General features: G+C 58.4%; 106 protein-coding genes and 1 pseudogene (2 of these 107 cut by a window edge). 60 read left to right on the top strand and 47 right to left on the bottom strand.

The features are described 5' to 3' along the window. From DY251_RS01335 to DY251_RS01280, 12 genes are all read left to right on the top strand, one after another. On the top strand, window positions 1–1,013 hold the 3' portion of the coding sequence (locus DY251_RS01335; protein WP_116622028.1) for an ABC transporter ATP-binding protein. The gene continues 97 nt to the left of window position 1, outside the view; the window shows 1,013 of its 1,110 coding nt (coding positions 98–1,110); the start codon falls outside the window, past its left edge; its stop codon occupies window positions 1,011–1,013. A gap of 10 nt (window positions 1,014–1,023) precedes the next feature. Beyond that, a complete protein-coding gene (locus tag DY251_RS01330; protein WP_116622027.1) occupies window positions 1,024–2,184 on the top strand; it encodes a polyamine ABC transporter substrate-binding protein in 1,161 nt (386 codons plus the stop codon). Window positions 2,185–2,218: 34 nt separating this feature from the next. After that, entirely contained in the window at window positions 2,219–3,085 is an 867-nt protein-coding gene (locus DY251_RS01325; RefSeq protein ID WP_116622026.1) for an ABC transporter permease, read from the top strand. Continuing rightward, window positions 3,085–3,897, top strand: a complete 813-nt coding sequence (locus DY251_RS01320) for an ABC transporter permease (RefSeq protein WP_116622025.1) — start codon at window positions 3,085–3,087, stop codon at window positions 3,895–3,897. The genes DY251_RS01325 and DY251_RS01320 overlap by 1 nt, the downstream gene beginning before the upstream one ends. A gap of 13 nt (window positions 3,898–3,910) precedes the next feature. After that, window positions 3,911–4,672: an SDR family NAD(P)-dependent oxidoreductase gene (locus DY251_RS01315; RefSeq protein WP_116622285.1), complete on the top strand. Its 762-nt coding sequence runs from the start codon at window positions 3,911–3,913 to the stop codon at window positions 4,670–4,672. Between the two features lie 143 nt (window positions 4,673–4,815). Further along, window positions 4,816–5,535, top strand: coding sequence for a GntR family transcriptional regulator (locus DY251_RS01310; RefSeq protein WP_116622024.1), 720 nt, complete (start codon window positions 4,816–4,818; stop codon window positions 5,533–5,535). A gap of 3 nt (window positions 5,536–5,538) precedes the next feature. After that, window positions 5,539–6,552, top strand: coding sequence for an ADP-ribosylglycohydrolase family protein (locus DY251_RS01305; protein ID WP_342633548.1), 1,014 nt, complete (start codon window positions 5,539–5,541; stop codon window positions 6,550–6,552). Continuing rightward, entirely contained in the window at window positions 6,549–7,493 is a 945-nt protein-coding gene (locus DY251_RS01300; protein WP_116622023.1) for a PfkB family carbohydrate kinase, read from the top strand. The genes DY251_RS01305 and DY251_RS01300 overlap by 4 nt, the downstream gene beginning before the upstream one ends. A 20-nt stretch (window positions 7,494–7,513) precedes the next feature. Continuing rightward, on the top strand, window positions 7,514–8,563 hold the full coding sequence (locus DY251_RS01295) for an ABC transporter substrate-binding protein (RefSeq protein ID WP_116622283.1): 1,050 nt from the start codon (window positions 7,514–7,516) through the stop codon (window positions 8,561–8,563). A gap of 13 nt (window positions 8,564–8,576) precedes the next feature. After that, window positions 8,577–9,437, top strand: coding sequence for an ABC transporter permease (locus tag DY251_RS01290; RefSeq protein WP_116622022.1), 861 nt, complete (start codon window positions 8,577–8,579; stop codon window positions 9,435–9,437). Then, window positions 9,434–10,216: an ABC transporter permease gene (locus DY251_RS01285; RefSeq protein ID WP_116622021.1), complete on the top strand. Its 783-nt coding sequence runs from the start codon at window positions 9,434–9,436 to the stop codon at window positions 10,214–10,216. Before DY251_RS01290 ends, DY251_RS01285 begins: the two co-directional genes overlap by 4 nt. After that, complete coding sequence (locus DY251_RS01280; protein WP_116622020.1) at window positions 10,216–11,268, top strand: ABC transporter ATP-binding protein; 1,053 nt, start codon at window positions 10,216–10,218, stop codon at window positions 11,266–11,268. Before DY251_RS01285 ends, DY251_RS01280 begins: the two co-directional genes overlap by 1 nt. Window positions 11,269–11,350: 82 nt before the next feature. Here DY251_RS01280 and DY251_RS01275 read toward each other — a convergent pair whose 3' ends face one another. Next, window positions 11,351–11,947, bottom strand: coding sequence for a proton-conducting membrane transporter (locus DY251_RS01275; RefSeq protein WP_342633547.1), 597 nt, complete (start codon window positions 11,945–11,947; stop codon window positions 11,351–11,353). Between the two features lie 386 nt (window positions 11,948–12,333). Between DY251_RS01275 and ppk2 the strand changes: the two genes are divergently transcribed. Further along, window positions 12,334–13,305 carry a polyphosphate kinase 2 gene (gene ppk2 / locus DY251_RS01270; protein WP_425373263.1) on the top strand — a complete coding sequence of 324 codons (972 nt, stop codon included), beginning with the start codon at window positions 12,334–12,336 and terminating at the stop codon, window positions 13,303–13,305. 75 nt (window positions 13,306–13,380) lie between these two features. On the opposite strand, the gene DY251_RS01265 is transcribed toward ppk2, so the two are convergent. The 5 genes and pseudogenes from DY251_RS01265 to DY251_RS01245 form a co-directional block, all read right to left on the bottom strand. Further along, on the bottom strand, window positions 13,381–14,631 hold the full coding sequence (locus tag DY251_RS01265) for an NAD(P)/FAD-dependent oxidoreductase (protein ID WP_116622017.1): 1,251 nt from the start codon (window positions 14,629–14,631) through the stop codon (window positions 13,381–13,383). Between the two features lie 128 nt (window positions 14,632–14,759). Beyond that, window positions 14,760–16,772 (bottom strand): putative 2-aminoethylphosphonate ABC transporter permease subunit, encoded by a 2,013-nt coding sequence (locus tag DY251_RS01260; protein WP_116622016.1) that lies wholly within the window; start codon window positions 16,770–16,772, stop codon window positions 14,760–14,762. A 1-nt stretch (window position 16,773) separates the two neighbouring features. Further along, window positions 16,774–17,937 (bottom strand): putative 2-aminoethylphosphonate ABC transporter ATP-binding protein, encoded by a 1,164-nt coding sequence (locus DY251_RS01255; protein ID WP_116622015.1) that lies wholly within the window; start codon window positions 17,935–17,937, stop codon window positions 16,774–16,776. Between the two features lie 60 nt (window positions 17,938–17,997). Then, window positions 17,998–19,019 (bottom strand): annotated as a pseudogene (locus tag DY251_RS01250) (putative 2-aminoethylphosphonate ABC transporter substrate-binding protein). A gap of 428 nt (window positions 19,020–19,447) precedes the next feature. After that, a complete protein-coding gene (locus DY251_RS01245) occupies window positions 19,448–20,650 on the bottom strand; it encodes a 2-aminoethylphosphonate--pyruvate transaminase (protein ID WP_116622014.1) in 1,203 nt (400 codons plus the stop codon). A gap of 109 nt (window positions 20,651–20,759) precedes the next feature. Here DY251_RS01245 and DY251_RS01240 point away from each other — a divergent pair, with 109 nt between their 5' ends. Next, window positions 20,760–21,629: a LysR substrate-binding domain-containing protein gene (locus DY251_RS01240; protein ID WP_116622282.1), complete on the top strand. Its 870-nt coding sequence runs from the start codon at window positions 20,760–20,762 to the stop codon at window positions 21,627–21,629. Between the two features lie 78 nt (window positions 21,630–21,707). On the opposite strand, the gene phnY is transcribed toward DY251_RS01240, so the two are convergent. Together phnY and phnA are read right to left on the bottom strand one after the other, a co-directional pair. After that, on the bottom strand, window positions 21,708–23,162 hold the full coding sequence (gene phnY, locus DY251_RS01235; protein WP_116622013.1) for a phosphonoacetaldehyde dehydrogenase: 1,455 nt from the start codon (window positions 23,160–23,162) through the stop codon (window positions 21,708–21,710). A gap of 10 nt (window positions 23,163–23,172) precedes the next feature. Next, window positions 23,173–24,435, bottom strand: coding sequence for a phosphonoacetate hydrolase (gene phnA / locus DY251_RS01230; RefSeq protein WP_116622012.1), 1,263 nt, complete (start codon window positions 24,433–24,435; stop codon window positions 23,173–23,175). Between the two features lie 344 nt (window positions 24,436–24,779). Between phnA and DY251_RS01225 the strand changes: the two genes are divergently transcribed. The 6 genes from DY251_RS01225 (at window position 24,780) to DY251_RS01200 (ending at window position 29,124) form a co-directional block, all read left to right on the top strand. Beyond that, on the top strand, window positions 24,780–25,697 hold the full coding sequence (locus DY251_RS01225; RefSeq protein ID WP_116622011.1) for a DMT family transporter: 918 nt from the start codon (window positions 24,780–24,782) through the stop codon (window positions 25,695–25,697). A gap of 257 nt (window positions 25,698–25,954) precedes the next feature. Further along, window positions 25,955–27,307, top strand: coding sequence for a hypothetical protein (locus tag DY251_RS01220; protein WP_116622281.1), 1,353 nt, complete (start codon window positions 25,955–25,957; stop codon window positions 27,305–27,307). Window positions 27,308–27,316: 9 nt separating this feature from the next. Further along, a complete protein-coding gene (locus tag DY251_RS01215) occupies window positions 27,317–27,829 on the top strand; it encodes a DUF2249 domain-containing protein (RefSeq protein WP_116622010.1) in 513 nt (170 codons plus the stop codon). A 7-nt stretch (window positions 27,830–27,836) separates the two neighbouring features. Then, entirely contained in the window at window positions 27,837–28,172 is a 336-nt protein-coding gene (locus DY251_RS01210; protein WP_116622280.1) for a metal-sulfur cluster assembly factor, read from the top strand. Then, a complete protein-coding gene (locus DY251_RS01205; protein WP_245415807.1) occupies window positions 28,169–28,672 on the top strand; it encodes a group III truncated hemoglobin in 504 nt (167 codons plus the stop codon). The genes DY251_RS01210 and DY251_RS01205 overlap by 4 nt, the downstream gene beginning before the upstream one ends. After that, window positions 28,663–29,124: an RrF2 family transcriptional regulator gene (locus DY251_RS01200; RefSeq protein WP_116622009.1), complete on the top strand. Its 462-nt coding sequence runs from the start codon at window positions 28,663–28,665 to the stop codon at window positions 29,122–29,124. The genes DY251_RS01205 and DY251_RS01200 overlap by 10 nt, the downstream gene beginning before the upstream one ends. A 10-nt stretch (window positions 29,125–29,134) precedes the next feature. Here DY251_RS01200 and DY251_RS01195 read toward each other — a convergent pair whose 3' ends face one another. Beyond that, window positions 29,135–29,842 (bottom strand): Crp/Fnr family transcriptional regulator, encoded by a 708-nt coding sequence (locus DY251_RS01195; protein ID WP_116622008.1) that lies wholly within the window; start codon window positions 29,840–29,842, stop codon window positions 29,135–29,137. A gap of 197 nt (window positions 29,843–30,039) precedes the next feature. On the opposite strand from DY251_RS01195, the gene DY251_RS01190 reads away from it, so the two are divergent. Next, window positions 30,040–30,480: a pseudoazurin gene (locus DY251_RS01190; protein WP_116622007.1), complete on the top strand. Its 441-nt coding sequence runs from the start codon at window positions 30,040–30,042 to the stop codon at window positions 30,478–30,480. 72 nt (window positions 30,481–30,552) lie between these two features. After that, the gene (locus DY251_RS01185) at window positions 30,553–31,734 is read left to right on the top strand and encodes an NnrS family protein (protein WP_116622006.1); all 1,182 of its coding nucleotides are present in this window, start codon (window positions 30,553–30,555) and stop codon (window positions 31,732–31,734) included. A gap of 14 nt (window positions 31,735–31,748) precedes the next feature. On the opposite strand, the gene DY251_RS01180 is transcribed toward DY251_RS01185, so the two are convergent. From DY251_RS01180 to DY251_RS01145, 8 genes are all read right to left on the bottom strand, one after another. Next, window positions 31,749–32,618: an SUMF1/EgtB/PvdO family nonheme iron enzyme gene (locus DY251_RS01180; RefSeq protein WP_116622005.1), complete on the bottom strand. Its 870-nt coding sequence runs from the start codon at window positions 32,616–32,618 to the stop codon at window positions 31,749–31,751. A gap of 71 nt (window positions 32,619–32,689) precedes the next feature. Then, window positions 32,690–33,784, bottom strand: a complete 1,095-nt coding sequence (nirK, locus tag DY251_RS01175; protein ID WP_116622004.1) for a copper-containing nitrite reductase — start codon at window positions 33,782–33,784, stop codon at window positions 32,690–32,692. Window positions 33,785–33,992: 208 nt separating this feature from the next. Beyond that, the gene (locus DY251_RS01170; protein WP_116622003.1) at window positions 33,993–35,036 is read right to left on the bottom strand and encodes an Ldh family oxidoreductase; all 1,044 of its coding nucleotides are present in this window, start codon (window positions 35,034–35,036) and stop codon (window positions 33,993–33,995) included. Next, entirely contained in the window at window positions 35,036–36,379 is a 1,344-nt protein-coding gene (locus tag DY251_RS01165; protein ID WP_116622002.1) for an MmgE/PrpD family protein, read from the bottom strand. The genes DY251_RS01170 and DY251_RS01165 overlap by 1 nt, the downstream gene beginning before the upstream one ends. Continuing rightward, window positions 36,376–37,881: a tripartite tricarboxylate transporter permease gene (locus tag DY251_RS01160; protein WP_116622001.1), complete on the bottom strand. Its 1,506-nt coding sequence runs from the start codon at window positions 37,879–37,881 to the stop codon at window positions 36,376–36,378. The genes DY251_RS01165 and DY251_RS01160 overlap by 4 nt, the downstream gene beginning before the upstream one ends. 12 nt (window positions 37,882–37,893) lie before the next feature. Continuing rightward, window positions 37,894–38,367: a tripartite tricarboxylate transporter TctB family protein gene (locus DY251_RS01155; protein WP_116622000.1), complete on the bottom strand. Its 474-nt coding sequence runs from the start codon at window positions 38,365–38,367 to the stop codon at window positions 37,894–37,896. 52 nt (window positions 38,368–38,419) lie between these two features. After that, window positions 38,420–39,376: a tripartite tricarboxylate transporter substrate binding protein gene (locus DY251_RS01150; protein WP_116621999.1), complete on the bottom strand. Its 957-nt coding sequence runs from the start codon at window positions 39,374–39,376 to the stop codon at window positions 38,420–38,422. Between the two features lie 30 nt (window positions 39,377–39,406). Next, complete coding sequence (locus DY251_RS01145; protein WP_116621998.1) at window positions 39,407–40,138, bottom strand: FCD domain-containing protein; 732 nt, start codon at window positions 40,136–40,138, stop codon at window positions 39,407–39,409. Between the two features lie 118 nt (window positions 40,139–40,256). On the opposite strand from DY251_RS01145, the gene DY251_RS01140 reads away from it, so the two are divergent. Together DY251_RS01140 and DY251_RS01135 are read left to right on the top strand one after the other, a co-directional pair. Next, window positions 40,257–41,003: an SDR family NAD(P)-dependent oxidoreductase gene (locus DY251_RS01140; protein WP_116621997.1), complete on the top strand. Its 747-nt coding sequence runs from the start codon at window positions 40,257–40,259 to the stop codon at window positions 41,001–41,003. A 17-nt stretch (window positions 41,004–41,020) separates the two neighbouring features. Further along, on the top strand, window positions 41,021–42,079 hold the full coding sequence (locus DY251_RS01135; RefSeq protein ID WP_116621996.1) for an AbrB family transcriptional regulator: 1,059 nt from the start codon (window positions 41,021–41,023) through the stop codon (window positions 42,077–42,079). Window positions 42,080–42,082: 3 nt separating this feature from the next. On the opposite strand, the gene DY251_RS01130 is transcribed toward DY251_RS01135, so the two are convergent. After that, the gene (locus DY251_RS01130; RefSeq protein WP_116621995.1) at window positions 42,083–43,078 is read right to left on the bottom strand and encodes a PdxA family dehydrogenase; all 996 of its coding nucleotides are present in this window, start codon (window positions 43,076–43,078) and stop codon (window positions 42,083–42,085) included. 9 nt (window positions 43,079–43,087) lie between these two features. Then, window positions 43,088–44,164: a tartrate dehydrogenase gene (locus tag DY251_RS01125; RefSeq protein WP_116621994.1), complete on the bottom strand. Its 1,077-nt coding sequence runs from the start codon at window positions 44,162–44,164 to the stop codon at window positions 43,088–43,090. Between the two features lie 110 nt (window positions 44,165–44,274). Here DY251_RS01125 and DY251_RS01120 point away from each other — a divergent pair, with 110 nt between their 5' ends. Both DY251_RS01120 and DY251_RS01115 read left to right on the top strand, forming a co-directional pair. Next, window positions 44,275–45,213 carry an alpha/beta fold hydrolase gene (locus DY251_RS01120; protein WP_116621993.1) on the top strand — a complete coding sequence of 313 codons (939 nt, stop codon included), beginning with the start codon at window positions 44,275–44,277 and terminating at the stop codon, window positions 45,211–45,213. Further along, entirely contained in the window at window positions 45,213–46,784 is a 1,572-nt protein-coding gene (locus DY251_RS01115) for a rhodanese-like domain-containing protein (protein ID WP_158553206.1), read from the top strand. The genes DY251_RS01120 and DY251_RS01115 overlap by 1 nt, the downstream gene beginning before the upstream one ends. A 1-nt stretch (window position 46,785) precedes the next feature. Here the strand turns inward: DY251_RS01115 and DY251_RS01110 are convergent, their stop codons facing one another. From DY251_RS01110 to DY251_RS01075, 8 genes are all read right to left on the bottom strand, one after another. Further along, window positions 46,786–47,871, bottom strand: a complete 1,086-nt coding sequence (locus DY251_RS01110) for an isocitrate/isopropylmalate dehydrogenase family protein (RefSeq protein WP_116621991.1) — start codon at window positions 47,869–47,871, stop codon at window positions 46,786–46,788. Window positions 47,872–47,878: 7 nt separating this feature from the next. Beyond that, window positions 47,879–49,225 (bottom strand): MmgE/PrpD family protein, encoded by a 1,347-nt coding sequence (locus tag DY251_RS01105; RefSeq protein WP_116621990.1) that lies wholly within the window; start codon window positions 49,223–49,225, stop codon window positions 47,879–47,881. A gap of 10 nt (window positions 49,226–49,235) precedes the next feature. Beyond that, window positions 49,236–50,282, bottom strand: a complete 1,047-nt coding sequence (locus DY251_RS01100) for an AbrB family transcriptional regulator (protein ID WP_158553205.1) — start codon at window positions 50,280–50,282, stop codon at window positions 49,236–49,238. A 75-nt stretch (window positions 50,283–50,357) separates the two neighbouring features. After that, entirely contained in the window at window positions 50,358–51,773 is a 1,416-nt protein-coding gene (locus tag DY251_RS01095) for an MmgE/PrpD family protein (RefSeq protein ID WP_116621988.1), read from the bottom strand. Between the two features lie 106 nt (window positions 51,774–51,879). Beyond that, complete coding sequence (locus tag DY251_RS01090) at window positions 51,880–52,572, bottom strand: FCD domain-containing protein (RefSeq protein ID WP_116621987.1); 693 nt, start codon at window positions 52,570–52,572, stop codon at window positions 51,880–51,882. 109 nt (window positions 52,573–52,681) lie between these two features. Then, entirely contained in the window at window positions 52,682–54,415 is a 1,734-nt protein-coding gene (locus DY251_RS01085; RefSeq protein ID WP_116621986.1) for an ABC transporter permease, read from the bottom strand. Between the two features lie 5 nt (window positions 54,416–54,420). Then, on the bottom strand, window positions 54,421–55,467 hold the full coding sequence (locus tag DY251_RS01080) for an ABC transporter substrate-binding protein (protein WP_116622278.1): 1,047 nt from the start codon (window positions 55,465–55,467) through the stop codon (window positions 54,421–54,423). Window positions 55,468–55,499: 32 nt separating this feature from the next. Further along, complete coding sequence (locus tag DY251_RS01075) at window positions 55,500–56,561, bottom strand: ABC transporter ATP-binding protein (RefSeq protein WP_116622277.1); 1,062 nt, start codon at window positions 56,559–56,561, stop codon at window positions 55,500–55,502. Between the two features lie 195 nt (window positions 56,562–56,756). On the opposite strand from DY251_RS01075, the gene DY251_RS01070 reads away from it, so the two are divergent. Then, window positions 56,757–57,830 carry a tartrate dehydrogenase gene (locus tag DY251_RS01070; protein WP_116621985.1) on the top strand — a complete coding sequence of 358 codons (1,074 nt, stop codon included), beginning with the start codon at window positions 56,757–56,759 and terminating at the stop codon, window positions 57,828–57,830. A gap of 15 nt (window positions 57,831–57,845) precedes the next feature. On the opposite strand, the gene DY251_RS01065 is transcribed toward DY251_RS01070, so the two are convergent. Beyond that, a complete protein-coding gene (locus tag DY251_RS01065; protein WP_116621984.1) occupies window positions 57,846–58,055 on the bottom strand; it encodes a TOBE domain-containing protein in 210 nt (69 codons plus the stop codon). A 228-nt stretch (window positions 58,056–58,283) separates the two neighbouring features. Here DY251_RS01065 and DY251_RS01060 point away from each other — a divergent pair, with 228 nt between their 5' ends. The 5 genes from DY251_RS01060 to DY251_RS01040 all read left to right on the top strand — a co-directional run bounded on the left by DY251_RS01060 (window position 58,284) and on the right by DY251_RS01040 (window position 63,791). After that, window positions 58,284–59,228: a helix-turn-helix domain-containing protein gene (locus DY251_RS01060; protein ID WP_245415806.1), complete on the top strand. Its 945-nt coding sequence runs from the start codon at window positions 58,284–58,286 to the stop codon at window positions 59,226–59,228. 133 nt (window positions 59,229–59,361) lie between these two features. Next, complete coding sequence (gene adh, locus DY251_RS01055; protein WP_116621983.1) at window positions 59,362–60,879, top strand: aldehyde dehydrogenase; 1,518 nt, start codon at window positions 59,362–59,364, stop codon at window positions 60,877–60,879. Window positions 60,880–60,940: 61 nt separating this feature from the next. After that, complete coding sequence (locus DY251_RS01050) at window positions 60,941–61,288, top strand: DUF779 domain-containing protein (protein ID WP_116622275.1); 348 nt, start codon at window positions 60,941–60,943, stop codon at window positions 61,286–61,288. Window positions 61,289–61,458: 170 nt separating this feature from the next. Continuing rightward, window positions 61,459–62,529 carry an AI-2E family transporter gene (locus tag DY251_RS01045; RefSeq protein WP_245415805.1) on the top strand — a complete coding sequence of 357 codons (1,071 nt, stop codon included), beginning with the start codon at window positions 61,459–61,461 and terminating at the stop codon, window positions 62,527–62,529. A 119-nt stretch (window positions 62,530–62,648) separates the two neighbouring features. Continuing rightward, window positions 62,649–63,791, top strand: coding sequence for an acyltransferase family protein (locus DY251_RS01040; RefSeq protein ID WP_158553204.1), 1,143 nt, complete (start codon window positions 62,649–62,651; stop codon window positions 63,789–63,791). An 18-nt stretch (window positions 63,792–63,809) separates the two neighbouring features. Here DY251_RS01040 and DY251_RS01035 read toward each other — a convergent pair whose 3' ends face one another. Then, window positions 63,810–64,196 carry a hypothetical protein gene (locus DY251_RS01035; protein WP_116621981.1) on the bottom strand — a complete coding sequence of 129 codons (387 nt, stop codon included), beginning with the start codon at window positions 64,194–64,196 and terminating at the stop codon, window positions 63,810–63,812. Window positions 64,197–64,409: 213 nt separating this feature from the next. Between DY251_RS01035 and DY251_RS01030 the strand changes: the two genes are divergently transcribed. The 6 genes from DY251_RS01030 to DY251_RS01005 all read left to right on the top strand — a co-directional run bounded on the left by DY251_RS01030 (window position 64,410) and on the right by DY251_RS01005 (window position 67,972). After that, complete coding sequence (locus tag DY251_RS01030) at window positions 64,410–64,655, top strand: HP1242/YdcH family protein (protein ID WP_116621980.1); 246 nt, start codon at window positions 64,410–64,412, stop codon at window positions 64,653–64,655. Window positions 64,656–64,668: 13 nt separating this feature from the next. After that, the gene (locus tag DY251_RS01025) at window positions 64,669–65,118 is read left to right on the top strand and encodes a universal stress protein (protein WP_116621979.1); all 450 of its coding nucleotides are present in this window, start codon (window positions 64,669–64,671) and stop codon (window positions 65,116–65,118) included. An 84-nt stretch (window positions 65,119–65,202) separates the two neighbouring features. After that, window positions 65,203–65,913, top strand: coding sequence for an SDR family oxidoreductase (locus DY251_RS01020; protein ID WP_116621978.1), 711 nt, complete (start codon window positions 65,203–65,205; stop codon window positions 65,911–65,913). 80 nt (window positions 65,914–65,993) lie between these two features. Next, window positions 65,994–66,956, top strand: a complete 963-nt coding sequence (locus DY251_RS01015) for an ABC transporter substrate-binding protein (RefSeq protein WP_116621977.1) — start codon at window positions 65,994–65,996, stop codon at window positions 66,954–66,956. Further along, complete coding sequence (locus DY251_RS01010; protein ID WP_116622273.1) at window positions 66,953–67,630, top strand: L,D-transpeptidase; 678 nt, start codon at window positions 66,953–66,955, stop codon at window positions 67,628–67,630. Before DY251_RS01015 ends, DY251_RS01010 begins: the two co-directional genes overlap by 4 nt. A gap of 24 nt (window positions 67,631–67,654) precedes the next feature. Beyond that, window positions 67,655–67,972 carry a hypothetical protein gene (locus DY251_RS01005; RefSeq protein ID WP_116621976.1) on the top strand — a complete coding sequence of 106 codons (318 nt, stop codon included), beginning with the start codon at window positions 67,655–67,657 and terminating at the stop codon, window positions 67,970–67,972. 108 nt (window positions 67,973–68,080) lie between these two features. Here DY251_RS01005 and DY251_RS01000 read toward each other — a convergent pair whose 3' ends face one another. Next, window positions 68,081–69,010 (bottom strand): LysR family transcriptional regulator, encoded by a 930-nt coding sequence (locus DY251_RS01000; RefSeq protein WP_116621975.1) that lies wholly within the window; start codon window positions 69,008–69,010, stop codon window positions 68,081–68,083. 158 nt (window positions 69,011–69,168) lie between these two features. On the opposite strand from DY251_RS01000, the gene ytfQ reads away from it, so the two are divergent. The 7 genes from ytfQ (at window position 69,169) to DY251_RS00965 (ending at window position 77,970) form a co-directional block, all read left to right on the top strand. After that, on the top strand, window positions 69,169–70,134 hold the full coding sequence (gene ytfQ, locus DY251_RS00995; RefSeq protein WP_116621974.1) for a galactofuranose ABC transporter, galactofuranose-binding protein YtfQ: 966 nt from the start codon (window positions 69,169–69,171) through the stop codon (window positions 70,132–70,134). An 89-nt stretch (window positions 70,135–70,223) separates the two neighbouring features. Then, entirely contained in the window at window positions 70,224–71,747 is a 1,524-nt protein-coding gene (ytfR, locus tag DY251_RS00990) for a galactofuranose ABC transporter, ATP-binding protein YtfR (RefSeq protein ID WP_116622272.1), read from the top strand. Beyond that, window positions 71,744–72,742, top strand: a complete 999-nt coding sequence (locus DY251_RS00985) for an ABC transporter permease (protein WP_116621973.1) — start codon at window positions 71,744–71,746, stop codon at window positions 72,740–72,742. Before ytfR ends, DY251_RS00985 begins: the two co-directional genes overlap by 4 nt. Window positions 72,743–72,744: 2 nt before the next feature. Continuing rightward, entirely contained in the window at window positions 72,745–73,731 is a 987-nt protein-coding gene (gene yjfF, locus DY251_RS00980) for a galactofuranose ABC transporter, permease protein YjfF (protein WP_116621972.1), read from the top strand. Window positions 73,732–73,736: 5 nt separating this feature from the next. Next, window positions 73,737–75,506, top strand: a complete 1,770-nt coding sequence (gene araD, locus DY251_RS00975; protein WP_116621971.1) for an L-arabinonate dehydratase — start codon at window positions 73,737–73,739, stop codon at window positions 75,504–75,506. Between the two features lie 11 nt (window positions 75,507–75,517). Beyond that, window positions 75,518–76,441, top strand: a complete 924-nt coding sequence (locus tag DY251_RS00970) for a dihydrodipicolinate synthase family protein (RefSeq protein ID WP_116621970.1) — start codon at window positions 75,518–75,520, stop codon at window positions 76,439–76,441. Window positions 76,442–76,458: 17 nt separating this feature from the next. Continuing rightward, window positions 76,459–77,970 (top strand): aldehyde dehydrogenase (NADP(+)), encoded by a 1,512-nt coding sequence (locus DY251_RS00965; RefSeq protein WP_116621969.1) that lies wholly within the window; start codon window positions 76,459–76,461, stop codon window positions 77,968–77,970. 10 nt (window positions 77,971–77,980) lie between these two features. Here DY251_RS00965 and DY251_RS00960 read toward each other — a convergent pair whose 3' ends face one another. The 6 genes from DY251_RS00960 to DY251_RS00935 all read right to left on the bottom strand — a co-directional run bounded on the left by DY251_RS00960 (window position 77,981) and on the right by DY251_RS00935 (window position 90,561). Next, window positions 77,981–79,228, bottom strand: coding sequence for a c-type cytochrome (locus DY251_RS00960; protein ID WP_116621968.1), 1,248 nt, complete (start codon window positions 79,226–79,228; stop codon window positions 77,981–77,983). Next, a complete protein-coding gene (locus DY251_RS00955; RefSeq protein WP_158553203.1) occupies window positions 79,225–79,830 on the bottom strand; it encodes an SCO family protein in 606 nt (201 codons plus the stop codon). The genes DY251_RS00960 and DY251_RS00955 overlap by 4 nt, the downstream gene beginning before the upstream one ends. After that, window positions 79,827–81,623 (bottom strand): WD40 repeat domain-containing protein, encoded by a 1,797-nt coding sequence (locus tag DY251_RS21400; protein ID WP_158553202.1) that lies wholly within the window; start codon window positions 81,621–81,623, stop codon window positions 79,827–79,829. The genes DY251_RS00955 and DY251_RS21400 overlap by 4 nt, the downstream gene beginning before the upstream one ends. Window positions 81,624–81,629: 6 nt before the next feature. After that, window positions 81,630–89,177, bottom strand: a complete 7,548-nt coding sequence (locus DY251_RS00945; RefSeq protein ID WP_147307410.1) for a cupredoxin domain-containing protein — start codon at window positions 89,175–89,177, stop codon at window positions 81,630–81,632. Between the two features lie 135 nt (window positions 89,178–89,312). Continuing rightward, on the bottom strand, window positions 89,313–89,555 hold the full coding sequence (locus tag DY251_RS00940; RefSeq protein ID WP_116621964.1) for a hypothetical protein: 243 nt from the start codon (window positions 89,553–89,555) through the stop codon (window positions 89,313–89,315). A 1-nt stretch (window position 89,556) separates the two neighbouring features. Beyond that, the gene (locus DY251_RS00935) at window positions 89,557–90,561 is read right to left on the bottom strand and encodes a trypsin-like peptidase domain-containing protein (RefSeq protein ID WP_116621963.1); all 1,005 of its coding nucleotides are present in this window, start codon (window positions 90,559–90,561) and stop codon (window positions 89,557–89,559) included. A gap of 109 nt (window positions 90,562–90,670) precedes the next feature. Between DY251_RS00935 and DY251_RS00930 the strand changes: the two genes are divergently transcribed. Further along, the gene (locus DY251_RS00930) at window positions 90,671–91,897 is read left to right on the top strand and encodes a trypsin-like serine peptidase (protein ID WP_116621962.1); all 1,227 of its coding nucleotides are present in this window, start codon (window positions 90,671–90,673) and stop codon (window positions 91,895–91,897) included. A 12-nt stretch (window positions 91,898–91,909) separates the two neighbouring features. On the opposite strand, the gene lspA is transcribed toward DY251_RS00930, so the two are convergent. From lspA to hrcA, 8 genes are all read right to left on the bottom strand, one after another. Continuing rightward, window positions 91,910–92,362, bottom strand: coding sequence for a signal peptidase II (lspA, locus tag DY251_RS00925; protein ID WP_116622271.1), 453 nt, complete (start codon window positions 92,360–92,362; stop codon window positions 91,910–91,912). 5 nt (window positions 92,363–92,367) lie between these two features. Beyond that, window positions 92,368–93,207, bottom strand: a complete 840-nt coding sequence (locus tag DY251_RS00920) for a TrmH family RNA methyltransferase (protein ID WP_116622270.1) — start codon at window positions 93,205–93,207, stop codon at window positions 92,368–92,370. Beyond that, window positions 93,204–94,220, bottom strand: coding sequence for an RsmD family RNA methyltransferase (locus DY251_RS00915; protein ID WP_116621961.1), 1,017 nt, complete (start codon window positions 94,218–94,220; stop codon window positions 93,204–93,206). The genes DY251_RS00920 and DY251_RS00915 overlap by 4 nt, the downstream gene beginning before the upstream one ends. 68 nt (window positions 94,221–94,288) lie before the next feature. Continuing rightward, the gene (lhpI, locus tag DY251_RS00910) at window positions 94,289–95,257 is read right to left on the bottom strand and encodes a bifunctional Delta(1)-pyrroline-2-carboxylate/Delta(1)-piperideine-2-carboxylate reductase (protein WP_116621960.1); all 969 of its coding nucleotides are present in this window, start codon (window positions 95,255–95,257) and stop codon (window positions 94,289–94,291) included. 9 nt (window positions 95,258–95,266) lie between these two features. Then, window positions 95,267–95,602, bottom strand: coding sequence for a lipopolysaccharide assembly protein LapA domain-containing protein (locus tag DY251_RS00905; RefSeq protein ID WP_116621959.1), 336 nt, complete (start codon window positions 95,600–95,602; stop codon window positions 95,267–95,269). A gap of 36 nt (window positions 95,603–95,638) precedes the next feature. Further along, complete coding sequence (locus tag DY251_RS00900) at window positions 95,639–95,923, bottom strand: integration host factor subunit beta (RefSeq protein WP_116621958.1); 285 nt, start codon at window positions 95,921–95,923, stop codon at window positions 95,639–95,641. A gap of 79 nt (window positions 95,924–96,002) precedes the next feature. After that, on the bottom strand, window positions 96,003–96,953 hold the full coding sequence (gene sppA, locus DY251_RS00895; protein ID WP_116621957.1) for a signal peptide peptidase SppA: 951 nt from the start codon (window positions 96,951–96,953) through the stop codon (window positions 96,003–96,005). Between the two features lie 78 nt (window positions 96,954–97,031). Further along, window positions 97,032–98,102 carry a heat-inducible transcriptional repressor HrcA gene (gene hrcA / locus DY251_RS00890; RefSeq protein ID WP_116621956.1) on the bottom strand — a complete coding sequence of 357 codons (1,071 nt, stop codon included), beginning with the start codon at window positions 98,100–98,102 and terminating at the stop codon, window positions 97,032–97,034. A 106-nt stretch (window positions 98,103–98,208) separates the two neighbouring features. On the opposite strand from hrcA, the gene DY251_RS00885 reads away from it, so the two are divergent. From DY251_RS00885 to hemW, 5 genes are all read left to right on the top strand, one after another. Next, window positions 98,209–98,721 (top strand): GNAT family N-acetyltransferase, encoded by a 513-nt coding sequence (locus DY251_RS00885; protein WP_116621955.1) that lies wholly within the window; start codon window positions 98,209–98,211, stop codon window positions 98,719–98,721. An 82-nt stretch (window positions 98,722–98,803) separates the two neighbouring features. Further along, entirely contained in the window at window positions 98,804–99,520 is a 717-nt protein-coding gene (gene rph / locus DY251_RS00880; protein WP_116621954.1) for a ribonuclease PH, read from the top strand. Window positions 99,521–99,523: 3 nt separating this feature from the next. Continuing rightward, window positions 99,524–99,937 carry a VOC family protein gene (locus DY251_RS00875; protein WP_116621953.1) on the top strand — a complete coding sequence of 138 codons (414 nt, stop codon included), beginning with the start codon at window positions 99,524–99,526 and terminating at the stop codon, window positions 99,935–99,937. Further along, complete coding sequence (gene rdgB / locus DY251_RS00870) at window positions 99,934–100,581, top strand: RdgB/HAM1 family non-canonical purine NTP pyrophosphatase (protein WP_116621952.1); 648 nt, start codon at window positions 99,934–99,936, stop codon at window positions 100,579–100,581. Before DY251_RS00875 ends, rdgB begins: the two co-directional genes overlap by 4 nt. After that, on the top strand, window positions 100,578–101,726 hold the full coding sequence (gene hemW, locus DY251_RS00865) for a radical SAM family heme chaperone HemW (protein WP_116621951.1): 1,149 nt from the start codon (window positions 100,578–100,580) through the stop codon (window positions 101,724–101,726). The genes rdgB and hemW overlap by 4 nt, the downstream gene beginning before the upstream one ends. A 9-nt stretch (window positions 101,727–101,735) precedes the next feature. Here hemW and DY251_RS21395 read toward each other — a convergent pair whose 3' ends face one another. Beyond that, window positions 101,736–101,882, bottom strand: a complete 147-nt coding sequence (locus DY251_RS21395; RefSeq protein ID WP_158553201.1) for a hypothetical protein — start codon at window positions 101,880–101,882, stop codon at window positions 101,736–101,738. A 115-nt stretch (window positions 101,883–101,997) separates the two neighbouring features. Here DY251_RS21395 and rsmI point away from each other — a divergent pair, with 115 nt between their 5' ends. Both rsmI and DY251_RS00855 read left to right on the top strand, forming a co-directional pair. Beyond that, entirely contained in the window at window positions 101,998–102,894 is an 897-nt protein-coding gene (gene rsmI / locus DY251_RS00860) for a 16S rRNA (cytidine(1402)-2'-O)-methyltransferase (protein ID WP_170971244.1), read from the top strand. Further along, window positions 102,887–103,246, top strand: coding sequence for a YraN family protein (locus DY251_RS00855; RefSeq protein ID WP_116621950.1), 360 nt, complete (start codon window positions 102,887–102,889; stop codon window positions 103,244–103,246). The genes rsmI and DY251_RS00855 overlap by 8 nt, the downstream gene beginning before the upstream one ends. Here the strand turns inward: DY251_RS00855 and DY251_RS00850 are convergent. Continuing rightward, window positions 103,243–104,616, bottom strand: a complete 1,374-nt coding sequence (locus DY251_RS00850) for a cytochrome P450 (RefSeq protein WP_116621949.1) — start codon at window positions 104,614–104,616, stop codon at window positions 103,243–103,245. The genes DY251_RS00855 and DY251_RS00850 overlap by 4 nt on opposite strands. 202 nt (window positions 104,617–104,818) lie before the next feature. On the opposite strand from DY251_RS00850, the gene gyrB reads away from it, so the two are divergent. The 7 genes from gyrB to DY251_RS00815 all read left to right on the top strand — a co-directional run bounded on the left by gyrB (window position 104,819) and on the right by DY251_RS00815 (window position 114,444). Continuing rightward, entirely contained in the window at window positions 104,819–107,263 is a 2,445-nt protein-coding gene (gene gyrB / locus DY251_RS00845; protein WP_116621948.1) for a DNA topoisomerase (ATP-hydrolyzing) subunit B, read from the top strand. A gap of 25 nt (window positions 107,264–107,288) precedes the next feature. Continuing rightward, window positions 107,289–109,295 carry a hydantoinase/oxoprolinase N-terminal domain-containing protein gene (locus DY251_RS00840; RefSeq protein ID WP_116621947.1) on the top strand — a complete coding sequence of 669 codons (2,007 nt, stop codon included), beginning with the start codon at window positions 107,289–107,291 and terminating at the stop codon, window positions 109,293–109,295. Between the two features lie 86 nt (window positions 109,296–109,381). After that, window positions 109,382–111,559: a malate synthase G gene (locus DY251_RS00835; RefSeq protein ID WP_116621946.1), complete on the top strand. Its 2,178-nt coding sequence runs from the start codon at window positions 109,382–109,384 to the stop codon at window positions 111,557–111,559. A 15-nt stretch (window positions 111,560–111,574) separates the two neighbouring features. After that, entirely contained in the window at window positions 111,575–112,249 is a 675-nt protein-coding gene (tsaB, locus tag DY251_RS00830) for a tRNA (adenosine(37)-N6)-threonylcarbamoyltransferase complex dimerization subunit type 1 TsaB (RefSeq protein ID WP_116621945.1), read from the top strand. 1 nt (window position 112,250) lies between these two features. Beyond that, a complete protein-coding gene (locus tag DY251_RS00825) occupies window positions 112,251–112,739 on the top strand; it encodes a GNAT family N-acetyltransferase (RefSeq protein ID WP_116621944.1) in 489 nt (162 codons plus the stop codon). Window positions 112,740–112,742: 3 nt separating this feature from the next. Beyond that, on the top strand, window positions 112,743–113,537 hold the full coding sequence (gene olsA / locus DY251_RS00820) for a lyso-ornithine lipid O-acyltransferase (RefSeq protein ID WP_116621943.1): 795 nt from the start codon (window positions 112,743–112,745) through the stop codon (window positions 113,535–113,537). 67 nt (window positions 113,538–113,604) lie between these two features. Next, window positions 113,605–114,444: an aldo/keto reductase gene (locus DY251_RS00815; RefSeq protein WP_116622268.1), complete on the top strand. Its 840-nt coding sequence runs from the start codon at window positions 113,605–113,607 to the stop codon at window positions 114,442–114,444. A gap of 416 nt (window positions 114,445–114,860) precedes the next feature. Here DY251_RS00815 and ligD read toward each other — a convergent pair whose 3' ends face one another. Continuing rightward, a protein-coding gene (ligD, locus tag DY251_RS00810; protein ID WP_116621942.1) for a DNA ligase D crosses the window boundary here: on the bottom strand, window positions 114,861–114,923 show its final stretch. 2,376 nt of this gene lie beyond the right edge of the window; the window shows 63 of its 2,439 coding nt (coding positions 2,377–2,439); its start codon lies beyond the right edge, outside the window; its stop codon occupies window positions 114,861–114,863.

Below are 114,923 nucleotides of genomic sequence, written 5' to 3'. Positions count from 1 at the left end.
AGGGCGCATTTATGGCGCTGCTCGGCCCCTCCGGCTGCGGCAAGACGACATGCCTTCGTATGATCGGCGGCTTTGAGCAACCAACCAGCGGCGACGTGCTGATTGATGGGCGCATGATGAACGGCGTTCCGGCCTATCGCCGTCCCGTCAATATGGTGTTCCAGCAATATGCGCTGTTCCCGCATTTCAACGTCGAGGAGAACGTCTCCTACGGCTTGCAGCAGATACGTCCAAAGCTCGCCAACGCTGAGATCGCACGTCGCGCCGGCGAGGCGTTGGAAATGGTGCGGCTCGGCGGCTTTGGCAAGCGACGCATACATGAAATGTCGGGCGGCCAGCAGCAGCGCGTTGCGCTGGCTCGCGCCATCGTCAACCGGCCATCCGTTCTACTGCTCGACGAGCCGCTAGCCGCGCTCGACAAGAAGCTGCGTTCGGCCATGCAGTTCGAGTTGCAGACCTTGCAGCGTGAACTCGGTATCACCTTTGTGCTCGTCACCCACGACCAGGAAGAAGCGCTTTCGATGAGCGACTTCGTCTGTGTCATGAATGCAGGAACGATTCGGCAGATCGGTCGCCCAGAGGAAATTTACGACCATCCCGGAGAGTTTTTTGTGGCCGATTTTGTCGGCAAGACCAACCGCATTGAAGGTACGCTTGAACCGGGCGGCAAGGTTGTGCGGATGGCCGACGGCGGCGCACTCGCTATTGTAGCGCGACCCGGCGTCGAGCCAGGACCGGTCGTTGTGGCACTGAGGCCGGAAGCAATCAGGCTGGAGCATCGGCCGGCCAGGATGGGCGAAATCACCGGCGTAATAACCCATCGCGTATTCCTCGGCTCGACAGCCGAATACTCGGTTGCAGCGCCGGGAATCGGCGATGTTCTAGTAACCGCCGACCACAAGACCATGACCGAAAGCGACCTTATCGAGCCCGGCGCGACGGTGACGCTCGCATTCGATCCGGCCGCTGCACACGTCTTCCGCGGTACAGCCAACCAAGTAACAACAAGATAGGGAACACATCATGACCAAGCCATATAGGGACAACCTTCCCATCTCGGCCGACGGCTTCATGGATCAGTTCATGCGCCTGAAGCGCGGCTCTGTTAGCCGTCGTCATTTCCTCGGCGTCACCGGCCTCGGCCTGGCAACCGCCGTGTTCGGGCGCTTCCCCGGCGCGGGGCAGCGAGCCTACGCCGCTGGCGATCTCGGCACGCAGATGTCGATCGCTACCTGGCCGAACTATCACGATCCGGCAACCTTTGAGAACTTCAAGGCCGCGACCGGTGTCGCCGTCGAAGTCAACGTCTTCGGCTCCAACGAGGAGATGCTGGCCAAAATGCAGGCTGGTGCCACTGGCTGGTCGCTGTTCGTGCCAACCAACTATACCATCTCCACCTACAGCCAACTCGGCCTGATCGACGAACTCGACCTCTCCCAGGTCCCCAACTTCGATCCGGCAACCCAAAGCGCTCGCTTCACCAGCGAAGGCAAGGTCGACGGCAAGACCTACGCGCTGCCGAAGAACTGGGGCACGACTGGTTTTTGCGTCAACACCGCCAAGCTCAAGACGCCTATGCAAAGCTGGAAGGATTTCTTTGAGGTTGCCCAGACCGAAGCCGACGGCCGCGCCATGGTGCACGATTATCAGCTCACCACCATCGGCAGCGCGCTGGTGTCGCTCGGCTTCAGCTTCAACTCGATCAAGCCGGAGGAACTGGCCAAGGCCGAGGAACTGCTGATCAAGGTCAAGCCACACCTATTCGCCATCAACAGTGATTACCAGCCATCGATGCGCTCGACCGATGCCTGGCTGACCATGTGCTGGACCAATGACGGCGCGCAGCTAAATCGCGACATGCCTGAACTTGCGTATATCCTCGGCAAGGACGGCGGCGAAATCTGGACCGATTTCTACGCCATTCCGAAATCGGCCCCGAACAAGCCGGCCGGCTATGCGCTCCTGAACTATCTGATGGACCCGCAGAACGCGGTCAAGGAGCACATCGCCAACGGCGCACCGACCACCGACAGCCGCGTCATCGCGTTGCTACCTGCGGAGATCACCTCCAACAAGATCGTCTATCCCGACGAGGCGTCGCTTACTCCGCTGGAGTTCGGCGCTGCCGTAACGCTGACCGATCCGGGTCGCGCCGAACTGATGGCCCGCTTCAAGTCGGCCTGAGCCCAACTGAAATGAAGGCGTTTGGCGAAATTCGATGGAGCTGACCCCTAAAGCGAAAAAGACCATGGTGACGGCAGCCCTGATTGGGCCGGCCGCCATCTGGCTTTTCGTATTCATGGTCTTGCCCTTCTTCGCCATCCTCGTATTTTCGGTCGGCGAGCGCGCACCGGCCGGTGGTTACCAACCGGCCTTCACCTTCGATCAGTTTGCCAATCTCGGCGCGCGCGCCGCCGCGTTCGTAAACACGCTTACGCTCGCGCCCATCGGGGCCATCGCCTGCCTGCTGATCGCCTACCCGCTCGCCTATTATCTGGCGGTAAAAGTCGACCCAAGGCGCCGGCTCCTGCTTGTCTCCCTTGTCGTGGTGCCGTTCTGGACCAGCATGCTGGTGCGCACCTATTCCTGGATGTACCTGCTCGGGGCGCGCGGCATCCCTCATGTGCTGGAATTGATCGGCATCGAGAACGTGCGCCTGATCAACACGCCCGGCGCAGTGTTGCTCGGCATCGTCTACGGCTATCTGCCGCTTATGATCCTGCCAATCTTCGTCAGTCTCGAAAAGCTCGACCGCCGGTTGCTGGAAGCCTCGGCTGATCTCGGCGCGAAGCCGATCTCCACCTTCTTCAACATTACGCTTCCGCTATCACTGCCGGGCGTGATGACCGGCGTGGCGCTTGTCACTATCTTGCTGCTCGGCGAATATCTGATCCCGCAATTGCTGGGCGGCGGTAAGGTCTTCTTCATCGGCAACGCGCTGGTCGACCTGTTCCTGCAATCGCGCAACTGGCCGCTCGGCTCGGCTATCGCCGTCACCCTCGTGATCGTCGTGGTGGCGGTGCTGCTCATCTCAATGCGCATCGCCTGGCGCTTCGCCGGCACGCGGCAGATAGACCTCGTCTGATGCGCGCCTTCGCCACCGCCGTCTATCTGTTCCTTTATGCGCCGATCGCGCTGGTCGTGCTGTTCTCGTTCAATTCGGGCCGCAGTGCCAGCGAGTTCGTCGGCTTCTCGACGCAGTGGTACGGTAGGGCTTTGTCCAACACCTTCCTGATGGAAGCGCTGCAGACCAGCCTCATCGTTGCTTTCGTCAGCGCTACACTCGCCGCGGTCTTTGGCACCATGGCGGCGATTGGCCTGGAGCGCGTCGGCGGTCGCACGCGCGCGGTGTTCGACGGGTTATTCGCAGCCGCCATCGTGGTGCCCGGCGTGGTCATCGGGATTTCAACACTGGTGGCGCTGGTTCAGGTGTTTTCCGTGCTGAACCCTGCGCTCGCGGCGTTGTGGCCCGGCCAGGCACCGCCGCAACTCGGCCTCGGCTATGGCTCGATCATCGCCGCTCACGGCATGTTCACAATGTCGCTGGTCGCAATGATCGTAAAAGCGCGTATCGCCAGTCTGGGACGCGACATCGTTGAGGCCTCAAACGACCTCTATGCGACTCCGCTGACTACCTTTCGTCGGATCGTGCTACCGCAGATCAGACCGTCAATCCTGGCCGGCTTCCTGTTGGCCTTCACCTTCTCCTTCGATGATTTCATTATCGCGTTCTTTGTTGCCGGATCGAATAACACGCTGCCGATGTACATCTTCGCCTCAATCCGGCGCGGCGTCACCCCAGAGATCAATGCCGTCGCGACTATGGTTCTGGCGGCGTCCATCGTGATGATCGTCATCGCGCGCTTCCTGATGCGCGACAAGAAAACGGCTGACTAACGTGCAGGCACCCATGATTCTCAAGGACCGAATCGCCATTATCACAGGAGCCGGATCCGGCATCGGCGAGGCAGGCGCCGCGATTATGGCGCGCGAGGGCGCACACGTCGTGCTCGTCGACCGAGAGGCCGCACGAGCCGAGCAGGCTGCAGCGCGTATTCGGCAGGACGGCGGCAGCGCTGAGGCGCTCACGTTCGACGTCACAGACGACGTTGCGCTTAGGGATGGCGTCGCGTCTGTCGCTGCACGCCATGGCCGCATCGACATCTTGCACAACCATGCCGGGGCGCAAGTGGCGGGCGATCTGGAGCAGGTTGATATCGCGGGGTTCGACCGTTCCTGGAGCCTCAACGTACGCGCACATTTTATGGCGGCGCGCTTCGTCATGCCACTCATGCGCAAAGCCGGACGTGGCGTCATCTTGAACACCTCATCCAGCTCTGGCGTCCTTTATGATCGTGAAATGATAGCCTATACGACCACCAAGCACGCGGTCATCGCGATGACGCGGCAGATGGCTGGCGATTTCGCCCGTTACGGCGTGCGCGTTAACGCACTTTGTCCGGGTTGGGTCGACACGCCATTCAACGAACCCTTCATCGGCCAGATGGGCGGTCGCAGCGCTATCGAAACCTACATCGCGAGCAAAGTCCCGCTAGGCCGCTGGGCCAACGTCTCCGAGATCGCGGAACCGATCTTATTCCTTGTCTCCGATCGCTCATCGTACATGACCGGCCAGACACTCGTGGTGGATGGCGGAGAAACCGTGGTCTAGCCGACCGTACAAGGCAAAATCAGGCGGGCGCGGCCTCACCGGAGTGATCGACGGTATTCTGGGCCATGATTGACACGCATCGCCCTGATGGACTTGACATCAGCCAAATATTAGACAGGATTAGACAGGTATAGGAGTGGACAATGCGACGTACCACTGTACCTCCTGGAATGGCGAAACCACGTCAGATCGCGACGGTTCTTGAAGAAGAAATCCGCAGTGGTCGGCTCGCCTACGGCGATCGGCTACAGAGCGAGAACGAGCTGGTACATCGCTTCTCGGTCAGCCGCGCGACAATCCGCAAAGGATTGGAAAAACTCTCCGGGCGCGGCCTTATCACTACCCGCGTCGGGATCGGTTCATTCGTGACATATGATGGTCGCCGGATGGATGACGCACTGGGTTGGGCCAAGGCGCTGTCGAAAGCCGGAGCGAAGTTGGAAACGCGTATCCTGCGTTTCGACATCGTCGAGGATGAAGATTTGGCGCGCAGGCTTGACCTGGCCTGTGTCGAATTTGTCGCGCTTGACCGCGTGCGCATAGCCACCGTGGACGGTCATGGCGTCTCGCTTGAGCGAAGCAGGTTGCCGCTAGTCGAGAGCGTTGCCGATCTGCCAAAGACAGGGTTGCGCGACGGTTCCCTCAGCAAGTCTCTTTTCGCGCGTGGTCTCGTGCCCGCCAAAGGGGAAGAATGGGCCGAGCTGGAATGTCTCTCGGACGAGGACGCGGCTCTGTTGTCAACGCAACCCGGCGCACCGTTCCTCAAGACGCGACGCCTCGTGCGGCAGGCTAACGGACGGGTAATCGAATATGTCACCAGCCTGCTCAATCCGGCGCATTTCGCGCTGCGATTGGAATTCTGAGCAATGATGATCCCGCGCCACCTACTCATCGATCGCGCCAAGGGCGCGTTGTTGGGTGGTGCTGTTGGTGACGCGCTGGGTATGCCGACGCAATTGTTCAGCGTTGAAGAAATCCGCCGTGCCTACGGTTATGTTGATGGCTTCGTGGCTCCAACCCCAGATCACAGCGTCTCAAAGGGGTTGGCCGCTGGCACCATCACTGACGACACAGAGCAGGCACTTTTGCTGGCTGAGGTTCTGGTTGGCTCGAACGGGTCGTTTGATCAGCAGCGCTGGGTCGCCGCGCTCGTGCGGTGGGAAAGCGACGTCAAGGCGCGCGGTGGCTATGATTTGCTCGGCCCGTCAACCAAGCGTGCTATCGATAGCATCAATGCCGGTGTGGATCCAATTTTGGCAGGTCGCGAGGGCGACACCAATGGTGCGGCGATGCGTATCGGCCCGGTTGGCATCGCCGTACCGCTTCACCCGCTGTCCCGACTGGTCGCCAAGGTCGCAGAAGCGAGCGCAGCGACGCATGGCGCGCCGGTTGCCATCGCCACCGCTTCCGCCGTTGCAGCGGCAATCAGCAGCGGAATGGAGGGGCGCAGCTGGCGCGAGGCAATTGAAATCGGGATCGACGCTGCGTCGCTGGCACAAGGACCGAGCCCGGCTGTCGATGTCGCGGCGATTATCGTCGACGCGTTGTCTCTTGTGCGTGAAAAGGACGAGGCTTCGGCCATTTCCTGCATCGCTTCTACAATCGGAACGGGAGTGGAAAGCACACAATCGATTCCTGCTGCATTCGCCGTTCTCGAAGTGGCCAAAGCGCAACCTTGGCGCGCGGCGGTCATCAGCGCTAACATCGGCGGCGATACAGACACAATCGGCGCAATAGCAACCGGGATGGCGGGCGCGTGCAGCGGCATCGCCGGCTTGCCTGCCGACCGGATAAAGGAACTGCGCGGGATTGATCTGAACAAGGTCGATCGCATTGCCGAAGCGCTTGTCGACCTGCGTCTCGCCAGCGAGGCGACATGAGCAGCACGCGCCTCCTCCATATCGGCAGCGCGGTGGTGGACTATGTCTACCGTATCGCCGCCTTACCTCAGCACGGAACGGAGGTGACGGCGAGCGATTATCAGGTACTGCCCGGCGGCGGGTTCAATTTGATGGTTGCAGCGATACGCGCAGGCTTGCCTGTAGCCTTCGCGGGACAGCATGGCACAGGCCCAAATGGCGACATCCTGCGCACCGCGATGGCGCAAGAAGGCGTCGACGTGCTGACTGCGGCTAACCCCGTGATGGACAGCGGCGTATGCACGGTGCTGGTCACGGATGACGCGGAGCGCACCTTCATTTCGTGGCCCGGCGCAGAAAGCCGACCGATCAACGACGAGGACATAGAGGCGGGCGAAGGCGACTGGCTGTTCGCCTCGGGCTATACGCTGAGCTATCCCAATAGTGCAGCATCGGTCGCCGCAACGATTGAACGTCTGGCGAAGGACCGTCCGCTGGTTTTCGATCCAACACCTGTCGTAGGCGAGATAGCGCCAGACTTGCTCGCCCGCGTGCTACGCCAGTGCCGGTGGCTGAGTTGCAATGTTGGCGAGGCAGGCTTCATTGCCGGCGAAGCGCAAGATACCGCTCGCGCATTGCTGGAGCAACATTGCCCCCGAGCTGAGGGAGTCGTTATACGCGCGGGCGCCGAAGGTTGCCTTGTAAGCCTGCGGAACGGTCGCGAACGTCATATAGCTGGCATTGCAGTAGAAGCGGTCGACACAAATGGTGCGGGCGACACCCATATCGGCGCATTCATCGCGTCGCTCGCCGCCGGCTATGACGCATTCCAATCGGCGCGCTACGCCAATGCGGCAGCGGCGATTGCGGTCACGCGACATGGAGGTTCGACCGCACCGACGGATGCTGAGACTCGCGAATTCATGGCGGTACACGCACAGCCAATATGCAACGCAAGCTGAACCATATGAAGGGAAGTCACATGAACAGGCTTAGACTGATATTCGCTGCATCGACAATCCTTGCATCCGCATTTGGCGCCCATGCCGCAGACCTGCATGTGCTCAACTGGAAGGGCTACGGCGCAGACGAGCCATGGGCCGTCGAAGCTTTTGAGAAGGCGACCGGCAACAAGGTCATCAATGATTTCTTCAACTCTGAACAGGAGATGCTGACCAAAATCAGGACTAATCCCGGCCTCTATGACGTCGTCATGATCAATGCGGCTTTCAACGATCAGGCGACCGCTGAAAACCTGATCCAGCCAATCGATACGTCGAAGATCGCCAATTATGGCGACATCAGCGCCGAAAAGGCGCAGTCGCCAATGTTGGTCAAGGACGGAAAGGTCTATGGCGTGCCATGGGTCTGGGGTCTGACGGCGCTGGCAATAAATGACAAGTCGTTCGATACACCGCCGACCAGCATCAACGTCATGTGGGATGTCAAGCACAAGGGTCGCGTGGTCATCCGTGACGACGCCGTCGAGGCAATCCAGTTCGGGGCTATCGCGACCGGGCAAAATATCAACGACATTAAAGATCTAGATACGGTTAAGGCGAAACTCACCAGCCTGATGCCCCAGATCAAGACATTCTGGAGCGCTGAGAATGACTTCAACCAGTTGATTGCGTCGAACCAGATCGATGTAGGCACCTATTGGAGCGGCTCGGCCGATCGTGCAAAGACGCAATTCAAATTGCCGGTTTCGCTGGTAATTCCACAGGAAGGAGCGGTCGCATGGCTAGACGCCTGGTCGATCCCCGTCGGAGCGAAAAACGTTGCCGGCGCGGAAGCCTTCATCAACTTCATGATCGAACCAAGTTTCTATACCGAATGGGTGACAAAGGTCGGAGCGCCCGTCTCGGCTAACACCAAGGCCGTGGCCGCCCTCCCGGAGGATTCTTTCAATCGCAAGGTGATGGGTGATCCCGAGGTGGCGAAGAGGATTCAGTTTCAGGCGCCTATCACAGATGCTCAGCGAGAGGCCTACCTGAAGGCCTGGCAGGAACTGAAGGTTAATGTGAAATAGGCGGAACGGAGATATGGCTGGTCAGCGGCGCAACGAGATTGGTCGGGCAGTGCCGTTGCTCGCGCCAGCCTACCTCTGGTTGACGGTCGCAATCTTCCTGCCGCTGTCGGCCATGATCTTCTTCTCGTTCATGACTGGCTTGCCCAACACTGGCAAGCCGTGGTCCTTCACGCTGCAGAACTACGCCGCATTCTTCCAGGAAGACATTTATTGGCGATTGCTGCTGTCGTCGCTCAGGCTCGCTGCGGAGGTCACGTTCTGGTGTCTGATCATCGGTTTTCCGGCAGCCTATGCGCTCGCCAAGTTGCTCAAGGGACGGATGCGCGAAGCGATCTTCCTGCTCATTATTCTGCCGTTCTGGAGCAACGGTTTGGTGAGGATATTTTCATGGGCCATGGTTCTGCGGGAAGGTGGACTGCTTGACACCACCTTAAACGCGATCCTGCCTTTTAAGATCAGTATCGACCTGATGTACTCCTATCCGGCCATCGTTATCGGGCTGGTCCACTCCTATGTGCCGTACATGGTTCTGACCTGCTACCTGACACTGCAGGCAATCGACGATTCGCTGATCGAAGCCGCGCGGTCCCTAGGCGCGTCGCGCTGGCAGACGCTGCGGCGGATCATCGTTCCGCTGGCGCTGCCGGGCGTGATAGCGGGAGCGGCGTTGATATTCGTGCCCGTGGTTGGCTCGTTCATGGAACCGCGCATTTTGGGTGGCCGCACGGGTACATTCTACGGCACCGTAATCGAGGATCAATTCGTAGCAGTTTTCAACTGGCCGCTCGGCGCGGCGCTGTCATTCATTTTGCTGGCCGTGGTGCTCGTCGTCCTCGCGCTAGCCTCTCCAGTGCTAAGGAGGGCTACTTCATGACGCGCCTGCTCGAATGGCTCGGCCGTGGCTTCCTCGGGCTTTTGCTGGCGTTCCTTTACCTGCCGCTCGTCATCATGGGCGTGATGTCTTTCAACAGATCGCCCTTCTACCAACTTCCCATCGATTGGTCGACGACCTGGTATTCGCAATTGTTCGCCAATGCGCAGTTGATGTCGGCCACCTGGAACAGCGTCACTATCGCGGTAACAACCACGATCATCGCGACCGCGCTCGGCACCGCTGCATCGATCGCGCTGTTCCGCAACGAATTTCCGGGCAAGAGGATATTGCAGGTGCTGCTGTTTCCGCCAATAGCGATACCCTGGCTGATCACCGGCACTGCGATGCTGGTCTTCTTCTTTTGGGTTGGAATCGGCCGTGGCCCGCACGCGATCCTGCTCGGCCACGTTGCGCTTGCGCTGCCCTACGTCATCGTTGTCGTCAGCGCGCGCCTACAGACGTTCGACCCTCAACTTGAGGAAGCAGCGCGTTCGCTTGGCGCCAATCAATGGCAGGTAACGCGACGTATCACGCTGCCTTGGATCATGCCGGGTGTCATCGCAGGAGCACTGTTCGCCTTCGCGGTCTCCTTCGACCAGTTCGTGGTGTCTTATTTCCTGGCAACGCCGGGTCAGGCCACGCTACCTGTCGAAATCTACGCCGCCATCCGCAAGGGATTCACGCCGGAGATCAACGCCGTCTCGACGATCATTGTCGTGATTTCGATGGCGCTGATGCTGCTCACCGCGAGGTTCTTCAGTTTTGGGGGAGAGCGGTAATGGCGCATGTTAGCGTTCGGAACGTGTCGCGATCATTTGGTGCGCACAAGGCGCTCGACGATGTGTCTATCGATTTTCCCGACGGCGGCTTTTATGCGCTGCTAGGTCCGTCAGGTAGCGGCAAGACCACGCTTCTGCGGCTGATCGCCGGCTTTGATTTTCCGGACGAAGGGCAGATCGCCATCGACGGTGATAGCGTTGAGCGGGTGCCTGTCGAAAAGCGACGCATAGGAATGATGTTCCAGAACTATGCGCTTTTCCCGAATATGAGCGTGCGCGATAATGTTGGCTTCGGCTTGTCCGTACGCGGCGAGCCACGTCACAAGATGGCGGCCGAGGTTCAGGCCGCGCTCGATCTGGTTCAACTCGGCAGTCTCGGAGAAAGGCGACCGCACCAGCTTTCAGGCGGCCAAAGGCAACGCGTCGCGCTCGCGCGCGCCTTCGTTACCCGGCCAAGGGTTCTGTTGCTGGACGAACCGCTCTCGGCACTCGACAAGGCGTTGAGGGTCGACATGCAGTTCGAACTCAAGCGCATTCAGCGCGAAATCGGCATTACGACAATATTTGTCACGCATGACCAGGAAGAAGCGCTGACGATGAGCGACCGTATCGGCATTCTGCGCGACGGCCGATTGGTTCAGGAGGGTCCACCGGACGAAACCTATGAGAGGCCCGGCAGCGCTTTCGCTGCAACCTTTCTCGGGGATGCCAATATATGCGAAGGTATCGCTATTGAAGGAGGCATCAGGTTAGCGAACGGTACGGAAATCAATATCGAAAAACCCGTCAAAGGGTGCACCCGCTGCGCGATCAGGCCCGAGCGCATTCGCATTGCTACGTCCGGCGCCCCAATCCCCGCAGGTGACAACAGGCTGCATGGCACAATCCTGCGCCGGGTGTTTGCCGGCAACATCATCACGTACTTTGTCGATTGCTCCGGTTTAGAGTTGAAGGTCCTTGTCCAAAACGACGGATCCATTCAGCCATATATCAACGATGCGGTTAGGCTGCATTGGTCGAAAGCGAGCACCGTGCCGATCGTTTCGGATTGACGGGTCATTGACCTTGCCGATGGCGTCAGCGCAGCTCATGGAAAAAGAAGCGCCGACGCCCTGCAAGGCATGATTGCCTAGTTCAAGTGTTTTTTTCGCTGTCCGCTGTTGGGAAGCGCTTGGCAAATTCCTGTTCTTTGCCGGCAGCCAGCAGCTTTGCCTGTTGAACCCATTTCTCGCGCTTGATGCGACCGTCGAACTCGAGATATTCTTCCACGCGCTTTATATCCGCAGCCGTCCATGCAGCGATCTGCGCAAAGGTTGTGATGCCGTGCTTGTTCAACTTTCCCTCGTTGACCGGGCCGATACCGATCAGGCGTCGCAGGTTGTCTTTTTTCGATGTATTCGCCGGTTTAGAATTTGGCGCCGCGGGCTTCTGAGTGGGTGCCTTCGGCGATTTGGCTTTGGCCAATTTTGGAGGCCTTTCGCCAGTTGCGGGTTTAGAGACAGTTGAGTCTGTCGATGTAGACAGCAACGCCACGGGCGCAGATGCGGCAGGTTTATTCCGCAACTGGCTTTCCAGATCGGCGCGCGCTCTACCGCATTCTTCAAGTTCTCGCGTCAAACGAGCTGTATCAGCCTTAAGCCTGTCACGTTCGCCACGCATGGATTCCAGGTCGCGCTGAAGGTTGTCTTTTTCGCTACCTTGGCGGCCCCACAAGAACCAGCCAAGCAGCAATCCAACTATGAGTGCCAAAAGCATATAGAAAAATGTCATCAGTCCTCTCCACGATCTGCTTCATCACATCATCGTCAAATCGAGCCAAAAATAAAGTGTTGAACCCCGCAGAAAAAATCTGCGTGCGATTATCAGATCAAATGTCCATTCTCAAACTAACTGCTCGGGCAACCCAGTGAAATCGCTGAGCTCATATTTGCGATAGCAAACGGGAAAACGGCAACGAATATCTCGGCAGTACAGCCGAACGCGCGCTGATCGAATAGGACTGGCCTGAGCTTTGAAGACTATGATTTTGGGGCGGTTCGCGCACGTTTGATCTGTATCAAGGTGAGGCGCGCGGCGTCCGATATATTCTATTCACAATACGCACAACAATGGTGAAGATGAACGCAATGGAACCAGACCCGGTGGCTCTTGCCGATACTCCCGCGCTGACAGGTGGCCCGGACACGCTGCAGCGGGGCTTCGAGACTGGCGAATATCCGTACAAGGACCGGATGAGCCAATCAGACTACGAGGCGCGCAAGGCCGGTCTGCAAATCGAATTGCTTAAGGCACAGGACTGGATCAAGCAAACCAACCAGAGGGTGGTGGTGCTGTTCGAAGGGCGGGATGCCGCTGGCAAGGGCGGAACCATAAAGCGCTTCATGGAGCATCTGAACCCGCGCGGCGCAAAGGTGATCGCACTCGAAAAGCCGAGCGAGCGGGAAGCCACCAGCTGGTACTTCCAGCGATACATCAACCATCTCCCGGCCGGCGGTGAAATCGTCCTGTTCGACCGTTCATGGTACAATCGCGCCGGCGTTGAGCGCGTTATGGGCTTCTGCCACCCCAACGACTATCTCGAATTCATGCGCGAGGCACCGGAACTGGAGCGCATGTTTGTGCGCTCCGGCATCCGTCTCTTCAAATTCTGGTTTTCCGTCACGCAGGAGGAGCAGCGGCGCCGGTTCGATCAGCGGGAGAACGACCCGCTCAAACGCTGGAAGCTGTCGCCCATCGACAAGGCGTCACTCGACAAGTGGGACGAGTACACCGAGGCCAAGGAAGCAATGTTCTTCTATACCGACACCGCAGACGCGCCGTGGACGGTGGTGAAGTCGGACGACAAGAAGCGTGCGCGGTTGAACGCCATGCAGCATTTTCTGCAGGCCCTGCCATATCCGGACAAGGACGCATCGGTTGTCACCGGCCCCGACCCGCTCATCGTCGGCAGTTCGTCCCAGGTCATCGGCATGTCGGAAGGCATACTAGGCGCAAGTGTTCACCCCAATTCCCGTCGGGCGAAGGCGAACGGCGCGGCGACGAAGGCGAAAACTTCGACCATCCCCACCAAAGCGGCCGGCACGAAGTAACATAGTATACGCGGCCACGTTCATCCGAACCCTGACTTGGCCTGAATTCGGATATCGGTTGATAAAAGCTTGGGATCAAGCATTCAGGACAGGATTTCCGCCACCTTTTCGCAGCCTCGCGGCCGCGCAGCGCTCGCGGAAATCCAGGCTATAGGGATCCACTGGGCCGAAGCGATTAGGATCGTATATGCTTGTGTCGATGTCAGTAGGCTGACCTGTAACGATCGCGGCGATCACCGACCCGAAACCACCAGAGGCGGCGAGACCGGATCCACAGCAACCGCCAGCGATGATCACGCCGGACGATCCCTTCGGTCGCCCCAGCAGGAACTTGCCGTCAGGGGTGTACATCGTCAATCCCGCGATATGGTGGGCGAAACGCCATTCGTCGATTCCTGGGACAACTGGTTTCAGCGCATTGGCCTGATCGATCAGGATGTCCATATCCTCAGCCTCGTCGATGAGATTCATAGCACCCATGTCGCTATCCAGTTCGCCTGGGTCGTATGTTTTGGATTTGGGCTCTCGCAAACCGACCAGCAAGCCGCCAACCTCGGGGCGTATATATGCTTGCATGTCTGGCAACATCACGGTGGGCTGATCTGATGGGCCGTTGCCGTCAGGCGCTGTGATCCAATAGTGGCTACGGGTCGGCGCGCCCGCAAGCCTAAAGTTAAATGAAGACGCGAGCGAGATTCCCCATACACCGGCTGCGCAGACTACCCAGCGAGCGCGTATCTCACCGGATCGTGTTGCGACGCCGACGACCTCCCCGCCGTCTTCCAACAAGCCGGTTACTTCTATACCGCGCTTGATCCTTGCGCCTCCCTTTCTGGCGGCACGGGCATATGCCGCGGTGAGCAGCGCACCATCGAGATAGCCGTCTTCCGGAACGAAGATAATACGAAGTGCCGCATCGGATTTAAGCCAAGGAACATGCTCTTTAGCTTCTTGTCGGTCGATTTCATGAATACCGATAGATAACGCGCGCATCGCGTCCTCTGCCGTGCGCATCTTTTGCAAGTGAGCTTCGCTGAATATAGCGCTCACGCTGCCATGTTGATGAAATCCCACGGACTCGCCGAGGGTTTCTTCGAGCTTTACAATGTCCTCCCGGGTTCTGGTAACCATCTTGATTCTGTTGGCATCGCCAGACCCATGATCAAGCAACCCAGCCGCTCGTGATGTGGCCCCGCTGGCGAGCTCATTTCGTTCCAATACGAGCACATCGCTGATTCCAGCCTCGATCAGATGCCAGGCGGCGGATACCCCGACAACACCGCCTCCAATAATGACAACGTCTGCTTTGTCGATGTAGTTTTGCATGTCCGTTACCTTTGAATATCGAAAGCGGTGGGGTGGGCCCGTTGGCGCAGGCCGCAATGAATTATGGCGAACCGAACGCGCGCCTCAGCAAAGCGTCACAAACAAGTTTGCGCATTTGTTTCGAACATCTAACGCTTACGCCAGGTTTGCGTGCGCACGAGCAAGAACCGTGAAATCACGCCATGCACCAATCGGGCGAAGACATTGGTGTAGAAGATCATCATGCCCATCGCCGCAGCCGGCGCGATATCGCCCGCATCGTCCATGTTCAACACTGCGACGGAGGCAAGCTGCGTTTGCGTCGAATACAGGAATACGACCGCCGAAACCGTCGTCATCGCATTGACGAACAGATAGATCGCAATATCGAGGATGGCAGGCAGGCAGACCGGCACGGTCACACGGAAGAACAGCTTATGGAAAGGCTGCTTCAGCGAAGCCGCTACAGGCTCGAACTCGCGGTCCATTTGCTTGAGCGCGGTCAGGGCCGTCAGGTGCGAAACTGTATAGAAGTGCGTCACCGTACACACGACCAGAATGGTCATGGTGCCGTAGATCGTGTTCAGCGGATTGGCCGGATTGTTGAAGAAGAAAATGTAAGCAAGACCCAGCACCATACCCGGCACCGCCATCGGCAGCATCGCGAGGAACTGGAACATTGAGCGCCCAATTCGAAAGCCGTCGCTCTTCTCAACCATATAAGCCCCGGTAAACACGATGACCGTACCGAAGAAAGCAGTGAGCAGAGCCATTTTGATTGAGTTGTGATAGGCACCCCATCCGCCGCCATCCATCAGGTCGAAGCGGAAGTTGCGCATGCTGAGCGTCAGGTCGTAAGGCCAGAACTTCACCGTTGCAGCAAGCTGGCACACTCCGATCATGACAAGAATGAAAGCCGCTATCAGGCTACAATATGCAAAGCATCCCCAGTCGAACCCCGGATTAGGTTTGGGATCATACGGAACCGAACGCGCGGAGAGCAGCGCGACCTGCTTTTTCTGGATGGCTCGATCAACGAAGAATGCGACCACAGCAGGCACCAGCAGCAGCACCGATACGACCGCGCCCATTTCGAAATTTTGCTGGCCGATAACCTGCTTGTAGATATCGACGGCGAGCATGTTGTATTGCCCGCCGATCACCTTCGGCAGACCGAAATCGGTGATTACCATGGTGAACACGACAAAGGCCGCGGAGATTATACCGTAACGGGCACCGGGAACCGTGACGGTCCAGAAGGTACGCCATTTTGACGCCCGCAGAGACGCTGCGGCCTCATAGTGTCGCGCATCAGCCACCGACAATGCGGTAGAGATGATCAGCAGCGCATGTGGCAGCGTGAAGAATACCGAACCGATCACGATGCCGATCGGGCCATAGATGGAATAGCCCATCATCCAGTTTTTGAGCAGGCCTTGGTTCCCGAACAGATAAACCAGCGCGATACCCGGCAGCAGCGAAGGTACCAGAATGGGAATAGTCACGATCAGCCGGAATACGCTTTTGAAGGGCATCCGGCTTCGGTTGAGCGCATAACCGAGGCCGAAGGCAATGCCTATGACGAGTACAGTGCTGATCACACCCATCAACAGGGAGTTGCCGATGGATTTCGCAAGTGCCGGTGTCGAGAAATAGCTGACGAAATTGTCGAGGCCGATCGTGCTCACGGGCCGCAACACGACGCGACGGAATGTGTTGGAATCCAGTTCCACCCAGTCCTTGCCACGCTTCAGTTCCGAGCCGACCAGGAAGGATGCGTTATCGGTCGTGGCACGAATGCGGTATTTGACCGGGCTGCGGAAGGAAAAGTCCTGAAACAGGCCGGTAACATGCAGCCGTCCATCGGAGCTTGTATTGAGTTGGTCCGGCGTGATCGCATTCACTTCGGCATTCAGGTCCGCCACTGTTCGTGCTGGGCTGAAATTTGTGCCCGTCTCGTCGCTGCGCTGAATTTCGAAGATGTTCAGGTCGAACTGATAAGTCGAAAGCGATTTCGACAGCAGCACGTAAAGCGGCAATGCCAGCGCAACTATCAGATAAAGCGAGATGACGAGCATCAGGCCGCGCTTGACCATGTCGTCGGAGGAAAGTTGCGGGCGCAGCGTCCGGCCCCTGGGCATCGTGGCTGTTGCGACCGACATGTCAGCCAGCCTTCGCAAAGACCAGCATGCGGCCTTGCGGTAGTTCCGCGCGCATCTGGCCGCCGGTTTCGATTCCAAGCCGACGCACGGCATTGAGGGAGAAATCGGCTACGAGAATGTTCTCGCCGAAGCGTGGCGAGGCAAGGCGGCAGCGCCAGAAACTGCCGAGGAATTCCATCTGGTCAACGGTCACGTCGATCAGGTTTTCAGGCGTGCCTATCTGCTCAGTGCCGTCGAGCGAATGGGGAATGACGTCCACGGGGCGGATCACCGCTGTCACTTCGCTGCCGGGGGCGATATCGTGCGGCGCGCAGACAAGGTCGGTGCCGCCCAATGCGACGCGTCCAGTATCCGTTACCTTTGCGGGAAACTGGTTCGTCTCGCCTATGAAGTCGGCAACGAACAGCGTTTTTGGGTGCCTATAAACTTCTGTTGGGGTGCCGATCTGCTCGATCACGCCGTGGTTCATCACGACGATACGGTCGGCCATTGAGAGCGCTTCTTCCTGATCGTGCGTAACCATGATGGTTGTTACACCGAGCTTGCGCTGCAACTCCTTTATTTCGTGGCGAAGGTGAACACGCACCTTGGCGTCGAGCGCCGAAAGCGGCTCATCCAGCAGCAGCAAGCCGGGCGAAACCGCCATGGCGCGGGCAAGAGCAATGCGCTGTTGCTGACCACCGGAAAGCTGTGCCGGATATTTCTTCGCTTGACTGGAAAGCCCGACGAGTTCCAGCAGTTCTGCCACCCGAGCCTTGATTTCGGCCTTGGGACGGTTTGCGTTTTCCAAGCCAAATGCAATGTTCTTCTCGATAGTCAGATTCGGAAACAGCGCGTAGGATTGAAACACAATGCCATAGTCGCGTTTCGAGGGAGGCAGGGTGGAAATGTCCCTACCGGCCTGTTGGATCGTGCCCAGCGTTTGCAGGTCAAGCCCCGCGATAGCGCGCAGGAGCGTGGTCTTGCCGCAACCGGATGGACCTAGAAAGCAGACGAACTCACCGTCTTTGATCGAGAGCGACACGCCTTTCAGCGCCAGAAAATCGCCGAACGATTTCCATATATTGTCGATGGCAAGATAATCTGCCGCCGCAGGGTGCGCCCCCTGCATATCCGGTGCAGATCTTACCGGCGTCGCCGCCTCGGATACGGTCACGTGTCTCATCGCCTCCACCAGACGTTGAATTGAAGAAGGGCGCCGCTTTTGCGACGCCCTTCTGTTCGATCAGGTCTTGGGTTCCGACTTGGAGTCGTAGCGCTTGGCCCATTCCGTCAGAATGTTCTTGCGGTTGTTCGCCGCCCATTCGAAATCATTCTTGATCATGTGATCGGCAACGTTGGCGGGCAGGTTTTCGACCGGCTTGGCAATACCGGGGTAAGCGAGAACGGCATAACCTTGATTGTACATCTCGTTAGCTTCCTTGGAGACTGAGAAGTCAACGAGCTTCTGCGCGGCTTCCAGATTGGCCGTACCCGCGATGATGGCGGTGGCTTCTGCTTCCCAGCCGGAGCCTTCTTCCGGGAAGATGATTTCGATGGGCGCGCCAGCCGATTTCGCCTTGGCGCCCGGAAATTCAAACGAAACGCCAACAATGGTTTCACCAGCACCTGCCATCTTGCAGGGCTTGGAGCCGGAATGCGTGTAAGCGGAGATGTTTTCGTGGAGACCATCCATGAACTTCCAGGCCTCTTCCTCGCCGAACATCTGGATCCAGGCTGACACATCCAAGAACCGGTGCCGGACGAATTCGGGTTCGGCATGACGACATGGCCCTTGTATTCGGGCTTGGTCAGATCCTTCCAGCTTTTCGGCGCGGGCAGACCGATCTTTTCGGCTTCCACTGTGTTGAAACAGACCGCGGCCACATAAGCGTCCATGCCGGTCCAGGACGGAGGTGTACTGGTGTCCACGAAACGGGGGTCGAGCTTTTCGACCCCTGCCGGCGCATAAGGCTCAAGCATGCCCTCGCCCTTAAGCAGCAGCAGCGATGTCGCAGCAAGGCCCCACACAACATCAGCCTGCGGATTGTCTTTTTCCGCGAGCAGCTTGGCGGTCATAACGCCTGTGGAGTCGCGCACCCAGTTGATCTTAATGTCGGGATTGGCCTTCTCGAATGTCTCTTTGTAGCGGTCGAGATCAACAGCTTCGACCGCGGTATAGACGGTCAGGTTCGTCTCAGCAAAAGCAGCGGAAGCTGCAAGTGTCGCAGCCAGACCCGCGACGATAGAAATGACGGTGGATTTCATTGTGGGTTCCCCATTCGGTGTCACATTCTGCGATGTTTGAGACGTGCGCCTTTCAGCGCCCACCAGTCCGAACTTGCTGATGCGTTTCGTCCTCAGACAAAGGTAGGAGTGGGTAAACAATAAGGAAAATCTATTTATCCTATACTGCGATAGGGTGAGCTGATATTTGTCACCTGTCCGTCATGTAGCCCTAATCCGAGCCAAAGCAGGCTCGTCTTTCATTAGCCCATAAGGGCTTTTCAGGCGCGAAGCGTGGGTAAAATGGGAGTGATCCGAGGCGCAGAATGGCGCCATCCAGGCGCGCCACGACGTCCGCACCCGTTCGAAAAATCTCTTGAATTATCTGGGGATCAGCGCGTCGCCGCGTGGCAGCCAAAGCATACGCGAGCACATAATGCCCTCGCCGACAAAGGTGAGAATCTATCCCATCAGGCGGCGAGTTTGGCGCGCTCTTCCAGCGCGGCATTTGGCGGCGCTGCGTCGGTGACACCCATTTCGGCGAGGGACTGGCGTGCGGCTTCCACCACGCGGCGCATTACATGCTCGTCCATACGCCCGATGCAGCCGATACGGAACGAATCCACCACAGTCAGCTTGCCGGGGTAGATAATAAATCCCTTTTCCTTCATCAGGTCGTAGAAACGGTTGAACACGAATTTTTCATCTGCCGGGCAGAAGAAGGTGACGATGATCGGCGACAACCAATTCTCGGCTAGCAGCGTCTCGAAGCCCAGGCCACGCATTCCTGCCACCATCACGTCCCGGTTCTTTTCATAGCGCGCGCCGCGCGCCGGCACGCCGCCTTCGGCTTCATGCATCTTGAGTGCTTCGATGAAAGCAGCGACCACATGGGTCGGCGGCGTGAAGCGCCATTGCCCGGTCTTTTCCATCGCCGCCCATTGAGCGTAGACGTCGAGTGAAAGCGAATGGCAGTTGCCTTTCGCAGCTTCCAGTTCTCTCTTCTTAGCAATGACGAAGCCAAAGCCCGGCACGCCTTCAATGCACTTGTTTGCCGACGAGACCATCGCCTCATAGGGAATGTCGTTCACGTCGAGAGCGACCGCGCCGAACGCACTCATGGAATCCACCAGCAGCTTGCGGCCACGGGAATAGACCGCATTGGCAATCTCAAGGACGGGATTGAGGATGCCGGAACTCGTCTCGCAATGAATGGCGATGACATGGGTGATCGCCGGGTCGGCGTCGAGCGCGGCAGCAACTTCGTCGCCGCGCGGCGGCAGGTAGTCGCCCTTGTCAATCAGCGTATAGGCACGCCCCAGATATTGCATCGTTTGGGCGGCGCGCAGACCGTAGGCGCCGTTTGCCAGCACCAGAAGTTTTCCGTCTTTCGGCACGAAGCTTCCGAGCATCGCCTCGACGCAGAACGAACCAGACCCTTGCATCGGCACGCAATCATATTCGCCCTTCGTGTCGCCAGTCAGCGCCAACAGGCGGCGGCGCAGGTCGGCAGTCATGGCGCGAAAATCACCATCCCACGATCCCCAGTCGCGCAGCATCGCCTGCTTCACCGAATAGGCGGTGGTCAGCGGACCGGGCGTCAGCAAATAGGGCTCGCCAAGCGCGGGCGCTTCGAAAATGCCAGCTCCGGTGACGTTCTTTTCGGCGCCCATGGATATCCTCCAATTTCTTTGCGCCCTGATTCATAGGTGCGGTTGACCTATCTGCAAAATCGTTATTTTGTATCCTTCAATAAGCCCTACAGATGTATTGAGGAATCCCCTGCGCTACGTTCAGCTTCGAGCCTTCCACTATGTAGCAATCTGCGGCGGCTTTTCGCGCGCGGCGGAAGCGCTGTTCCTGACACAGCCGGCGATCTCTGATCAGGTGCGCAAACTGGAAGAGGAGTATGACGTCCTGCTCTTCAACCGCCATAAGAAGCAGGTGAACCTGACACGTCAGGGCGAGCGGCTTCTGGAAATCACTAGGCGCATGTTCGACACCGAACAGCAGGCGCTGGACCTGTTGTCGGAATCCCGCGCACTTCGCTCCGGCACGCTGCGCGTGATTGCCGATGCGGCACACCACCTCTTGCACATTCTTGCGAAGTTCCGCGCGAAATATCCGGGTATCCGCATCACGCTTCGCACCGGCAACACGGAAACGGTCATTGCCAACCTGTTCGCCTATGAGGCGGATATCGGCGTGCTGGGCGAGATTCCCACCGGTCGCGAGTTCGACATTCTCAAACTCAATTCCTCACCGATCATCGCATTTGTCGCACGAAGCCACCCACTTGCCGGAACGGGCAAGCTGACTCTCCAGCAGCTTGCCGGGCAACCCCTCGTCATGCGCGAGCGCGGTTCCAAAACGCGCCATAAGTTGGAGACTCTCGCTCAATCGCACGGTGTCGAATTGAAACCGGCAATCGAAGCCGAAGGCAGGGAGGCCGTGCGCGAAATCGTGACCTCAGGCGCTGGTATCGGCTTCGTCTCGCGGGCCGAGTTCGGCTCTGATGACAGGCTCCTGCCTATCGAGATCGACGCGCCGGAAATGCTGATGGACGAAGCGCTCATCTGCCTGCATGAACGCTCGTCCGGTAAGTTGGTTAGGGCGTTTTGGGAGATGGCGCGGTTGTCTGTTGATGATTGAGACAGTCGAACACGGCCCCGAAGCGCCTGCCCTGCACCTCATTTACCCGTCGGCTGAACTTTGAAGTTCTCTCACTACCTACCAGGGAAGCGAAAAGGTCTTCACGTTGGTGAACGACTTCATCGCCTCGATGACGCCTTCCTTGTAGCCGTTACCGGAATCCTTGATGCCGCCGAAGGGGCTCATCTCGATGCGATAGCCCGGTACTTCCCAAATATTGACCGTGCCGACCTTCAGCCCTGCGACGTATTTCTGCATCCGGCGAAGATCATTGGTGCATACGCCCGATGAAAGCCCGAAGGCGGTGGAGTTGGAAAGCTTTATCAGTTCGTCGTCATTGTCCGGCGCGCGTACGATCGGCACGATCGGCCCGAACGTCTCCTCCATGACCAGTTCGGATTTATGAGGCACACGATCCACCACAATGGGAGGCAGGAGCGCGCCCTTGCGGCCCGGATCGTAAAGCACTTCGGCGCCCTGCTCCGCAGCCATATAGACGCGCTTCTCGAATAGGGCAGCCGCCTTTTCATGAACCACGGTGCCGAGGTCGGTTGCGCGATCCATCGGGTCACCGAACCGGATCTTCTTGGCGCGTTCGAGCACCATCGGAACGAAGCGGTCCGCAATGCTTTCTTGCACAAGAATGCGCTTGACTGCCGTGCAGCGCTGGCCGGAATTTTTCGTTGCGCCCGCAACGGCCAGATCGGCGGCTTTTGCCAGATCGTCGTCGGACAGATCATTCAGGATAATCAGCGGATCGTTGCCACCAAGTTCCAGCACCTGCCGCTTGTAGCCTGCCTTTGACGCGATCATCTTGCCCACCGGTACACCGCCGGTAAAAGTGATCAGGTCGATGTTCGGATTGGTGATCATCTCATCACCAATGTCCGCTGGCCAGCCGGTGACGACCGACAGCATTTCCGGCGGCAGTCCCGCTTCATAAATAATGTCAGCGAGAATAAGCGCCGTCATGGGCGTCAGTTCGGTAGGCTTCACGACGACGCAATTGTTTGTGGCAATAGCGGGCGCGATCTTGTGCGACACCATGTTGAGCGGATGGTTGAAAGGCGTGATGGCGGATATCGCGCCAATCAACGGCTCGCGCATCGTGAAAATCTTGCGCTGCTTGCCATGGGGGGTGAGATCGCAGGAGAAAATCTCGCCATCGTCATGAAGGCACAACTGACCTGTCAGCGAGAAAACGTCGAAGGCGCGACCGACCTCATAAAGCGAGTCCTGCTTGGAAATACCAAGTTCGGACGTCACCAGGTCGGAGATTTCCTCCTTCCGCGAGTTGAGCAGTTCCGCGGTCTTGAGAAGAATCTTCTGGCGGTCATAGCGGCTCAGCTTTGGTGTGTAGTTTGCAGCAATCTCGAACGCCTTGCGAGCATGTTCGGCATTGCCTGCCGGTACAGTTCCCACTACCGCATCATTATAGGGGTAGTGAACGTTTATTGTCGCGTCGGCGTCCACCATTTTGCCAGCAACGCGCATCGGTTCATGACGAACCTTGATCTGCTCCGGCTTGTTCATGGCTTGCTCCTCAGGCGTTCGTCAGGGCGGCTGCGGTGGCGGCGTAGAAGAACGCGTCGAAATTGCGCAGCGTCGGCGCGTCTGGCATGTCTTTCAGCACACGATTGACGATGAACGGCACCGCCTGTTCAGTCAGTCCGCCATGTGAGCGCAGCGGCTCGTTGAGTGCTGCGAGATTGTGCCTGTGTTCCGATGTGCCAATGGTCTTGTTCTCGCCGGAGATCATGATGATGTCACCGATGCGATCCTCTGGCAGTTCAAAGCGCGCGACGCCTTCCTCGCGGCCCAAAACCAGCGTTATGCCCTCAATCTTGCGGAGCTTTTCCATGATTGCCTCGCGGTCCGCGTCTTTTAGCAGATAGGCCGTAGCGAAGGAGCCGAGCGCACCGTGATGGACGACATAAGGATCAGTGATTGGCAGGATGACCCGCGCCGCGTCCTTGCCGAGCCATTCGTCCATCAGATCCTGAACGTAGACGACGTTAGGCGAACCGTCGGCATGATGCTTCGGCTTCATGCCGTGGTCGGCGGTCACAACAATGGCCGCGCCAAGCGCATCAAGTTCGGTCAGGTACTTGTCGAACATTTCATAGAAGTCGTTCGCCTGCTTCACGCCCGGCGCATATTTGTGCTGCACATAGTCGGTGGTGGTCAGGTACATCACATCAGGCCGCCACTCTCTCAGTAGCTTAACGCCAGCGGCGAAAACGAACTCCGACAGTTCGGCGGAATAGACTTCCGGCACGGGACGGCTCAGCCAATTCGAAGCATTGTCGATGCCGTGCTCGGCCTTCGTCGTGGTATCCGACTTTTCCGATGAGAAGCAGATGGCGCGGTCGTCATCGAATTTCAGACCGTGCCCGAGCAGCGCGCGCAATTTGTCCTTGGCGGTGACGACCGCCACTTTCGCACCCGCGTCATAGAATGCTTTGAACACCGTCGGCGCGCGCAGGAACTTCGGATCGTTCATCATAACTTCCTCCCCCGTTTCCGGATTGTAGAGGTAGTTGCCGCAAATACCGTGCACGACAGGCGGGCGGCCCGTCGCAATGGAAAGATTGTTCGGGTTGGTGAAACTGGGGATCACGGAAAAAGCGGTGCGCACTGTGCCCTTCTTCCTAATCCGCTCCAGCGTGGGCATCAGTCCGGCATTGATGGCTTCGTCCAGATAGGCAGGCTCACAACCGTCGAGGCAGATGGCGATGGCCGGTACGCGTGGCCAAGGATATTTCCGGCCGTTCGATTCGACCGAAACGGGGGACATCTGGTTCATGGATTTTTTCCTTGTTGCGCGTCCAACGCCTAGCGTCAGCAACGCGCCTTGATATCGAGAATTCTTTTGAACCAGATCGACCTATTTGCCAAATCGTTATTCTTTATCGGTGTTATAGATGCGAGCTATGCATTTTACTTCGCTAGGCGACGCAAGCTCGCGCCAACGAGCAGGGCACGTCGGGCGTGTTCTGAACGGTACCAAGGTCTTCCAAGATGCAACCCAAGTCTGATCGACTACACCTGACGTTCGAGACATTTGTGGCCTTGCGCTTAGGCTCGTCTGTCACTTGGCCAGTGCCTCACGTCCGGGCTAAGCAAAACAGCTTCTCCGTCGGTTCTTCAATGACACCATCCGCTTCAGTTTCCTCAGATTCTTCCGTTTTCGTCATACTTGTTTGCATCTCTGCGATCTTCCTCCTTTCAGGCATGGATGTCGTGATGAAGAGTCTTGTGCTCGCCATCGGCGTTTATAATACGATGCTGTGGCGCAGTGTCATGGCGGCGGCGCTGTGCGGCGTCGCCTGGTCCGTGACGAATGATAAACCGCCAAGTCGAGACGCCATGAAACTGCATGTCTGGCGCGGCGTGGTTGTATGCTTTGTTGCTACGAGCTTCTTCTGGGGTCTGGCGCGGCTGCCGCTCGCTGAAGCCATCGCGCTGAGTTTCATCGCGCCTTTTGTCGCGCTGTATCTGGCCGCGGCTCTGCTTGGAGAGCGCATTAGCCGCCTGGTAGTTTGGGGCTCGCTTGCCTCAATGACCGGCGTCATGATCATACTGCTCGGCAAGTTCGGCGATATGGCCTATTCGCGGGATGCGTTCCTGGGTGTGGCTGCAATCCTGATCTCAGCACTGCTCTACGGCTACAATCTCGTACTCGGTCGATCGCAAGCCCAGATCGCGCCACCGCTGGAAATCGCGTTTTTCCAAAACCTGACAGTCGCTGCCGTGCTTGCGCTGGCGGCTCCATGGCTCGCCCACTTCATACCTGCTCAGCACTGGCCTGCCCTGCTTGCGGCGATCGCACTGCTGCTTTCCGGGCAAATACTGATGAGTTGGGCCTATGCGCGCGCTGAGGCACAATACCTTATCCCGACCGAGTACACCGCCTTTGTCTGGGCGGCAATTCTCGGCTGGATCGCATTCGGCGAAACTGTGGGGTTGATCACCATTGCCGGGGCGGGTTTGATTATTGCTGGTTGCCTCTTCGCCGCATCTGGAAAGCCGAAACTGGCGAAGCCGATCGAGCCGGCCGGCGTTTGAAACACAACGTTCCAGCCCCCTAGGTATATTTGCAGATTTTGCACATGCGGGCTTTGCCCCTGACACGTGCCGGCGTAACCGCATCTGCGCGCAGCAGCTTTGCGGTCTCAGCTTCGGCCTATTTTGCCCACCCTCTATTGCAGCGAGATAACGACGCAGGCATTAAAGATAGATTGACAATATATGTTTTACGCCTGAACATCATTGCAACTTTTGAGCTTGTCATCGCTCGGTGGAAAAATTCTGGTTCGATAAAAATGACGGGCGCACCTCTCTCTCGCTGGACGATGGCGTTCTTTGCCTTTTCGTTGATGTGCCTGATCGGTGCGCAGATGCTGCTCGCTGCCGGATATGGCTTTCCGGTTGATGACATCGCCGCGCCGGAAACACTGGTTGTCGTACATCTCACAAGCATCGGCTGGCTCAGCGTGCTGATGTGTGGCGCCCTGTTCCAATTCATGCCCGTGTTGGTTGACCGACCATTGAGCAGACCGGCCCTCGTCCTGCCTGCCCTTTTTCTGCTTGCGAGCGGATTGGCCTTTCTAGTGAGCGGCTTCATTCAGCTTTCAGGCGCGATCGAAAGCGATTGGCCTTTGCTTGCAATCGGCGGTTGCTTTTTGATACTTGGATTTGCGCTGGCTGTTTGGGTGCTGGTAGAAACCTTGTGGAGCGCGCGACCGCTTCCCCTCCCGGCCCGGTTCGTAGCGGTTGGGCTCACCTGCCTGTTGCTGTTGGGCGTGCTCGGATCGGTGTTTGCACATCTTCTTTCCGGGCTGATTGAGTCAGATCAAATAGCCGAAAACCTCAACCAGTACGTTGCCCTTCACGCTGCACTCGGCATCGGGGGCTGGCTCTCCTTCTGCGCCATTGGCGTGAGCTACAGGCTGTTGCCCATGTTCATGCTTGCGCCTGATAGTGATGGCGTCACGTCGAGCTATGTCTGGCTGACCGGCACATCTGCGCTTGTGGTTTCAAGCGTGGGGGTTCCTCTGGAAATCCTGCTGGTTGGTTCGGCGACTGTTTCGGCAATCATCGCTGCATGCTTTCTTTATATTATGCTGGCGCTTTATGCTGTGGATCTGCTGTCCATCTATCGCAATCGCAGGCGACGAGAAGTCGAACTCAACATAAAGGCTGCAGGCGGCGCATTCGCCGCGCTTTATCTTTCGGCCATACTCGGCGCCGTTCTCGCAGCAACCGGCCAACTTCAGGCCGAACTCGGAGCACTTGTCTATCTCGTGGCGTTCGGATGGCTTGGTGGCCTTGGACTGTCGCAACTCTATAAGATCGTGCCGTTCATCACATGGATGGAATGCTACGGCCCGCTGATGGGTCGAAAGCCCACACCAAGGGTACAGGACCTTGTTTGCGAACGCCGCGATGGGCCGTGGTTCGTGCTCTATTTTCTTGGCGTGGGAAGCGGAGCCATCTCGCTCTTGTTCCACCGCCCAGACCTGTTTCGGCTCTGCGCTCTGGCTACCCTCTTGGCAACAGTGGCGATTGTCGTGGAGCTGGTTCTTGCCCGCCGCCTGTCAAACGTTTCTGCCGCACGGCGACTTCCCGAAGGCGCGCATCTTCCGCGCTTGTTCGTGGTTGCTGGTAAAAAATAGGAGTAAACCATGTCGCATCCCCCGCTTGATCTGGATGTGCGTCCGATTTTGCGCGCAGGCGGTGAGCCATTCAGTGCAATCATGGAGGCTGTGGACTCCCTTGCACCCGGCCAGGGGCTGCGGCTGCTGGCAAGTTTCAAGCCGGTTCCACTCTTTCAGGTGCTTGGCTCACGCGGGTTCGAACCATCCGCGCGCGAAATCGGCAATGGCGATTGGGAAGTGTTGTTTTGCCCGACTAACGCCGGTGCAGAGATTCCATCGAAAACGGATCAACCCAACATCACCGATGAATGGCCTCTTCCTTCGGTGGAGATCGACTGCCGTGACCTGTTCCCGCCCGAACCGATGGTGAAGGTTCTGGAAGCAACGGAGGCGCTTGCCACCGGCGAAACGGTAGCTGCGCTGCTTCCACGTGAACCTCGGCTTCTCTTTCCCGAGCTGCAAAATCGCGGACATATGTGGAAAGGCGAGCAACAGAAAGATGGCTCATACCGGATTATCGTTCGCGTAGGCGCAAAGTGAGGTGACCGTGACGGACGATGCAAAGCAAAAACTGTGCGCGGATATATTGGAATCCCTGCGCATGGTTATCGATCCTGAACTTGGAGAAAACCTGGTCGATCTGGGACTTATTTACTCAATCGAAATTGATGGCAACGCCGGGGCACGCATCGAAATGACCACCACGACCAAGGGATGCCCGGCAGCCGGCTACTTGAGGGATGCGGTGCATTCCGCGGTGGAAGCTGTGCCCACGGTTTCGCACGCCGAGGTCGCTTTGACCTATGATCCGCAATGGTCCCCAGACCTGATTCACGACACGATAAGGCATAAGTTCGCCGGAAGCGCATGGAGAAAGCATTGACGAGCACACATCCCACAGGTCATCGCTCGATCGTCATCGACGGAACGACACTTCCCGAAATGCTGAATGAAGAGATGATCCGTGCAGTAGTTCACGGATTCTATGATTCCATTCGTGACGACGACCTCATCGGTCCAATCTTCAACAACGCCATTCCGCCGAAAGCTTGGCCGCCGCATCTTGAGAAGATGTGCGATTTCTGGTCGTCAACGCTGTTGCGCACCGGTCGTTACGGCGGTCGCCCGCTGCCACCTCACCTTATTATACCCGATCTGGGTGAAGCCCATTTCAGGCGCTGGCTTTTCCTTTTCCACCAAACTGTCACCCGGCTTTGCCCGCCCGAGGTTGTCAAGCTATTCATGGATCGCGCTTTGCGCATCGCGCAATCATTCCGGCTCGCGATTGCCTTCAATCGCGGTGAAAGCACCGTGACCGTTGCGCCAATCACGATTGAAAGCCTGTCGGACCCACACGCAATTGGAAGTCCGAAATGCGGCTGACAAGCTTCTCGGATTACGCGCTCAGGATGTTGATGCTTGCAGCATCAGCCGAGGGGCGACTAATCACCATTGAAGAGGCCGCGCGGACCTTCCACGTTTCGAAAACACACCTCAACAAAGTTGCAAACGTGCTGACCCGTGCGGGCTTCCTCAAAGCGGTGCGCGGGCGCTCTGGAGGACTGACGCTCGGCAAGCCCGCTGACGCAATCCGCATCGGCGACGTACTGCGCATCACCGAACCTGATTTCGCTTTGGTAGAGTGTTTTACAACAGGCAATCAGTGCGTGATCGCACAGAATTGCAAACTATCGAAATTGTTGTCTGACGCGCTGATGGCGTTCCGCAACCTGCTTGATGAACATACACTTGCAGACATCACGCTTTCGCAGCCGGATTTTCTTCTGCCCGCTGAGCGAAACGGAGCGTATCGACAGCTCGGCTTTTCTGATTGAGACGGCCCTTTCAGATGTTGTCGCGCGCAGTGCCTTCCGCGAGAACCGACAAGCGCGACGGCTCGACCACGGTTACCTGCTGACGTCCGCTTTTAACCAGACCCTTTTCCTCCCATCCGGTTAGCAGCCTGCTGACCGTGTGCAATGTAGTACCCGTCATCTCCGCAATGTCCTGACGCGAGATCGGAAAGTCGATCGTGATGCCGTCATTGGTCTGCTTTCCCGACTGTTTGATGAGTCGTAACAGGCAATGTGCGACGCGTTGCTCGACCTGCTCGGTCGCCATTTCTACGACCTGTGCCTGAATGTCGCTAAGGCGCGAGCCTACCGTCCGATAGGTATTCATCCCAAAGCTCGGGTAAGCGGTGGCGAATTCCGGCCACAGCTTGCCGGGCCAAGCCAGCACGACGCAATCCACAACGGCGATTGCGCTTGCGGGATATGTTGTACGGCCAAGCGCTTGGGCAATGCCTAGCAATTCGCCCGGAACAATGTAACGAACGACCACCTGCTGCCCATCCGGCGTCGATTTAACCACCTGGACGCGACCGTCCAGCAGCACGAAAAACGAGTGAGCGTCGCTATCCTGGTCGAAAATTGCCTGATCTTTCGTCACGCGCAACGACGAAGCACTTTGCAGAATTGCATCCAGGCTTGAATCATCAAGACCCTGAAATGCTGGCAATCCGGCGATAAGAGAGCGGTCGAGCCGATGCATTTTTAAACGCTCCTTCCGATCTCTGCTCGGTGCAAAATGAACGGCGTTGTTCTGTCACAGATGCAACCTTTTTCGCAAGACCGCATGACGCCGCGCAAATCTCGATTCTCTTTGCGTTTGCTCAAAGTAGCAGGCCGTCCAGCCGCCTAAAAGCGCCTCAAATGTCTATGATTATTTAGAAAAGAAAGACAATATCAATGAGATACGGATTTAGTGTTGCAGCAGCGATAGCTGCGCTTCTAATCGCGGGCGCAGCGAATGCTGCCGATCATCAGGTGCAAATGCTCAACAAAGGAGAGAAAGGCGCGATGGTGTTCCAGCCGGATTATGTCGTAGCAGCGCCCGGCGATACCGTGACTTTCGTGCCGACGGACAAATCGCACGATGTGGCAAGTATCAAGGACATGATCCCGGAAGGCGCTCAACCATTCAAAGGTAAGCTGAATGAAGCGATCACAGTCACATTGCAGCAAGAAGGCGTCTATGGTGTGAAGTGCTCGCCGCACTACGGAATGGGCATGGTTGCCTTGATCGTCGTTGGCAAGCCAGTCAATCTCGAACAGGCAAAGGCGGTCAAGCAAACCGGCAAGGCCAAGAAGGTTTTCGCAGAACTGCTTGAACAGGTTCCCACGAACTGACCTTTACGTGCCAATCGCAATATTCCGGCTGTAACGAAGTTCGTCTGCCGGACCGATGATTGAGGAATCGAAATGGCTGTGCCGCGCACGAAGCCGGGAAATTATCCTGCTATCCTGTCTTATGGCTTCAGACCCTTCTTCCTTGGGGGCGCGCTATTTAGCGCGCTCGCCATTCTGTTCTGGATACCCCTGCTCTACGGCTATCTCGATACGGAAAGCCTGTTTCCACCTGTCGATTGGCACATTCATGAGATGCTTTTCGGCTATCTGGCCGCCATCATTACCGGTTTCCTTCTAACCGCGATTCCTAATTGGACTGGACGATTGCCGGTTCAGGGAATGCCACTTCTTGTGCTGTTCCTCATCTGGCTCGCAGGCAGATTTGCGGTATTTTTCTCCACCGACATCGGTTGGATCGCAGCCGCCGTAATCGACTGCCTATTCCTCCTAGCCGTAGCCGCCGCCGCCGCCACGGAGATCATTGCGGGAAAGAACTGGCGAAACCTCAAAGTGCTGATCCCGGTTTCAGTCCTTCTGGGCGCAAACATTCTTTTTCATGTAGAGGTGCACAGGTTTGGTGCATCCGACGTCAGCCGTCGCCTCGCAATCGCTGCTGCAATCACACTGATCATGATCATCGGCGGTCGCATCATCCCGAGTTTCACCCGCAACTGGCTCGTGCGCGAAAATCCCGGTCGCCTTCCAGAACCCTTCGCACGACTGGACACAGGCATAATCGCCATTTCGGCGCTGTCATTGGCGTCATGGACGTTCTTTCCGCACCATGCGGTGACAGGAATATTGATGATTGTTGCGGGCATTGCGAATGCCGTCAGGCTCGCCCGCTGGGCCGGCGACCGCACGTTTCGTGACCCGCTCGTGCTGGTGCTTCACGCCGCGTTCCTGTTCGTTCCGCTAGGCTTCGTCCTCGCAGGCACGGCCGCGATATTTCCAGATTACGTTCCTGTTGCTGCTGGCATACACGCCTTCGGCGTGGGGGCCATCGGCTCCATGACACTGGCGGTCATGGCTCGCGCAACGCTCGGCCACACCGGCTATGAGTTGCGCTCCTCCCCGGCAATGTCTGCAATGTTTGTAGGCATGCTGGCGGCAGGGGTAATACGCATTTTCGCAGCCTTCTTTCCAGCATCCGCCGCACTACTGCATGGATCGGCGTGCCTATGGTCGCTGTCGTTCCTGGCATACGTCGCTCTATTCGGCGGCAAATTATTGAAACCCCGTCGGCGAAATTGAAGCCGGCGTCTGCCCTATCCGGCTGGTTGCAACATTGCGTTGAGCTTTGCGAAGAAGGTTAACTTTTCGCGCACCAGCCTTATTCCAAGATTGTCCGGTGCCATGCCAGCCGCACAGCCTCCACTTTTTCCGCTGCGAATGAAGAACGACATATAGGCGCGGTGCTTTCCGCTGGCGACGCGTACTCCGCAGTTTTTAACACCCTTGCCGAGCTTGCCATCCGGCTCGACGCTAGCTCGCGAATAGCAGGTCGATGTCCAATCCCATACGTTGGCGGACATGTCGGCCACACCTTTGCTGTTCACACCGAAGTACCCCAGTGGCTTAACCTCTGAGTCAGGTGCGCTATTCGCAGCCTCGTTGCGATAGCGCGCGAGCCAGCGCGCAGCGGGGTTGGCACCGTCGTCCTCTGCAACGCCGAGCGCCTGCTCCTGATAGCGTTCTGCCGCGGCATAGGTCCACTCCTCGTCTGTGGGCAGCCGCCAATACTCGCCTGTTTGCTTTGACAACCACTTCGCATAGTCAGTTGCATCCGCGAAATCGACACCAGTGACAGGTCGATCGTCGCTCAAGAAAATGCCGTCCGCCTGCTTGCAGATGTTCTGGGCAACGCAAAGCGCATAGTCAGCGACGCTGACTTGATACTTCATCATGTCGAAGCTGCGCTTGAAATCCAGTTCTCTTACAGGCGCGTCCACCACGCGCTCTCCGGCTAGATACTCGCCAGGAAGTGCGTAGCTCAAAACGCCCGGTTCGATGACAACAATCTCCGGTGATGTTACGGGAGCAGGTGCGATTTCGACGCGACCATTAAAGGCGAGAGCACCCGCGATCGCCAGTACGGCAGCGGCCGAGCTTGCCAGAAGTGTTGAGTGGGTTTTCATTGCATGATCCTCGAAACAAAAGCGGCCCGCCAGAGTCCGGCAGGCCGCGAAACGAAAGGCATATCAAAAGCCTAATTCGTCTGGCTTGGTCCGGGCGCAGAGACCTGAGTCATCAAATCGTTGTCCCATTCCCCATCGACCACAAAGTGTGCAGTCGCGCCGAGTTCTGCTGCCTCAATGAGATTATGGTTGACATAGGCGTAGAGGCCAGGCTGCCGGAATGTATAGAACGCCGCACCAGCGGAACCCCCACGAATGAACCAGGTTTCCAGATCTCGAGCCGGCGCATTGGCAAACTTGCCCTGTTCCCAGACGTAATCGCCGTGGCCGCCGATCAAGTGCGGACGTGTGTCGCGATTAGCCTGTGAATGAACAATCAGTACCTTTTCGCCTACCTTTGACTTAAGCGCGTTGTCACCAGTCAGGGCACCAACCTTACCGTTGAACACGACATGCGTCGGTATCAGCCCACGCATCGCCTTAAGCGTTTCGTCATAGCTCTCGCCGAGCGAATCATACTTTTTGAAGTTTCCTTGCTCATCGCGAGGAACGTAAAAATCGCTCTCGCCTATATAGAAGATGCGATCATAGGTTAGTAGCTTGCCTTCGTGATCCTTCAGGCCATCGCGCGGCAAAACCATGATCGTCCCGCTCATACCGGACACCACGTGCCAAGGGATCATGCCATCGGGCGCACAGTGATAAACAAAAGTTCCGGTTCGCGTAGCTTTGAAGCGCAATATTACTTGTTCGCCCGGGTTTACATGTGTCAGCGCACCACCGCCCAGCGCGCCGGTCGCTGCGTGAAAATCGATGTTATGCGCCATCTCGTTGGTTTCAGGATTCACCAGCGTCAGTTCGACGTAATCGTTCTGGTGCACCACCATCATCGGCGCAGGGATCGAACCATTATATGTCATGGCTTGCAGAGTCGTGCCGTCCTTATCGATGATGACGGGCTGCTCTTTAATGGTCAATTTGAACTCAATCAGCTTCGGCCCGCCGGTCGCCACCTGTTCGTGTTCATGTACGAATGGTGGACTAAGCAGGTCGATCTTCTTGCGCGGCAAAGCCGCGACCTCAGTTGCTGAGATGGCTTTTACAGGTAGTGTTGCGATAACTGCTGCGCCAGCCACTCCAAACAGCGTTTCGCGTCGCGTAAACATTTCAGCTTTCCTTCGTCTCTTACAACTTATGGAAGCCCTTTTAGTGCGAAATACTCCGGCCTTCTTTGTGATGAGACAAACTCCGTAAGCGATGAATGGAAGGCTGCGCGTTTTGCATCACTGCGGCGGCAAGGGCAGACTGGCCAATCCGCTGCTCCCAAAAGTTTGGCGGGTTCTTCCCCGCTTCACAGCGCTGCCGCGTTTATCTCTAGCCCGCCGCCAGTTGCTTGATCGTGCTGATCAGCGCTGGCTCGTATGGGATGCCCTCAAGCCTGCGCGTCCTCTCATTTTCAGCGCTTGCCTCGCCGGGCATGCGGGCTGAAGCAAAGCCTTCCGCTGGAAGGCAGCCTTGGACCGTTTCGATCAGTATGCACATGCGTGCGTCATATTCTTCGCGCGGGATAAAGAGATCTGGCCGCATCAGGATAAAAAAGTGACCTACATCTTGCGGCTTGTTGTCTTCTCCGTACTGGTTGCCAACGGAGCCCGCAAAGCCAGCTCCCGACATCAAGCCCGCCAATATATCGACCATTATCGCGAGCCCTGCGCCCTTGTGTCCTCCGACAGGCAACACGACACCGGCCAGTGCGGCAGCAGGATCTGTGGTCGGGCGGCCTTCCGAGTCCAGCGCGTAACCCAACGGGATTGCCGTCTTGTTTCGCAGCGCGGCGCGTATTTTGCCTCGCGCTGCGACTGCGGGCGACATATCCAGGATGAAGGGATCGGCATTTGCATTAGGTGCGCCAAATGCAAGCGGATTTGTTCCGAATATCGGGGTTCGCCCGCCCCAAGGCGGCATTGTTGGCGAAGCGTTGGAAAAGACAAAGCAGACAAACCCGGCGTTGACAGCCTGCTGGACATAGGTCGCAGCCATTCCGAAATGATTGCTTGCATGCACCGAAACCAGCGCAACGCCGTGCTGGGTCGCGATGTTAATCGCAAGTTCGGTTGCCTTGGTTGCCGCAACAAAGCCGAAGCCATTCTGCGCATCCAGGGATGCCGCAACCGATCCGACCATTCGTGGTTCGAGGACGGGCGCGGGGTTTATTAGCCCTCGCCTCAGGCGATCGATGTAGCCCGGAAGCCGCACCACGCCGTGCGTTTCAACGCCGCGGAGATCCGCATGAACGAGGCAATTGGCAATAATTTCACTGTCGTGCTGCGGCACGGCATGACGTTGAAGCGCAGCACTCGCCAGCGCAGCCATGTCATCAGCCGCGATGCGCTGGATTGTTTCTGAATCGGGAGCCATCAGTTTTCCTGGAAGTACCCCGAAGCCATTTTCAGAAGCTGCTCCGTTTCATCAGCAGACAAGCCACCGAACGCACAGTTTGCACGGAACTTGGAAAGCACCTCCGCATCGGTGAGCGGTTCTTTCGCGCCGCCACGCATATGCCCCTTGCGATATTCCAGCACGCGTCCGTCTTTCAGCGTCGCGATGATCGTGCCGGTGAAGTTGCGCGGATATTCGTCATGCGGGTCGATCTCGTAAGAAACCTTTGCCGCGAGCGCCCTTGTGCGCGGGTCCCGCACTCGATCCTCGGTGAACTGCATGAGCCCCGCGGCGCGATCCAGAAAGCCTACCGCAACACAATATGGCGTTGAAAACTTCGCGGCATATCCGTTCGGCGGATTTTGCTTGAGCGCGAGTGGCTCCCAGAGCCGATGCACCGTGCCTTCGCCCACGCGGCAGACAAGCTTTTCGATTTCTTCAGCTTTGACGCCCGTATCTGCCAACTGAATCGCGCAATCGACAAAAGGCTGGGTCATTGTCCCGCAGGCATATGGCTTGAACGCCATCTGCTCCATCAACCAGCGCGTGCCTATGCCTTCAAACGCATGCGAAAAATCGGGCACACGCGAGGGCGCGAACGCCTTGAAGAAACCATGACTTCCTTCAAGCACAGTGGCCGGGCCTATGAATCCCCCTTCCGCCAGCAGCGCAGCGCGGATACCAGCCTGCGCGGCGGCGCCAGCGTGGAGGCGCTTTGTCCAGCTTCCGTCTGCAAGATATTCGATGATGCCAGATGCCAGACTACCCGCGGTGCCAAGCGCATTTACAACGCGATTTTCATCCAGACCGAGCGCCACACTTGCGCCGCCTGCAGCGGCAAGCGCTCCGATGACCGCCGTCGGGTGAAAGCCAGCCTTATGAATCGCCTGCGGGGCGACGAGACTGAGCCTGCACATAAGCTCGCAGCCGATGACGATGCCGCGCACTATGGCTTCGGGCTCGATCGCCCTGGCTTGCGAGAGCGCCAATATCGCAGGAACCACCACCGCGCCAGCGTGAACCGGACCACCTTCAAACGTGTCGTCAAAATCCTCGCCATGCGCCGCGGTGCCATTGATAGTCGCCGCATCATAGATATTGAAGCGACGCGCATGGCCGAATGCCGTGGCGGACCCTTCGCCTGCCGCGGAATGCAGAACAGCTTTGACATAGTTCGTATTGCGCGCAGCGACGGCCAGCCCGATGACATCGACGACCAGTCGCCACGCGACGTGGTGCGCCGCATCGGACGGCGACGCGTGCAGAAGTGCGCGTGCTACCATCTGGGCGATTGGAGGCTCGCTACCGAATTGCGCTGTCATATGCTGGTTTCCTTCGGTGCGGCTTTACGCTTGGATTTTGCGCTGTCGGCGAACTCGCTCCACAGCGAATAGAGAATGAATGCGAGCGATGCGAGCAGCAGCCCGACGGCAATCGGGTCTTGCAGGAAAATGCGATGATCGCCGGCCGACAACACCAGCGAGCGGCGATAAGACGATTCCACCATGTGACCCAGTACGACGCCGAGGATGAGTGGCAGAAAGGGATAGCCCGCACGCCTCATCAGATAGCCCAGCAGGCCCATGCCGAGCACGAAGCCGATGTGGAACAGGCTGTGGTCGAGCGTATAAATTCCCGACATGATTAGCGCGAGAATATAGGCCGCGAGGTATGGACGGGGACGGTTCACCAGCCAAACGCAGGCGGGCAGAAGAATGATGCCAAACAGAAGCTGTCCGACGATGGCGATAAACGAGCCGAAGTAGAGCCCCGTCACAACCTCCGCATTCTGCTCAAACAGACGAGGACCGGGCAGCAGCCCGTGAATCAGAAATCCGCCGAGCAAAACGGCTGTCGAGTTGGAACTTGGAATACCGAATGACAGCAAGGGAATAAGCGTCGTGCTCGCAACTGTGTTGTTTGCTGTTTCCGGCGCGGCAACACCTTCCGGCGAGCCCTTTCCGAACTTCTCCGGCGTTTTCGACCAGCGCCGGGCTTCATTGTAAGATAGAAAAGCTGCGATAGAACCGCCACCACCTGGAGTAAGCCCTTCAAACAGACCCATGATACCGCCGATTGCCTGCGAACGCTTGAGGCGCTTCATCATGTCGAAACTGGGCAGGCGAATGCGGATTTTTTCTTTCAACCCGTTCAGTTCCGGCGCGCCGGACTGGATCATGAGCTCACTCAGGGCAAAGACGCCAATCATCACCAGGACGGGCTCGATGCCACCCAGCAGTTCTGGAACGCCGAAGGTGAAGCGATTGATGCCCGCAATCGGGTCCGCGCCGACCGTGGCGATCATCATGCCGACAATGGCGGCAGCCAATCCCTTGACCAACGAACCGCTACTCATCGAAGCAATGACGCTCAGGCCGAGAATGCCCAGGCCGAAATAGGATGTCGGCCTGAACGACAGGGCCAGCCATGATAGCGGCTCTGTCATCGTGACCAGCATCAATAAGCCAAAAAGTGAGCCAAGGAAGCCGGACCAAAGCGAGATGCCAAGCGCCTCACCGGCCTTGCCCTGTCGTCTCATCTCATAGCCGTCGATGACCGTTGCTGCGGCTGAATTGGTGCCCGGCGTGCGGATCAGAATTGCAGGAATAGAACCACCATATTCAGCGCCGATATAGACAGAGGCCAGCATCACGATGGCAACCACTGGTTCCATCGTGTAGGTAAATGGCAGCAGCAGCGCCATCGTGATCGAAGCCGAAATTCCAGGCAGCGCGCCGCCAAGAATTCCCCACACCAGCCCTATGAGCGCAGCTGGAATGAGCCAGGTCGTGGTCGAAAGCGTCCAGATCGTTGCAAAATCCATCGAACGGCGTTCCTAGAAAATCATGCCTGAAGGCTGCCCAACGCCGAGCAACACATCGAAGATGAGCCAGAAGAGAACGCCGCCGAACACTGCCGCCACAGGGATGCGCCAATCACGCGCCGCACCTTCGTACAAGGCGATCGTCGCAATCATCAGGGTAATCGCGACTGGATAGCCGAGGATCGGCAGCAGCACGATGTAGCCCACCCCAATCAGCACGAATCCTATTGCGCGCGGCAAAGTAGATTCGTGGTCCACCGGTTCATCATCGTCAACGGCTGCGTCGGCTCGCTGGATTCTCGCGGCCATAAGACCCCGCGCAATGATCACCAGCGCAAGGAAACCCAGAATGACCGATAGTATGTTTGGCAAGCCTCTCGCACCGAATGCGTCGTCCAGCACACTGTGAGGAATCTGCTGTGCAGACCAGAAATAGGCCGCGTCGAAAACCAGCAGCACGATACCGCTTATGGTGTCCTTATTCATCCGAGCTGCCTCTGGAGGCGCGGGCGGCTGGAAAGCCACCCGCTTGTTGGTTTCACTGAATCACGCCGGACTGTTTGAGAAACGCAGCGGTCTTGTCCACGAAATCGTTCACGAAGGCCGGATATTTGGCGTGGTCGATGAAGTTCGGCACAAGGCTCTCAGCCTGATAGACCTTCTGATATTCGGGGTCCGCCAAAACCGCCTGCGTTGCCTTATCCCAGATTGCGCCGATGTCGTCTGGCAGGCCCTTCGGCGCGGCCAGCCCGCGGAACTTCTGAAGCACGACATCGTAGCCGCTTTCTTTCACCGTCGGCACGTCGGGGTAATCCTTCATGCGTTCAGGATTGAAGGTGGCCAGCAGCCTGATCTGCTTTCCCTCAAGTTGAGAACGAAGTTCCTGCACCTCGCCAACGCCGATATCCAGCGTGCCGTTCAGGACGTTGATCATCATGTCGCCGCCGCCTTCGTGCGTTACAACAGCGGCATTGACACCTGCTGCGGCTTTAAGCTGTTCGGCCGCCTGACGCTCCAATGATGCAGGGTTTGCAGCGCCCCATTTGCCCATTCCTTCTTTCGCCTTGGCAATCACGTCCTGCAAGGAATTGTAGGGACTGTTGGCGGCTGTGTAGATCACCTCCGAGTCGGTGAAAAAATTCACCACTGGTTGCAGTGAGTCATATTTATATTCCGGTGCGCTAAGCAGCGACGTGTAGATGTAGGTCGGGGTCGTCGCGTAGAAGATGCTGCCATCGGCTGGAGACTGCGCCATACGCGCCATCGCCTTCGCGCCGCTGCCGCCTTGAACATTTTCGACCACAAAGGTCGCCTTGATCTGCTTGCCCAGATATTTGCTCAGTTCGCGCAGAAACACGTCGCTGCCGCCGCCCGGGCTTGAATGGGTTACGAGCGTCACAACATCATGGGGATAGTCGACTGGGTCTGCCAGGCTTGCGGTGGACGAGGCGAAGCTCAGCGCCAATCCCACCCCGATCACATGGATCATTCGCATTTCAATTCCTCCCGATATGCCCAGCCGCGTTCAGCCGCGTGCCGTGCGTGTTTCCTCACCTCTTTCAAATAGTCGCTGCCCCTCAGCCTCTTCTGAACGGACACGGCTCAAAAGCCGAACCCTTCCCTGCTCCACATGGTCGTAGCAGGCGGCAGCGGCCGCGTTGGCATCGCGCGCCTCAATGGCGCGCACGATTGCCTCGTGCTCTTTGTGCGAAAGCGAAAGCGTGTCGCCATACATCAGGTTGCGTGCTCGAAAGAGACGCAGCCTCTTGACCAGCATCCGATATTGTGACGCCAGCGTGCGATTACCCGCTGCGTCCACAATCAGTTCGTGAAACTCAAAATTGAGCGGCGCGTAGTCCTCGAAAACATGAGCTTCCGCTGCCGTTTCCATATCCTTGTGCAATTTCAGAAGCCGGCTAATGTCCGCATCCGTCGCGCGCTGTGCCATTGAACGCCCCGCCTCACCGAAGAGCGCAGCGCGCACTTCATAGACTTCCAGGGCTTCGGCCAGATCGATCTTGCGAACATAGGCGCCGCGATTGGTTTGGACCTCAACAAGCCCAACTGAATCGAGCGCGCGCACAGCCTCGCGCACAGGGCTGCGGCTTACACCGAAACGCTCAGCCAATTCCGTTTCAGGAACGCGCTCGCCGATAGCCAGCTCGCCGTTCAAAATCATCGCCTCGATTTCCTTCGCAATCGCGCCAGCGAGCGAAGTGTTCTGAATGAGCCTGAATGTATCTCGTATATCGGCCATGCTATAAGGCGTATTTTGTCATCATAATATTGTCAACAATATTCTAAACGGCTATGGATGAATCTGAGATAAGGTTGGCAAAAGGCGGCATACTGCCGATAAAAACAGGAGGTCGCTGATGAGCAGACAAGAGCTTGAAGGGCGCGTTGCGCTGGTGACAGGCGCATCACGCAATATAGGCCGCGCCATCGCGGTGGCTCTTGGCGAGGCAGGCGCTTCTGTATTGGTTCATGCTGGCCGAGATGCAGTTGCGGCGGAGGAGACAGCCCGGCTGGTTCGTGCGACCGGCGCCAAGGCAGCAGTTCAGCTTAGCGACATGGCGAGCATGGAAGGCCCATCCGTTGCAGTCGATGCCGCGCTCTCGACGTTCGGTAGGCTGGACATCGTGGTCGCCAATGCGGCAATCCGTCCAGAGGCTTCAATCGACACGGTGTCTTTCGAAGATTGGCGTCGTGTGATGGCGATAGGGCTCGACAGCGCCTTCCTGCTCGTGAAAGCAGCGTTGCCTGCACTGCGCAAAAGCGATCAGGCATCGATCGTATTGATTGGGGGGCTTACGGGTACGACCGGTGCGAAGGAACGCATTCATGTCGTGACCGCCAAGGCGGGCCTTATGGGATTTGGCAAGGCACTAGCGCATGATCTCGGCCCGGATGGTATCACCGTAAACACTATCTCGCCGGGCCTTATCGAAACAAAGCGAACGGGGCCGGAGCCTGTCCATCACGCGAACCGAAGCAACCCGCTTGGCCGTCGCGGCACGCCGGACGAAATCGCCGCAGCAGTGTGCATGTTTGTGGGGCCGAATGCGCGTTACATCACCGGACAGACGTTGCATGTGAACGGCGGCGCGCTGATGGCTTAGTTGGCGGCAAGCTGCAAATGTCCGCCCTTTGGTATCGAAGCAATACTGCGGTAGTCGTTCTGACATTGGTTGCGGCCAGTGGCACGGGCTATCTGTTCCGAACATTGCACATGCCGATGGCCTATATTCTGGGCTCAATGGTTGGGGCCGCGCTCGTCGCCAATTTGATTGCGCCGATGCCGGGTGGCAAAAAAATGCGCCGCTTCAGTCAGCTTTTCGTCGGCGCGTCGGTTGGCGCGGTGATGAACACGCAAGTGCTGGAAGCAATCTACGGCCTGTTCCCAATGATGTTGATGATGGCCGTCGCAGCCAATTTGATCGGCGTCGCGCTGGTTCTGCCGCTATCGCGATTGGCGCATCTCGACCGCGTGACAGCTCTGATGTCCTGCCTTCCTGCGGGCATGGCCGAAATGGCCACACTCGCGCATGAAGTGAAGGCAGATGAGCAAAGCGTTGCAATTATCCACACGCTGCGCGTGCTAACCGTACTGACGATGGTCCCGCTTTGGCTGATTTTAACAGGCCATCCGATTTCAAACCGGATAAGCGCCACCACCACGCTCACGATGCATGATGCCGTTTTTCTGGCACTGCTTATCCTGGCTTCACTATTAATCGCGGTCGTGGCTACGCGTATGCGCGTTATCAACGCCTTCGTCGTCGTGCCAACGCTGATGTCGGTCGCCCTCGTCGCTTTCGGGCTACGCATTCCCACCCTGCCGTCCGCGATCATCATCGCGGCGCAGATCGGCATCGGCGCTTCAATTGGGTTGAGATTTCGCTTCGATCGAATGCGGAAATTACCGCGCACGGTGATTGGTGGACTCATCGCGAGCATTGTTCTCGTATCAACGTCCATCTTTGGGCTCGGATATTTGATCGAGACCTATGGGGGGATGGATCATCTGTCTGCGCTTTTGTCCGCAGCGCCGGGTGGACTTGCAGAAATGATTGCGACTGCGGATGCGCTCGGCGTCGCAGCAGCGCTTGTTGCAGCCTTTCAGCTCACGAGATCCGTTTTTACGAATATCGTTATTGCACCAATTGTTCGCTGGGTTGTGACGCCGAAGGTATAGGCTTCAAGCCGCGAGCTTTGCCCCCAGCCGCACGGCTGCTTCCAAGGCGCCCGTGTTGGCGACGCCCTTGCCGACAATGTCAAAAGCAGTGCCGTGCGCAGGTGTGGTGAACACGATTTCAAGACCGGCGGTTACAGTGACGCCGCGATTGAAGCCTTTCAACTTCGTCGCGATTTGCCCCTGATCATGGTACATCGCCAGCACTCCGTCATACTCCCCGGCGAATACCTTGAGATAAATCGTGTCGGAAGGAAACGGGCCCTTGCAGCCAAAACCTTCAGCCGCCATGCGCTCCACAAGCGGTCGGATAAGTTCGATTTCTTCCATGCCGAACAGGCCGTTTTCACCCGCATGGGGGTTGAGCGCGCAGACCGCAAGCCGTGGCTTTGCGATGCCTGCTTTCTTCATGGTCGCATCTGCCAGCACTATCGCCTCAGCGATGGATTCCTCCGAGATGAGATCCAGCGCCTCGCGCAGCGATACATGACCCGTTACGCGTGACATCCATTGTCCGTCCAGCACATTCATTTCGCTGAAATGCGTTTCGTGACCCAGCAGATGCGCAAACATCTTGTGCTCGTCGGGAAATTTCCAGCCGCCATCAAACATCGCCCGTTTGTTGAGCGGAGCGAAAGTGATTGCGTCGACCTCGCTGGCTTTGGCGAAATCGATTGCGCGCGAAAGTGTTTCGCCGGTCAGATAGCCAGATTCAGCGTTCACCACAGCCGGCGCGAATCGCGACGGATCAGTGTTGCCGAGATCGATGATCGGCACACTTTCCCTCGACCAATCAACCGCGCCGGGCCGCTTATATTGCGTTGTCTCGAACTCTACGCCCGCCTGTTGTTTGCCGAGTTCAATCACGCGCGCATCGCCCACGATCACCAGCCGCGCCGCATCCCGAAGACGTCCATCGCTAAGCACGCGCGCAACCTGTTCGGGACCTATGCCGGTGCAATCGCCCGGCGTGATTGCGATGACGGGCAGATTCATATTCATGTCGCTATCCTATGCGAGCAGCGCCGCTGCGACGGCCTTGCCGCTCGCAATCGTGTTTGCGTTTCCACCGAGGTCGGCTGTACGCGAGGCGGGGTCGGCGGCCACAACCTCGATGGCCGATACAATCGCCGCCGCGGCATCGCGATGGCCAAGATGGTCGAGCATCATCGCTCCCGCCCATATTTGCCCGATGGGGTTGGCTATACCTTTGCCTGCAATGTCAGGCGCGGATCCATGAACCGGTTCGAACAACGAAGGGAATTTGCGTTCAGGATTGATGTTTCCCGACGGCGCGATGCCGATAGTGCCTGTGCAGGCCGGCCCCAGATCGGAAAGAATATCGCCGAACAGATTGGATGCGACCACCACATCAAAGCGATCCGGATTCAGCACGAAATGCGCGCACAGAATATCGATATGATATTTGTCCCAGCGCACCTCTGGATAGGCCGCCGCCATCTGTTCCACGCGCTCATCCCAATAGGGCATGGTGATGGAGATGCCATTCGATTTGGTCGCCGAGGTCACGTGCTTCGCCTCGCGCCGCATCGCAAGCTCGAATGCGTAGCGTAGAACACGGTCAACGCCGATGCGGCTCATCACCGTTTCCTGGACGACGATTTCACGCTCGGTGCCTGAATAGATCTTTCCGCCGATGGACGAATATTCGCCCTCAGTGTTTTCACGGACCACGTAAAAATCGATATCACCCGGCTCGCGTCCGGCCAGCGGTGAACGCACACCGGGCATCAGGCGAACAGGACGCAGATTCACATACTGGTCGAATTCGCGCCGAAACTGGAGAAGCGAGCCCCACAGCGAAATGTGATCCGGCACCTTATCGGGCCAGCCGACCGCACCGAAATAAATCGCGTCATGACCGCCGATCTTTGACTTCCAATCATCCGGCAGCATCTTTCCGTGCTTGGCGTAGTAGTCGCAGGAGGAGAAATCGAATTCGTCAAACTCAAACGCGAGATCGAAGCGTTCAGCCGCCGCTTTCAAAACACGAATACCTTCCGGAACAACCTCGGTGCCGATCCCGTCGCCCGCGATCACGGCAATGCGTAAAGCATTCTTGGCCATAGGTTTCTCCCAATAGCTTCAAACCATCTCTCAATGACTGTTGACCTCAAAACTGTCAATGATAAATTGTCAACAATTTACAAAATGAAAGTGATAGACGGGAGACTGAAATGTCTGAGAAAACTGCCGGTGAACCCAATCGCACGCTCATGACGGGCTTTCGATATGAGACAGTCGCGACAAAGGGCGCTCAGATCAATGTGGCTATCGGTGGCGAGGGTCCGCCTCTGCTTTTGATCCACGGCAATCCGCTTACACATGTAAGCTGGCACCGGATCGCGCCAAGCCTTGCAAAGCGCTACACTGTCATCGCACCGGACCTGCGCGGTTACGGCGACAGCTCGAAGCCGGATGGCGGAGAAGACCACGCCGCTTATTCTTTCCGCGCCATGGGGCAAGACAATTTCGAGGTCATGACTCACTTCGGGTTCGACCGCTTTCAGGTGGCGGGTCATGATCGCGGCGCGCGTGTCGCGTTCCGTATGGCGCTGGATCAACCGCAGCGAATTGAACGGCTGGTAGCGCTCGACATCATCCCAACCTACAATCTTCTCTCAAACATCACTCTGGGCTGGGGACTGGAGAGCTATCACTGGTTCTTCATGGCCCAGAAAGCGCCTTTCCCTGAAAAACTGATCTGCGGCGATCTGGATTATTACATCAATTACAAGCTGAACAAAAAGGGCGTTGGCCTCTCCATTTTCGCGCCGGAAGCCTTTGCGGAATATGCGCGCTGTACCACGCCGGAGCAGATTCACGCAGTGTGCGAGGATTATCGTGCGACCGTTACACTGGACCTAGCCTTCGATAAGACTGACCGCGAAGCTGGTCGCAAAATCGAATGTCCGGTCCTCGCACTATGGGGCTCGAACAGCCATGTCGGACGCCACCTCAAGCCCATTGAGGCGTGGAGCCAATGGACAGACGATCTGCAAGGCTTCGACATTCCGACCGGTCACTACCCCGCCGAACAGCGCCCCGATCTTGTACTCGCCGCGTTGGAGGATTTCTTCGGTGGGCGCAAGGTGCAAGCGGCGAGCGCCGCTTGATGCCGGGCGCCATCACGGCAGCAGACGCAAAGACCAGAGTTCACGGGTCTGGTGAGGTCGCCTTGCTTGATGTTCGTGAGCACGGCCAGTTCGGCGAGGGGCATCCATTTCTGGCTGTCCCCTGCCCGTTCAGCACGCTGGAATTTGCAATCGGCGATCTGGTGCCACGCGTGAGCGTATCGATCATTCTTATCGACTCCGGCGACGGCATTGCGGAACGTTGCGCTGCGATCCTCACGAGGTTGGGCTACACCAATGTCTCGTGGATCATTGATGGCGTACATGGGTGGGCCGCTGCAGGTTTCACGCTTTTCAAGGGCGTCAATCTGCCAAGCAAAACGCTCGGTGAATTGCTCGAACATGAATGGCATGTGCCATCGATTGATGTCGAAACGCTTGATGAATGGCGATCTACCCGCACGGTCAATCTGTTCGACGGTCGCCCTGCCCAGGAGTTTCGAAAGGCTTCCATTCCTGGTGCGCGATCCCTACCCAACGGCGAGCTTCCTCATCGGTTTGGCAAGGTATCGGCAGGCAGCACCGCCCCCGTAATCGTCCACTGCGCAGGTCGAACACGCAGTATAGTCGGCGCGGCAGGGCTTGCGCTGGCAGGGGTTGGGAACCCCATATTCGCGCTTGAGAATGGCACACAGGGATGGACGCTATCCGGTCGCAAACTCGCGCTCCAAAACAAGCCGGAGGCATTGCCCGAACTGGACGCCGTTGATTTGGAACGCAGCCGTGCCAGTGCGCGAGCGATCTGCAGCCGATATGAAATTCCGCTAATCACGCGCAACGAAATCACTGCTCTCGCCAGCGATTCAGATCGTACGCTCTACCTACTCGATGTGCGTTCTGCGGAAGAATTTGCTGCCGGCACTTCACCCAATGCACGTAGCGCACCCTGCGTGCAGATAGTGCAGGCAACCGACCAATGGGTTGGCGTGCGGCGCGCTCGTATTGCGCTCACCTGCGACACCGGTCTTAGAAGCGCTATTGCGGCAACGTTCCTGCAGGCGCTCGGCTATGACGTCTACGTCGTTCCAGACGCACAGCCAGGTGCGAAACCCAACGAAGGGCCGAAGCTCAATTCCATCCTGGCCGATGTAAGCGCGCGCGAAGCTATGAACGCCGTCAAAGGTGGAGCCATTCTGCTCGACGCGCGCAACTCCATCGTCTATCGGGCGGGCCATCTCGATGGCGCGTGCTGGTGCATCCGCCCGCGCCTGCCTGACATGCAACTGCCAATTGATGCCGCTATTTTTGTCGCTGGCGAAACGCCGCAGGCCAAGCTGATTGCCGATGACCTCGTTGAGGCAGGGTACACAGATGTTCGTCTCCTCACCGGAAGTCTCTCGGAGTGGGCATCACAAGGTTTGCCGATTGTTCAAACTCCCAAGGAGCCTGACGATGCGTCGGCCATAGATTTCCTCTTTTTTGTCCATGATCGTCACGATGGAAATATGGAATCTGCCAAGCGGTATCTTGAGTGGGAAATGGGTCTTGTCGCACAACTCGACCCCGCCGAGCGAAACGAATATCGCATCGGCCCAAGCCCGTTTGCGCGTTAGCCTAGGCCGCGGACTTAAGCTTCATCGCGTCAAGAATACCGCGTGTCATGTCGGCCGTTCCGCCCGTGCCGCGTATATCCTTGGTGCGTGTCGCAGGATTGGCCAAAGCCGCTGCAATCGCCGCATCCATGATACGCGAAGCCTCAACCGCCTGCGCGATCTCGCGATTATGTCCTAGCCATTCTATGAGCATTCGCGCGGATTCGATCATTGCGTAGGGATTCGCAATTCCCTTGCCTGCAATGTCGGGTGCAGATCCATGCGTCGCCTGCGCCATCGCAATCGCGCCCTCGCCGATGCACAGGCCGGGCGCCATGCCCAGCCCACCGACAAGGCCAGCGGCTTCATCGGTCAGGATGTCACCGAACATATTGGTCGTGACCACAACATCAAAACTTTGCGGATCACGAATGAGCCGCATCGCCATCGTGTCAACGATCACCTCGTTCACCGCGACATCGGGAAACTCCTTCGCGACGCGATAACATTCCTCGACAAACATGCCGCAGCCCAGCTTGAAAACCGTGTTCTTGTGCACGACCGTCAGGCGCTTCTTGCGCTGCTGCGCAATTTCGAAGGCAGCGCGCGCAACGCGTGACGAGCCCAGACGCGAGATCACACGTACGGAAATGGTCATGTCCTCGGTTGGGCGAAATTCTCCCGAACCCGCGACAACATTGCGATCAGGCTGAAAGCCCTCATTGTTTTCGCGCACAATCACGAGGTCGATGTCGTCGTAAATCGCGCCCAATCCGGGAAACGAGCGCGTGGGACGCACATTGGCGAACAGATTGAAGCGCTTGCGCAAGATTGGATGCGGATTGATCGCGCCAGCAACCTTCGGATAAGCCTGATGGCCGATGGGCCCGAGAATGAACCCATCCATTTTCTGAAGCGCTTCAATTGTGCCTTCAGGAAAAGTGGAGCCGTGCGTGTCCAGCGCCGTGCGGCCAAGCGGCATGGGTCGCCAGTCGATGTTAAGGCCGGTTTGCGCGGCAGCAGCTTTGACGACTTCAACTGCTGCCGGGACAATTTCCAGGCCGATATCGTCGCCGTTCAAAATACCTATTGTCAGATGCGCGGACATCGAACCCTCACTTCTTGCGCGAGGCGCGTGCAACGATTCCGACATCGCCCAGATCAGCAACTTTCCAGGCGGTATCGATGAGTTTCCTCGTCGCCTTCTCGCCAAGAATTGGGTCTGACTGCCGGGTGAACTTCTCGGTAATGGCCTCGTCGGACAATGGCTTGTGCAGACTGCCGATTGCGTGTTCGACATGCAGCTTCTCGACCGCTCCATCCTCGAATGTCACGGTGATGTGCACGGCATCTTCATGCACGCTCGCATCGGCCTTGGCGTTGACCTTGTCGCGTAGTGCGATGATTGCCTTGTTGCGCACAGCTTCATCGGTGAACGCGGTAGGCGAGCCGTCGCCGCGGAGCAGAGCAGTTGCGGCCGAGTGATAGACACTGAACTTGCCTTCCAGGCCGGTGCGCGGCGTCCTCTTTCCCGTCAGCTCAAGCACGAGCGGATGTGTTGTCAGTTCAACCGACTTTATCTGCTTCACACGACTGCCGAGCTTTTCCTTCAGCTGCTGGCAGCCGTCGATGGTTGGGTGGATGACTATCCCACAGGCATAGGGCTTATAGGTGTTGAGACCGGCTTCCCAGACCTCGCCAAGCTTGCCGAGAATCTCGTTGTAGTCCTGTTTTGTCGAAAGCACATTTGCGAACCCACGCGGAGCTTCGATGCCGCGCTCCGAACTGTCATAGTTGGCCTTGGCGAGAAACGCGGCCATAGCGCCGTTTTGTGCCGCGCGCCCCGGATGGAAGCTCTTGGTCATCGTTCCGAACATTTCGCGCAGCCCCGAGGACTGCGTTGCGGCAAGACCAAATGCCCAGGTCATCTGCTGCTTGTTCAGCTTGAGGAGCTTCCCAACCGCTGCCGCAGCGCCAAAAACGCCGGCAGTGCCGGTTATGTGCCAACCACGATCATAGTGGTCTGGATAGACCGAGTTCGCGATCCGGCATTCCACCTCAACACCGGCGATAAGCGCTGTGATGAAATCCTTGCCCCTTATGCCGCGCTCCTCAGCCACCGCCAACAGCGCCGACGCAACCGGACCCGCGGGGTGCACGATGGTCTTCAAATGCGTGTCGTCATAGTCCAGCACGTGCGATGAAATGCCGTTTATAAGCGCAGCATGCAGTTCATCGAGACGTTCCTTCCGACCGATGACGGACGCTCTTTTCGGACCAGTGAAGAGCAGCGCAACGGCCAATGCGCGGTCAACCGTCTCGTGATCGGAGCCACCAACGGCGCAGCCCAGCCAATTGACGAAGGTACGCACGCCCTCTGCGCGAACGGACGCAGGTATATCCTTGAACTTCATTCCGACGGTCCATGCCGCCAATTGCTGGGTTACGGCGGTCTCGCTCATTTGCTCCCCCTCATTCGCTTTCATTGCTGTGTCGGTCCTGCGTCGCAAACTTTTCGGAGAGTTTGTCGAACGCAGCGAAGGTAAATTGAATGGTCGTCATGACGACCGCGATACGCATTATCTGGAACGCCGTCACCGTCGCGGCGTCCAGATGCATCGCCGTGGCGGTTAGCACCATTTCGGTGATCCCGGCCGGCGCAACTGCCAGCACGGCGGTGGTGAATGAAAGATCGCTGAGCGCCACGACAATGGTCGCAATCACCATTGCCGATACGATCAGATAAAATGTGATGATCAACGCCGTGATCGTGATACGCGGCAGTCTTGTCAGCACATCGCGCCGAAACCGGCTGCCAATCCATGTACCTATCACCACCTGCGCGACCGTCAGCAGAATGCGCGGAATCGCGTAAGGGCCAAAGCCCAAACCTGCAACCAGCGCGCCAAGAAGCACAGGCACCATCAGCCATGTGTTGGGAATGCGCAGCGGTGCGATCAAATACCCAAGCGCACCGGCAACCAGCAACAGACCAATCAGCGGGATTGCTTCCGTGTCGAAGGGAATATGCGCCTGCTGCAAATGGCCGTGTGTGCCAAACAGCGTCACAAGTATCGGAACGGTCGCCACGATTGTGGTCACGCGCACGAGATGCGTCACCGCGACAATGCTGCTGTCTGCGCCCTTTTGGGTCGCGATAACCGCCATCTCGATAATTCCGGCGGCTGCAGTCGAGAAGAAGGCTGTCGTGCGGTCCACCTGCGCGAGCCTGCGCATAAGCAGCGCCGCGCCAGTCGTCGTTATCATGATAAGCACTGTCGAAAGCAGCATTACCGGCAGCAGCTTCAAAGTTGCGACTACCACGACCGGCGTGAAGCGCAGCCCGATGCCAATCCCAACCACCACCTGCCCCATCTCTCGCCCGTAGGGAAACATCAAAAGCGGAGCACCCGCGAATGCAGCGAGCGCTCCAAACAGAAGCGGTCCGAGCATGTATGGCAGCGGCAGGCCAACGACGACCCCGAACAACGCCCCCGCAGCACCGATGGTGAGAGACATTGCTATTCTGGTCAGGTTCGAAAAACCTGCCCCAGCTTTGGGATCGCTGGACATTGCGCATGCAGCCGTAAAGCGTCAGCGAACTGAGATCAGCCGCTCGGCCAATCCGGCGACAGAGCCTTGCTTCTCAATCGAGCGGACCAGCTCAACGATCTCGCTGCACCGATCTTTGCCCATACCCGCGAACTCAGCGTTCTCCCTGAATTTGTCCGCAACCTCGTCATAGCTCATCGGGAAAGCAGGGCTGCCCTTGCCGAAATCGGCGCGACCCGAAATGCGCCGCCCATCCTTGAGGTCAATATCAATGATGGTCGTCATCAGGTGATAGCCAGCGGCTTCAGCATCATCGTCGACGACAAAGTCGACCTTCTCGATCATTTTCTTGACGTCGTCGCGCTCCACTACTTCGTCTGTGAATTCGCGCAGACCAGCACGACGCTCAAGCAGCAGGATCGCCATGCAGAATTCCATCGAGAACTTTGCCTGCAATTCGTCCTTCGGCCTGTGGTGAATGAGCGCGTTCGGCATATTGGAATTGGTGCCGACACGAACATGCGCAACATCCTGCGGCTTGATGTCATGTTTCTTGATGAGCCGCAGCATTTCGGTCATGCCCGGATGGGTGAGCGAGCCTGACGGATGCGGCTTGATGGATACGCCCGGATCAGCAAACGTCCAGGGGCTTCCCAGCTTTCCGTAAATTGCCTGCAGGTCGTAGCCCCCACCAGCAGCACTGAAGAACCCGCGCGGAGCCTCGAGGATCTTAGGCGTAGCCGTCCATCCGTAGGAAGCGAATTGCGCCGCAGCGACGCCGCTCTCGGACGACCGGCCCGCATGAAACGGCTTCGTCATGGTGCCGAAGTTCTCGCGCAATCCGGCAGACTGGCTGCCTGCAATCGAGAGCGCGCGCTGCGTGGTTGCAACGTCGAAACCGAGCAGTTTAGAGGCCGCCGCAGCAGCCGCGAAGGTTCCGCAGGTTGCCGTCGCATGGAAGCCGGTCTGGTAGTGGCGCGGCGCAATCGCCTCTGCGATTTTGCACTCTACCTCCACGCCGAGATGGTAGGCCAGCATGAAGTCACGCCCGCTCGACTTCTTTATCTCCGCCATTGCAAATGCCGCTGGCAGCGCCGGAGCGGTCGGGTGCGTCAGCAGGCCGTAAACACGATCCTTCGCCACCGCGAGCTGTGTATCGTCGTAATCGTCTGCGTGAATGCCCACGCCATTTGCGAAAGCGGCAAAGCGCGGCGCGACCTTGCGCCCACCGCCAATCACCGTAGCGCCGCCTTCTGCCAATCCAAGATCATCCAGATGCTGGCGCACGAGTTCGCCGCTCTTTGCAACCGACCCAGATAACGCAAGGCCAAAGCCATCAAGGATCGACTTTTTTCCAACCTCGACCACTTCGCTGGACAGGTCTTCAACCCGCGCATTCACGATAAATTCGGCCACATATTTCGTGAGTTCGACGTCCGTCGTGCTGAACTTGTTCATCCTGTCCTCTTGTCGCTCCCTGGCCGAAATCTACTGGCTGTTTTGCCTGAAGATTGTCAATTGTCAACAATTATGATCGCGACGCGTGCGCCTTTTGCTCTAAACTTTAGGCTTGCGGTTCGCCCGCCTTTCGGGTCCGCTCTATTCCGTTCATGATGTGCGCGCGGCCTGCTGCGAAGGCGCCCAGCGGATCACGTGCTGCCAGCGCCTCGACAATCGCATTGTGCTCTGCATTGGAAACTGCAAGCGTGTCTCCGCTCGCAAGGGCGCGATAGCGCTGGATATGCAGCTCCCGAACAAAGCTCTGATAGATGGACTCCAGCCTCTTGTTTCCCGCCATTTCGGCAAGCCGCCGATGGAATGTCAGGTTGACCGGGTAGTAATCGTGTACTTCGCCCGTGGCTGCGATTTCGTCCATCTTCTTCAACAGGCCGCGCAGTTCCGTAACCTGTTTGTCGGTGATCCTCTCCGCCAGCAGCATGGCCATGCATCCGAAAACGCCCGCCCGTGCTTCGGACAAATCCTGCGCCTCGTCATTTGTCAGCGCTCTGACGAAGAACCCGCGATTGGGAATGATTTCGATAAGCCCCAAGGCGGCAATCGCGCTGCAAGCTTCTCTGATTGGCCCGCGGCTCACGCCAAGTTTCTGCGAAAGCGCATTTTCGTTGATCCGCTCGTTCGGCGTAAGTTCGCCGTCGATAATCATACGCTCGATCTCCCCCTGAACCACGTTGCTGAGTGAACGTGTTCTCAGGAAGTCAATCGCTGCCAAGCTTTGCTGTGCAGGCTTGTTTGCCATGTCTGCCTCTTGGTGCGCTCTCGCATGATTGCGTAGCCGCCTATCGGCCAATCTTTATCAGCAGGCGTAGCGTGAACAATCCCCACGCCACATCCTTTCCACTGTCACCTCAACCGCGCGTGCTCATCTGTGCTCCACCCAGAACCGGCACACGATTGGCGACATATACAACCGCGAAGGAAATCAGCAGCAGCAGAATGCCAAGCACACAGATGGCTCCGAGGTCGCCGCTTTCGTTCAAATCATAGATGATCACCGATACGAGCTTCGTGTTTGCTGTAGTCAGCAAGATCGTCGCCGATAGCTCGCGGATCGTGCCCACGAAGACGAAACACCACGCCGCCACAACGCTTGTTCGCAAGAGCGGCGCTGTAATGTGCCGCAATGTCGTCATGCGCGATGCGCCCAGAATGCGCCCGGCTTCCTCAAGTTCGGGGTGAACGCCGGCGAATGACGACGACATTTGCTGGTATCCGGCCGGCAACTCGATGGTCATGAACGCGATCAGGAGAATCCAGAGCGTTCCATAGAGCTGGAAGGTTGGATTCGCATAGCTGAGAAACAGGCCGACGCCGAGAACAATGCCGGGAATTGCGACCGGAGCCGTTGCGAGCAAACCGAGATATTTCGATCCTGTCACCGAACGACGCACCACCAGATAGGAAACCACGAGTGCAATCGCGGTGACTGCGGTTGCCGTCAGCACACCCAGCAGCATTGTGTTCCACATGGCAAGGCGCGTTGCCGAAAACTCGAACAGCACGAAGTTCCAGTGCTTCAGCGTCAGCGTGTCCCACGTGAGCGGATCACCGACGGTGTTCGTGAACGCGGTTTTGACCAGCGCGAGATAGGGGAAGAAAATCGTCAGCGACAGTACGGTGAGCACGAATGCGATAGCCACCCATTTCCAGCGTCCGAACTTCGTCAATCTGGGCGAACCGCTCTTGCCGCCTAACACCGTATAGCCCTTGCGACCGAGTATTGCCTTCTGCGTTTGCAGCAGGATGATCGTCAGGATCAGCAATGGAATAGCGGAGGCGGCAGCCAATCCGAGCCGTGGCGGAAACTGGAAAAGGCTCCAGATTTTCGTCGTGATGACATGGAAGCCGGCAGGCAGTGCAATGATGGCCGGCGAACCGAACATCGTAAGCGATTGCAGAATCGCGATGAGCGTGCCGGCCAGCATCGCTGGGAGAACCATTGGAATGGTCACTTTGCGAAGCGTCGTCATCGCATTGCCGCCAAGAATGGAAGACGCATCCTCGAGGTCGGATGGTACCTTATCCAAGGCGTTGGAAACGAGTGTAAATACATATGGAAAGGTGAAGCAGGCGATGGCGAAAACCAACCCGGAGAAGGTGTAGATATTCACCAGCACTGTTGACTGGTCCAGCCCGAAGATTTTGCGGTAAACAACGTTTGCCAGACCGGTGTTTGGTGCAGCCAGAATCTCATAGGCAATCGCGCCGAGAAACGGCGGCGTAACAAACGACGCCGTCACCAGCATCCGTATCCATTTCCTGCCAGGCAGGTCGGTGCGCGCCACGAGCCACGCCATCGGTGTGGCAACGACACATGACAGCAATCCCACCGCGAGCGACATGCCGATGGCCAACCCGTAGGCTTGCAGCAATGTCGAATCTGTAACCAGTGTGACAAAGTTTTCCAGCGTCGCGCCTGCACCCGTGTCGCTTCTGAAGCTGTAGAAGATGATCCAGAAGAGAGGCAGTGCGACGAGCGCCGTCAGCAACAGCGCCAGGAAGATGAAGATAGGCATCGAAAGGTCAAAACTCTTGCGACGAGTCTCAGCCATATCTGCCGAGGTTGCGCTGACGGCACTCATTTGTATCAGGTCCCGAAATACTTTTCGTAGTTGGTCTTGATGGTCTGAATCTGCGTTTCCAGCTTCGCTGGGTCAGAATGCAGAACCTTGATTTTCGACAGCGGAGTCTTCGTGGCCTTCTCCTTCACGTCAGGATGGAAGGAGCGCAGACCGCCAAAGTCGCTGTTCAGTTGCTGTGCTTCCAGCGAGAACAGGAACGCATAGAAAACTTTCGCTGCGTTCGGGTGCGGCGCCTGCTTCATGACAGCAGCATTTCCAACTGCAAGAGGGGTGCCTTCTTCGGGATAAACGATCTTGATCTGCACGCCGTCGTCCTGCAGGCGGAATACATTGTATTCATTGCCGTCCACCTCAAGTACGCGTTCGCCTTGAGCGAGTTTCTTCGGCGGTTCGGTCGAGGACTGAACCTGCATTACATTCTGCTTGCCGAGCTTTTCGAAATAATCCCAGCCGAGCAGTTCGCTCAGTACGAACGTCGCGGTCATAACCGTGCCGCTATAGCCCGGATGCGCCTTGACCATCTTGCCCTTATATTTGGGGTCGAGAAGATCTGTCCAAGTCTTCGGCGCATCTGCTTCCGGCATCAGGTCAGACCGGTAGGCCATCACCGAAAGATGCGCGCGATAGGCCGCGAAGTTTCCGTCAGGATCCTTCTCATCTTCCGGCCACTTGTCGGCGACGACCTGCGGAACCATAGGCTCGAGCCAGCCCTGCTTCTTGAAATACAGGAAATGCACGGCATCCGAAGTTTCAGTTACGTCGGCGTTGTGGATGCCGGACGAATATTCCTGACCGACGCGTTGGAAAACGCGCTCAGAACCGGCACGCTCTACCTGAACATCTATCCCTGGAAATTCTTTCTCGAACAATTCGGCGAGCTTTTCCGCCACCGCGACATCGGTTGCGGTGTAGAAAACGACCTTGCCTTCTTTCTTGGCTGCTTCAAGCAGGTCCGGGCTGACACTGTAAGGTGCAGGGGCCTGTGCAAACGATGCCGATACTGTAAAGACGCTGACTGCCAGCGCCGCAGCGGCAAATTTCAAACTGCGCATTTCCTTCTCCTCCATATATTTTCTAATGCGAATCACTCCGTGAGCGCGCGGCAGTGCTGCGGCGGGAAGTGCAACCACGCCTCGCTGCCAACGGGCATTTCGACATCAACGGGCGCGACGGTTCGGATCGTCTCCCCACCTTTGATGTCCACCAGATAATCGCGATGCGAACCGAGATAGATTTGCCGTTTCACAACGCGCGGAACCGAATTCACATCGACCTTTTTCTTCGGGCTTAGTTCAATGTCGTGATGGCGAATTGAAACGATGCCCTTGCCACCTTCGACGAGCGAACCGCTGCCGCACTGGAGCGTAAATCCGCCATCGACATCGACCGTGTTCTTGCCCTTCGCCTTGCCGGTCAGAATGTTCGTTCCGCCGATAAAGCGAGCAACGAATTCCGTCTCCGGCCTTGCATAAATATCCTCGGGCGTTCCGGATTGTTCGATCTTGCCGTTGTTCATAACGACAATCAGGTCCGCCGTTGTCATAGCCTCAGCCTGATCGTGGGTTACGTAGACCGTGGTGTAGCGAAACTCGTCGTGCAGCCGCCTGATCTCGAAGCGCATTTCCTCGCGCAGATTGGCGTCGAGGTTGGAAAGCGGCTCGTCGAGAAGCAGGATTTCCGGCTTCACGACCAAGGCACGCGCCAGCGAGACGCGCTGTTGTTGTCCGCCTGAAAGCTCGCCCGGATACCGCTCCGCAAGCGGGGTTAGCTGGGTAACGCCCAGGATCGCCTTCACGCGCTTGTCGACTTCGTCGGCCGGAAGCTTCCGCAGTTTCAATCCATAGGCCACATTCTGATAAACGGTCATGTGCGGCCAAAGCGCGTAGCTCTGGAAGATCATCGACATGTTGCGATTTTCCGGCGGCATCGTGCCTGCGGGCGAGGACACAACCTTGTCGCCAACCCTTATCTCGCCTCCATCCGCCGGCACAAAGCCAGCGATCAGGCGTAGCGTCGTCGTTTTTCCGCAGCCTGAGGGGCCAAGCAGGCAGACAAGCTTTCCCTTATCCACCGACAGATTGACGCCTTTTACAACAGTGAGCGCGCCATAGCGCTTTTCCAGATCAGACAGGACCAGGAACGACATCTCACCTCCCGACGCACAAAAACGGTGCGTCTCGACATGCATCTTTTGATCGCTCAAATGGCTAAGGTTCGAATTGTAGATTGTCAACAGATTTCTGTTTACGATTTTGTGAGCTAGCATTATGAAGCTTGCGAAATTGCAGTCCGAGCGCGAGCCTCTAACCGTCGCTCTGGCCACTCGATGAAAGGAAGCTCAATGCGCGCTTATTCGATTGCAGCGATACCGGCAGACGGAATTGGACCGGAAGTCATCTCGGCCGGTTGCGAAGTTCTCAAGGCCATCGAAAAACGCGCAGGCGATTTGACGATCAATGTCACCCATTTCGATTGGGGATCCGACTACTACAAGAAAAACGGCGTCATGATGCCCGAGGACGGCCTGAAGCAATTGCAGCCGTTCGATGCCATATATTTCGGCGCAGTCGGTGCGCCGGATGTTCCGGACCACATCACACTGTGGGGGCTGCGACTTCCCATTTGTCAGGGCTTCGACCAGTACGCGAATGTCCGCCCAACCAAAATTCTACCCGGCATCACGCCACCACTGCGCAACTGCAAACCCGGCGACCTGGATTGGGTGATCGTGCGCGAAAACTCCGAGGGCGAATATTCCGGCAATGGCGGGCGCGCGCATCGCGGCCTGCCGGAAGAAGTTGGCACCGAGGTCGCTATATTCACGCGTGTCGGCGTCACGCGGATAATGCGTTACGCGTTCCAGATCGCACAGTCTCGTCCGCGCAAGTTTCTCACGGTTGTGACAAAATCAAACGCACAGCGTCACGGCATGGTGATGTGGGACGAAATCGCGGCAGAAGTCGCAGCCGAATTTCCGGACGTTGAATGGGACAAGATGCTGGTCGATGCGATGACAGTGCGCATGACCCTGAAACCCGAAAGCCTGGACACTATCGTTGCGACAAACCTCCACGCGGACATTCTGTCGGATCTGGCGGGCGCGCTTGCTGGCAGTTTGGGCGTCGCGCCTACGGCCAATATCGACCCGCAGCGGCGCTTCCCGTCCATGTTCGAGCCAATCCACGGTTCTGCATTCGACATAACAGGCAAGGGAATTGCTAACCCGATCGCGTCGTTCTGGACCGCCTCGATGTTGCTCGATCATCTTGGAGAAAAAGAAGCGGCAGCCCGGCTGATGTCTGCTGTCGAACGCGTGACCAAGGCCGGCGTTTTAACGCCGGACATTGGCGGCACAGCGACGACAGCGGAAGTCACAAGCTCGGTGATCGACGCGATTTATTCGTCCAACACATAGTCGTCCTGGATAGGTCTAGTCGACCGCAACCATCACGTCGGATGCCTTGACCACGGCGTAAGCTGTTCCGCCCACCGCGAGCTTCAACTCGTCGACCGCCGCATTGGTGATCGATGCGGTCACGATTGTTCCGCCCCCGATGTCGATTTTGACATGAGCAGTCGTTGCGCCCTTCACAACCTCGGTGATCTTACCCTTCAACGTATTTCTTGCACTGATTTTCACTGCCTTGCCTTTCTCATTGCTCGCTCTGGGCGATTTATCCTCAAGGATAGACGCTTTGAGTTTGAACCGTTATATTCATTCCAGTAGAACGGCCATATGCTGAATATTGCCGCGAATTTCGACACTATCAGAAAGTAGCACAGAAACGCCCGCCAAAACGGGCTATCGCAAGGATTAATGGAATGGCGGCATGGCATAAATATGCCATGCCCTTGGGTGGAGGAGCCCATGACAGACCATCATGCCGATCGGATCAATGCCGCGGTGCATTCGAGCGACGCTGTGCGCTCTGCGCTTGTTGCTTCCTGGCGGCGATCATCTGCCTTGCACCATCTCGACCCGTCGGAACGCAGGCAGCCGCGCCGCCTGACAGACTCTGAGTTTCGCCATGCTCGTGAGAAAGTTGAGCCACTTGCATATGCCGCCAAAGGCACGCTCGACCGGCTCTATCTCGCCGTTGGCGGAGTCGGGTGTTGCGTACTTCTGGCGAATGCCGAAGGTGTTCCCATAGAGCGCAGAGGCGCGCATGCGGACGACGCAACATTTGAGGATTGGGGTCTTTGGACCGGCAACATCTGGAGCGAGCAGGCCGAAGGCACCAACGGCATCGGCACATGCGCTGTCGAAAAGCGCCTCGTAACGATTCACCGCGACCAGCATTTCTTTTCCCGCAATACGCTGATGTCCTGCACCACAGCGCCAATCTTCGACCATCACGGAAATCTCGCTGCGGTGCTTGACGTTTCCTCGTGCCGGGCTGATCTCACGGAGGGTTTTCTCAATCTCATCCAGATCGCAGTAGGCGATGCAGCCAAGCGCATTGAGGCCGACGGGTTCAGGCAATCATTCCCCTATGCTCGCGTTGTGCTTGCGCCTATTCACGAATCATCGCCATCAGCGCTGCTTGCTGTCGACAAGGATGATCTGGTCGTCGGCGTTTCCAATAGTGCTCGAATAGCGTTTGGCGTGCCGCAGGGCGAAGCGATTGTTCCCCGCCCTGCGAGCGAGTATTTCGGCTTCGCGCAAGGTGCCTCGCCCTCGCTAAACGATGCCGAGCGAAGCGCTTTGCAGCAGGCTCTGGCGGCTTCCGGGGGGAATATTTCATCTGCCGCGCGCGCCTTGGGCATCTCCCGCGCTACCCTGCACCGTAAGGTCGCGAAGCACGATTTGTAAGAATACCACGCACGACTGTCGCAGTTTTGAGACAGTTTTGTCCACTCGTCGAACCCGCACGGGGTGACTTCATATCCCGCCTTGGCATTTTCTCCGCACGCGCCAATCCCGGCGTCGATTCTGGGAGGATTCCATGAACAAGGTTGAATTCCACCGCAGCGCAAAAAGCCCATACGCAAAGCGGTATGACAATTTCATTGGCGGCAAGTGGGTGCCTGCCAAGTCCGGCAAATATTTCGACAACACCTCGCCGGTAAACGGTCAGGTACTCTGCCAGATCGCACGCTCCGAAGCCGCAGACGTCGAGGCCGCGCTTGATGCCGCGCACAAGGCAAAGGATAGCTGGGGCAAGACAAGCGCCGCAGAACGCGCGCTGCTGCTCAACCGTATCGCGGACAGGATGGAAGAAAACCTGCCGAAGCTCGCGCTCGCCGAGACGTGGGACAACGGCAAGCCCATCCGCGAAACCACTGCGGCAGACATTCCGCTCGCGATCGATCATTTCCGCTACTTTGCAGGTGCAATTCGTGCGCAGGAAGGTGCGCTTTCCGAAATCGACCACGACACAGTCGCCTATCACTTCCACGAACCACTGGGCGTCGTCGGCCAGATCATTCCGTGGAATTTCCCGATCCTCATGGCGGTCTGGAAGCTTGCTCCGGCGCTCGCGGCAGGCAATTGCGTGGTGTTAAAGCCTGCCGAGCAAACCCCCGCTTCCATCCACATTCTGATGGAACTGATCGCCGATATTCTGCCGGCAGGTGTCCTGAACGTAGTGAACGGTTTCGGCCTGGAAGCAGGCAAGCCTTTGGCGTCGAACCCCAGAATCGCAAAGATCGCATTCACTGGCGAGACGACGACCGGCCGTCTCATCATGCAATATGCCTCTCAGAACCTCATTCCGGTAACGCTGGAGCTGGGCGGCAAAAGCCCGAACATATTCTTCTCCGACGTTGCAGCCGAGGATGACGACTTCCTCGACAAAGCAATTGAAGGCTTTGTCATGTTCGCGCTGAATCAGGGCGAGGTCTGCACCTGCCCCAGCCGCGCGCTGGTTCACGAAAAGATCTACGACAGGTTCATGGAAAAGGCGATCAAGCGCGTTGAAGCCATCGTACAGGGCGACCCGCTCGACCCGGCTACGATGATCGGCGCTCAAGCCTCGTCCGAACAGCTTGAGAAGATCCTTTCCTATCTCGATATCGGCAAGAAGGAAGGCGCCAAGGTGCTGACCGGCGGCGAGCGCAACGAACTGCCCGGTGATCTTGCAGGTGGCTATTACGTGAAGCCCACCGTGTTCCAGGGCAACAACAAGATGCGTATCTTCCAGGAAGAAATCTTCGGCCCTGTCGTGGCAGTCACCACGTTCAAGACTGATGAGGAAGCGCTCAGCATCGCCAATGACACGCTCTATGGCCTTGGCGCTGGCGTCTGGACCCGCGACGGCACGCGTGCCTATCGCTTCGGCCGCGCAATTCAGGCAGGCCGTGTGTGGACCAACTGCTACCACGCCTACCCGGCACACGCTGCATTCGGTGGCTACAAGCAGTCCGGCATCGGGCGCGAAACGCACAAGATGATGCTCGACCACTATCAGCAGACCAAGAATATGCTGGTAAGCTACAACCCCAAGAAGCTTGGCTTCTTCTGACGCCTCCCAAGGCATGGACGGCGCAGATTGGCTGCGCCGTCCACTTACGGAGGAGATGCAAATGGCCGACAACGCCTCACTTGGAAAAGTATCCGCTACCCCGCAAGCAATCAGTCTTCTCGACGCGATCATAGCCGACCACGGCCCGGTCATGTTTCACCAGTCGGGCGGCTGCTGCGATGGCTCATCGCCTATGTGTTATCCGCGGGGCGACTTCGTCGTGGGGGAACGCGATGTCCTGCTTGGGCTGATCGGTGAAACACCTTTTTACATCAGCGCATCGCAATACGAGGTATGGAAGCACACCGATCTTATCATCGATGTCATTCCCGGTCGCGGCGGCATGTTCTCACTCGACAATGGCCGGGAACTGCGCTTTCTAACGCGCTCGGAAATCTGCGCGATCTAGTTCGCCCGTGCATTCGACGCCGCGCCGTATCGGAGCCGGCGTCGCGTGTATCCCGCGTGCTCGCCAAATAGATGCGCAGCCGCTGGAATACCCCGGAAAGAATCTTGCGGTCACCATGAAGGATGGTGCAATACACACGAACACGCTTTTAGGGTCGAAACGAAACGCGAATGGACATACGGGCTGGAACCAGCAATCTGACGACCGCAATGCTGGTTCTGATTGCGGCTACCCTTGTGGTCGCGATGATGTGGCTTGGCGCGTCAGTTTTCGCGCCGCTGGCCTTCGGGCTTTTCATCATCGCACTTGCCTGGCCGATGCAGGAGCGTCTCCAGGCGGTCATGCCAAAAGCCCTCGCGTTCGTCATCACATTCGCGGCTGTCGTGATCGTACTATTCGGTTTCGTAACGCTGGTAGGCTGGGCGTTCGGCCGCGTGGGCCGGTGGATGTTTGCCGATGCCGCGCGTTTCCAGCAACTCTACGACCAATTGCGCGTCTGGCTTGAAGGCCGCGGCATTGCCGTTGACGTTTTGTGGGCGGATAATTTCAGCGTCACCTGGGCGTTGCGCACTCTGCAAAATCTCACCGGCCGCCTGAATACCACTTTCACCTTCTGGTTCGTGACGCTGGTCTATGTGCTGCTTGGCTTGATGGAAGTTGGCGACATGTCACGACGCATCGCAGGCCTGCGCAATCGCGTTACGGCCCGCGTTCTGCTGGAAGGCAGCAAGCTGACATCGCAAAAGCTGAGGCGCTATGTTCTGGTGCGCACTGCGATGAGCGTACTCACCGGCCTGCTCGTCTGGCTTTTTGCGCGCGCTGTCGGGCTGTCGCTCGCCGAGGAATGGGGCTTCATCGCGTTCGTACTGAATTATATTCCGTTCCTTGGTCCCTTCCTTGCGACGGTGTTCCCCACCCTATTTGCCGCCACACAATTCGACAGTTGGGGAGCCGTGCTGGCGATCTTTCTCTGCTTCAATATCATTCAGTCCGTGATCGGCAGCTATATCGAGCCTCGCGTTTCGGGCAGCGCGCTTTCGATGTCCCCCATCATCGTGCTCTTTTCGGTATTCTTCTGGTCATATCTGTGGGGAATTTTCGGTGCGTTCATAGGCGTTCCGATCAGCATCGCGATACTGTCATTCTGCGCTCAGCATCCGTCCAGCGAATGGGTCAGCCAGCTATTCGGCAACCAGCCTCAAACCAGAGATCAAGTTTCTGGAACCTCACCAGGTCAGTAATTCGGGGGCGCAAACATTGCTGCATCGCAGCAATTTTTTGTTGCAATGCCATAACTATTCATATCCAATGCCTGCACAACGCACACCGCCGATTGCTCTTGCCCCAGGAGAAGTCTCGCATGCGGACCATTGGAAGCGTTTTGGACGCGAGCCGAGGCTTGGGAGCCGGGTTCGATTTTGTCAGGCTGGCGCTCGCCACGTCGATCCTCGCCTTTCACAGCATCGTCGTCGTTGGCCGGCTTGATCTGATTGAACAGACGCCGCTATGGCTGACCGTCTATGGGCTGGTGCCGATGTTCTTCGCGCTCAGCGGATTTCTGATCAGTGGAAGTGCGCTGCGGCTCTCCCTGCCGAATTTCCTGTTGAACCGCAGCCTTCGCATCGTTCCGGCGCTGGCCGTCGAAATCACGGTTTCCGCGCTCATCCTCGGGCCGATCTTCACGCAATTCAGCTTGTTCGACTATTTCACCAGCAAGGATTTCTTCCAGTACTTCCTCAACATCATCGGCTTGATCCAATACGATCTACCCGGCGTTTTTCTGCACAATGAATCCGCGGGTATCGTCAATCTTTCGCTCTGGACAATTCCGTACGAGATTCTGTGCTACGCAATCATGGCGGCCTTCATCATATTTGGTCTGCTCAAGCGTCCCAAATTGATCATTGCCGCCTTTCTGATCTACGTCACCATTCCGCTGGTGCTTGAACTGATCGGCTTGCGGGACAATCTCCCCAAGATTGCGGACTCGCTCTTTTTCGGGCGCGGCACGCTTGCGTTTCAATGCTTCGTGCTCGGATCGCTTGCCTATGTCTACCGCCACCGCATACCGATGAGTGCAACATTGTTCGGCGCGGCGGTCATCTTTGCTGTCCTGATCGCGGTTGTTGGCAATACGGAATGGCGCAGCAGCGGCTTCCTGAACCTCGTGATGTGCCTGCCGTTCACCTACATCACCTTGTTCGTCGGGCTGTGCAAAATTCCGCCTGTGCCGTTCTACTCGACCGGCGATTATTCCTACGGAATCTATCTGTATGGCTATCCGATCCAGCAGGCTATCGTTGCGTCCATGCCCGCGCATGGTTGGGGCGCCAATTTCATTGCCGCCATACTGACCGTGAGCTGCCTTGCCGCATTTTCATGGCATTGGATTGAAAAGCCGATCCTGACACTGCGGAAAAATTTCAGCTTCGTTGGCCGGCAAATCAGTCAGCACGAGAAGCAAGCTTCACATCCCAATTCGCAGGTCCAGTCTCTCAGCTAAAGCGGAAATGCTTGGCGCTTAAGATTTGGAAAGCGACTTGATTTCCCGCAGGAGCTGCTCCTGCGTCATCTCCGGATTGTGCCCGTCTTTGCGGATGATGTCGTATGTGCTGTACAGCGCAATCGATCCAACTGTAGCAATTGCGAGGAGCGACCAAACGTCCTGCTCTTTCCGGTTCATCGCGCTCAGCACAACCGCCGTGCCTACGAAATAGGTCACGAAAAGTCCCCAGCTCACGCTCAGGAACAACACCCATTTGACCGTGGAAGCACTTCCGAAAGAGCCCGCAAGCCCAGCAAGCCCATATATGCCTGTAAGAGCGAGAATGGTCCCGCCTATATAGCATATCCAGTAGGTAAAGGGCAGCGATCGCTCGCCCCATAATATCGAAAATATCTGTCCCATGCCTCACCTCGCCCTACATAATGAAGCGGCAAAATGCACGTCGATGCAAGCACGGTCGAATGGCGTGACTAATGAAGATTAAGCGCAATAGGGCGATTTTGATTGAATGCCGTTGGCGCAAAAATTGAGTTCAGCTGTCCGTCTTGACCTGGATCAAGGTTCACGCGCAGCGAGTGTCTATGCTCTGTGGCGGACAGGTTTAAGGAGTATGAAATGTCGAATACGCCGCACACGCTCGGAGAAGAGTTTCCCGGCCAGATGGATGGTATCCATGCACTGAAGGTCGCCGATAGCGAATTTGCCAAGCTTCTGGCGAGTTATGATGAGGTGAATGACAAGATCCATCGTGCAGAAACACGAATCGAAGCTGTCAGCGAGGATATGGAGCATAGCTTGCGCAAGCGGCGGCTTGCGTTGAAGGATGCTATTGCAGCAGCGCTCGCCAAGGCGCGCGCCTGAATGGAGTAAGGAAATGTATTCTCACATTCTGATTTCGACAGACGGATCGGAGCTTGCCCAACGTGGCTTGGACCACGGCCTTTCGCTTGCAAAGGCATTGGGCGCGAAAGTCACGATCATCACCGTTACTGAGCCAATTCCCTTTCCTGCCGGGGCGGCAGGCGCTGGCTGGGTACCAACCGTCACGGACATTGCGAGCTACGAAAAAGCACAAAAGGAACAGGCCGAACAACTTCTCGGCAAGGTGCGTGAGCAAATCGAAAAGCTGGACCTGAAAGGTAATTTCATCCACGCGCCGGATAGCTGGCCAGCCGAAGCCATTCTTCAGGCCGCAAAGACTCACAATTGCAATCTTATCGTGATGGCCTCGCATGGCAGACGCGGGCTCGGCCGCCTTATCCTCGGCAGCCAGACCTCCGAAGTTCTCGCCGGCAGCCCCGTTCCGGTTCTTGTGGTCAAGTAGGACTGGACTAAACATTACGGCGTGCGCGCCTTTGCATTGCCGCGATGGATCGTGCAATTTCCAGCCTCAAAAGGAGTCTCGGAAATGGCAAGCGTCAAGGTCGCAATCATCACAGCAGGCGGCAGCGGCATGGGAGCCGCCGCCGCGAGAAAGCTCGCCGCGGATGGCTATAAGGTTGCCGTCCTTTCCTCATCGGGAAAAGGCGAAGCACTCGCCAAGGAACTCGGCGGCATCGGCGTCACCGGCTCCAACCAATCGAACGACGATCTGAAAAAGCTGGTCGATACGACGATGGCGAAATGGGGACGGGTCGACGCACTCGTCAACAGCGCCGGTCACGGTCCTCGCGCGCCCCTGCTCGAGATCACCGACGAGCAATGGCATACAGGTTTTGATGTTTACTTCTTGAACGTGGCGCGCGCCGTGCGCCTCGTCGCCCCGATTATGGTTGGGCAGAAATCAGGCTCCATCGTCAATATTTCGACCGCCTGGGTCAGCGAGCCTGCCTCTATGTTCCCAACTTCGGCAGTCGCGCGCGCAGGCCTTGCCGCCTACACGAAGCTCTTCGCAGACCAGTATGCGCCGCACAATGTGCGCATGAACAATGTGCTGCCGGGCTGGATCGACAGCCTGCCCGCTCTTGAAGAGCGCCGAGATTCCGTTCCAATGCAGCGCTATGGTACTTCCGAAGAAGTCGCGGCTACCGTCGCATTCCTTGTTTCGAAAGGTGCGGGATACATCACCGGCCAAAACCTACGCGTCGATGGCGGGCTGATGCGTTCAGTCAATAGCTAGAAGCCGTCTTCAACCTTAGCGCGAGTTAGTCTATCCTCACTCTGAAACGGTCGCAGAACCGGCAATTGAGGGCAGTTTGCATGATGGGACGAGCCACTTTCAGGGGCTTGCTTGCGGTTGGCTTCTCGGCTTTGCTGACTTGTGCTGCCTCCGCTGCGGATTTGACCATCGCAATGCCCAATTGGGCATCCGGTCAGGCAAGCGCGAATATTCTCAAGGTCGGCATCAAGCAGGCGCTGGGTCTTGATGCCGATGTTGTCGAAATGGGTACGCTCATCGCTTTCAACGGTCTGGATACCGGCAAGGTGGACGTCCACCCGGAGGTCTGGCTCCCCAATCTCAACAATCTCGTTGATCGATATGTGAAAGGTTCAGGGACAGTCACACTCAGCCCCGTATCGGTTCCCGCATGGCAAGGCATATGCGCTAATCGGACCGCCGCCGACAAAATCGGTATCAAGGATATTGCCGACCTTTCCGATCCGAAAAAGACCGTCGCGCTGGACACCAATGGCGATGGCAAGGGCGAGCTATGGATCGGCGCTGAAACATGGTCTTCAACGGCAATCGAGCGCGTGCGCGCCAACAGCTACGGCTATGCCAAGAACCTCGACCTGCTCGAAATGCCGGAAGATGTAGGGATGGCCGCTGTGGATGCGGCTGAAGCAGTAGAGAAACCAATCGTTTTTGCCTGCTACGCGCCGAGCGCAGTTTTCAAGCTGCATCAGATCGTGCGCCTCACCGAACCGCCCTACGATCCTGCAAAGTGGAAAATTGTGCTGCCTTCCGAAGATCCGGCTTGGCTTGCAAAATCAAGCGCCGATGTCGGCTGGGATGCTGCGAGCTATCGCATCGCCTATGCAAGCTCGCTCAAGCAGCGGCATCCTGATGTCGTGCGTTTTCTCGAGCATGTGGATTTCACGCCCGATGAAGCCATCGATATGAGCTATGCGCTCCAGGTCGAACGCAAGGAGCCGCTGGCATATGCCGAGCAATGGGTGAAAGACCACGCTGACCGCGTGAAGGGGTGGGCCAAGCAATGAGCGCAACCATGACCGACCGTCGCAAGCTGCTGAAGACTGGCGCCTTGCTCTTTGGTGTATCGCTTCTTGCAGCGCTTCCAGCAGTTGCCCAAACTCAAGTCTACGATCCAAAGACCCGCAAATGGGGCAATTATGACAAGACGGAAGCCTATAAATACTGGCGCAAGAACAAGCAGGTGCCGCCAGCATTCCGAAGGCAGGTCGTGCGTTTCCGCACTGCCGAGCAGCCCGGCACCATCATCATCGATGGCAACCAGCACTTCCTCTATCTAGTGCAACCCAACCAGACTGCCATCCGCTACGGCATCGGCGTCGGGCGTGAGGGATTTGGTTGGGCAGGCATCGTGCGTGTGGGCCGCGTTGCGGAATGGCCGACATGGACGCCACCCGCGGAAATGGTCGCGCGCGATCCCAAGGCTGCGAAATGGGCAGGCGGACAGCCGGGCGGACCGGACAATCCGCTCGGCGCGCGTGCGCTCTATCTCTACGAAGGCGACCATGACACGATCTATCGTATTCACGGCACCCCGGAGCCGTGGACAATGGGTTTAAATGTGTCGTCGGGCTGCATTCGCATGGTCAACGACGACATTATCGATCTGCACAGCCGCATTCAGGTGGGGGCCAAGGTGATTGTGCTGATGCAGGGCGCGGCACTTTACAAAGGCGTTTAACTGGCACGGAGAGGGAAAACGGTCATGCGTGGAAGAAATCAAAAAGCGAGCATGGTCGTAGCTGCATTGGCGGCAACGCTCGGCGTCAGCGCCTGCCAATCCAACGCTCCAACAGAAGACCAGATGTCGCGCACGACACTCGAAACTGCACCTGCCGAACTGCAGTTGATGTGTGCGAACGCCGCAGCGGCGCAATCAGGCACCGAGAGTTCAAAGGTGCTGCCGGTAAGTTCGCGCAAGGTGGATTCAAACAACTACGTCGTCGATCTCAATGCCAACGGTAAGCCAATGAGTTGCAACGTCGATGCAACCGGCACAACTGTTTCGGTGAACCCGGCTTAGAGTCGCGCCCCGCACATTCCGTCGCCAATTCTGATTGATAGCGGTATTTTACCCCTCGGATGAGGGATATTTGCACCGATCAACGAGAAGACAGTAGACCGATCAGGTTCAACGCTGCTCGACCTCTGCCTCGACCAACTGAAGAAACCGCCGCGCGAGTGGCGATAGCAATTCGGCGCGCGGCAAGATGATATTGAACGAGGACACGACCGCCTCTCCGGCCATGTTCAGCGTCACGATCTTGGCGCTCAAATCCTCCGCTGTCATCAAGTGTGCAACCTCATCTGCAAACGGTGCAATTGCGTTGGTGCGCGCCACGATTGCGAGTGTCAGCAGGATCGACGCCGAATAAGTCACGCGGCTGGGAAACTCCGCACCTTCCAGCGCGAACGCCTCTGCCACAGCTAGCCAACTCGGCGCGCCTGCCGGCTGCATCACCCAATCGAACGCGCTGAGATCGGCAAAGCTCAGCTTTTTCCTACCCTCGAGCGGATGCCCGCTGCGTACCGCAAACCGCAGCGCCTCCTCACCTATGCGCCGCACATCGTAGAGCGACGGATCGTCATCGGATGTAAGCCTTCCCAGGACGAAATCGTAGGTTCCTTCGCGCATGCGTCGCATCAGGGTTGCGCTCGGTTCCACGTCGATCTGAATCTGCACATCGGGCGCTATTGCGCGCAGCGCAAGCGATGCAGGAACTACATAGGCAATCGCTGCCGTTGTCACCGCCCCGACATGCACCCTGCCGCGTAAGCCGTCAGCCAACTCACTAAGATCACGTCCCAGATTGTCCATTTCATTGATGACCCGCTTGGCGCGAACCGCCAGAGCTTCACCGAATTCGTTGAACACAAACCCGTGCGCGCTGCGAGCGCATATCTGCCTGCCGAGCAGCGCTTCTATGTCCGACAATGCACGCGATGCGGCTGGCTGGGATATATGCATGTCTTCCGCCGCCAGCCCCATTTTGCCGCGACGTTGCAGCGCTTCGATGAAGCGTAGCTGCTTCAAAGTGAGGAATCGGGTCCTGCTCGGCATGGTAGATTTTCCGAAGCTTTTATTATGTCATAAATGGTAATTTAGAATGCGTATAGATGATTTGACGGATATGTTTGTTTGCGTTTTGGTTCTTCCGCACGGCAAGATCGTAGCTTCTCTCTGCGAGAGCCCGTGATTGAATCCTCGGGAGGAATACAATGACCAAGCTTTTCAAAACCCTTTTGCTTGCCTCGGCAACGGCTCTCGCCATCGGCGGAGCGGCCAGCGCAGCAGGTCTAACTGTAGGCTTTTCGCAAATTGGTTCGGAATCCGGCTGGCGCGCTGCTGAAACCAGCGTAACCAAGCAGCAAGCGGAAAAACGCGGCATCGATCTGAAGTTTGCCGATGCCCAGCAGAAGCAGGAAAACCAGATCAAGGCGATCCGGGGTTTCATCGCGCAAGGTGTAGATGCGATTTTCGTTGCACCAGTCGTCGCGACCGGCTGGGAAACCGTCTTGAAAGAAGCCAAGGATGCTGAAATCCCGGTGTTCCTGCTAGACCGTGGCATTGAAGGGTCTGAAGATCTTTACATGACGATGGTGGCTTCAGATCAGGTTCTCGAAGGCAAGGTTGCCGGAGACTGGCTGGTGAAGGATGTTGCCGGCAAGGATTGCAACGTGGTCGAGCTTCAGGGCACGACTGGTTCGTCACCGGCCATCAACCGCAAGAAGGGTTTCGAGGACGCCATTGCAGGGGCTCCGAACGTTAAGATCATTCGCAGCCAGACAGGCGACTTCACCCGCGCCAAGGGCAAGGAAGTCATGGAAGGCTTCTTGAAGGCTGAGAACGGCGGCAAGAACATTTGCGCGCTTTACGCACACAATGACGACATGGCCGTCGGCGCGATCCAGGCCATCAAGGAAGCAGGCTTGAAGCCCGGCACCGACATCAAGGTCGTTTCCATCGACGCTGTGCCGGACATCTTCAAAGCGATGGCTGACGGCGAAGCAAACGCGACCGTCGAGCTGACGCCGAATATGGCCGGCCCTGCATTCGATGCATTGGAAAAGTTCAAGGCAGACGGCACAGTCCCGCCGAAGACCATCATCACCGAATCCAAGCTTTACACGCAGGCTGACGATCCGATGAAGGTCTATGAAGAAAAGAAGGGCCTGGGCTACTAACCGATCCTCCCAGGTCAAGCCGGGCACCAAGCGCGTCCGGCTTGACCATTTTCTTGACGAGTGGCCAAACTCGGCCGCGCGTGGAGGACATTGTGAGTGAATTTCAAGACCTGCTTGCAGCGCAGAATATTTCGAAATCGTTCCTCGGCTTTAAAGCGCTGGACGATGTTAGCTTTTCTGTTCGGGCGGGCGAAATCCACGCTTTGCTCGGAGAAAACGGTGCAGGCAAGTCCACTCTCATCAAAATTCTGACTGGCGTCTATAAAGCCGACAGCGGCGTGATTGTTGTCAAAGGCACGCCGGTAACTGTGCGCGACACGCAGCACGCGCAACAACTTGGCATAGGCACGGTCTATCAGGAAGTAAACCTGCTGCCGAACCTGACGGTCGCGGAAAACATCTATATCGGCAGACAGCCCAAACGCTTCGGCTTTGTCGATACCCGCAAGATGCAGGCAGACGCCAAGGCACTGCTTGCACAATATGACATTCACATCGACGTTGCGGCGCAATTGTCTTCCTTTTCGGTCGCCGTGCAGCAATTGATTGCGATTGCCCGCGCCGTAGACATGTCCGGCTCCGTGCTCATTCTTGATGAACCCACCGCCAGTCTCGACCGTCACGAAGTCGAGCTTTTGTTCGGCGTCATGCGCAAGCTGAAAGCGCGCGGCCTCGGCATTGTGTTCATCACGCATTTTCTCGATCAGGTTTATGCCGTCAGCGACCGCATCACAGTGCTGCGCAACGGAAAGCTCGTCGGTACGCGCGACACCGCCTCTCTGCCGAAAGTCGAGCTGGTTTCAATGATGTTGGGCCGCACGCTAGCCGCCGCGACCGAGCACGGCAGACGCTCCGCGCCTGCCAGTATCGAACGCGAGATCACTTTCAAGGGCGTTGGCCGCGCACGATCCATCGAGCCCTTCGATCTGAGCATAGGCGCCGGCGAAGTGGTCGGCGTTGCGGGCTTGCTCGGCTCCGGCCGCACGGAAACTGCACGGCTTATGTTCGGCATTGATTTACCGGATTCAGGCGCAGTCTCCATCGATGGTAAGCCGGCTAAAATTACATCGCCTCGGGAGGCTGTGCATTTTGGTTTTGGCCTTTGTCCCGAGGACCGCAAGCTGGATGGCATTATCGGCGACCTCTCCGTTCGTGAGAATATCGCGCTTGCCTTGCAGGCCCGCAAAGGCTGGCTGAAGCGCATGTCCACGCACGAGCAGACCGAGCTTGCAGACCGCTTCGTCAAGGCGCTCGACATTCGTACTACCGACATAGAAAAGCCTGTAAAGCTGCTGTCCGGCGGCAATCAGCAAAAGGTCATTCTCGCGCGTTGGCTGGCTACCTCGCCGCGCTTCCTCATTCTTGACGAGCCTACGCGCGGCATTGACGTTGGCGCGCATGCGGAGATCATCCAGCTTATCAATCGGCTCTGTGATGAAGGGCTGGCGCTGCTGGTCATCTCCTCTGAAATCGAGGAAATCGTCGCCTATTCGACCCGTGTGCGCGTTTTGCGTGACCGCGTTCATGTTGGCGAATTGAAGGGCGACGAGATAAGCACCGCAAACATCGTGCGCGCTATTGCGGCTGAGGGCAGCAGCGAGGCCGCAGAATGAACAAGCTCTCCGCCGGTCTGCGTCGTGCCGCGCCGCAACTCATCTGCCTTGCCGCGATCCTGTTCCTGAACTGGCTCGCCTTTCCAGGTTTCTTCAATCTGCGCGTTCAGGATGGCCGCCTGTTCGGCAGCCTGATCGACGTGTTGAACCGCGGCGCACCCGTCGCCATTCTTGCAATAGGCATGACTGCTGTTATCGCGTCCAAGGGCGTCGATCTTTCGGTCGGGGCAGTGATGGCGATGGCGGGCGCGGTAGCAGCAACCATGACCGTCGCCGACTATCCGCTTCCGGTCGTGCTGGCTGCATCTCTCGCGGTTGGCATTGCCTGCGGTCTTCTGAACGGCCTGCTGGTGGCAGTGCTGGAACTCCAGCCTATTGTTGCCACGCTGATCCTGATGGTCGCGGGGCGCGGTATCGCGCAGCTCATCACCGAGGGCGTGATTGTAACCTTCGTTGAGCCCGGACTGATCTTCTTCGGCACCGGCTCATTCCTCGGCTTGCCCATGCCCGTGGTCATCGCGGCGGTGCTGGCTATCGTCACTGTGTTTGTCGTGCGGCGCACCGCGCTTGGCCTGCTGATCGAATCCATCGGCGTGAACCGCAGTGCAGCCACTTATGCAGGCATAAACAGCCGCGTATTGCTTATCATCATCTACATGTTCTGCGGCTTCTGCGCGGCGCTCGCGGGCATCATCGTGACCGCCGACATTCGCGGCGCAGACGCCAACAATGCGGGGCTCTGGCTCGAACTCGACGCCATTCTCGCCGTTGTGATCGGCGGCACTTCGCTGCTCGGCGGGCGCTTCTCTATCCTAATGTCGGTGCTCGGCGCGATCATCATCCAGGCCATGAACACCGGCATTCTGATTTCGGGCTTCCCGCCTGAATACAACCTCATCGTCAAGGCCTGCGTCATCATCATGATACTGCTTGCGCAGTCGGCAGGTGCAGCCGGACTTATCCGCCGCTTGTCCACGTCAAAGGCGGAAACATAATCATGTCGTCGCGCCTGCTTCCCTTCTACGCAACGCTGGCCCTCTTTCTGGTGGCCTATGCGATTTGCGTGTTCCAGTTCCCGAACATGCTCTCCACGCGTGTCGTCGGAAACCTGCTCACGGATAACGCCTTTCTGGGGATCGCTGCGGTCGGCATGACCTTCGTCATCCTGTCGGGCGGCATCGATCTGTCGGTCGGCTCGGTCATAGGCTTTACGGGCGTTCTGATAGCGGTGTTAATCGGCTGGTATGGCGTGCATCCGCTCGCCGCCTTCGCCATCGCGCTGGCAATCTCCACCGCGTTCGGCGCGCTTATGGGCGTCATCATTCATTATCTCGACGTACCGGCCTTCATCGTAACGCTCGCGGGCATGTTCCTCGCGCGCGGCATGGCGTTCGTCATCACGACTGACTCTATCCCGATCAATCACGAATTTTATTCGACGCTGGCTGGCCTCTATTACCGTATGCCGGGTGGCGGCCGCCTCACCCTCATCGGCGGATTGATGGTACTGGTGTTTATCGCTGGCATAATCCTCGCGCACTTCACGCGCTTCGGCTCCTATGTTTATGCTATCGGCGGCAACAAGACATCCGCCGAACTCATGGGTGTCCCAGTTGCGCGCGCCACCATTGGCATCTACGCCTTGTCCGGCTTTCTGTCGGGCCTCTCCGGCATCGTGTTTTCGCTCTACACCTCAGCGGGCTATTCGCTCTCGGCGGTGGGTGTCGAGCTTGATACAATCGCCGCCGTCGTCATTGGCGGCACCCTTCTCACGGGCGGGGTCGGCCTGGTCGCAGGAACCTTCATCGGCGTGCTGATCCAGGGCCTGATCCAGACCTACATCGTTTTCGACGGCACGCTTTCGAGTTGGTGGACGAAGATCGTCGTCGGCCTGCTGCTGTTCGCATTCATAGCATTGCAAAGACTGCTCGTCGTGATCTCGACACGCAAGGCGGCAGCCGCCACATCGCATTCCAAAGAGTAACGACCATGACCTTACACCCCAAAATCAAACCTTCGAAATTCGTACCCGCAGAGTGGCCGCGCAAGCTGCGCTCACAAGAATGGTATGGCGGCACCTCGCGCGACAGCATTTATCATCGCGGTTGGCTCAAAAATCAGGGCTATCCGCATGATCTTTTCGACGGGCGTCCCGTCATCGGCATTCTCAACACCTGGTCGGATCTGACACCCTGCAACGGCCATCTCCGCGAGTTGGTCGAGAAGGTGAAGGCAGGTATCTGGGAAGCTGGCGGCTTTCCGCTTGAGGTTCCGGTATTCTCCGCCTCCGAAAACACCTACCGACCCACTGCAATGATGTATCGCAACCTCGCTGCCATGGCAGTCGAGGAAGCCATGCGCGGCCAGCCCATCGACGGCGTGGTGCTGATGGTCGGCTGTGACAAGACCACCCCTTCGCTGCTGATGGGCGCTGCTTCCACCGACCTTCCCTCAATCGTCGTGACCGGCGGGCCGATGCTCAACGGCTGGTTCCGTGGCGAACGTGTCGGTTCCGGCACCGCGCTTTGGCAAATGTCGGAAGCGATCAAGGCCGGTACGATGAGTCAGGCCGATTTCCTCGATGCAGAACAGGCCATGAGCCGCTCATCCGGTACCTGCAACACGATGGGCACGGCGTCCACAATGGCGTCCATGGCCGAAGCGCTTGGCATGGCGCTGTCCGGCAATGCCGCGATTCCCGCCGTCGACAGCCGCCGCCGCGTTATGGCGCAAATGACTGGCCGCCGCATCGTGCAGATGGTCAAGGATGATCTGAAGCCGTCGGATATTCTCACGAGGGAAGCGTTCGAAAACGCCATCCGCACGAATGGTGCGATCGGCGGCTCGACCAATGCAGTTGTTCACCTGCTCGCGCTGGCGGGCCGCGTTGGCGTCGATCTTACGCTGGATGATTGGGACAGGCTTGGCCGCGACGTGCCCACCATCGTCAATCTCATGCCGTCCGGCAAATATCTGATGGAAGAGTTCTTTTACGCTGGCGGCCTGCCTGTCGTTTTGAAGCGTCTTGGCGAAGCCGGAATGCTGAACAAGGACGCGCTGACCGTTTCCGGCGAAACACAGTGGGAACAGGTGAAAGACGTCAAAAACTGGAATGAAGACGTTATCCTGCCCGCCGAGCGTGCGCTTACGCCACAAGGCGGCATCGCCGTTCTGCGCGGCAATCTCGCTCCCAATGGCGCAGTGCTGAAGCCGTCTGCCGCCAGCCCCTCCCTGATGGTTCATCGCGGGCGCGCAGTCGTGTTCGAAGACATTGACGACTACAAGCGCAAGATCGACGATCCCGATCTGGATATCGATGAAACCTGCGTCATGGTTCTGAAGAATTGCGGGCCAAAGGGCTATCCCGGCATGGCGGAGGTCGGCAATATGGGCCTGCCTCCCAGGGTGCTGAAAAAGGGCATCACCGACATGGTGCGCATTTCGGATGCTCGCATGTCCGGCACCGCCTATGGCACCGTCGTCCTGCACACAACACCGGAAGCCGCGGTGGGCGGACCGCTCGCTATCGTGCAAAACGGCGATATGATCGAGCTGGATGTTCCCAATCGTCGCCTGCATCTCGACTTGCCGCAAGCCGAGATCGATGCGCGGCTGGCAGCCTGGAAAAGCACGATTAAAAAGCCGGCCGGTGGATACGCAATGATCTACCACAATCACGTCACTGGCGCGGATACGGGCGCCGATTTCGACTTCCTGCGCGGTTGCCGTGGCAATGAAGTCGGCAAAGACTCGCACTAACGGAAACAGACATGAAGCTTTCAAAACCGTTGACCGGCATCCTGCCGGTCGCTCCAACTCCCTTCTTCGATGATGGCCGCGTGGACGAGGATGGAATGCGCCGTGTGATCGATTGCATGATCGATCAGGGCGTGGACGCCATCTGCATACTCGCAAATTATTCCGAACAGTTCCTGCTCTCCGACGAGGAGCGCGCGCGCCTTACCCGCCTCAGCCTCGAACATGCTGCTGGCCGCGTACCGATCATCGTCACCATCAGCCATTTCTCGACCGGCATCGCGACCGAGCGGGCGAAATTCGCTGAAAGCCTCGGCGCGGCAATGGTCATGATGATGCCGCCCTATCACGGTTCCGGCCTCTATCCAGCACCGTCCGGCATTTTCGAACATTTCAAATCCGTCAACGACGCAATCAGCATTCCGATCATGGTGCAGGATGCGCCGCTTTCGGGTGTGCAGCTTCCCGTCGATCTGCTCGCAAAGCTGGCCCGCGAACTCGAAAACGTTTCCTACTTCAAAATCGAATGCCCCTTCGCCGCTGACAAGCTGGCAGCATTGATCGAAGCCGCAGGCGATCATATCGAAGGTCCATTCGATGGCGAAGAAGCGGTTACGCTATTGGCAGACCTCGATGCAGGCGCGACCGGCACCATGACCTCCGCGATGTTCCCCGAACTGATCCGCCCGATTGTCATGGACTATCGCGCCGGGCGCACGGATGCGGCCTTGGACCAATGGAAAAAGTGCCTGCCGCTCATCAATCATGAAAACCGTCAATGCGGCCTGCGCGCCTGCAAAACTGTGTTCGCAGCGGGTGGCGTTATCCGCTCCGATCATGTACGCCACCCCTTGAAGCCCATGAGCGAACGAACCAAATCCCGGTTGCTCGAACTTGCGCGCGACCTCGACATTTTGGCGTTGCGCTGGGGCAAATAGGCGGAGCCGGAGACAACATGCTTAAAGGAAAACACCTCATTGCCGGCGAGTGGGTCGGCGGAGAAACCACATTCACGTCCCAACCTTCCAGCGGCGAACCTCACACCTTCGCGGATGGCTCACCGGAATTGGTAGATCGCGCTGCCCGCGCTGCCGAAGAAGCCTTTTGGTCCTACTCCGCACTGAGCCGCGCCGAGCGCGCAGCATTCCTTCGCAGCATTGCGGAAGAAATCGACAAGCGCGGCGACGAAATCACCAAAATCGGCAGCGAGGAAACCGGCCTGCCCGCCGCACGCCTGACCGGCGAACGCGGACGCACCACGGGCCAGCTCAAGCTGTTCGCGGACCATATCGAAAAGGGCGAATATCTCGACCGTCGCCATGACGTCGCCTTGCCTGACCGTCAGCCCCTGCCTCGCCCGGAGATCAAGCTGGTGCAGCAGCCGATCGGCCCCGTCGCCGTATTCGGCGCGTCGAACTTTCCGCTCGCCTTCTCAACGGCTGGCGGCGACACGGCCTCGGCGCTTGCTGCTGGCTGTCCGGTCGTGGTGAAGGGTCATTCAGCCCATCCCGGCACCGGCGATCTCGTGGCGCAAGCCATCGACGCGGCAATCCGCAAGCACAAGCTGCATCCCGGCGTGTTCTCGCTGGTGCAGGGCGTCAATCATGCGGTTGGCGGCGCGCTGGTACAGCATCCGCTCATCAAAGCTGTCGGCTTCACCGGCTCGCTGCGTGGTGGTCGCGCGCTGTTCGATCTCTGCGCCGCGCGGCCTGAACCGATCCCCTTCTTCGGCGAACTCGGTTCTGTGAATCCCATGTTCGTCATGCCCGAAGCCGTAAAGGCGCGCGGCGAAGCCATCGCTAAGGGCTGGGCCGGCTCGCTGACGATGGGCGCAGGCCAATTCTGCACCAACCCCGGCATCGCCGTTATTCTGGATGGCCCGGAGGCGAGCGCCTTCACCGAAACGACCGTCGAGTCTTTGCGCGCCGTTGCGCCGCAAACCATGCTGACGGATGGCATCGCCAAAGCCTATCGCGATGGCGCGCAGCGCATTGAAAACAGCGCAGACGTGGGCGAGCTTATCGGCACGGCCTGCAATGACCGCGCTGCTGCGCCGTATCTGTTCGAGACGACCGGCGACGTTTTCCTCGCCAACGAAGCGCTGTCTGAGGAGGTGTTCGGACCGCTCGGCATTGTGGTCAAGGTGGGAAGCCTGGAGGACATGGCGAAAATCGCTCATGCCATGCATGGTCAGCTCACCGCCACGCTGCATATCGACAAAGGCGATTACGCAGAAGCGGCAAAGCTCATGCCGGTACTCCAGCGCAAGGTTGGCCGCGTGCTTGCAAACGGCTTCCCGACCGGCGTGGAAGTGTCCGAAGCGATGGTGCATGGCGGGCCTTACCCGGCCTCCACCAACTTTGGCGCGACTTCGGTCGGCACGATGGCGATCCGTCGCTTCCTCCGCCCAGTTTCATATCAGAACATTCCGGCAGAACTGCTGCCTGCGGATATCGCTGCGGCTTAGGTTACATACCTCACGGCTTCGCCGGCGTGTGCAAAAAGCGCACGCTGGCGGTTCCGTTCAACGGGTAGCGGGCATAGTCCAGTCCGAACTCCGGCAGGCTCTTGCGCTCGAATGCTGCAATGAGCTTGTTGCGTGTGAGTTGTCGCCCGGCTGTGGTTAGCGCCTCGCGCAATAGCTGTGCTGTCTTCCGCGCATGGCGTTCCAGCAGACCATTGCCGTCATTTCCAAGCGTCTCATACCCGTCGCTGAGCGTCAGCGACATGCCACGCCGCTCGGCACTAATTGCAATATCCGGCAGTTCTCCGGCTATGGCATAGATAGACATTTCTTTCGGCGCTCGCGCCAGCAATTCAAGCGCCTGCGACTCATCCGCTCCCGCAACAATGAGCGCATCCAATCCATCGAGCGGTGTCTCGGCAGACACTTCAACTGCGCTATCCAGCGTCCGGCATTTTGGAAAGCATGCCAGGCCGATGTTCTTGTGGCCGTCGCTTTTTGCTTTTCCGACCAGCCCGGCAATCTGCTCAGCCTGCGATGCAATCATACCTTTAACGAGTGTCGTATCCTCGCTCCCATTCAGCAGCGACAGCGGAAACAGGATCGGCACACTTTCGGCTTCGAAATCAGCGACTACAATCTCCTGCGACGGTACCAACCCCACGATTGCGGCGACACCGCTGGCGTTCTTGCCATCCAACTCGACGACCCGGATTTTTCTGCCGAAAATATCGGGCTGGCCCTGCAACACATCCCTGAGAAGCGCAGCATATGCCCGCGCCGGTCCGGCATTATCGGCTGGAACAGCAACCCCGAATGTCACGGATCGCGTTTCAATTCCTCGCTTCTGAATGGTCGGCAGTTCGTTCAAATACGCAATCAAGCTCGTAACCGTTGCATCGGAAAGCGTATAGCGTGGCATGGCTCTATCGAGTGTTCCGCCGCCCGCGCGTGCTCCATTGCTCAACGCCGCGCGAAATGCCGCCACATCATAGGCCGGGCGCGCAGCGTTCGGCGCACTCAACGCCTCCCATGTGATCGCTGGAGCTTTGGCCTCCGAACCGCCGAGCCCATCCCTTTGATGACAGCTACGGCAAGCAAATTTGGAAACAGGTTGGTTGAGTTTGGTAGCGCCAATCGCCACCGATCCAGCCACCTCCGCCGTTCCATTGAAGAGTTGCGCGCCGGTTCCCGACCCATCCTGTGCCCAGCCCGGAGCGACCGAAGCACATAGCAAAATCAGCGCGGCTAATCGGATCACTGATGGAATTTCGCCAGAAGCGCCACGACTTCATTGGCGTCGGGCAGCGTGCGAATGCTGTAGAACTGGCCGCTGGCCGCATCGCCAACCAGCGTCAACGGCGCGTGCAGAGTAATATCCGGAACGCTTGTACCTACGCCAGAAAGCACGGCCTGCACATCTTCGGGATTTCCCGTCAGCCATAGCCAGCGCCCGCTCGGATCAAATTGGGACGACGCCTCGCGAATGACCGCCGGCGTATCAGTATTTGGATCGATGGTGATCGAAAGCAGCTTGACCGGCTTGCCCAGATCAGCCGGAGCTTCCTTGTCCACCGCCTGCATCATGGCGTTGCCGATCGGGCAAATGGACTCGCAACTCGTATAGTTGAAATTGACCACCAGCAGCGCATTGCCTGCAATCTCGCTCGCCAGCGCATGTTGAATGCCATTCTGATCCGTCAGCTTCACATTGGGCAGGTTGACGGGGCGCTCTGCAAAGCTCGTCAAATCCGCTGCAGCGTTCGGCATCAGCAACGCGTTGAGCGCCGCGCCCGTGCCACCCGCGGCGAGAAGCGCGACGAAACCCAGCGCGATCATACCTGTCCTGCTGGTGATGTTCATGACAAAACCTCGATCAAGGGCGTCGATTGCAAATGCCAGCCTTTCGGTACGCCAATAGGCTGCACGGCGTAAATGCCCACATGCGGAAAGCGCACAGTTGCCTTCAGCTTGCCGTCCGCCGCGCGGTGCGCAACAACCTCCTGCGACCATCCCGAAACCAGGCTCGGCACCAGAAACCGCGCCGTCTCAACGTCCAGATTATGCCCCTGCTCGTCGCTCAGCGTAAACTCAATTTCCTGTGGCACCTCCGCGCGATAGCTTCCATTGGTTGGGTTGACGGCAACATGATACAGTCGCGAAGGCTTCGCCGCTGGCCCGTGAACATCAAACGGAATGCAGGCCGTGAGCCCACCAATCCCGGTTGTCAGCACCAGTTCGTGTTTCCCGCCGTCGCCAACCTTCGCAACCGTTTCAAAACGGCCCGGCTGAATTTCACGGAAACTGCGATCGGCAATATGCACTTGCAGCGGCACGCCCCCGCGCAACCTGACCGAGTCCATGGGCGGCATGCTTCCCACCGCAGCGAGTTCCGGCACGATCCAGCCTGTCCCGCTGTCGCGATCCACCGCAAGCATGTTCGGCGAAGGCAACATTGACGCCAGCAATTGCCTGTCGCCATTGCTAGCCCCGCCTTTCCCGCCCAAGGGTACAGGACGTATCATCGGCGCTGTGCCTTGCTTGACCGAGTTGAGATCCAGCACGCCCAGATACGCTCCTTCGCGTGTCGCGATGAATGCGGCTCGTTCGGTAAAGCCAATCTCCGCCACAGTAGCGTCGTTCAGCGCAAAGCTCTGCGCGAGGGTGCCAGTCGCGAGGTCGATAATCGCGACCGTGGGCGTTCCCGGCGCAAAGGCAAGCGCCTTGCGCCCATCGGGCGAAACAGCAATTTGCTTGGCTGCCAATCCCAGCGGAATGGCAATCGGTGTTGCGAAATCATCGAAGTAGCGCAGTTCCGCAAGTTTGCCGTCCGGCGAGAGCGTCAGAACTGCATCGGAACCGACCAAGGTCGACGCCGATATCGGGTGGCCTAAGCTGCCTCGCATGACAATGCGGTCGGCTGCAATATCGACAAGGCCGACTTCGCCACCGTCAGAAACCGCAACAATGCGCTTTGCATCCGGTGTAATACTGAGGCGAGTATCGCCTTTGCCGAGATTGGTGACAGGCTGGTCGCCGATGCGATGCACCGCGCCACCTTCCGCAATCCAGACATCGCCAACCGATGTTACCGCCAGGGATGAAGGCGATTTCAGCCCTTGCGCAATCACCTGCCTCGCCCCATCGGCCAGCGAGATTTCCTCGACCGTTCCCTTGGATTTGAAGGCGAACAGCGCGCGCATGTTCGCGCGGTCGATAATGAAATCATCGGGCATGGTATCGAGCGAGGCAGCGGCGAGCATATTGGCCGGCTGACCGTTTAACTTAGGGTCGATAATGCCGACGCTCGCATCCTCGTTGAGCACAGCCAGCACGACGCCGTTAAGGTCCACCGCGCCTTCCGCAATCGCACGCGTCACGCGATAGGCGCGCGCCTCATCTTCGCAGCTGCGGTTAAGCGGATCGGAGCGGCGTATCCACCCGGCAATCTCCAGCCCGTTTGGCGCACGCCCGGTTGCGGCATCGTTCAGGTCAACGCGCAGCCGAAACGCCTTGCCGTGATCCGGCTCCGTTATGCTTTTGCCGGACAAGTCTTCCAGCGAAAGCTTCGCGGTCAGGCTGGCCGTATCGAGCGGCTGTGCGTGAGCGCATTGCATCCACGTCAGTGCAACCAAAGCCAGTGCGGCCGTACGCATCCGTGTTCAGTTCCCCGCCGAGGCGACGCCGCGCCGCGCGCAAGACGTCACAGTGCGATCGTTCAACTTGCCCGGCGCCACGACATCGAGCAGACCCCAGACACCCCCTGCCCACAGATGGGTCGGACCGTCATGCCAGAGATAGCAGCCCGGCTCCATTTTCTTCGTGAGCCAAGCATTCATCGCCTTGCCCGGTCCTATCAGCGCCGCATGCGGGAAGCCGAAGCCGGGGAACAGATCATCGTAATCCTGCCCAATGGTAATGAACGCACGCTGGCGCGCCCGACCACCCGGATGCACCACGTGGACAACGACTTCCTCGCCTGCCTCGGCGCGCAGCACATGTGCTTGCGGCGTCTTGCCCGCACCGATTTCGTCGGGGCGAAGCGCGAAGAACTCCGGCCCGAATTCATAACCGTTCAGGTCGAAATGGCTCTCCGCAGATCGACCGCCGCCACGATCCGGCTCGCTGCGCAGACGGATATTGTCGGCTGCGTTGCGATAGTTCACCGCCTCATCGCCCAAATCGTAGCTGTCGTCGCAAATCTTGCAGTCAGCCATGAGACGCGGCGAGCCAACCGGACCTAAAGGCGTGAAACGGTCTGCCGTTGCGCGGTCGCGAAGGTTCAGCCCATCCTGCCAGAACAGGGTGAACTCGCGCACCTTGTGCGGGGCAGTGTCCGCCGGATAACTCATCTGCGAAACGGTCTGCCAGCCGGGCGTCGAATCCGCTTGTGCGATGTTGCGCGGCTTCACCGCAAACACAGTGCACGCGCGCGGATCATCATTACGCGCGGCGGCACAGGCAGGCTGCATCAACGCTCCCGCATTGCGCTCACCGATCACCGCCAGTTCGGCAGAACGATCCGCAGAGCGCGGCACGACATTCACCGCACCAAACAGCCCATGCAGCGGATGGCCGATAACGTCGCCCGCCGATTTCATAGGCAGTGTTCCGAATGCGTAGGGAATGAAATGCAACCGCGAGGAAACGACCAGCTCCGCATAGTCTTGCCACAAAGCCTCGATCTGCGGCTTCAAGGTCGTCATTGCTGCTGCGTTGGTTGCGGAAACCGCGCTGCCCAGTTCCGGGAAGCCTGCGTCAGCCGGGTTCAGCTTGACATTGATAGTGAAGGCTCGCCCGCCATAGAACAGCGGAAGCGCGTCCGCGCCAAGCGTGGCGTTAGATGATACCTCATGCACCTGCACAGGCATCGGCCCCGAACCAGAAAGCCCAAGCGTGCTGCGCAGCAGTTCAGAGACTTGCGCTACGAATGCGCCGAAATATGGCGTGCCGCCCGCGCCATTCGACAGAAGTTCTGCAACGTCGAATCCGGTCGGCGTGCCGATACGTCCGGCATAGAACGTCATCTGTTCGATCTGCCCGCTCCGGTCGCCCCAGAGCGTCAGCCCGTCATCAGCCGATAGCAACGTCGAACCGGGAGCCAGCGTGCCGGTGGCATTATATCCGAATGGCCTTGCAACCCGTTGCTGATAGTTCAACACCGGCAATGGCAGAAGTACCGACAACCGCGCCGAACCCCGCACCTGATCGGCATCCGTCTGCTTATAGCGCAGCGGCATGTTGTGTTCTTCCGCGTGTTGGCCCAGATCGGCGGCAAGGTACGGCTCGCCCGCGCTCCAGTCCGGCTCGGTGTTCAGCGGCACGATCTTCGGCATACGCGCATCGCCCAGATCATCTTTCAATCCGCGCTGACCGCCATAATTTGAAAGCGCGTTGACAATGGTCAGCCGCACGCAATCGCCCGCATTGACGGTGAGCACAAATGGCTCAGGCCGGTTGTAGGCCGCCTTGATGGCATTGGCGACGCGCGACAACGGAACATTGCCCCATAGGCGCGGATCGCTGAGATAGGCTTCATCCGAGCGGCCCGTCGCGCTGGCAATCGCTCGCGTATCGAGCAGCGCGAAGAACAAGCCATTGCGGTCATAAACGCCGCGGCCATACATCGTGCCTTCGTCGCCGAATATGCCGTTTTTGCCAAACACGCTGCGCGCCTCAATTGCCACTGCGGTCGCGTGCACAATCGGCGCATCATATTTACAGGTCATGGCCTCGGTTTTCACCGCCCGTTGTTGGTGTTGAGCATCACTAATTCTAACAAGGGAGTGTTCCAGCCGGAGAGCTGGATAGGAGCTTAGCTCTTGGATTCTGTCACCAACACGCCCGAGACCTTCAAGGCAATCGCTCAACGCCTTTCTTCCCGTTTCAGTAGTGGCGTCCGGATTCTTTACACAATCGCCGACCAAGCGACCGTCTGCCGAATCCTCATTCTTATAAACCCGCAGCAGACCCCACGCGCCATTCCAGAGCGAATCCACAGAACCGAAATGCTGAAGCGTATCGGTTGGCGTGTTATCGTTGATCGCACTGACTACGGCGCTCAGTTCTGCCACTCCGGCATTGTTATCTCGCGGAAAAAGCATCGAAGTGATACCCTCCCTGCGAATGCGTTCCGTGCCGGACGTATCGTTGCGATAGGTACCGGCCAGTTCAAAATGCTCGGAAATGCCGATTTCCTGCGCCGCGATTTGCCCCGACATGTTGAAGCAATTGGCAATCAGCGCCTCATAAGCCTGCCAGAATGCGTGGTCTGCCGGATCGGTGAAACCGTCCAACCCGTCGCGAACCCAGCGCGCATATTGGTCTGCGCGGCCCGCACGCACCACTGTCGTCGTGGTCGCCGGAATCATCTCGTTTTGACATGCTTTGAGTAGCGTATTCGGCGCGGAAATATCTTCCAGCGGCAGCATCGAAGCCGGGAATTTCTGGTCGATGTCGCGCGACCAATTGTAGCCCTCCAGCGTAAAATTGTGCTGCACTTCCTGAGCGCCCTGTATCAGGCGGAACAGCACGCGGTCGCTGGTGTAAGTTTCCATGACCGGCGTAACGGGATCACCGTGCACGGCAGACTGGAATACGCTCGCCATGTCGCCCGCGATCCCCGCGCTTTGCATGTCGATGCTGCACCGTTCGCTCACGCCGCTCGCCAGTGCGCCGACCCAATGATCGAGCGGCTTCAGCACGCAGTCGCTGCCGCCGCTACGGCTTTGGCCAACGCGCAGCGGTATCGGCTCGCCGCGGTAGTTCACCATGTATGGATCATGGTGATCAACAGAGATGGATTCCGGTCGCCGTGGCGCCGCAACTGCCTTGGCCAATCGCGCGCCTTCCCCATCCGCACTGGGATATCCGGCCGCATGCGCGCGATAGCCCAGCATATAATCCTGCAACGCCAGTATTTCGGCGGGTTGCAGCAATTGCTGTAGACCGCTGCGATGCCCTGCGCTGTCGCCCGGCTGACCGGCGGCTTGCCACGCAGGCGGCGCATCACCGGCACGCGCAAACCATCCGGTCGCGTCGCGCTCCAGCACAGATGCGCAAAAACTGCGCATGTTGCCGGGTTGTCCAGCAATCGCATATTTGGCTTCGCACAGAAGCGTCGCCATGCCGTCGATACCTGCGACTTCTTCGTCAACCTCAGCGGTCGCGGGTGCATCCGAAGGCCGGTCTTTCATGGCGTTCAGTAGGTCGGCCTTGCTCGCGCGATCACGCGGATCGTAGAGCGTCGAGAAATCCGCAATCGCCAGCGCGAATTCGCGATAGTTCGTGCTTTGCGGGTCGAGCGAATCCGGGTCCAGAATGACGCGCGCAACGCCCACATCGATGTCGTCGGCATTCACAAGACCGCGATCCTTGCGAGGCTCGCTGCACTCCGCCTCATTGCCTTCAACCTGCGTGCCATCCGGCGCGGTATATTTCCGGCCTGTGCGGCAGGTTGCGGAACCTTGCGGCTCGATCACCAGCGCAGTGTAGAAGCCATGCTGCTGGATCGAGGACGGCCCGAAATGATCGTGGCTGAACACGGTCTTCAGTGTGCGGTCTGCCGCTCCATCACCTTGAATATTGGTCGCGGACAAGATCGGGTCGGCAAACCAGCGCTGAACGGTTGTCTGGAACAGGTCGCGATATTCGCTCAGCTTCAGCTTCCAGATCTTGTTCTTGAACTGGTCGCTTACGATCCAGTGCCCTTCCGCGTCCTGCGTACAAAGCCCTGCGAATTCGTGCATCTTCGCCTCGCCCGGCGCGCGGCTGGAAACAACATCCGCCGGATCGTGGTTCTTGGCAGCGCAGATGCGCGTTGCGATTTCGTCTGCCGCCAGCGTGCCGTCTTCATAGTTGAAGCCATTGCCGGAGCCGTCAGACGAGGTCACATCGAACTTCACGAGATGGATGTGCTGGCCGATCGTATCGGTCGGTGTCTTGACCTGAAAATCGTCAAGCGCGAGGTCTTTCGGCAATTCGTTCGTGTGCCGGTATTCGATGCATTCGCCCGAAAGCGCGCGGAAGAAAAACGGCTCTTCGCTGGCGCTGATGCGCGGTGAAATGCGCCCCTGCCCAACCTTGTAGTGATCGGAGTTTTTCGTCAGCACATTGATGCGCGCTTGCGGATCGTGCCAACCGGCCCGGTTGGTCACGAGGTCAAGCTGAACCGCCGATCCCTTATAGCGCCGGAACCCGACCACGCCTGGATCGGTCGAGAAAACAGCCGTGCCGCTGCCGTCATCGACCAGCGGATCGACTTCGGCCAGCACAATCTGGCCGGGCGCATCGAATGTCGTCACGTTTCCGTTTTCGACGTAATACAGGCCGGGACGTTTGGCGCGATCCATTGGCTCGCCCTGTTCGTCCAGAACAGGGTCCGTGCGCCACCAGTGCACCCAGTTCGAAATCTCGGCGTCCGTCGCCAGCTTCAAGTCAGATGGCTGCGTCGGCACGGTATCGCCTGTCGGCGCCATGAGGTCGAACTGCGTATCCGTGCCGTTCACTGATTTGCTGAACACGTATTTCTTCACGCCGCCATTGGTAACGGCTCGCGCATTGGCGAAACCATCCGGCGCGCCGCATGGATCGGCAAAGGGCGCGCCCGGCTTTGGCGGTGCGCCGTTCACCGCGAAATAGCCGCCAAGGCCGCCGCTTACCAGCGAGCGGTATCCGCCCTGCGCGGTGTCAAAGGCAGCAGGACTGCCATCGGCGGCGAAAAGCTTGAGCGCGCCTGCACCCACCTTGCCGTCATGGTGGAACGCCATGCCGCTTTTTTCGAGCGCGGTTCCTTCATAAGGCAGCACATCGATCTTCGCCTTTTCCAGATGCATGGTCATGTCGCCCAGCGCCAGCGCCTTGGCCACCACCTGCGACTGTTGCCGTTCGCGCGTTGCCCTGCTCGCACCGGTCAGCGGTTCCGGGAAACTGGCCGGCAGGCTGAAATCGGGCTTCCGCTCGGCGTCATCGGTCAGCACATGGCGCGGCAGACCACCGTCAAGGAACGCGCTCGTGCCGCCATCGTCAGGCATCGCCTTGGCAATATCGTTCGGCGCTTGCGGCGGGCGATGTCCCGGCTTGCCCGCAATATAGAACGGATAACCCGGCATCGAACTGATCTCGCCGTTCGGCAGCGTCGATTGACGCGAAGCCGCAAGCGTCGTTTCGCCATTATAGGTCGGCAATAGCGGCCAAGCGTGGCCGGGTAGCGGAACGAGGGCGGGTATGGGCGTACCCACATCCCGCCCCGTGCCCGCCGCATCGGGTTCTATCCAAGCCCCCGTCACCGGATCGACCGATCCTGGACGCTTCAGGCTCTTGTCGCTGTCGGCAGCTTCCTCAACCGACAGGCCCGCCGCTTTCTGACCATCCGGCAGCTTGCGCGTGCCATCTTCCAGCACATCATGCACACGCCATAGCTCCCACATGCCTTGCGCGAAATGTGGGTAGAGATGGCAGTGAAAAATGCTGTCGCCAAGCGTACGATTGCGGTTGCCGGAGCCGAGCGTTTCGTACCAGCCGGGCTTGCCGTTTTCGCCCTTGTGATAGACGCTCAGGCCGCCGCCATAAATATTATAGGTAAACCCCTGTTGCGGGCCGACCGTCTGCGAATCCAGATATGTTCCGCGATTGGGATCATTGCCCGCAAACCATTGATGCGCATGCAAATGGAACACATGCGTTTCTTTCGGCCCCGCGTGGAAATTGCGGAACACGATGCGGTCGTTCAGATAGGAGTGATGCACATTGGACGGGTCGTCGCTGTATTGTTCGAGCAGCGCAGGGTCGCCATTTGCCCACGACGTCAGGAAAAATTCTTCGTACAGGCATTCCTTGCAGTTTGCCGCCGGACCTATGCCCTTGCGATTGGCAAGCAGCAAAGCGCCCATTCCGCTGGAACCGTAATTGATGGCAAAGCCATCGCGCACGCCCGCAAGCTGACCTTCCCCAAACCGGCTCAGTTCCTCGAAATTACGCGTGACGAAGGATTTCAGCTCATCGTGGAAAAACACCGAGAACTCGCGGAAATTTATCTCGGGGCGAGCGCCGCCAGCTTTCCGGTAGATAATGGCGTTCAGGTCGGAATGGATGATTTCAAACGAATTGCCACCGCCCTTGCGCAACATGGAGAGGATCGAAGAATGTGCCTCATCTGCGCCCGGCAGGCTGTCGTAAGTAACGTACGAGCTTTGTAGATCGGCGGGGCCGATTGCGTGGCGCGGTGCTTGCGCATCATCTTCGCGCTTCGGCTTCCACAATGCCTTGAACGCACCCGCAGACATCTGGCTGCGGAACCATGATGTTCCGCTCTGCTCCGCCACGACCGCACCGAAAAGTCCGTGCGTTATGGAGCCACCATCGCCTTCTCCACCCGCAGGAGCCGCGTTGCTGGCTACGAAATACGGACCTTCGCGGTCGATAAGATAATAGCAATCGATGGTGTCGCCCGGACGGATTGCGGCCAATCCGGTGCAGGCGCGATTGATGTTTTCGGAAACCGTTCCCGTTTCATCAACTGAGGTGAGTCCCTGAACCGAGAAATTCAGTCCACGGCTGCGCGGCCAATCGAGGTCCGGCGTCTCCGGGCTTGCCTGCTCCTTCAAATCGCTGTCGGTTGCGCACATCGCGTCGTCATGCGCGATGCGATCATCCGGCCCGCTGGAAACCCAGTTGCGCAGCATGTTGAACAGGCCGCCATCCTTGAAACCAGCCTGGCGATTAACCCCGCCCTGACGGCAAAACGTCTCCGTCAGTCCCGGCTGCTCCGGTCTTAGCAAATTGGTCAGCCGCACGTGGAGTATGTCGCCGACATTCGTGCGCAGCACCATCGGCCTTGGGCGCTTGCAATCTTTCAGCCGCACCTTTCCAGCTTCAAGCGCACCGTCATACGTTTCTGTTCCCACGAGGTCGCCGCAGGCATCCGCGGTATAGGCTTCCGGCATGCGCTCGCTCGAAACCACGTCGCGGCGCAGCGCAAACATCATCCCGAATGGATTGAACGAGCCAAACCGGTTGTAGATCAGCGCTTGATCCAGCGCCACGATGTCAGCGCAAATGGTGCGCCTTGCTGTGCCCGATACAGGCAGCGCACTACACCAATTTTCGCTTGCTGGCTCGAGTGGTTTCGGCTCAGTCTTTGCTGCCGCAGATGCTGGCAAGCACTGAGCAAGCAATGCGATTACAAACAGGCCTCGGCATAACGACTTCATCTGCATTTTCCTCTTGCAGAAAAGTGCTATTCACTCAGATCTGATGATGTGACGGACTCGTTATTCTTCCAGATATTCCGCTCAATCCGCCTGCGCACAATTTCGCCATGATTGTGCAGCGTTGTCAATATGATATTATGTACTTGGCTTGAGCGAACCCACTTCAACAACCTCAACATCAATTGTGCCGGGCTTTCCGTCCTGCGTAATCGTCACCTTCTCGGGAATCGCGCCGCTGGCGGATTTGGAGGAAACATAGACCGCCAGCCTGTGGTCGCTGCCCTTGCCCGCAACCCCCAAGCCGACAACGCCCGGTTGCTGCTTCAGCATCTCTGCATTCTGGTCGATTGCCACTTTCACCGACTTCTTGTCGGCCATGTTACGTCTCCAGTTCTATGTCGAGGGCATCGAACACATTGCCGATGCGATTGAACACGCTCACATCGTCCGATCCCGCAAAATGCAGCCCCACAACCTTACCCGTCGAGGAAAGCACCAAAGCACCGCTGTCGCCCGGATCGGTAAATCGCGTGCATAAAATCTGATCGCGAAACAGCACATTGCGCAGCTTCGCCGGATTGTCCGGGTCCGGGTAAGGCACGATTGCCTGAAAATCAGTGTCGATCACCTTGCCCCAACTATGGCCCGTCGAACGCCCCGTCTTTTGCACCTTCATGCCGACACGAACGCTTTTGCTCATGCGTGACGGGCCTATCGCGGCACCCATAAATGCCAATTGGTACGCAATGCCCGGAGCGACAATTTCGGCCAGCGCCGCATCAACCATGTTGGGGAATCCATCCGAGGTATAGTCAAATGGAATGAATGCTTTCAGCGTCGCAATCCGATCAGGCCCGGAAACACCGCCATCGGCGATTGCGGGCTGCACGATTTCATCGCCCACAGCAGCCTGCGCCGTGCCTGCCAAGACATGTGCGTTGGAAAGGATGAAACGCTCTGGCCCGCCGCCCCTTTTGCGCACGATGCAGCCGAGCGTGCCGCCCGTGACTTTGACATTGCCGAGGCTGCACCCCGGCTGGATCGGCCTGAGCCGTTGATGCGCTGGCTGCGGCTTCAAATTCCCAATCGGGATCACGTCCGTTTCGAGCGGCCCAACGATTTTAGGCACCGGGTTGGCAATATCATCCAATGCTCGCTTGGCCCCGACATAGACCCGAAAGGCAGGCCGTTCGAGCGTCTCCCCAGCCTTGATCTTCGCTCCCAATCCGATGCCGCGAATGGCTGCATCCTTCAGCCAAACCGGTAGCGCGCTCGCTTCTGCCTGATGCGCTGGTGCTATCGCTTGCGGCGCCAGAACTACCCCGTCATTTGTCGGCAAAGCATGGTCGCGCGCTGCTACGTAGCGCGGTGCGGTGGCCAGCATTCGTATCAAGCCGCGTATTTGTTTTACTTGCGGCCAGTACTCGCCATACAATGGGCCCTGGGACATTTGACTTGCCGGGACGGGAGTTCAGCCAGAAAGGGATCGTTTCATGGCAGGCACCGAAAGTCAAAGAATCATCGATCTCGTGCACGATTTGGCGGGACCGGCGATGACCGTAAAACAATGTCTGCCACCCAAATTGCAGGCGCAAGGCATCACCGAAAAACCTTTGAAAAATAAAGGCGTATCGCGCAAGGACGTTGTCGACAAAATCGCTAATCGCGAACCGCTGAAGCGCACCGAAATTGTCTATGCCGAGAGCATATTGATCCCGGAGATGCGCCCCGCAATCGAGGTTGCAAACGACACATATGCAGTAGTCGATCATGCCGCTTGGGCGATCCTGAACGACGCTGCGGTCAAGCAGCGTTTGGAAACCGCAATCAAGGCGACATGCCGGGTCGAGAACAATGGCAAGCTGATCGGCACCGGCTTTCTCGTCGCGCCTGACCTTGTCATGACCAACCGGCACGTCGCTTCGGATTTCGTGATCGGCGTTGGCGGCGCGGCCAATATCGGCTTTGCGCCGGGCGCTGATCCCGCTGTGAATTTCCAGCGCGAGTTCACGCGCCCCGATGCAGGCAACACAGCCTCAATCGCCGTTTCGTCCGCTGTTATGATGCATCCCTATTTCGACATCGCGCTCCTGCGATTGGCACAACCTGCACCGCCAGCCCCGCTGACGCTCGCCGCCGTCGCTGCGGAGAGCGCCGAGAACACCAACATCGCTTTGATCGGCTATCCCGATTTCAACCCGCAGGAAGAAGCCGGTCCGCAGCGCAGCGTCATCGGAGATAACTTTGGCGTAAAGCGCGTCCAGCCCGGATTTGCCAGGAAGTCCGGCACGGTCCGCAGTTACGACAAGACGGTTCAGAGCTTCGGCCATGACTGCTCGACCCTCACCGGAAATTCCGGTTCGCCCGTCATCAGCCTATCCAGTGGCAAAGTCATCGGCGTACACTTCTATGGGCTTCTGCGAAAATCGAACTGGGCGGTACTGGCGAGCGACCTTGCTTGCGATCCACGTATGACAGCGGCAGGCGTTACCTTCGATGCGCACGGCGCGACCAATACCGGAGTTTGGGATGCCTGGTGGACGCGTGCGGATTCCTTGCTGATTGCAGCAGGCGGATTCACTGGTCCGGAATCGGTGAAGAAAAGCAAATCGGTCATGACCATCACCATACCGATCACACTCAAGATCGACCTGAAAACCGGCAAAGTGAAGGCAAGCGGCAAGACCTCGTTCAAGCCCGCCAAGCAGAAACGAGTCTAGTGACGGCGGCGTCTATCGGTTCAAAAAAACTTCGTGCAGCAGGATCAGCGCTGCACCTACCGTGATGAACGCGTCCGCAAGGTTGAAAACTGCGAAAGACCACACCGGCGTATGGAACAGAAAATAATCGATTACGTGCCCATATATGGCTCGGTCGATCAGATTGCCGACCGCTCCTCCGATAACCAGCGCAAAACCGGCCAGCGCCAGCGCGGAGCTTGTGCGCGCCGCGAGATAGAGCATGAACGCAATCACGCCGAGCGAAATCGCAATCAACCCCTTGTCGCCGATCCACGAAAACATCGAGAATGCAACGCCGGTATTGTATGTGCGGAACAGCGCAAAAAACGGGAGCAGATCGACCTGCTCATGCATGGTGAGCCGCGTTTCCGCCAGCATCTTGACCCATTGGTCGAGCGCAACGGCAATCACCACCAGCGCTGCATAGGGAAAATATTTGCGCATCGCCATCAGGTGAGCTTCAACGCGCCGCGTCTGATTTCGAAAAGCATCACGCCGGTTGCAACGGCAAGATTGAGCGAATCCGCCCGCCCTGCCTGCGGTATGCGCAACAGCACGTCACAGCTCTCCGCGAGATCGTCAGGCAGGCCCTGTTGTTCATTTCCCATGAGGAGCAAAACCGGCTTTCCTCCAAAATCGACCGATCTGTAATCGACGGCGCCTTTCAAATGCGTCCCGGCAACCTTGCCCGGAAAGCTCTTCCGCCACGCAACAAATGCGTCCGTTGTCGCCTTTGCCACCGGCACCGCGAAGATAGAGCCCATCGTGGCCCGCACCGTTTCCAGCGAAAACGGATCCGTCGTATCGCCGACGAGGATGACCCCTTTTGCACCCACCGCATCTACGGTGCGAATGACCGTGCCTAGATTTCCGGGGTCACGCACGCGGTCCAGTGCCACCCAAACGTCACCCTGCGCTGGCCGAATATCAGCCAGTTTCAGATATTGCTGCGCAAATACGGCTACCACCATTTGCGGATTGTCGCGGCGGGTAATTGCCGTCAGCACTTTTTCGGAAACTTCGAGAACTGTGCCGCCCGCAGCAACCGTTCGCGCGGCAACCTTCTCCACTGCCGCATTGCCCAGCTTGGACTTGGCGAAGATCAGCGTCTTAATCGTCCAGCCCATATCGAGTGCGTCAATAACGAGCTTCAGCCCCTCGGCAATGAAAGCGTTCTGCTGGTCGCGGAATTTCTTCATCGCCAGCGATTTGATGTCCTTGATGATGGGATTGGCGAGGCTGGTGATTTCCTTCACCTGCCCCGGCCCGCCTTGCCGCTGAACATTCATGCAGCCACCCATCTGGAAAAGAGCGAAGTTGAAAGCGCCCGACCTGCCGATTGCTCGCGTATGATCAGTTCGCCAGACTCTACCGTTCCGCCCATTCCTGAGAAAGTATCGCGCATCAATGCGTGGATTGCGAAAAACGATGCGCGGATCGAATAGGCCGTCAGCACGACGGCCAGCGGTTTCGGCGTCAGGATCGACCGGCACAGATCGGCCATTGCTGGCAAATCGTCAAACAACTGCCAGACCTCGCCCTTGGGTCCGCGCCCATAGGCTGGCGGATCGAAGAGAATGATGTCGTATCGATTGCCGCGCCGCTCCTCGCGCTCGACAAACTTCATCGCATCGTCGCAAATCCAGCGGATCGGCTTGTCGGCCAATCGCGCCATCGTCTGGTTTTCGCGCGCCCAGCCGATTGCCTTCTTTGAGGCATCGACATGCGTGACTTCCGCACCGGCGCGCGCGGCAACCAGCGAAGCAAGCCCCGTATAGCCAAACAGGTTCAGCACCTTCACAGGTCGCCGCGCCTGCTCGATCAGTTTCGCCATATGGTCCCAATGCGAAGCCTGTTCGGGAAATACGCCGACATGCCGGAACGAGGTAAACCGGCCAAGATAGTCAATACCGTCATGGCGCATAGGCCATGTCTCGCCTAGCGGCGATTTGGGAAAGCGCCAGCGGCCAAGTCCCTCCTCGTCCGTGTCGCCCGTGAATATAGCGTCAGCCTTTTGCCATTCACGTTCGGGCAGGGCCGGTTGCCAGATCGCCTGCCCTTCCGGGCGAACGATGCGATACGGTCCGTATTGCTCCAGCTTCTGGCCCGCGCCGCTGTCGAGCAGCGCATAATCCGCGTTCGGCGCAACTTCCAGAATGAGCGGCAGACGTTCATCTGGCAATGCGCCATCGCGCCTGCGCAGCGCACGACGGGTCGGTGCTTCCGCTTCGCGTCGGGATTCGTCCCGCCCATGATTGCGGTTATGCTCCGCTTTATTGTTCCGAACGGGTTTCACTGGCATTTCCCGGAAAAGACGCCGCTGCTTGTGGCATAGGCTCAGCCGCCGCGCAACGAATTGAGCATAGCGCGTCAGCGCTCGCTTATAGCTTTGAACACCGCAATGCCCGCCGCCAGGTCTTCGAGCGCCGCGCCGACCGACTTGAAGAGCGTGATTTCTTCGGCGGATTGCCTGCCCTGTTTTTCGCCTCGCGCCAGTTCATGCAAATCAGCCACGATTGCATCATCGGTCAGTGCGCCCGAGCGAATCGCTTGCACTATGTCGCCCGCTTCTTTCGTGGCTCCGGCCCGCGTATCGACATAAACGCGCGAGCGCCGCATCGCCTCGTCATCGCTTTCACGCATGTCCGGCGTAAATGCGCCGACCAGGTCGACATGCGTTCCCGGTTTCAATGCCGCACCTGTCACCAGCGGAACATCAGAGATCGTCGCGGACGATACGATGTCAGCCCAGCCAAGCGCCTCTTCGAGATTCTCTGTGGCTTTCGCGGCAACGCCGTAGGATTTCAGGGCCATCGCCGCGCGGTCCGCATTCGCCGCCGTGCGGTTCCAAATCCGAACCTCGCGTATCGGTCGCACCGCCGCATGGGCGCGCGCCAGAAACGTGCAAAGCGCGCCGGCCCCTACAATCAGGTGACGCGATGCATCTTCGCGCGAAAGATAGGTCGAAGCCAAAGCAGACGCGCAGGCCGTGCGCCATTGGGTCAGCCTCTGTCCGTCAATCAGCGCTTTCGGTTCGCCGGTCACGCCGTCCAGCAACAGGTACACACCCATAACTGCAGGCTTACCGATGCTGTTATTGTCGGGCGAAACCGTCACGATCTTGACGCCCATATAGCCGCCTTGCGAAGTGCCCGCGGCCACAAGGTCTGTCCACGCCGGCATCAGCAGCAGGGTTGATGTCGCCCCGTCGGGCCGTTCGACCGCATGATGGTGACGTACAGGTTGCACAGCACCAGCGCGGAATGCGTCGCGCAGCGTCTCCACCAATCCGGCGAAGGTCAGCGCCTTATCGACCTCTTCAGACGAAACAGTAATCATATCGATGGTCTATGCCGCCGGGCGCGAAAGCGATGATTGCTGCGGCACGGTTTTGAGCATACGCGCTTGAGACTGCTTCAGCGCTTCCGCTTCGATGCCGCGCTGCTTCGCCAGTTTGCGATAGCGGCTCTGTCCGATCCACGTTGCAATGCCGCCGATCACCAGCCCCAGCGCAAACGCAATGAACAGCACGACGAATAGTGGCCACTGAACCGTCAGCGCGGGATTGCCCGGATTGAACGGGTCGAATGTCGTCGCGACCGCTGCCCGATTGGCAACAGCAAACGCGATCAGAACAATCGCGAGAGGCACCAGAATGAGGACGATCACAAGGCGGTTCAACATGGGTTGCTGTCCGTTTCTGCAAGTATCGTCAAACGCCTATTTGGCGTTATTCAGGCGCTCGCGCAATTCCTTGCCGGTCTTGAAAAATGGAACCCATTTTTCATCTACGTCAACTGCATCGCCAGTGCGCGGGTTGCGCCCCGTGCGCGCCGGACGGTTTTTCACCGAGAACGCACCGAATCCACGAAGCTCGACACGATTGCCCGCAGCGAGCGCATCGGTGATCTCTTCGAAGATGGCACTTACGATATTCTCGACGTCCCTCAGGAACAAATGCGGATTTCGATTTGCAATAATTTGTACGAGCTCAGACTTTATCATCAGCCGCTCCCCCTCGTTATTTGCAGTTTGCGCGATTACATCAATGATTTTTATGGAGTTTCGGCATTTCGCCGATCGCTTATTCAGGTTGCCAGAGTGACACGAGACCGTCAAGGAACAAGCGCTTTGCGCCAAGCGATTGCAGGAATGATTTTACTTGCGCCTCAATACCCGATGCCGGTTCGCCTGCACTGGCCCCCATAAGATAGGCCCCCAGACCTGTCGGCGCGGGTTTCCACTCAACAACCTCAAGCCCGTCTTTGACGCCTTTGGTCTTCAACCACGACACGGCCTGGTCTTCCCCGCCCAGTTCATCGATCAGTTTGAGGGTCAGCGCCTGCCTGCCCGTATAGACCTTGCCATCCGCGATCTGCGTTGCTTCCTGCCTGTTCAGCGGACGCCGCTCATCGACAAGGCCGACAAACCAGTCATAGCTGTCCATAATCATGGAGCGAATTGCAGCGCGCTCTTCATCCGTTGTCGGATTGAACGGCGAAGGCTCCGCTTTCAGTGGCGACGACTTGATCTCTTCCATCTTGATGCCGAGCTTGTCCATCAGGCCCGTCACGTCGGGATACTGGATCAGCACGCCGATTGAACCGACGATTGAAGTCTGCCGCGCCACGATGTGATCGGCAGCGCTCGCAATCAAATATCCGGCCGAAGCTGCAAGCGTCCCCACCTGCGCAACCACCGGCTTGTCAGCCGCCAGCTTGCGCACTTCTTCGAATATTGCTTCGCCACCCACGGTCGTGCCGCCCGGCGAGTCGATCGACAGGATCACGCCTTTCACGGCGGCGGATTTGCGCACATCTTCCAGCCGTTTGATCAAGCCTTCATCTTCGGTGATCGTGCCTTCGATCCGCACTTTCGCGATGTGATCCACCGTGCGGCCGGTCCGTGCCGCTCCCGAAACGAAGAAGAATGTGCCCAGCGCAATCGCAGCGACCAATGCCGCCGCCACACGCCAGAAGGTCAGCTTGCGCCGCAACTGACGTCGCTCAATCCAGGACTCGGCAGGCAAAGACATTCAATGTCCCCATTCAGAAAGACGCCTCAATAGCCGAAGCCGATCAACAGGGCTACCGCAAATCATGGGCTGCGGCACTCAGCGCAAAAGGCGCGAGATCAACTGCGCTGTGTAATCCACCATTGGCACGATACGCGCATAATTGAGTCTCGTCGGGCCGATCACGCCGAGTGCGCCGACAACGCGCGCATCCTTGTCGCGATACGGAGCCACCACCAGCGAAGAACCTGAAAGCGAGAACAGCTTGTTCTCCGAGCCTATGAAAATGCGCACGCCCGATCCTTCTTCCGCAAGGTCAAGAAGCTGAATCAAACCTTCCTGCGTCTCAAGATCGTCAAACAAATGGCGCAGCAAATCCATGTCGGTTTGCTCGGACATGTTTTCGAGCAGGTTTGCGCGGCCTCTGACGATCAGTTTCGCCGGAAGGCCGCTATCCGCACCCGCCCAAACAGCCAGCCCTTTTTCCACGAGCTGCTCGGAGAGAGCGTCAAGCGCCAATTTGGTTTCCGCGCGCAGCCGCTGAATATTCGTGCGCGCCTCGCCAAGGGTAAGCCCGCGTATGTGGCCGTTCAGGAAGTTGGTTGCCTCCTGCAATTGCGAGGCCGTCACGCCTTCCGGCAGGTCGATCACGCGATTTTCGACATCGCCGCTTTGCGAGACAAGCACCACCAGCGCCCGCTGCGGTTCCAGCTGGATAAACTCCATATGCTTCAACGCAGCTTCGTTCTTGGCCGCCAGCACGAGGCCCGCACCGCGCGACATGCCCGAAAGCATCTGGCTCGCATCGGTCAGCATTTGCTCAAGGCTGGTGCCCGAACCGGATGCAAGCATCTGCGTCTCGATATTGCGGCGCTCCTCATCTGTCAGATCGCCGAGTTCCATGAAGGCATCGACGAAAAAGCGGAGCCCTTTCTGCGTCGGCAGGCGACCGGCCGAAATATGCGGCGCATAGATAAGGCCCGCCTGCTCCAGATCGCTCATCACATTCCGCACAGTCGCGGGCGACAAGGACGATGGCAGCATACGCGACAGGTTGCGCGAACCCACCGGCTCACCGTCCAGCAGATACGAATCGACTATGCGCCGGAAAATATCGCGCGAGCGCATGTCCAGCGTTTGCAATGTTGGGTCTTTGATCGGCATTGTCATAATGCTCAATATAGAAATCTCTGCACGGTGGGCAAGAATATGCTGGTCCGCAGCGTTAAGCGGCCGTGGCTGTTCGAAACCGTGAGGCCACGCGATAAAACGCCTTATGATTGAAACGGAACGCCTCCTTCTGCGCCCGCATGTGCTTGCCGATTTCGATGCTTTGAACGCATTGAATTCCGATCCCGAAGCCATGCGATATATCGGCACTGGCCAGCCGACGACGCCCGAGGACAGCTGGATAAGGCTCCTTCGCAATGCAGGGCATTGGTCCTTGATGGGCTACGGGATGTTCGCCGTCATTTTGCGCGAAACCGGCGCCTATATCGGGAATACCGGGCTGGCTGACTTCCATCGCGGGCTTGGCGACGATTTCGACGCATACCCCGAGGCTGGGTGGGCGTTCATGCCAGCGTTTCACGGAAAGGGTTATGCATTCGAAGCCACGGATGCAGCGCATAGCTGGCTGAAAGAGGCGCGCGCGCCTGAGCGAACCGTCTGCATCATCGACTATGAAAATACGCCATCGCTGCGTTTGGCGGGCAAGCTCGGCTACCGGCGCTATGGCGAAGCGCAATATAAGGGAAAGACCGCCGTTAAGCTTGAACGTCATGCATAGTGAAGAACCGGCCTTTTCCTTTGCGCTTCGGGCGGGTCGGGGCTAAAAGCCCGCATCGAATCCGAACATAGCGGTAAAACACATGCGTCCTTCAAAGCGCGATTTTGATGAAATGCGCGCAATATCTTTCGAGCGCGGCGTCTCTAAACATGCCGAGGGCTCCTGCCTCGTCAAATTTGGCGACACCCATGTCCTGTGCACGGCCAGCCTTGAGGAAAAGGTCCCTTCCTGGCTGCGCAATGCTGGCAAGGGCTGGGTCACAGCGGAATATGGAATGCTGCCGCGTTCGACCGGCGACCGTATGCGCCGCGAGGCCGCGTCCGGCAAACAAGGTGGGCGCACGCTGGAAATCCAGCGCCTTATCGGTCGATCGCTCCGCGCCGTGGTGGATCTTCAAGCGCTCGGCGAACGCCAGATCACAGTCGATTGCGACGTCATTCAGGCCGATGGCGGCACGCGTACAGCGTCCATTACAGGCGCATGGGTTGCGCTTTATGATTGCCTGCGCTGGATGGAAACAAGGCAGATGATTACGCTGCAAAAAGTGCTCAAAGACCATGTGGCCGCCATTTCCTGCGGCATTCATGATGGGCATCCCGTTCTCGACCTCGATTATCTGGAAGACTCCTCTGCCGGCACCGATGCGAATTTCGTGATGACCGGTACGGGCGGCATTGTCGAAATTCAGGGTACTGCAGAAGGCGAGCCGTTCACGGAAGAGCAATTTGCCACGCTGATGGGACTTGCGCGCAAGGGCATCACCCGACTGGTCGACCTGCAAAAAATGGCGGTAAACTAGGTCATGAAACCCTCGGCGATCCTCGAAGCCGCACTTTATGTGACGGATCTGGATGCCGCCGAGGCATTTTATCGTGATGTCCTTGGCCTGCCGGTTCTCGCCAAGGCCGAAGGTCGGCACATCTTTTTTCGCTGTGGTAACAGCGTCGTGTTGCTGTTCAACGCGGAGGCAACGCGCATCCCGCCTGCAAAGGACGCTCGCTTTCCGGTGCCGCCGCACGGCGCAATTGGCCCCGGCCATCTTTGCTTCGCCGCCACCGGCGCGGAAATCGACCAATGGGCACAAAAGCTTCGCCACGCCAGCGTCGAAATCGAAGCAGATTTTGAGTGGCCGAAGGGTGGCCGCTCGATCTATTTTCGCGACCCTTCCGGCAATTCCATCGAGTTTGCCGAGCCGCGCATTTGGGGAATCGAATGAACGATCTGTCCGCCCGCAAAATTGTCGTCGCAAGCCACAACGAGGGCAAGCTGCGCGAGATTGCCGACCTCATCGCGCCATTCGGTTTTGAAGCGAAATCCGCCAAGGAATACGGCCTGCCGGAGCCTGACGAAACCGGCACGACCTTCGAGCAGAACGCCTATATCAAGGCCCATGCCGCTGCCGTCGCAACCGGCCTGCCCGCGCTCTCGGACGATTCCGGCCTTATGATCGACGCGCTCGGTGGCGAGCCCGGCGTCTACACCGCCGATTGGGCGGAAGGCGAAAATGGCAAGCGCGATTTCCTTCGCGCCATGACCCGCGCGGAAAACGCGATGCAGGCCGCAGGCGCGACGTCACCGGATCAGCGCACGGGCCGCTTTGTCGCAGTCTTGTGCCTCGCATATCCGGCTGGGGACGCGGAATATTTTCGTGGCGAGGTCGAAGGTACGCTTGTGTGGCCGCCACGCGGTGAACTCGGCTTTGGCTATGATCCGGTTTTCATGCCCGAAGGCCATGCTGTCACCTTCGGCGAAATGAGCGCCGAACAAAAGCATGGCTGGAAACCGGGCCAGCCTGAAGCGCTGTCGCATCGCGCTCGCGCGTTCCAGAAATTCGCCCGCGCGAAACTGGGATCGGCATGAACGACCCCGGCTTCGGCGTCTATGTCCACTGGCCGTTCTGCGCGGCCAAATGCCCGTACTGCGACTTCAACAGCCATGTTCGGCATCAGCCGGTAGACCAGCCGCGCTTTGTGCAAGCGTTCGAGCGCGAGCTTGCCACCATGCGCGAGCGCACCGGCCCGCGTACTGTCTCCAGCATCTTCATTGGCGGCGGCACGCCGTCGCTGATGCTGCCGGGCACGGTTGAAGCGGTTCTCGCCGCCGTCGCCCGTAACTGGGATGTGCCGGACGGCATCGAGATTACCCTGGAAGCCAACCCCTCATCCGTCGAGGCCGGGCGCTTTCGCGGCTATCGCGCTGCCGGGGTCAATCGCGTATCCCTCGGCGTTCAGGCGTTGAACGATGCGGACTTGCGCTTCCTTGGCCGCCTGCATGATGTCGAGCAGTCGCTTCACGCCATCGGCCTCGCACGCGAAATCTTCCCGCGCCTGTCCTTCGATCTGATCTATGCGCGTCCGGGCCAAACGCCCGACGCATGGGCTGCCGAACTCGAGCAGGCCATCAGCCATGCAGCAGACCATCTGTCGCTTTATCAACTGACGATTGAAGAAGGCACGCGCTTTCACGCGCTCTATGCGGCGAAGAAATTCCAGATACCGGATGCCGACCACGCCGCCGATCTTTATACGGTGACGCAGGAAGTCACCGCCGCGCGCGGCCTGCCCGCCTATGAGATTTCCAATCACGCCCAGCCCGGTGCGGAAAGCCGTCACAATCTCATTTACTGGCGCTATGGCGAATATGTCGGCGTTGGCCCCGGCGCGCATGGCCGCTTCATGGAAAACGGCAGGCGCATCGTCACTTTCACCGAAAAGAACCCGGAAAACTGGCTCGATCTGGTCGAGTCGCGCGGTCATGGCGTTATCGGCGGCGAAGTACTCACGCGCGAAGAAGAAGCGGATGAATTTCTGCTGATGGGCCTGCGCCTGACCGAAGGCATCGATCTCGCCCGCTACGAACAATTATCTGGCCGCAGCCTGTCCGGCAGGCGCATCGCCATTCTTCAGGAGGAAGGACTCGTTTCTCCCATCGGCAACTCACGCCTGCGCGCCACGCAGCAGGGCATGATCGTGCTGGATGCGCTTGTCGCAGACCTCGCGCGCTAGGGTCAGGACCTAGTGCTTTTCGTCGCTCTTGCTGTCGTCCTTTTTGGACTTTTCCTGCACACGCTTTTTCCAAGCCCGCTTGAGCGCGCTTTCGTCGCGCTCTTCCGGTCGTGCAAAATAGGGCTCGAACACATCCTGATGCTGCAATGTCGACATGCTGGCCTCCCTGATTTCTTCGAAACGGCCTTTGCCCGACCTTGTTCCTTTGGATCGGCAAAACTTCGACGGCAACAAGGCTTTCATGCGGCCCTTTGCCATGCCAAAGAGAGACATGAGCGAACCCGCACATAAGTCATACCTGATTGGACAGACAGAGATTATCGCGCGCCCTCTCGCGCCCGCGCTCTATCTCGTGGCAACGCCCATCGGCAACCTTGGCGACATCACGCTGCGCGCGCTGGAAACGCTTGCCGCAGTCGATGTGCTCGCGTGCGAAGATACCCGCGTCACTCGCATCCTGCTCGACCGCTACGGCATTCGGCAAAAGCCATACGCCTATCACGAACATAATGCCGCCGAGGCTGGCCCGCGTCTCATAGCTGCACTCGAAGAAGGCCGCAGTGTCGCGCTAGTTTCAGACGCTGGAACACCGCTCGTTTCCGACCCCGGCTTCCGGCTTGTCGGGCAAGCGCTTGAGCGCGGGCTGCGTGTTATTCCAATCCCCGGTCCTTCCGCTGTCCTCGCTGCCTTGACCGCTTCCGGCCTGCCGTCCGATGCATTCTTGTTTGCCGGCTTTCTTCCGCCGAAAGACGGCCAGCGCCGCAACCGTCTTGAAGAATTGCGCCACGTTCCTGCAACGTTGATTTTCTTCGAATCCCCGCGCCGTTTACCCGAAAGCCTCGCGGCAATGTCAGCCGTGCTTGGCGAAGATCGACAGGCCGCAATCGGTCGCGAATTGACCAAGACATTCGAGGAAATGCGCACCGGCACGCTGGTCGAACTTGCTGCCGCCTATGCTGCGGAAGGCGAGCCCCGAGGCGAAATCGTCGTCTGCATCGGCCCGCCGGTGGCTCAGCCCGCATCCGCACAGGACACTGACGCGCTGCTGCTCTCGCTCGCCGCCGAAATGTCTGCATCCAAAGCAGCGGCAGAAGCCGCGCGCATGACCGGCGGCCACAAGCCCGACCTTTATCGTCGCCTGTTGGAACTGCGTGAAAAGAATGGCTGATCGGATCAGGGCTTACCGGCGTGGCCATCGCAGCGAATGGTTTGCCTCGCTCGCGCTCATGGCCAAGGGCTTTCGCATTGTCGCACGCCGCTATCGCACCAAGCTCGGCGAAATCGATCTTATCGCCCGACGCGGCGACCTGGTTCTGATCGTCGAGGTCAAGGCGCGCAAGTCGCTGCTCGAGGCTATGGACGCAATCGCGCGCCAATCCGAACGCCGCATTGAGGCCGCTGCCGATCTTTGGCTTTCGCGCCAGCGCGATTATGGCCGCCTGTCGGTGCGTTTCGATATGATTGCCGTGCTGCCGTGGCGCTGGCCAATCCACGTTCCGAACATCTTTCAGGGCAACTAAGCGCGCGGCGTTACCCGCATGGGTATGCCGCCTTGCGGCTGCGTCGTGAGCTTCTGAACCGGCCAAGGCTTTGTTTCGGCCACCGTGTCGAACCGATAATGTGACATCAGCACTGCGAGCGCAATTATCGCCTCCTGCATGGCAAACGCCGCACCGATGCACACGCGCGGCCCCGCCCCGAACGGCAGATATTGAAAGCGGTCGATCTTGTCCCTGTTTTCGGGATGGAAGCGCGCCGGAATAAACGCATCCGGTCTGTCCCAAAGCTTGCGATGGCGATGCACCGTCCACGGCATTACCAGCACGGCAGCCTTCGGCGGAATATACAAATCCTTGTACTTCTCCGGCTCGATTGGCTCGCGGTTGATGGACGGCGCGGGTGGATAAAGCCTGAGCGCTTCCTCAAACGCCGCCCTCGTCAGCGGCATCGCGTCCAGCCATTTGGTCGGGTCTGGTTCGCGCGCCAAAACGGCATCTATCTCAGCTTCTATCGGCTCGCGCTCCCATGGCGCTTCGGCGAGGCAGAACAATGCCCATGCCAAGGCCCGCGCGGTCGTTTCGTGTCCTGCGCCGATAAACGTAATGATATTGTCTTCGATTTCCGCCCGCGTCAGCCCGTCCGGACCTTCCGCACGCAGCAGCAGGGTCAGAAAATCTTCCGGCGCGCCCGCTGGATCACGTTTCAGCCTTTCGACCCGCAAATTCATCGTGTCCGAAACGATCTTGCGAAAATACGCCATCGTCTTGCGGCCACGTATGCGGGTAACGCGTGGCAACCATTCCGGCGCGCGCAGCAGGTCCAGCGGATCGACCCGGCCCATCGTCTCAAACAGATGGTCTATTTCGCGCGCGAAGCTGCCCGGCTCGCCTGCGATTTCTCCTGAAAACAGCGTTTCGGCCAAGATGTCATAGGTCAGCATCGTCATGTCGTGGGCGATGTCCACGACACCCGGCTCGCCCTCATATTTCTGTGCAAACGCAATCGAACGCTTCAGCATGGGCTGCGCGAAGCCGAATATATTGCGCGGCGTGAACACCGGCGCCATCGCCTTACGCGATCGCTTCCAGACATCGCCCTCAGCCGTCAACAAGCCGTCGCGCAGGATCGGTCGCAAGATAAGCTGGCGCACCGTCGCCATCTTGTAATTCTTGGCATTGTCCACCAGCACATGCCGTATCAGGCCGGGGTCATTGGCAATCACCAGCGGCCCGCCAATGCCGGTCACCGAAATCCACGGTTCGTTGTAGGAAGGTTCGCCCCACAATTCGAGCGGGTTGCGATAGACGATCCGTATCATTTCCAGCGTCGATGGCGGCGAGGTTCGCGGCTGCGGTGCCGGCGGCACAAACGGAGCTGGTTTGTTGTCCATCCGGTGTAGTTAGGACCGGTTCAATCGCCATGCAAATGCCGAGATGCCGCAAGCGGCGGCGGGTTTCCACCGGGGATTGCCCTGAAAATGGCCTAAACTATTGGAAAAAAGGGCCAAAATGCCTATATCTGAGCAATCCTCGGATGTTCGATTCGGCTGAAGATTTCGAATATCCGCAATCGTCACAAAGCGAAAGTTTTTCATGAGCGACGAGCTACCAAACGGCAACGGCGCCAGCGCTGAATACGGCGCCGATTCCATCAAGGTTTTGAAGGGGTTGGATGCTGTTCGCAAACGGCCCGGCATGTATATCGGCGACACGGACGACGGGTCCGGCCTGCACCACATGGTCTACGAGGTGGTCGATAACGCTATCGACGAGGCGCTGGCTGGTCACGCAACCAAGGTCACGGTCACGCTGAATCCCGACGGTTCCTGCACCGTTACGGACAATGGACGCGGCATTCCGACCGATTTGCACCCCAGCGAGGGCGTTTCGGCCGCCGAAGTCATCATGACGCAGCTTCACGCGGGCGGTAAGTTCGACCAGAACAGCTACAAGGTTTCTGGCGGCCTGCACGGCGTCGGCGTTTCGGTCGTGAACGCGCTGTCCGTCTGGCTCAAGCTGAAAATCCGCCGCAAGGGCGAAATCCACGAAATGGCCTTCACGCATGGCGTGGCCGACGCGCCTTTGGCTGTAACCGGCAAGGCGGGCGACGAGACAGGCACGGAAGTCACATTCCTGCCCTCTACCGAAACGTTCACAATGGTAGAGTTTGACTACGGCACGCTGGAACACCGGCTGCGCGAACTCGCCTTCCTCAATTCCGGCGTGCGCATCATTCTGACAGACGCGCGTCATGCCGACATCAAGGTGCAGGAACTGCTCTATCAGGGCGGCCTTGAGGAGTTCGTCAAATATCTTGACCGCGCCAAGAAGCCGCTGCTCGACAAGCCCATCGCCATCCGCGCCGAGCGCGACGGCATCACGGTCGAAGTCGCCATGTGGTGGAACGATTCCTACCACGAAAACGTGCTGTGCTTCACCAACAACATTCCGCAGCGCGATGGCGGCACGCACCTTGCGGGCTTCCGTGGAGCCTTGACCCGGCAGATCACCGGCTATGCTGAAAGCTCCGGCCAGACCAAAAGGGAAAAGGTCTCGCTGATCGGCGACGATTGCCGCGAAGGGCTCACCGCAGTCCTTTCCGTAAAAGTTCCGGATCCGAAATTTTCGTCACAAACCAAGGACAAACTCGTTTCATCCGAGGTTCGCCCGGTTGTCGAAAATCTGGTCAACGAAGCGCTTGGCACGTGGCTCGAAGAGCATCCAACCGAGGGCAAGGTCGTCGTAGAAAAAGTCATTCAGGCGGCTGCCGCTCGTGAGGCGGCGCGCAAGGCTCGTGACATCACGCGCAAATCCACGCTCAGCATCACATCGCTGCCGGGCAAGCTTGCGGATTGTCAGGAGCGCGATCCGGCCAAGTCCGAAATATTCATCGTCGAGGGTGATTCCGCAGGTGGTTCGGCCAAGGGCGGGCGCTCGCGTCAAAATCAGGCCATCCTGCCTTTGCGCGGCAAGATCCTGAATGTCGAGCGCGTGCGGTTCGACCGCATGCTGTCGTCCGAAATGATCGGTACGATGATCACCGCGCTCGGCACGGGCATCGGCAAGGATGATTTCAACGTCGAGAAGCTGCGCTATCACAAGATCATCATCATGACCGACGCCGACGTGGACGGCGCGCATATCCGCACGCTGCTGCTCACCTTCTTCTTCCGCCAGATGCCGGAGTTGATCGAGCGCGGGCATCTCTACATCGCGCAGCCGCCGCTCTATAAGGTCACGCGCGGCAAGTCCTCGCAATATCTCAAGGACCAGAGCGCTTATGAAAGCTATCTGATCGATTCCGGTCTTGAAGATTCGTCTCTGATATTGGGAACCGGCGAGGTTCGCACCGGGCAAGACCTGCTTCAGGCCATCAGCGAAGCGCTGGCAATGCGCACGCTCATCGGCGGCTTGCATTCGCGCTACAATCCGGCGGTGGTCGAACAGGCCGCAATTGCCGGCGCGCTTACGCCCGAATTGCTGTCCGACCTTGGCACAGCATCCGAAAAGGCCAATGAAATCGCGCGTCGCCTCGACGCCATCGCCGAGGAAACCGAGCGCGGTTGGGAAGGCCGTACTTCGACCTCTAACGAAGGTCCGGGCGGGTTCGTGTTCGAGCGCACCGTGCGCGGCGTGAAGGAATATGCCCATCTGGACATGGGCCTGATCAACTCCGCAGACGCACGCGGCCTGCATCGCTTTGCGCCGCGTCTCAAGGAAGTCTATGGCAACCTTCCGGTGCTGCGCCGCAAGGAAAACCAGCAGACAATTTCCGGCCCGCTTGCTCTGCTCGAAGCGGTGTTCGCGTCAGGCCGCAAGGGCGTCACCATGCAGCGCTACAAGGGTCTTGGCGAAATGAATGCTGAGCAATTGTGGGAAACGACGCTCGACCCGAACGTCCGTTCGCTCCTGCAAGTCAAGGTGAATGATGCGACCGATGCGGATTCGCTGTTCGCGCGCCTTATGGGCGACGAGGTGGAGCCACGCCGCGAGTTCATTCAGGACAACGCGCTCAGCGTTGCCAATCTCGATGTTTGACGCAGCCTGATTGCGGCGAACCTGAATGGCGGCTCGATCTCCCGTTTTTCTCGGCATCGATACTGGCGGCACATACACCGATGCGGTGTTGTGGTCCGAGAAGGGCGGGATTCTCGCCAAGGCAAAGTCGCTCACCACACGCTATGACCTTGCGAAAGGCATTTCCGGTGCGGTCGATGCCGTGCTTGCGCAATCGTCCATCGCGCCGTCGGCCATCAAGCTGGCATCCATGTCCACCACGCTTGCCACCAACGCGTTGGTTGAGGGGCAAGGCGGGCGCGTCGCGCTGGTCATGATCGGCTTTTCCGATGCTGAAATGTCGCGCGACGGGTTGAAAGTCGCGCTTGGCTCGGACCCGGTCATTTTCTGCCCCGGTGGTCACGACGTCCACGGCAATCCCGCGTCGCTGGACCTTTCCGCTCTGGACGCCGCGCTGCCGGAACTGTCGCAAGCCGTGTCGGCCTTCGCGGTCTGCGCCTATTTCGCCACGCGCAATCCGGCGCATGAAATCGCCGCGTGCGAGCGCATCCGGTCCATCGCGCACCTGCCTGTCACCGCCTCTCACGAGCTCACCTCGAAGCTTGGCGGACCGCGCCGAGCGCTGACGACGCTGCTCAACGCGCGCCTCATCGCCATGATCGACCGGCTCGTTGAAGCAACGGAAGGCTTCATGGCCGCGCGCGGAATCGCAGCGCCGCTGATGGTCGTTCGTGGAGATGGCGCGCTCGTCTCCGCCGCTTTTGCGCGTCATCGCCCCATCGAAACGATCCTCTCCGGCCCTGCCGCCAGCCTTGTCGGTGCGCGGCACCTGACTGCGCTCGACAATGCTGTCGTTTCCGACATTGGCGGCACGACGACAGACGTCGCGGTGCTCGACAATGGTCGTCCGCGTCTCGACCCGGAAGGCGCGACTGTCGGTGGCTTCCGCACGATGGTTGAAGCGGTCGCGATGCGCACATTCGGCCTCGGCGGCGACTCTGAGGTTTCGCTGGAGGAAGGCGCACTTGCCCCGCGCATCCTGCTCGGCCCTCGCCGTCTGGTGCCGCTGGCGCTGGCTGGTCGGTTACACCCTGATGCCATCCGGCGCGAACTGGAGCGTCAGTCGCTGGCGGCCAATCCCGGTCGCATGGATGGCCGGTTTGCGGTCAAAACGGGCGTGCCGGATCGTCTCGCCACCGGCCTTAATCCCGCGGAAAAGCGCCTCTACGATTCGCTCGGCGATGTGCCGCTTCCCATCGACCGCGCGCTTGCGAGCAATGCCCAAATGGCGACCCTCAATCGCCTGGTCGCGCGCGGGCTGGTTCACCTGTGCGGCTTCACGCCCTCCGATGCCGCGCATGTGCTTGGCAAGCAGAACAACTGGAACGCCGAAGCCGCTCAACTTGGCGCAGCGCTTTTTGCCCGCCGCCGTGATGGTCGCGGCCAGCACATCGCCGGATCCGGCGAGGAAATTTCGCTGCGCGTGCTGTCGGCCGTAACGCGCGCCTCTGCGGAAACCATTCTGGAGACGGCTTTCGCCGAAGACGGATTCGACGGTGCGTCCACCGTCGCGCATGACATCGTGCAGCGCTCGCTCAATGGCAAGGCTGGTATCGCGCGCCTCAATGTCTCGCTCGACCGGCCAGTGGTCGGCCTTGGCGCCTCGGCTGGCCTGCACTATTCAGCTCTGGCGTCGTTCGTTGGCAATGAATGCATCGTCCCCTCGGATGCCGATGTCGCAAATGCGCTCGGCGCAGTCGTCGGTCAGGTCCGCGTGCAGGTTCAGGCGCATGTCAGCCAGCCCAGCGAGGGGATTTTCAGGCTCACCGCGGGCGACCATCTCACAGACTTCACAGATGAAGATGCGGCCATGTCTGCCGCGGATCGTTTCGTGCGCGAAACGGCTGCGAGGCGCGCCGTCACGGCAGGCGCGGCCGCCGTCGAGGTCGAAGTCGAGAACGATGTTCGCACTTCCATGATTGAGGGCCGCCGCATGTTCATCGAGGCCGAAATAATCGCCACCGCTAGCGGCAGGCCGCGCCTTGCAAGTTGAGCTATAGTGCACTGGTCTAATTGACCGATGCCGCTTGCCATGCCAAACGCCCAGAAACTCCCTGTTTTTGCATCTGGAGCGCATACATGACCGATCGGATCGCAATCGACGGATTGCGCGTTGCACGCGAACTCCATGACTTCGTCACGAACGAAGCCATACCCGGCACCGGCATCGAGCCGGCAGCTTTCTGGAAAGGCTTCGCGCGTCTGGTCTATGACCTCGCGCCGCGCAACCGCGAACTGTTGGCCAAGCGCGATGCGCTGCAAGATCAGATCGATCAATACCACCGCAAAAACGGCGTTCCAGCAGACCTCGACGCCTACAAATCCTTCCTGAAAGAGATTGGCTATCTGCTGGAAGAAGGTCCGGCCTTCAACGTTTCCACGGGCGACGTCGATCCTGAAATCGCCACCATTGCAGGCCCTCAGCTTGTCGTTCCGGTCATGAACGCGCGCTTTGCCCTCAACGCCGCAAATGCGCGCTGGGGCTCGCTCTACGACGCACTTTACGGCACAGACGCGATTGACGACGCGGACGGCAAACAGCGCGGCAAGGAATATAACCCCGCGCGCGGCAAGGCGGTGGTTGCATGGGCGCGCGCCTTTCTCGACGAGTCCGTTCCGCTCGCAGGCGCTTCCTGGACCGAGGCAAAATCCTTCGCGGTGGCAGACAAGAAGCTGGCCGTCACGCTGCTTGATGGCCGCAACGTCGGCCTCAAAGATGCGGCCAAGTTCGCAGGCTATCTGGGCGAGGCAAACGCGCCGTCACAATTCCTGCTTCGCAACCACAATCTCGGCATAGAAGTTCTCATCGATTCCACCTCGCCCATCGGCAAGGACGACCCCGCCCACATTTCGGATGTCTGGCTGGAAGCCGCCATTACGACCATTATGGATTGCGAGGATTCCGTCGCCGCCGTCGATGCCGAAGACAAGGTTGTGGTCTACCGCAACTGGCTTGGCCTGATGAAAGGCGATCTTGCGGAAGAGCTGACGAAGAACGGCAAGACGTTCACGCGCCGCCTCAATCCAGACCTCGAATATAAGGGGCCGGATGGCAAGCCCTTCGAGTTGAAATGCCGCTCGCTCATGCTCGTGCGCAATGTCGGGCATCTGATGACCAATCCGGCAATTCTCGACCTTGAAGGCAATGAAGTGCCGGAAGGCATTATGGATGCAGTCATGACGGCGCTCATCGCGCTGCATGACATCGGGCCCAAAGGTCGCCGCAAAAATTCGCGCGAAGGCTCCATGTATATTGTGAAGCCGAAGATGCACGGGCCGGAGGAAGTGGCCTTCGCGGTCGAGCTTTTCGGCCGCGTGGAAGAACTGCTCGGCCTGCCGAAAAACACGCTGAAAATGGGCATCATGGACGAGGAACGGCGCACCACCGTCAACCTCAAGGAATGCATCCGCGCTGCTCGCGAGCGCGTTGTGTTCATCAACACCGGCTTCCTTGACCGCACCGGTGACGAAATCCACACCTCGATGGAAGCAGGCCCGATGATCCGCAAGGGCGACATGAAGCAGGCCGCGTGGATTCAGGCTTATGAAAACTGGAACGTAGATACCGGCCTTGAATGCGGGCTTGAGGGCCATGCCCAGATCGGCAAGGGCATGTGGGCCATGCCGGACATGATGGCCGCGATGCTGGAGCAGAAAATCGCGCATCCCAAGGCGGGCGCAAACACGGCGTGGGTGCCGTCGCCCACCGCTGCCACGCTTCACTCCACGCATTACCACAAGGTGGACGTCCACGCGGTTCAGGAACAGCTCAAGAAGCGCACCAGGGCAAAGTTGAGCGACATTCTTTCCATCCCCGTCGCCACGCGTCCCAACTGGACGCCGGAGGATATTCAGCGCGAGTTGGACAACAATTCGCAAGGCATTCTGGGCTACGTCGTGCGCTGGGTGGATCAGGGCATCGGCTGTTCCAAGGTGCCGGACATCAACAATGTCGGCCTGATGGAAGACCGCGCAACCTTGCGCATTTCCGCGCAGCACATCGCAAACTGGCTGCATCATGGCGTGTGTACGGAAACGCAGGTCATGGAAACGCTCAAGCGCATGGCTTCGGTGGTTGACCGCCAAAACGAAGGCGATCCGAGCTATCAGGCAATGGCGCCGCATTTCGAGAAGTCGATTGCGTTCCTCGCCGCTTGTGATCTTGTGTTCAAGGGGCGCGCGCAGCCGAACGGTTACACCGAGCCGGTGCTGCACCGCCGCAGGCGCGAACTCAAGGAGCAGCGCCGCTCGCAATGAAGCGGCGCATTTGCGATGCTCATATTGGCAATCGATACCTCGGCGGCGCAATGCGCCGCCTGCATATTTGACGCGCATTCCATGCGCGAGACTGGCCGCGCCGTTCTCGATCTTGGCAAGGGCCACGCCGAGCATTTGATGGCAGTGATCGACAACGCTCTGTCGGAAGCAAAGACAAGCTACACTGCGCTTGGCCGCATCGCCGTTTCGGTCGGTCCCGGCTCTTTCACGGGGGTTCGTGTCGGCGTCTCGACCGCGCGCGGTCTTGCGCTTGCGCTCGGCATTTCCGCTGTCGGCATTTCCACGCTGGAAGCCGTCGCAGCCGAGACACGCGAAACTGCCGGACGCAATGCCGTTCTCGCCGCGTTCGAATCGGTCGAGGGCGCGTTGCAGGCCGCACTTTACGGCCCGTCCGGCGAGCCCATCGTTCCGCCCGCCATCATATCGCTGGAAGCCGCGCTGCAATTGGCCGAAGCGCACCGCCCGTTTTTGACCGGGACAGCCGCCAAACGCATCGCTGAGAATTGTGATTTTCCGCTTTTCATCGGTAGCGAACGCAATACCGCCGACATCGCCCTATATGCGCGTCTTGCTGCAACCAAAGGAGATGGCGAAGAAAAGCCGAAACCGCTTTATCTTCGTGAGCCAGACGCCAAGCCACAGGCTGGTTTTGTTCTGCCGAGGGCATGAAATGCGCATACCGTTTCTGAGTCGTGATTACGTGTTGGAAGCCTTGGATCCAAAGTATGCCGATATGCTCGCAGAGTTGCACCGCGAGGATTTCGTTCGCTCCTGGAGTGCTGAAGAGTTTTCCTCTCTCTTGGCCGAAGAGCCTGTTTTCGGCTTTGTCGCGCGTGAGGTGGGCTATCCCAATCAGGATATTGCAGGTTTCGTACTCGCTCGTGAGGCAGCGGGCGAGGCGGAAATCCTCACCGTCGCAGTCGCGCGTTCGCGGCGGCGCGAGGGGCTTGGCTGGCGTTTGATGGATGCAGTTTTGCGCAAGCTGCACGCCGACCGTGCCGAGGCGCTTTTCCTTGAGGTCGATGAAACCAACCTGCCCGCTGTCGGGCTTTATCGGCGGCTCGGGTTTCATCAGGTCGGCAAGCGCCCCAATTACTACGAATCCAAGGGCCCGCATGGCCGCACAAACGCGTTGGTCATGCGGCGAGATCTGCGATAGCCGATGATCGGCAAGCTGCGGACATTCTCAGCCGTCGCCCTGTTCGTGCTTGTCACGCCCTTTCTGGCTCTGGCGCAATTGCTGGCGCTGCGCGGCCTTTTCTCGCCAGACATAATCCCGCGCCTCTGGCACCGTCTGATCCTCAAATGCCTGGGTCTCAAAGTGCGTGTGCGCGGCTCGCTGTCGGACAAGCGCCCGCTGCTCGTCGCGTCGAACCATATTTCCTGGGCAGATATCATGGTGCTCGGTGCAAAGGCCGATGTGCGTTTCATCGCCAAGGCTGAAGTCGCGGGCTGGCCGGGAATGGGCACCATCGCGCGGCTCAACCGCACGGTATTTGTCGAGCGCGAGCAAAAGCGAAAATCCGGTGAGCAGGCCAGCGAGATTGCCCAACGCCTGATTGGCGGCGACGCGCTGGTGCTGTTTCCTGAAGGCACAACTGCCGACGGCAACTTCCTTCTGCCATTCAAGAGCACGCTTTTTGGCGCCGCGAAGCTCGCGCTCGATGCGGGCGCCGAAACGGTTTACATCCAGCCGGTCGTTCTCGCGTACACCCGCCTTCACGGCCTGCCGCTAGGGCGTTACCGCCGCCTTTTCCTGTCATGGACGGGCGACATCGGCCTGCTGCCCAGCTTGCTTGAAATCCTGAGTCAGCGCGCGATGGACGCTGAACTGCACTTTGAAGAGCCGGTCGCCTTCGCTTCAAACAGCAGCCGCAAAGAGGTCGCGCGAGAGGTCGAAAGCAGCATCCGCAAAAAGTTCCGGGTAATTATCCAGCACCCCGAATCGAGCCGATAGCGCCGCTCTACGGGTTCCGCATTGGTGCGAAATGGTTCAGTGTGTTCGCAACGTGAAAGGACGCGTCATGACCTTGCGCACCACGAAACTACCGTCCGGTGAAAGCGTGCCGGTGCTTGGGCAAGGCACGTGGAACATGGGTAATGATACGCGCCAGCGCGACACGGAAGCCGATGCGCTCCGGCTGGGGCTTGATCTCGGCGTCACGTTGATAGACACGGCGGAGATGTATGCCGACGGTGGCTCCGAGGAAGTCGTCGGAGACGCCATCGAAGGCCGTCGCGACGACGTGTTTCTCGTTTCGAAGTTCCTGCCGTCAAATGCGTCGGCCAAGCGCGCACCCGAAGCCTGCGAGCGGTCGCTCAGGCGCATGCGAACGGACCGCATCGACCTTTATCTTTATCACTGGCGCGGGTCTGCGCCTCTGGCGGAAACCGTCGAGGCGCTGGAACGCCTGCGGCAGGCAGGCAAGATCCGCTATTGGGGCGTGTCGAATTTCGATACAAGCGACATGCTCGAACTGGAAGCTCTGCCCAGCGGCGATCATGTCAGCGCCAATCAGGTTCTTTACAATCTAAAGCGCCGTGGCATCGAGTTCGACCTGCTTCCATCGTTGCGCGGCAGCGGCATTCCGATCATGGCCTATTCGCCGGTTGAACAGGGGGAACTCCCCAGCGACCGTCGGCTCTCCGCAATCGCTTCGCGTCACGGCGCAACCCCGGCACAGATCGCACTTGCCTGGACCATGCGCACCGATGGGGTGATTTCAATTCCGAAGGCCTCGAAGCTGGACCACGTCCGGCAAAACCGCGCCGCCGCCGACATTGTCCTGACCGACGACGACCTTGCGGAACTCGACCGCTCCTTCCCGCCGCCAAACCGCAAGCGCTCGCTTGAGATGATTTGACCGCGTCAAATGCAATCGCCTCAGACCCTCGGGTCAAGCCCAAGGGTGAGGGGCAGCGCCAAGCCTTCAATAAGCAGCGCAATCACCCCATGTAGGATAACACACTCCACCCTTTACATTTTAGCAATTTGCGGAATATGGTCCCGCCAGATTCGGCCATCCGGCCGAATCCAGGGGCTTCAAAACTCCTTATAGGAAGGTCTGTGTCGACCGAAAACGGCACATCCACGCGCCTTTATGGCCGGGGAGACTCCCGTGCATGTCCAGAGCTTCGGCTTAAAGACGGGAGTGGCCGTTTCCTATACGGTTTTTGAACTCCCCGGTCACCAAAGGGGCGAATGTGATAAATACGGCCCCTTGGTGACAATTTCATAACGGAGGCGAAATGATATAGGCTCGTGTTGAGCGCGACAGGCTCAACCCGGCAGTTTCTTGCCTGCCTCGAAGAACCCCTTCCACGGATCAGCGGCTTTCATCCG

It is taken from the genome of Mesorhizobium denitrificans (assembly GCF_003403035.1).
Lineage (GTDB): Bacteria > Pseudomonadota > Alphaproteobacteria > Rhizobiales > Rhizobiaceae > Mesorhizobium_G > Mesorhizobium_G denitrificans.
The sequence above is the reverse complement of the archived record's forward strand: the minus strand, read 5'-3'. Positions and strand labels throughout refer to the sequence as shown.

Bases quoted from the DNA above. Each gene is read 5' to 3' on its own strand.
- nirK (WP_116622004.1), bottom strand. From the start codon at position 33,784: ATGTTTACGCGACGCGAAACGCTGTTTGGAGTGGCTGGCGCAGCAGTT.
- adh (WP_116621983.1), top strand. From the start codon at position 59,362: ATGAACAAGGTTGAATTCCACCGCAGCGCAAAAAGCCCATACGCAAAG.
- DY251_RS00955 (WP_158553203.1), bottom strand. From the start codon at position 79,830: ATGAACATCACCAGCAGGACAGGTATGATCGCGCTGGGTTTCGTCGCG.
- DY251_RS00900 (WP_116621958.1), bottom strand. From the start codon at position 95,923: ATGATAAAGTCTGAGCTCGTACAAATTATTGCAAATCGAAATCCGCAT.
- DY251_RS01000 (WP_116621975.1), bottom strand. From the start codon at position 69,010: ATGCCGAGCAGGACCCGATTCCTCACTTTGAAGCAGCTACGCTTCATC.
- DY251_RS01190 (WP_116622007.1), top strand. From the start codon at position 30,040: ATGAGATACGGATTTAGTGTTGCAGCAGCGATAGCTGCGCTTCTAATC.
- DY251_RS01290 (WP_116622022.1), top strand. From the start codon at position 8,577: ATGGCTGGTCAGCGGCGCAACGAGATTGGTCGGGCAGTGCCGTTGCTC.
- DY251_RS01100 (WP_158553205.1), bottom strand. From the start codon at position 50,282: ATGTCTCTCACCATCGGTGCTGCGGGGGCGTTGTTCGGGGTCGTCGTT.
- DY251_RS01120 (WP_116621993.1), top strand. From the start codon at position 44,275: ATGTCTGAGAAAACTGCCGGTGAACCCAATCGCACGCTCATGACGGGC.
- DY251_RS01045 (WP_245415805.1), top strand. From the start codon at position 61,459: ATGGACATACGGGCTGGAACCAGCAATCTGACGACCGCAATGCTGGTT.
- DY251_RS01220 (WP_116622281.1), top strand. From the start codon at position 25,955: ATGACGGGCGCACCTCTCTCTCGCTGGACGATGGCGTTCTTTGCCTTT.
- DY251_RS01035 (WP_116621981.1), bottom strand. From the start codon at position 64,196: ATGGGACAGATATTTTCGATATTATGGGGCGAGCGATCGCTGCCCTTT.
- rdgB (WP_116621952.1), top strand. From the start codon at position 99,934: ATGAACGATCTGTCCGCCCGCAAAATTGTCGTCGCAAGCCACAACGAG.
- gyrB (WP_116621948.1), top strand. From the start codon at position 104,819: ATGAGCGACGAGCTACCAAACGGCAACGGCGCCAGCGCTGAATACGGC.
- DY251_RS01180 (WP_116622005.1), bottom strand. From the start codon at position 32,618: ATGAAAACCCACTCAACACTTCTGGCAAGCTCGGCCGCTGCCGTACTG.
- DY251_RS00945 (WP_147307410.1), bottom strand. From the start codon at position 89,177: ATGAAGTCGTTATGCCGAGGCCTGTTTGTAATCGCATTGCTTGCTCAG.
- olsA (WP_116621943.1), top strand. From the start codon at position 112,743: ATGATCGGCAAGCTGCGGACATTCTCAGCCGTCGCCCTGTTCGTGCTT.
- DY251_RS01145 (WP_116621998.1), bottom strand. From the start codon at position 40,138: ATGGCCGATATACGAGATACATTCAGGCTCATTCAGAACACTTCGCTC.
- DY251_RS00985 (WP_116621973.1), top strand. From the start codon at position 71,744: ATGAACAAGCTCTCCGCCGGTCTGCGTCGTGCCGCGCCGCAACTCATC.
- DY251_RS01255 (WP_116622015.1), bottom strand. From the start codon at position 17,937: ATGAGACACGTGACCGTATCCGAGGCGGCGACGCCGGTAAGATCTGCA.
- DY251_RS01320 (WP_116622025.1), top strand. From the start codon at position 3,085: ATGCGCGCCTTCGCCACCGCCGTCTATCTGTTCCTTTATGCGCCGATC.
- DY251_RS01070 (WP_116621985.1), top strand. From the start codon at position 56,757: ATGCGCGCTTATTCGATTGCAGCGATACCGGCAGACGGAATTGGACCG.
- DY251_RS01150 (WP_116621999.1), bottom strand. From the start codon at position 39,376: ATGCGAATGATCCATGTGATCGGGGTGGGATTGGCGCTGAGCTTCGCC.
- DY251_RS00915 (WP_116621961.1), bottom strand. From the start codon at position 94,220: ATGCCAGTGAAACCCGTTCGGAACAATAAAGCGGAGCATAACCGCAAT.
- DY251_RS21400 (WP_158553202.1), bottom strand. From the start codon at position 81,623: ATGCGTACGGCCGCACTGGCTTTGGTTGCACTGACGTGGATGCAATGC.
- DY251_RS01310 (WP_116622024.1), top strand. From the start codon at position 4,816: ATGCGACGTACCACTGTACCTCCTGGAATGGCGAAACCACGTCAGATC.
- DY251_RS00935 (WP_116621963.1), bottom strand. From the start codon at position 90,561: ATGCTGGCCACCGCACCGCGCTACGTAGCAGCGCGCGACCATGCTTTG.
- DY251_RS00970 (WP_116621970.1), top strand. From the start codon at position 75,518: ATGAAGCTTTCAAAACCGTTGACCGGCATCCTGCCGGTCGCTCCAACT.
- DY251_RS01330 (WP_116622027.1), top strand. From the start codon at position 1,024: ATGACCAAGCCATATAGGGACAACCTTCCCATCTCGGCCGACGGCTTC.
- yjfF (WP_116621972.1), top strand. From the start codon at position 72,745: ATGTCGTCGCGCCTGCTTCCCTTCTACGCAACGCTGGCCCTCTTTCTG.
- hemW (WP_116621951.1), top strand. From the start codon at position 100,578: ATGAACGACCCCGGCTTCGGCGTCTATGTCCACTGGCCGTTCTGCGCG.
- DY251_RS01030 (WP_116621980.1), top strand. From the start codon at position 64,410: ATGTCGAATACGCCGCACACGCTCGGAGAAGAGTTTCCCGGCCAGATG.
- DY251_RS01115 (WP_158553206.1), top strand. From the start codon at position 45,213: ATGCCGGGCGCCATCACGGCAGCAGACGCAAAGACCAGAGTTCACGGG.
- DY251_RS01075 (WP_116622277.1), bottom strand. From the start codon at position 56,561: ATGTCGTTCCTGGTCCTGTCTGATCTGGAAAAGCGCTATGGCGCGCTC.
- DY251_RS00965 (WP_116621969.1), top strand. From the start codon at position 76,459: ATGCTTAAAGGAAAACACCTCATTGCCGGCGAGTGGGTCGGCGGAGAA.
- ppk2 (WP_425373263.1), top strand. From the start codon at position 12,334: ATGAACGCAATGGAACCAGACCCGGTGGCTCTTGCCGATACTCCCGCG.
- DY251_RS01215 (WP_116622010.1), top strand. From the start codon at position 27,317: ATGTCGCATCCCCCGCTTGATCTGGATGTGCGTCCGATTTTGCGCGCA.
- DY251_RS00885 (WP_116621955.1), top strand. From the start codon at position 98,209: ATGATTGAAACGGAACGCCTCCTTCTGCGCCCGCATGTGCTTGCCGAT.
- tsaB (WP_116621945.1), top strand. From the start codon at position 111,575: ATGCTCATATTGGCAATCGATACCTCGGCGGCGCAATGCGCCGCCTGC.
- DY251_RS01160 (WP_116622001.1), bottom strand. From the start codon at position 37,881: ATGGATTTTGCAACGATCTGGACGCTTTCGACCACGACCTGGCTCATT.
- DY251_RS01225 (WP_116622011.1), top strand. From the start codon at position 24,780: ATGACACCATCCGCTTCAGTTTCCTCAGATTCTTCCGTTTTCGTCATA.
- rsmI (WP_170971244.1), top strand. From the start codon at position 101,998: ATGAGCGAACCCGCACATAAGTCATACCTGATTGGACAGACAGAGATT.
- DY251_RS01195 (WP_116622008.1), bottom strand. From the start codon at position 29,842: ATGCATCGGCTCGACCGCTCTCTTATCGCCGGATTGCCAGCATTTCAG.
- DY251_RS01325 (WP_116622026.1), top strand. From the start codon at position 2,219: ATGGAGCTGACCCCTAAAGCGAAAAAGACCATGGTGACGGCAGCCCTG.
- DY251_RS01165 (WP_116622002.1), bottom strand. From the start codon at position 36,379: ATGACAGCGCAATTCGGTAGCGAGCCTCCAATCGCCCAGATGGTAGCA.
- DY251_RS21395 (WP_158553201.1), bottom strand. From the start codon at position 101,882: ATGTCGACATTGCAGCATCAGGATGTGTTCGAGCCCTATTTTGCACGA.
- DY251_RS00835 (WP_116621946.1), top strand. From the start codon at position 109,382: ATGACCGATCGGATCGCAATCGACGGATTGCGCGTTGCACGCGAACTC.
- DY251_RS01095 (WP_116621988.1), bottom strand. From the start codon at position 51,773: ATGAACAAGTTCAGCACGACGGACGTCGAACTCACGAAATATGTGGCC.
- DY251_RS01260 (WP_116622016.1), bottom strand. From the start codon at position 16,772: ATGTCGGTCGCAACAGCCACGATGCCCAGGGGCCGGACGCTGCGCCCG.
- DY251_RS01295 (WP_116622283.1), top strand. From the start codon at position 7,514: ATGAACAGGCTTAGACTGATATTCGCTGCATCGACAATCCTTGCATCC.
- DY251_RS00920 (WP_116622270.1), bottom strand. From the start codon at position 93,207: ATGAATGTTCAGCGGCAAGGCGGGCCGGGGCAGGTGAAGGAAATCACC.
- DY251_RS01130 (WP_116621995.1), bottom strand. From the start codon at position 43,078: ATGAATATGAATCTGCCCGTCATCGCAATCACGCCGGGCGATTGCACC.
- DY251_RS00930 (WP_116621962.1), top strand. From the start codon at position 90,671: ATGGCAGGCACCGAAAGTCAAAGAATCATCGATCTCGTGCACGATTTG.
- DY251_RS01020 (WP_116621978.1), top strand. From the start codon at position 65,203: ATGGCAAGCGTCAAGGTCGCAATCATCACAGCAGGCGGCAGCGGCATG.
- DY251_RS01040 (WP_158553204.1), top strand. From the start codon at position 62,649: ATGCGGACCATTGGAAGCGTTTTGGACGCGAGCCGAGGCTTGGGAGCC.
- ytfQ (WP_116621974.1), top strand. From the start codon at position 69,169: ATGACCAAGCTTTTCAAAACCCTTTTGCTTGCCTCGGCAACGGCTCTC.
- phnY (WP_116622013.1), bottom strand. From the start codon at position 23,162: ATGAACAAGCCGGAGCAGATCAAGGTTCGTCATGAACCGATGCGCGTT.
- DY251_RS01200 (WP_116622009.1), top strand. From the start codon at position 28,663: ATGCGGCTGACAAGCTTCTCGGATTACGCGCTCAGGATGTTGATGCTT.
- DY251_RS01185 (WP_116622006.1), top strand. From the start codon at position 30,553: ATGGCTGTGCCGCGCACGAAGCCGGGAAATTATCCTGCTATCCTGTCT.
- DY251_RS00940 (WP_116621964.1), bottom strand. From the start codon at position 89,555: ATGGCCGACAAGAAGTCGGTGAAAGTGGCAATCGACCAGAATGCAGAG.
- DY251_RS01110 (WP_116621991.1), bottom strand. From the start codon at position 47,871: ATGTCCGCGCATCTGACAATAGGTATTTTGAACGGCGACGATATCGGC.
- DY251_RS01305 (WP_342633548.1), top strand. From the start codon at position 5,539: ATGATGATCCCGCGCCACCTACTCATCGATCGCGCCAAGGGCGCGTTG.
- DY251_RS01005 (WP_116621976.1), top strand. From the start codon at position 67,655: ATGCGTGGAAGAAATCAAAAAGCGAGCATGGTCGTAGCTGCATTGGCG.
- phnA (WP_116622012.1), bottom strand. From the start codon at position 24,435: ATGAACCAGATGTCCCCCGTTTCGGTCGAATCGAACGGCCGGAAATAT.
- DY251_RS01125 (WP_116621994.1), bottom strand. From the start codon at position 44,164: ATGGCCAAGAATGCTTTACGCATTGCCGTGATCGCGGGCGACGGGATC.
- DY251_RS01285 (WP_116622021.1), top strand. From the start codon at position 9,434: ATGACGCGCCTGCTCGAATGGCTCGGCCGTGGCTTCCTCGGGCTTTTG.
- DY251_RS01315 (WP_116622285.1), top strand. From the start codon at position 3,911: ATGATTCTCAAGGACCGAATCGCCATTATCACAGGAGCCGGATCCGGC.
- hrcA (WP_116621956.1), bottom strand. From the start codon at position 98,102: ATGACAATGCCGATCAAAGACCCAACATTGCAAACGCTGGACATGCGC.
- DY251_RS00855 (WP_116621950.1), top strand. From the start codon at position 102,887: ATGGCTGATCGGATCAGGGCTTACCGGCGTGGCCATCGCAGCGAATGG.
- DY251_RS00825 (WP_116621944.1), top strand. From the start codon at position 112,251: ATGCGCATACCGTTTCTGAGTCGTGATTACGTGTTGGAAGCCTTGGAT.
- DY251_RS01080 (WP_116622278.1), bottom strand. From the start codon at position 55,467: ATGCGCAGTTTGAAATTTGCCGCTGCGGCGCTGGCAGTCAGCGTCTTT.
- DY251_RS01135 (WP_116621996.1), top strand. From the start codon at position 41,021: ATGTCCGCCCTTTGGTATCGAAGCAATACTGCGGTAGTCGTTCTGACA.
- DY251_RS00905 (WP_116621959.1), bottom strand. From the start codon at position 95,602: ATGTTGAACCGCCTTGTGATCGTCCTCATTCTGGTGCCTCTCGCGATT.
- DY251_RS01170 (WP_116622003.1), bottom strand. From the start codon at position 35,036: ATGGCTCCCGATTCAGAAACAATCCAGCGCATCGCGGCTGATGACATG.
- DY251_RS01265 (WP_116622017.1), bottom strand. From the start codon at position 14,631: ATGCAAAACTACATCGACAAAGCAGACGTTGTCATTATTGGAGGCGGT.
- DY251_RS01090 (WP_116621987.1), bottom strand. From the start codon at position 52,572: ATGGCAAACAAGCCTGCACAGCAAAGCTTGGCAGCGATTGACTTCCTG.
- DY251_RS00850 (WP_116621949.1), bottom strand. From the start codon at position 104,616: ATGGACAACAAACCAGCTCCGTTTGTGCCGCCGGCACCGCAGCCGCGA.
- DY251_RS01140 (WP_116621997.1), top strand. From the start codon at position 40,257: ATGAGCAGACAAGAGCTTGAAGGGCGCGTTGCGCTGGTGACAGGCGCA.
- lspA (WP_116622271.1), bottom strand. From the start codon at position 92,362: ATGCGCAAATATTTTCCCTATGCAGCGCTGGTGGTGATTGCCGTTGCG.
- DY251_RS01015 (WP_116621977.1), top strand. From the start codon at position 65,994: ATGATGGGACGAGCCACTTTCAGGGGCTTGCTTGCGGTTGGCTTCTCG.
- DY251_RS01060 (WP_245415806.1), top strand. From the start codon at position 58,284: ATGACAGACCATCATGCCGATCGGATCAATGCCGCGGTGCATTCGAGC.
- DY251_RS01085 (WP_116621986.1), bottom strand. From the start codon at position 54,415: ATGAGTGCCGTCAGCGCAACCTCGGCAGATATGGCTGAGACTCGTCGC.
- rph (WP_116621954.1), top strand. From the start codon at position 98,804: ATGCGTCCTTCAAAGCGCGATTTTGATGAAATGCGCGCAATATCTTTC.
- lhpI (WP_116621960.1), bottom strand. From the start codon at position 95,257: ATGATTACTGTTTCGTCTGAAGAGGTCGATAAGGCGCTGACCTTCGCC.
- DY251_RS01155 (WP_116622000.1), bottom strand. From the start codon at position 38,367: ATGAATAAGGACACCATAAGCGGTATCGTGCTGCTGGTTTTCGACGCG.
- DY251_RS01105 (WP_116621990.1), bottom strand. From the start codon at position 49,225: ATGAGCGAGACCGCCGTAACCCAGCAATTGGCGGCATGGACCGTCGGA.
- DY251_RS00875 (WP_116621953.1), top strand. From the start codon at position 99,524: ATGAAACCCTCGGCGATCCTCGAAGCCGCACTTTATGTGACGGATCTG.
- DY251_RS00815 (WP_116622268.1), top strand. From the start codon at position 113,605: ATGACCTTGCGCACCACGAAACTACCGTCCGGTGAAAGCGTGCCGGTG.
- DY251_RS01025 (WP_116621979.1), top strand. From the start codon at position 64,669: ATGTATTCTCACATTCTGATTTCGACAGACGGATCGGAGCTTGCCCAA.
- sppA (WP_116621957.1), bottom strand. From the start codon at position 96,953: ATGTCTTTGCCTGCCGAGTCCTGGATTGAGCGACGTCAGTTGCGGCGC.
- DY251_RS01010 (WP_116622273.1), top strand. From the start codon at position 66,953: ATGAGCGCAACCATGACCGACCGTCGCAAGCTGCTGAAGACTGGCGCC.
- DY251_RS01300 (WP_116622023.1), top strand. From the start codon at position 6,549: ATGAGCAGCACGCGCCTCCTCCATATCGGCAGCGCGGTGGTGGACTAT.
- DY251_RS00840 (WP_116621947.1), top strand. From the start codon at position 107,289: ATGGCGGCTCGATCTCCCGTTTTTCTCGGCATCGATACTGGCGGCACA.
- DY251_RS01280 (WP_116622020.1), top strand. From the start codon at position 10,216: ATGGCGCATGTTAGCGTTCGGAACGTGTCGCGATCATTTGGTGCGCAC.
- DY251_RS01050 (WP_116622275.1), top strand. From the start codon at position 60,941: ATGGCCGACAACGCCTCACTTGGAAAAGTATCCGCTACCCCGCAAGCA.
- DY251_RS01245 (WP_116622014.1), bottom strand. From the start codon at position 20,650: ATGGGCGCCGAAAAGAACGTCACCGGAGCTGGCATTTTCGAAGCGCCC.
- araD (WP_116621971.1), top strand. From the start codon at position 73,737: ATGACCTTACACCCCAAAATCAAACCTTCGAAATTCGTACCCGCAGAG.